At 37.2% G+C, this 115,343-nt stretch carries 93 protein-coding genes and 2 pseudogenes (1 of these 95 running past the window's edge); 41 read left to right on the forward strand and 54 right to left on the reverse strand.

Features of this window, described 5'->3' with window-relative positions:
• Window positions 1–499: 499 nt before the first annotated feature.
• The 7 genes and pseudogenes from J2Y38_RS22440 to J2Y38_RS22475 all read right to left on the reverse strand — a co-directional run bounded on the left by J2Y38_RS22440 (window position 500) and on the right by J2Y38_RS22475 (window position 12,195).
• The gene (locus tag J2Y38_RS22440) at window positions 500–868 is read right to left on the reverse strand and encodes a YbbC/YhhH family protein (RefSeq protein WP_309847057.1); all 369 of its coding nucleotides are present in this window, start codon (window positions 866–868) and stop codon (window positions 500–502) included.
• Between the two features lie 62 nt (window positions 869–930).
• Window positions 931–1,743 carry a DUF4329 domain-containing protein gene (locus J2Y38_RS22445; protein ID WP_309847338.1) on the reverse strand — a complete coding sequence of 271 codons (813 nt, stop codon included), beginning with the start codon at window positions 1,741–1,743 and terminating at the stop codon, window positions 931–933.
• A gap of 64 nt (window positions 1,744–1,807) precedes the next feature.
• A pseudogene (locus J2Y38_RS24595) lies at window positions 1,808–2,461 on the reverse strand (IS1 family transposase).
• A 190-nt stretch (window positions 2,462–2,651) separates the two neighbouring features.
• Window positions 2,652–2,999: a hypothetical protein gene (locus J2Y38_RS22460; protein WP_309847064.1), complete on the reverse strand. Its 348-nt coding sequence runs from the start codon at window positions 2,997–2,999 to the stop codon at window positions 2,652–2,654.
• 4 nt (window positions 3,000–3,003) lie between these two features.
• A complete protein-coding gene (locus tag J2Y38_RS22465; protein ID WP_309847067.1) occupies window positions 3,004–7,170 on the reverse strand; it encodes a DUF6443 domain-containing protein in 4,167 nt (1,388 codons plus the stop codon).
• Window positions 7,171–7,181: 11 nt separating this feature from the next.
• Window positions 7,182–10,520 carry a hypothetical protein gene (locus tag J2Y38_RS22470; protein WP_309847070.1) on the reverse strand — a complete coding sequence of 1,113 codons (3,339 nt, stop codon included), beginning with the start codon at window positions 10,518–10,520 and terminating at the stop codon, window positions 7,182–7,184.
• Between the two features lie 13 nt (window positions 10,521–10,533).
• Window positions 10,534–12,195, reverse strand: coding sequence for a T9SS type A sorting domain-containing protein (locus J2Y38_RS22475; RefSeq protein ID WP_309847073.1), 1,662 nt, complete (start codon window positions 12,193–12,195; stop codon window positions 10,534–10,536).
• A 284-nt stretch (window positions 12,196–12,479) separates the two neighbouring features.
• On the opposite strand from J2Y38_RS22475, the gene J2Y38_RS22480 reads away from it, so the two are divergent.
• Entirely contained in the window at window positions 12,480–16,538 is a 4,059-nt protein-coding gene (locus J2Y38_RS22480) for a T9SS type B sorting domain-containing protein (protein WP_309847074.1), read from the forward strand.
• A 191-nt stretch (window positions 16,539–16,729) separates the two neighbouring features.
• On the opposite strand, the gene J2Y38_RS22485 is transcribed toward J2Y38_RS22480, so the two are convergent.
• Entirely contained in the window at window positions 16,730–16,993 is a 264-nt protein-coding gene (locus tag J2Y38_RS22485; RefSeq protein WP_309847076.1) for a hypothetical protein, read from the reverse strand.
• 246 nt (window positions 16,994–17,239) lie between these two features.
• Between J2Y38_RS22485 and J2Y38_RS22490 the strand changes: the two genes are divergently transcribed.
• Window positions 17,240–17,524, forward strand: coding sequence for a hypothetical protein (locus tag J2Y38_RS22490; RefSeq protein WP_309847078.1), 285 nt, complete (start codon window positions 17,240–17,242; stop codon window positions 17,522–17,524).
• A 185-nt stretch (window positions 17,525–17,709) separates the two neighbouring features.
• On the opposite strand, the gene J2Y38_RS22495 is transcribed toward J2Y38_RS22490, so the two are convergent.
• The 4 genes from J2Y38_RS22495 to J2Y38_RS22510 all read right to left on the reverse strand — a co-directional run bounded on the left by J2Y38_RS22495 (window position 17,710) and on the right by J2Y38_RS22510 (window position 22,003).
• Window positions 17,710–18,237, reverse strand: a complete 528-nt coding sequence (locus J2Y38_RS22495; RefSeq protein WP_309847082.1) for a GNAT family N-acetyltransferase — start codon at window positions 18,235–18,237, stop codon at window positions 17,710–17,712.
• Window positions 18,238–18,352: 115 nt separating this feature from the next.
• A complete protein-coding gene (gene mobC / locus J2Y38_RS22500) occupies window positions 18,353–20,329 on the reverse strand; it encodes a conjugal transfer protein MobC (protein ID WP_309847084.1) in 1,977 nt (658 codons plus the stop codon).
• A gap of 31 nt (window positions 20,330–20,360) precedes the next feature.
• Window positions 20,361–21,626 (reverse strand): relaxase/mobilization nuclease domain-containing protein, encoded by a 1,266-nt coding sequence (locus J2Y38_RS22505; RefSeq protein WP_309847086.1) that lies wholly within the window; start codon window positions 21,624–21,626, stop codon window positions 20,361–20,363.
• Window positions 21,614–22,003 carry a plasmid mobilization protein gene (locus J2Y38_RS22510; protein WP_309847088.1) on the reverse strand — a complete coding sequence of 130 codons (390 nt, stop codon included), beginning with the start codon at window positions 22,001–22,003 and terminating at the stop codon, window positions 21,614–21,616. The genes J2Y38_RS22505 and J2Y38_RS22510 overlap by 13 nt, the downstream gene beginning before the upstream one ends.
• 299 nt (window positions 22,004–22,302) lie before the next feature.
• Between J2Y38_RS22510 and J2Y38_RS22515 the strand changes: the two genes are divergently transcribed.
• Together J2Y38_RS22515 and J2Y38_RS22520 are read left to right on the forward strand one after the other, a co-directional pair.
• On the forward strand, window positions 22,303–22,596 hold the full coding sequence (locus J2Y38_RS22515) for a hypothetical protein (RefSeq protein WP_309847090.1): 294 nt from the start codon (window positions 22,303–22,305) through the stop codon (window positions 22,594–22,596).
• A 181-nt stretch (window positions 22,597–22,777) separates the two neighbouring features.
• On the forward strand, window positions 22,778–23,923 hold the full coding sequence (locus tag J2Y38_RS22520; RefSeq protein WP_309847093.1) for a WG repeat-containing protein: 1,146 nt from the start codon (window positions 22,778–22,780) through the stop codon (window positions 23,921–23,923).
• A gap of 313 nt (window positions 23,924–24,236) precedes the next feature.
• On the opposite strand, the gene J2Y38_RS22525 is transcribed toward J2Y38_RS22520, so the two are convergent.
• Window positions 24,237–24,704, reverse strand: coding sequence for a JAB domain-containing protein (locus J2Y38_RS22525; protein WP_309847096.1), 468 nt, complete (start codon window positions 24,702–24,704; stop codon window positions 24,237–24,239).
• Between the two features lie 98 nt (window positions 24,705–24,802).
• On the opposite strand from J2Y38_RS22525, the gene J2Y38_RS22530 reads away from it, so the two are divergent.
• The 7 genes from J2Y38_RS22530 (at window position 24,803) to J2Y38_RS22560 (ending at window position 31,726) form a co-directional block, all read left to right on the forward strand.
• Window positions 24,803–25,051 (forward strand): hypothetical protein, encoded by a 249-nt coding sequence (locus J2Y38_RS22530; RefSeq protein WP_309847098.1) that lies wholly within the window; start codon window positions 24,803–24,805, stop codon window positions 25,049–25,051.
• A gap of 1,508 nt (window positions 25,052–26,559) precedes the next feature.
• A complete protein-coding gene (locus tag J2Y38_RS22535) occupies window positions 26,560–27,729 on the forward strand; it encodes a chromate transporter (RefSeq protein WP_309847102.1) in 1,170 nt (389 codons plus the stop codon).
• A 119-nt stretch (window positions 27,730–27,848) separates the two neighbouring features.
• Entirely contained in the window at window positions 27,849–28,040 is a 192-nt protein-coding gene (locus J2Y38_RS22540; protein WP_309847105.1) for a hypothetical protein, read from the forward strand.
• Window positions 28,041–28,042: 2 nt separating this feature from the next.
• The gene (locus tag J2Y38_RS22545; RefSeq protein WP_309847108.1) at window positions 28,043–28,480 is read left to right on the forward strand and encodes a DoxX family protein; all 438 of its coding nucleotides are present in this window, start codon (window positions 28,043–28,045) and stop codon (window positions 28,478–28,480) included.
• Entirely contained in the window at window positions 28,464–29,600 is a 1,137-nt protein-coding gene (chrA, locus tag J2Y38_RS22550) for a chromate efflux transporter (protein ID WP_309847110.1), read from the forward strand. Before J2Y38_RS22545 ends, chrA begins: the two co-directional genes overlap by 17 nt.
• Window positions 29,601–30,423: 823 nt before the next feature.
• The gene (locus J2Y38_RS22555) at window positions 30,424–30,546 is read left to right on the forward strand and encodes a hypothetical protein (RefSeq protein WP_309847112.1); all 123 of its coding nucleotides are present in this window, start codon (window positions 30,424–30,426) and stop codon (window positions 30,544–30,546) included.
• A gap of 889 nt (window positions 30,547–31,435) precedes the next feature.
• The gene (locus tag J2Y38_RS22560) at window positions 31,436–31,726 is read left to right on the forward strand and encodes a hypothetical protein (protein ID WP_309847114.1); all 291 of its coding nucleotides are present in this window, start codon (window positions 31,436–31,438) and stop codon (window positions 31,724–31,726) included.
• Between the two features lie 521 nt (window positions 31,727–32,247).
• On the opposite strand, the gene J2Y38_RS22565 is transcribed toward J2Y38_RS22560, so the two are convergent.
• On the reverse strand, window positions 32,248–33,060 hold the full coding sequence (locus J2Y38_RS22565) for a T9SS sorting signal type C domain-containing protein (RefSeq protein WP_309847116.1): 813 nt from the start codon (window positions 33,058–33,060) through the stop codon (window positions 32,248–32,250).
• A 619-nt stretch (window positions 33,061–33,679) separates the two neighbouring features.
• On the opposite strand from J2Y38_RS22565, the gene J2Y38_RS22570 reads away from it, so the two are divergent.
• Window positions 33,680–33,919, forward strand: coding sequence for a DUF6965 family protein (locus J2Y38_RS22570; protein ID WP_309847117.1), 240 nt, complete (start codon window positions 33,680–33,682; stop codon window positions 33,917–33,919).
• A 108-nt stretch (window positions 33,920–34,027) separates the two neighbouring features.
• Here the strand turns inward: J2Y38_RS22570 and J2Y38_RS22575 are convergent, their stop codons facing one another.
• Window positions 34,028–34,474, reverse strand: a complete 447-nt coding sequence (locus tag J2Y38_RS22575; RefSeq protein WP_309847119.1) for a response regulator — start codon at window positions 34,472–34,474, stop codon at window positions 34,028–34,030.
• A gap of 396 nt (window positions 34,475–34,870) precedes the next feature.
• Between J2Y38_RS22575 and dinB the strand changes: the two genes are divergently transcribed.
• The 8 genes from dinB to J2Y38_RS22615 all read left to right on the forward strand — a co-directional run bounded on the left by dinB (window position 34,871) and on the right by J2Y38_RS22615 (window position 43,519).
• Window positions 34,871–36,055 carry a DNA polymerase IV gene (dinB, locus tag J2Y38_RS22580; protein ID WP_309847121.1) on the forward strand — a complete coding sequence of 395 codons (1,185 nt, stop codon included), beginning with the start codon at window positions 34,871–34,873 and terminating at the stop codon, window positions 36,053–36,055.
• A gap of 4 nt (window positions 36,056–36,059) precedes the next feature.
• Window positions 36,060–39,113, forward strand: a complete 3,054-nt coding sequence (locus J2Y38_RS22585; protein WP_309847123.1) for a DNA polymerase III subunit alpha — start codon at window positions 36,060–36,062, stop codon at window positions 39,111–39,113.
• A gap of 33 nt (window positions 39,114–39,146) precedes the next feature.
• Window positions 39,147–39,767 (forward strand): alpha-ketoglutarate-dependent dioxygenase AlkB, encoded by a 621-nt coding sequence (locus J2Y38_RS22590; protein WP_309847126.1) that lies wholly within the window; start codon window positions 39,147–39,149, stop codon window positions 39,765–39,767.
• Window positions 39,768–39,963: 196 nt separating this feature from the next.
• Window positions 39,964–40,146 (forward strand): DUF3606 domain-containing protein, encoded by a 183-nt coding sequence (locus J2Y38_RS22595; RefSeq protein WP_309847128.1) that lies wholly within the window; start codon window positions 39,964–39,966, stop codon window positions 40,144–40,146.
• A gap of 4 nt (window positions 40,147–40,150) precedes the next feature.
• Window positions 40,151–40,363: a hypothetical protein gene (locus tag J2Y38_RS22600; protein ID WP_309847131.1), complete on the forward strand. Its 213-nt coding sequence runs from the start codon at window positions 40,151–40,153 to the stop codon at window positions 40,361–40,363.
• On the forward strand, window positions 40,326–40,565 hold the full coding sequence (locus J2Y38_RS22605; RefSeq protein WP_309847134.1) for a hypothetical protein: 240 nt from the start codon (window positions 40,326–40,328) through the stop codon (window positions 40,563–40,565). The genes J2Y38_RS22600 and J2Y38_RS22605 overlap by 38 nt, the downstream gene beginning before the upstream one ends.
• A gap of 114 nt (window positions 40,566–40,679) precedes the next feature.
• Complete coding sequence (locus J2Y38_RS22610; RefSeq protein WP_309847136.1) at window positions 40,680–40,925, forward strand: hypothetical protein; 246 nt, start codon at window positions 40,680–40,682, stop codon at window positions 40,923–40,925.
• A 242-nt stretch (window positions 40,926–41,167) separates the two neighbouring features.
• Entirely contained in the window at window positions 41,168–43,519 is a 2,352-nt protein-coding gene (locus J2Y38_RS22615) for a UvrD-helicase domain-containing protein (RefSeq protein WP_309847140.1), read from the forward strand.
• 157 nt (window positions 43,520–43,676) lie between these two features.
• Here J2Y38_RS22615 and J2Y38_RS22620 read toward each other — a convergent pair whose 3' ends face one another.
• Window positions 43,677–43,925, reverse strand: a complete 249-nt coding sequence (locus J2Y38_RS22620) for a hypothetical protein (protein ID WP_309847142.1) — start codon at window positions 43,923–43,925, stop codon at window positions 43,677–43,679.
• A 259-nt stretch (window positions 43,926–44,184) separates the two neighbouring features.
• On the opposite strand from J2Y38_RS22620, the gene J2Y38_RS22625 reads away from it, so the two are divergent.
• Entirely contained in the window at window positions 44,185–44,505 is a 321-nt protein-coding gene (locus tag J2Y38_RS22625) for a hypothetical protein (RefSeq protein WP_309847144.1), read from the forward strand.
• A gap of 94 nt (window positions 44,506–44,599) precedes the next feature.
• Window positions 44,600–44,824, forward strand: coding sequence for a hypothetical protein (locus J2Y38_RS22630; protein WP_309847146.1), 225 nt, complete (start codon window positions 44,600–44,602; stop codon window positions 44,822–44,824).
• A 221-nt stretch (window positions 44,825–45,045) separates the two neighbouring features.
• Here the strand turns inward: J2Y38_RS22630 and xseB are convergent, their stop codons facing one another.
• The 4 genes from xseB to J2Y38_RS22650 all read right to left on the reverse strand — a co-directional run bounded on the left by xseB (window position 45,046) and on the right by J2Y38_RS22650 (window position 47,150).
• Complete coding sequence (xseB, locus tag J2Y38_RS22635; RefSeq protein ID WP_309847149.1) at window positions 45,046–45,267, reverse strand: exodeoxyribonuclease VII small subunit; 222 nt, start codon at window positions 45,265–45,267, stop codon at window positions 45,046–45,048.
• The gene (locus tag J2Y38_RS22640) at window positions 45,254–45,631 is read right to left on the reverse strand and encodes a response regulator (RefSeq protein ID WP_309847152.1); all 378 of its coding nucleotides are present in this window, start codon (window positions 45,629–45,631) and stop codon (window positions 45,254–45,256) included. Before J2Y38_RS22640 ends, xseB begins: the two co-directional genes overlap by 14 nt.
• Before the next feature lie 150 nt (window positions 45,632–45,781).
• Window positions 45,782–46,402 (reverse strand): ferritin-like domain-containing protein, encoded by a 621-nt coding sequence (locus J2Y38_RS22645; RefSeq protein ID WP_309847154.1) that lies wholly within the window; start codon window positions 46,400–46,402, stop codon window positions 45,782–45,784.
• Between the two features lie 169 nt (window positions 46,403–46,571).
• Complete coding sequence (locus tag J2Y38_RS22650) at window positions 46,572–47,150, reverse strand: NAD(P)H-dependent oxidoreductase (protein ID WP_309847157.1); 579 nt, start codon at window positions 47,148–47,150, stop codon at window positions 46,572–46,574.
• A gap of 409 nt (window positions 47,151–47,559) precedes the next feature.
• On the opposite strand from J2Y38_RS22650, the gene J2Y38_RS22655 reads away from it, so the two are divergent.
• The 6 genes from J2Y38_RS22655 (at window position 47,560) to J2Y38_RS22680 (ending at window position 53,392) form a co-directional block, all read left to right on the forward strand.
• Window positions 47,560–48,564 (forward strand): SDR family oxidoreductase, encoded by a 1,005-nt coding sequence (locus J2Y38_RS22655; RefSeq protein ID WP_309847159.1) that lies wholly within the window; start codon window positions 47,560–47,562, stop codon window positions 48,562–48,564.
• 147 nt (window positions 48,565–48,711) lie between these two features.
• Complete coding sequence (locus tag J2Y38_RS22660; protein ID WP_309847161.1) at window positions 48,712–49,167, forward strand: STAS/SEC14 domain-containing protein; 456 nt, start codon at window positions 48,712–48,714, stop codon at window positions 49,165–49,167.
• Between the two features lie 99 nt (window positions 49,168–49,266).
• A complete protein-coding gene (locus tag J2Y38_RS22665) occupies window positions 49,267–49,995 on the forward strand; it encodes a type 1 glutamine amidotransferase domain-containing protein (RefSeq protein ID WP_309847164.1) in 729 nt (242 codons plus the stop codon).
• Between the two features lie 6 nt (window positions 49,996–50,001).
• Window positions 50,002–50,934, forward strand: a complete 933-nt coding sequence (locus tag J2Y38_RS22670) for an NAD-dependent epimerase/dehydratase family protein (RefSeq protein ID WP_309847166.1) — start codon at window positions 50,002–50,004, stop codon at window positions 50,932–50,934.
• 45 nt (window positions 50,935–50,979) lie between these two features.
• Window positions 50,980–51,906 carry a helix-turn-helix transcriptional regulator gene (locus J2Y38_RS22675; protein ID WP_309847170.1) on the forward strand — a complete coding sequence of 309 codons (927 nt, stop codon included), beginning with the start codon at window positions 50,980–50,982 and terminating at the stop codon, window positions 51,904–51,906.
• Between the two features lie 532 nt (window positions 51,907–52,438).
• Window positions 52,439–53,392: a hypothetical protein gene (locus J2Y38_RS22680; protein ID WP_309847172.1), complete on the forward strand. Its 954-nt coding sequence runs from the start codon at window positions 52,439–52,441 to the stop codon at window positions 53,390–53,392.
• Between the two features lie 120 nt (window positions 53,393–53,512).
• Here the strand turns inward: J2Y38_RS22680 and J2Y38_RS22685 are convergent, their stop codons facing one another.
• The 7 genes from J2Y38_RS22685 to J2Y38_RS22715 form a co-directional block, all read right to left on the reverse strand.
• Complete coding sequence (locus tag J2Y38_RS22685; RefSeq protein ID WP_309847175.1) at window positions 53,513–54,682, reverse strand: zinc-dependent alcohol dehydrogenase; 1,170 nt, start codon at window positions 54,680–54,682, stop codon at window positions 53,513–53,515.
• Window positions 54,683–55,003: 321 nt separating this feature from the next.
• On the reverse strand, window positions 55,004–55,357 hold the full coding sequence (locus tag J2Y38_RS22690; protein ID WP_309847177.1) for an SPW repeat protein: 354 nt from the start codon (window positions 55,355–55,357) through the stop codon (window positions 55,004–55,006).
• Window positions 55,358–55,670: 313 nt separating this feature from the next.
• Window positions 55,671–55,958: a hypothetical protein gene (locus J2Y38_RS22695; RefSeq protein ID WP_309847180.1), complete on the reverse strand. Its 288-nt coding sequence runs from the start codon at window positions 55,956–55,958 to the stop codon at window positions 55,671–55,673.
• Window positions 55,959–56,352: 394 nt separating this feature from the next.
• Entirely contained in the window at window positions 56,353–56,811 is a 459-nt protein-coding gene (locus J2Y38_RS22700) for a CinA family protein (protein ID WP_309847341.1), read from the reverse strand.
• On the reverse strand, window positions 56,694–57,053 hold the full coding sequence (locus J2Y38_RS22705; protein ID WP_309847344.1) for a DUF6766 family protein: 360 nt from the start codon (window positions 57,051–57,053) through the stop codon (window positions 56,694–56,696). Before J2Y38_RS22705 ends, J2Y38_RS22700 begins: the two co-directional genes overlap by 118 nt.
• A gap of 332 nt (window positions 57,054–57,385) precedes the next feature.
• On the reverse strand, window positions 57,386–58,540 hold the full coding sequence (locus tag J2Y38_RS22710) for a cation:proton antiporter (RefSeq protein WP_309847181.1): 1,155 nt from the start codon (window positions 58,538–58,540) through the stop codon (window positions 57,386–57,388).
• Between the two features lie 64 nt (window positions 58,541–58,604).
• Window positions 58,605–59,057 carry an Hsp20/alpha crystallin family protein gene (locus J2Y38_RS22715; protein WP_309847182.1) on the reverse strand — a complete coding sequence of 151 codons (453 nt, stop codon included), beginning with the start codon at window positions 59,055–59,057 and terminating at the stop codon, window positions 58,605–58,607.
• Window positions 59,058–59,873: 816 nt separating this feature from the next.
• On the opposite strand from J2Y38_RS22715, the gene J2Y38_RS22720 reads away from it, so the two are divergent.
• Entirely contained in the window at window positions 59,874–60,407 is a 534-nt protein-coding gene (locus J2Y38_RS22720) for a hypothetical protein (RefSeq protein ID WP_309847184.1), read from the forward strand.
• 13 nt (window positions 60,408–60,420) lie between these two features.
• Window positions 60,421–61,704 (forward strand): hypothetical protein, encoded by a 1,284-nt coding sequence (locus J2Y38_RS22725; protein ID WP_309847186.1) that lies wholly within the window; start codon window positions 60,421–60,423, stop codon window positions 61,702–61,704.
• Window positions 61,705–62,098: 394 nt separating this feature from the next.
• On the opposite strand, the gene J2Y38_RS22730 is transcribed toward J2Y38_RS22725, so the two are convergent.
• From J2Y38_RS22730 to J2Y38_RS22740, 3 genes are all read right to left on the reverse strand, one after another.
• The gene (locus J2Y38_RS22730; RefSeq protein ID WP_309847188.1) at window positions 62,099–62,371 is read right to left on the reverse strand and encodes a hypothetical protein; all 273 of its coding nucleotides are present in this window, start codon (window positions 62,369–62,371) and stop codon (window positions 62,099–62,101) included.
• Window positions 62,372–63,441: 1,070 nt separating this feature from the next.
• Complete coding sequence (locus J2Y38_RS22735) at window positions 63,442–64,932, reverse strand: hypothetical protein (RefSeq protein ID WP_309847191.1); 1,491 nt, start codon at window positions 64,930–64,932, stop codon at window positions 63,442–63,444.
• Between the two features lie 41 nt (window positions 64,933–64,973).
• Entirely contained in the window at window positions 64,974–66,785 is a 1,812-nt protein-coding gene (locus tag J2Y38_RS22740) for a T9SS type A sorting domain-containing protein (protein ID WP_309847194.1), read from the reverse strand.
• A 1,043-nt stretch (window positions 66,786–67,828) separates the two neighbouring features.
• Here J2Y38_RS22740 and J2Y38_RS22745 point away from each other — a divergent pair.
• Together J2Y38_RS22745 and J2Y38_RS22750 are read left to right on the forward strand one after the other, a co-directional pair.
• Window positions 67,829–68,215: a hypothetical protein gene (locus tag J2Y38_RS22745; protein WP_309847196.1), complete on the forward strand. Its 387-nt coding sequence runs from the start codon at window positions 67,829–67,831 to the stop codon at window positions 68,213–68,215.
• A 1-nt stretch (window position 68,216) separates the two neighbouring features.
• Window positions 68,217–69,656 carry a LamG-like jellyroll fold domain-containing protein gene (locus J2Y38_RS22750; protein WP_309847198.1) on the forward strand — a complete coding sequence of 480 codons (1,440 nt, stop codon included), beginning with the start codon at window positions 68,217–68,219 and terminating at the stop codon, window positions 69,654–69,656.
• A gap of 1,005 nt (window positions 69,657–70,661) precedes the next feature.
• On the opposite strand, the gene J2Y38_RS22755 is transcribed toward J2Y38_RS22750, so the two are convergent.
• From J2Y38_RS22755 to J2Y38_RS22765, 3 genes are all read right to left on the reverse strand, one after another.
• Window positions 70,662–70,979, reverse strand: coding sequence for a hypothetical protein (locus J2Y38_RS22755; RefSeq protein WP_309847199.1), 318 nt, complete (start codon window positions 70,977–70,979; stop codon window positions 70,662–70,664).
• A gap of 240 nt (window positions 70,980–71,219) precedes the next feature.
• Window positions 71,220–71,564, reverse strand: a complete 345-nt coding sequence (locus J2Y38_RS22760) for an ATP-binding protein (protein ID WP_309847348.1) — start codon at window positions 71,562–71,564, stop codon at window positions 71,220–71,222.
• A gap of 336 nt (window positions 71,565–71,900) precedes the next feature.
• Entirely contained in the window at window positions 71,901–72,146 is a 246-nt protein-coding gene (locus tag J2Y38_RS22765) for a hypothetical protein (RefSeq protein WP_309847201.1), read from the reverse strand.
• 469 nt (window positions 72,147–72,615) lie between these two features.
• Here J2Y38_RS22765 and J2Y38_RS22770 point away from each other — a divergent pair, with 469 nt between their 5' ends.
• The 6 genes from J2Y38_RS22770 (at window position 72,616) to J2Y38_RS22795 (ending at window position 80,417) form a co-directional block, all read left to right on the forward strand.
• A complete protein-coding gene (locus J2Y38_RS22770; RefSeq protein ID WP_309847204.1) occupies window positions 72,616–73,071 on the forward strand; it encodes a response regulator in 456 nt (151 codons plus the stop codon).
• 69 nt (window positions 73,072–73,140) lie between these two features.
• Entirely contained in the window at window positions 73,141–74,715 is a 1,575-nt protein-coding gene (locus J2Y38_RS22775; protein WP_309847206.1) for a CheR family methyltransferase, read from the forward strand.
• Between the two features lie 14 nt (window positions 74,716–74,729).
• Entirely contained in the window at window positions 74,730–76,505 is a 1,776-nt protein-coding gene (locus J2Y38_RS22780; protein WP_309847208.1) for an ATP-binding protein, read from the forward strand.
• 361 nt (window positions 76,506–76,866) lie between these two features.
• Window positions 76,867–77,604: a hypothetical protein gene (locus J2Y38_RS22785; RefSeq protein WP_309847211.1), complete on the forward strand. Its 738-nt coding sequence runs from the start codon at window positions 76,867–76,869 to the stop codon at window positions 77,602–77,604.
• Window positions 77,605–78,034: 430 nt separating this feature from the next.
• Window positions 78,035–79,576, forward strand: a complete 1,542-nt coding sequence (locus tag J2Y38_RS22790) for a hypothetical protein (protein WP_309847214.1) — start codon at window positions 78,035–78,037, stop codon at window positions 79,574–79,576.
• A gap of 364 nt (window positions 79,577–79,940) precedes the next feature.
• The gene (locus J2Y38_RS22795) at window positions 79,941–80,417 is read left to right on the forward strand and encodes a hypothetical protein (protein ID WP_309847216.1); all 477 of its coding nucleotides are present in this window, start codon (window positions 79,941–79,943) and stop codon (window positions 80,415–80,417) included.
• 788 nt (window positions 80,418–81,205) lie between these two features.
• Here the strand turns inward: J2Y38_RS22795 and J2Y38_RS22800 are convergent.
• From J2Y38_RS22800 to J2Y38_RS22895, 20 genes and pseudogenes are all read right to left on the reverse strand, one after another.
• Complete coding sequence (locus J2Y38_RS22800; RefSeq protein ID WP_309847217.1) at window positions 81,206–82,129, reverse strand: HipA domain-containing protein; 924 nt, start codon at window positions 82,127–82,129, stop codon at window positions 81,206–81,208.
• Window positions 82,122–82,436: a HipA N-terminal domain-containing protein gene (locus tag J2Y38_RS22805; protein ID WP_309847219.1), complete on the reverse strand. Its 315-nt coding sequence runs from the start codon at window positions 82,434–82,436 to the stop codon at window positions 82,122–82,124. Before J2Y38_RS22805 ends, J2Y38_RS22800 begins: the two co-directional genes overlap by 8 nt.
• Window positions 82,433–82,648, reverse strand: a complete 216-nt coding sequence (locus J2Y38_RS22810; protein WP_309847221.1) for a helix-turn-helix domain-containing protein — start codon at window positions 82,646–82,648, stop codon at window positions 82,433–82,435. The genes J2Y38_RS22805 and J2Y38_RS22810 overlap by 4 nt, the downstream gene beginning before the upstream one ends.
• A gap of 909 nt (window positions 82,649–83,557) precedes the next feature.
• Window positions 83,558–84,202 (reverse strand): annotated as a pseudogene (locus J2Y38_RS22815) (IS6 family transposase).
• A gap of 73 nt (window positions 84,203–84,275) precedes the next feature.
• Window positions 84,276–85,832, reverse strand: a complete 1,557-nt coding sequence (locus tag J2Y38_RS22820) for a glycoside hydrolase 43 family protein (protein WP_309847223.1) — start codon at window positions 85,830–85,832, stop codon at window positions 84,276–84,278.
• Window positions 85,833–85,998: 166 nt separating this feature from the next.
• A complete protein-coding gene (locus tag J2Y38_RS22825) occupies window positions 85,999–87,240 on the reverse strand; it encodes an SGNH/GDSL hydrolase family protein (protein WP_309847227.1) in 1,242 nt (413 codons plus the stop codon).
• Window positions 87,241–87,286: 46 nt separating this feature from the next.
• On the reverse strand, window positions 87,287–89,014 hold the full coding sequence (locus tag J2Y38_RS22830) for a glycoside hydrolase family 43 protein (RefSeq protein WP_309847229.1): 1,728 nt from the start codon (window positions 89,012–89,014) through the stop codon (window positions 87,287–87,289).
• A gap of 139 nt (window positions 89,015–89,153) precedes the next feature.
• Window positions 89,154–91,097: a RagB/SusD family nutrient uptake outer membrane protein gene (locus J2Y38_RS22835; protein ID WP_309847231.1), complete on the reverse strand. Its 1,944-nt coding sequence runs from the start codon at window positions 91,095–91,097 to the stop codon at window positions 89,154–89,156.
• Window positions 91,098–91,109: 12 nt separating this feature from the next.
• Window positions 91,110–94,202: a TonB-dependent receptor gene (locus J2Y38_RS22840; RefSeq protein WP_309847233.1), complete on the reverse strand. Its 3,093-nt coding sequence runs from the start codon at window positions 94,200–94,202 to the stop codon at window positions 91,110–91,112.
• Window positions 94,203–94,879: 677 nt separating this feature from the next.
• Complete coding sequence (locus J2Y38_RS22845) at window positions 94,880–95,911, reverse strand: LacI family DNA-binding transcriptional regulator (protein ID WP_309847236.1); 1,032 nt, start codon at window positions 95,909–95,911, stop codon at window positions 94,880–94,882.
• 230 nt (window positions 95,912–96,141) lie between these two features.
• Window positions 96,142–98,622 (reverse strand): TIM-barrel domain-containing protein, encoded by a 2,481-nt coding sequence (locus J2Y38_RS22850; RefSeq protein ID WP_309847238.1) that lies wholly within the window; start codon window positions 98,620–98,622, stop codon window positions 96,142–96,144.
• Window positions 98,623–99,645: 1,023 nt separating this feature from the next.
• Window positions 99,646–100,605, reverse strand: coding sequence for a polysaccharide deacetylase family protein (locus J2Y38_RS22855; protein WP_309847241.1), 960 nt, complete (start codon window positions 100,603–100,605; stop codon window positions 99,646–99,648).
• Window positions 100,606–100,619: 14 nt separating this feature from the next.
• Window positions 100,620–101,093 (reverse strand): nuclear transport factor 2 family protein, encoded by a 474-nt coding sequence (locus tag J2Y38_RS22860; protein WP_309847243.1) that lies wholly within the window; start codon window positions 101,091–101,093, stop codon window positions 100,620–100,622.
• A gap of 72 nt (window positions 101,094–101,165) precedes the next feature.
• The gene (locus tag J2Y38_RS22865; RefSeq protein WP_309847246.1) at window positions 101,166–102,539 is read right to left on the reverse strand and encodes an alginate export family protein; all 1,374 of its coding nucleotides are present in this window, start codon (window positions 102,537–102,539) and stop codon (window positions 101,166–101,168) included.
• Window positions 102,540–102,602: 63 nt separating this feature from the next.
• Window positions 102,603–103,622, reverse strand: coding sequence for an MBL fold metallo-hydrolase (locus J2Y38_RS22870; RefSeq protein WP_309847247.1), 1,020 nt, complete (start codon window positions 103,620–103,622; stop codon window positions 102,603–102,605).
• Between the two features lie 107 nt (window positions 103,623–103,729).
• A complete protein-coding gene (locus J2Y38_RS22875; protein ID WP_309847250.1) occupies window positions 103,730–105,499 on the reverse strand; it encodes an amidohydrolase in 1,770 nt (589 codons plus the stop codon).
• 36 nt (window positions 105,500–105,535) lie between these two features.
• Window positions 105,536–106,555 (reverse strand): alpha/beta hydrolase, encoded by a 1,020-nt coding sequence (locus J2Y38_RS22880; RefSeq protein ID WP_309847252.1) that lies wholly within the window; start codon window positions 106,553–106,555, stop codon window positions 105,536–105,538.
• Between the two features lie 45 nt (window positions 106,556–106,600).
• Window positions 106,601–107,389, reverse strand: a complete 789-nt coding sequence (locus J2Y38_RS22885) for an alpha/beta hydrolase (protein ID WP_309847254.1) — start codon at window positions 107,387–107,389, stop codon at window positions 106,601–106,603.
• A 224-nt stretch (window positions 107,390–107,613) separates the two neighbouring features.
• Window positions 107,614–109,563 (reverse strand): sigma 54-interacting response regulator, encoded by a 1,950-nt coding sequence (locus J2Y38_RS22890; RefSeq protein WP_309847256.1) that lies wholly within the window; start codon window positions 109,561–109,563, stop codon window positions 107,614–107,616.
• A gap of 11 nt (window positions 109,564–109,574) precedes the next feature.
• Entirely contained in the window at window positions 109,575–111,185 is a 1,611-nt protein-coding gene (locus tag J2Y38_RS22895; RefSeq protein WP_309847258.1) for a sensor histidine kinase, read from the reverse strand.
• A gap of 661 nt (window positions 111,186–111,846) precedes the next feature.
• Here J2Y38_RS22895 and J2Y38_RS22900 point away from each other — a divergent pair.
• Window positions 111,847–112,401, forward strand: coding sequence for a heme NO-binding domain-containing protein (locus J2Y38_RS22900; protein ID WP_309847261.1), 555 nt, complete (start codon window positions 111,847–111,849; stop codon window positions 112,399–112,401).
• Window positions 112,402–112,572: 171 nt separating this feature from the next.
• On the opposite strand, the gene J2Y38_RS22905 is transcribed toward J2Y38_RS22900, so the two are convergent.
• Window positions 112,573–113,016 (reverse strand): helix-turn-helix transcriptional regulator, encoded by a 444-nt coding sequence (locus J2Y38_RS22905; protein ID WP_309847265.1) that lies wholly within the window; start codon window positions 113,014–113,016, stop codon window positions 112,573–112,575.
• A gap of 93 nt (window positions 113,017–113,109) precedes the next feature.
• Here J2Y38_RS22905 and J2Y38_RS22910 point away from each other — a divergent pair, with 93 nt between their 5' ends.
• A complete protein-coding gene (locus J2Y38_RS22910; protein WP_309847268.1) occupies window positions 113,110–113,811 on the forward strand; it encodes a CPBP family intramembrane glutamic endopeptidase in 702 nt (233 codons plus the stop codon).
• A gap of 1,161 nt (window positions 113,812–114,972) precedes the next feature.
• Window positions 114,973–115,343, forward strand: partial view of a mechanosensitive ion channel domain-containing protein gene (locus J2Y38_RS22915; protein ID WP_309847270.1) — the 5' end (the start) only. It continues 490 nt past the right edge of the window; only the first 371 of its 861 coding nucleotides appear in the window; it begins with the start codon at window positions 114,973–114,975; its stop codon lies off the right edge, out of view.

Consider the following 115,343-nt stretch of genomic DNA (forward strand, 5'->3'; position numbering starts at 1 on the left):
TAACTAACTAACTAACTAACTAACTAACTAACTAACTAACTAACTAACTAACTAACTAACTAACTAACTAACTAACTAACTAACTAACTAACTAAGTCTTCCTATTAGATAAACGAACCGCTCCAGCCAGCGTCTCCTTCACCGGCCAGAATAGAAAACATAAGGACTAAATAAACATCCTGAAAAAACATTATAAAATAAAAAAACAACCCGAAGGTTGTTTAAATTTTTATGCGATATTAATATAAACCATTGATAATTTGTAAATGTGTGATGCAATAATTAACCACCAACACATCTGATACATTACCCAATTCATACATCACTAACTTTGGAACACCATGCCACATTTTTAATCAGTTTAGCTTATTTAAGGCAATATTAAAACAAAAAAGATGAGCATTACCGCTCATCTTTAAATTATTTATTTCTAAAATTTATTCAAGTTCAAAAAGTTAGAATTCTAAAATCTCATATCACTAACTTTAAAACACTACCCTTATTTTCCATGATGAATTTTTAATATTTTACAATCACTTTTTTGTATTTCTATATAAGCAACTCCTCCTTTAGCGCCAAGATTAAGATCTTTTAAAGTTCCCTTCACAATCCAAATACCTGAATTTGTAAGTTCTGCTGTAAATGGTTTCTCGTTATATATTTTCTTTCCGTAAATTGGAAACCAAATTGCTTCAGCAATTTTAATAGCTGTCTCTTTATTAGGAACTAAATCATTTGGAAGAGGATCCTCAGGATATGTGTCAATTCTTTTATAAACGATCTTATTTTCATCCTTTTCTTGTGCACTTGCATTATAACTTACAAGTAACAGAAAAGATATAAAAACTAAAAAAAAAATCTTTTTCATAATTTACAAATTTAATAATTTATATTCTTTTTTTATAACTCTAGTGACATAGAACTTCTTTATTATAAACGTGGTGGATTTGGTAAATGAGTTGGCGGCTTTGGTAAATGAGTTGGTGGCTTTGGTGTCTGTCCTGGTATAACTACCGGTATCGGTGTTGGACTTGGTGTTGGACTTGGCACTATCGGCATTGGAGTCAGTGGCGTCACAGGCATTACAGATGGAGGCGAAGTAGGATCATTACGATCATTTTCTAAATTACTATTAATTATGAATTCGCCATCTCCATTTGGAAGAAATATTAACAAATTTCCATTAGGAGTTGTAAGATAACCATTAATTCCTGATTTCCTATTACCTGCTTTATCTTCATCTGAAAACCTATCATTCCATGATCCAATTTTTGGATCATATGAACCATGACTGTGGATATCTGCAGCCCTCGTTGTTCCTTTAGGAGCAGGACTTGGATAAACTGAATGAGAGCTTTCACTTATTTTTGGTGGTCCGTATAAATATTTGTATTTCCCTTTTACTTTTTTTCTACCAATTGTTGATCCATATTCTCTTGAATCACGAATTGATCTTCCATTATACTGTTGCCCCCAATTTAAAGCAGCCTCTTCTTCAGAATTAAATAACACATATGGTTCTAAACCTTCTAGTTCTCTTGCATCAACTACTCTGTTACCACTAAACACATATGGTGCCCAGTCATTATAATCTTCAGTCAATGGATCAATACTCATAAACCGTGCCATAGCTGGATCGTAATTTCTCCACTTAAAACTGTCCCAGTTCAGTCCCAGCTCGTCCTGACGCTCCTGTCCTTGGTACTTATACTTATAAGGGTTTGCGACTATTTTTACAAGTATTTACCTGTTAAATAATAAATTTTTAAGAACATGATTTTAAAGGATAAACTTACTCTTTTATTGCTCAAATCCAAAAATAAATCTTCAAAACAGCAGTAAAAATCAATAAACTTTTACTGAAGCAGATTGTCCGCCTGTTTAATCTTTTTAAATGAGTCCTGAGCGTCAGATTCTTTCTTTCAATATGATTTGTTCCAAAACGCTTTGTAGAATGCATTTTCTCATTAATCAGATACTTGTAGTTTTTTAATCTGTCTGTAAATATCTTTTTAGCTTCTGATAATTTAAGAGTTTCCAAAACACGATTTAGAGTTTTATTGGTTCGTTTTCCAACATTAAAACTCACCACATTTTTAGAGTTCTTTTCCAGAGCATAAACCACCCATATATAATTTTTCTTGTGTGTGATATACGTGCACAGCTCATCAACTTCATAAGTTTTGCCTCTGCTGATAATTGGTTTGGTAATACTTCTGGCAATTGATATAATTCTTCAATAATGTCGTAGCAGATATTTTCAGTATTCTTGCGGTGCTTCTTATTCCTAGTCCTTCTTTTGTGAACAACACTATCTCCTGATTGATATCCCTTTTGTAGGCGTTGTATAGTCAATCTGCTGTCTTCTTTGACAAACACAACATTTATAACGCTGATTTCCGTTAGATTGAAATCCATTTTTTATGCATTTACCATTGCAAAAATTACATTTTATTTTCATGACCTAATTTGAAACACTAAGGTAAAGTAAATGCATTTTAAGGTTTATTAAAAGACAAAAAATGAAAGAGACAACCTGCTAGTCGTCTCTTTTTTTATTCAATAATTAAAATTTAATCTTCTTTTTCAGTTAGTTAAGTGGTTAAATTATAAAAACACCTAATCTGTAACACTACCTTTTATTGAAATAACTATTGTTTAAATTGAATATTGTTGCATTTATTTTCTTCATACCACTTTAACCAACCTTCTTTATCTTTGTAAAATACAATCGAATTGGTATATTCATTTGCATAGTTCATTAATTCTTCTTCTGATACATGGCAATATTTTGATAAAAATTTAATCCCATCATTAAATTTTTTCTTATCAAATTCTTTTTGTGTAGTATAATTTTCTACGTTAGAAATATGTGACATAAAAATATTTTTAAATTCAACATTTTCTATACAATCTTTCTTTTCATTCTTATTTAAACTCGAGCACTGTGAATTTAAAATTGAAAATATTATCAAAACTATTAAGACTTTTTTATTCATTTTTTTATTTGCTAGTTTGTTTCGTTACAGTATTTCGACCAGTACTTAAATTTGGTGTTATAGTTTGTCTAGTTACTTTATTATCTTTTTCTATGAAAATATTCCCATCACCTACTCTTCTATTTCCATTAACCTTATCTTCTGCGGTTGATGCTTTATTGTGTGCAACTGTAAAATCTTCTCGTGAACCTGTCTCACCAGGCTTTAACCCCATTTGTACTTTTTCATGTTGCTCTACTGTTTCATGAATAATTGCACCTGCACTCGTAGTTCCACCTTTGCCAGCATCATCAAAGGCTTTTACATCTGCCATGTCTACTTTCGATGTAGCAAAACTTCCTACATTAGTATCGACACTTCGCTCCATTACAGTTTGGGTCACAATGTATGGACTATCCACAACAGCACTATATTCATTGTAAAATGCTTGTTGCTGTTCTGTCATAACCCCCTGAACTCCTGTAGAAGCAATTGATACACTTCCGTTAGCGTCGATATTTATTTTATAAGAATCTCCCAATGCTTTATTTACAGTACTTTCATAAGCTGTTTTAGCTGCATCATTTTGAAAAGTCAAAATTATATCATCGGGTGACATACCATCTGGGTCAGTAAATCTGAGAGGATTATTGAAAGCATAATTGTAAGGACTAAATCTTCTCATCTGTTCTGCTAGCGGGTCAATATTCATCCATCTTCCAAGTGCTGGGTCATAATTACGTGCTCCATAATCGTAAACATTAAGCTGTAACTCGTCTTGGAGCTCTTTCCCGTTGTACTTATACTTGCCCGCTTGATTTGTAGAAACAGCTGCAATATTATACCCTTTGTGTTTTAATCCAAAAGGATAATAATTATTCTCTTCGATAATTTCAAGAACCTGTGTTGCCGGGTTTTTGCCGTAGCTTAAACGAATATTTCCTAAGTTGTCTTTGTACTGAAACACATAAGAATAAACACCGTTGTCGTTTTTAACATAACCCTCTGCCGTTGGAAAAAACTCCAAAACAGCGTTTTTATATTGAAAGCCTCCCAGATAATTGGTGGTTGTTACCGTTGTACCTTCGGTTACTATCTTCTCTAGTTTCTGCCCTGCTGCATTGTAAATATACTCAATTGTATTTCCTGTGCCAAAAATTATTTTCTTTGGTAAATTGAGATGGTTGTACTGTATAGTGGTAATATTTTTGTTTTTATCAAGAACAAGGTTTCCATTGGCATCATATCCGTAATCATCGCCTGTTTTATTAAAATCGTGAAAACCGCTGGTGTTATTGCCGTTGTCTAAAATGGTGCTCAGCTGGTTAGAGTTTGCCGGATAAGTATAAACCAGGTTATCGAGTAAAACAGGCTGTACCTGCGGGTCAATGTCTCCATTTCGTTTCAGGGACATGATATTTCCGTTTTTATCGTAGGTTAAATTTTCGTCATACGCATTTGTGGTCGCACCGGCTTTTTCATAAATCGCATTTTTTAAACGGTTTAGATTATCGTATTGATACCCGTAAGCACGTTCTATATCATCTGATCCTGTTCTCCACAAAGTTTCCGATATGTTTCCATTATACAGCCCGTTAACACCAATTATAGCAGCCTGGGTTGTGTTATAATTAATTTTAAAAGTAAAAAGGTCTTTTGGGTCGGTACCCTGCTGCAGACCTGCTGTTTTGTTAATCTCGGTAAGCCATCCCCTGATATTATAATTATAATCTACTTTCTGCAAAGGCGCTCCTGTACTATTCCCTACATTTTTACTCATTAACTGTCCTAAAGCATCATAAGTATTGGCAGCCATAAGCTGTGCTGTTCCTGCTCCTATTTTATGAGTATGCGTGAGCAGGCGGTCCTGTTGAGAATACGTGAATTTATCTTCGGTATTTATTTTGACACCGCCGCTTAATCGCTGGTGTTCTGTCTGGGTCGTCAGTGTTTTGCCTGTAAAGTCAATTTCATTATCGGTATGGCTTACACCGCCCAAATGATTTTTAATATAAGTGCTTACAGCTCTGCCTTTAGTGTCATAAAAAGTAGTGGCTGTTTCCCCTGCAATAGATGCTGCCGTGCTTAATGCCCTTGTCCAGCTTCCGGTTGGCAGTCCTTTTACATTGGTTAATACCGTTTGCCCTATAATTGTTGTTGGTGCTGCTTGCGCACCTGTAAAAGTATAATCATCATAATAATTAACCGTTAAGAGCTTAAAAGTAGTTGGCGCAATTGTATTTTTATAATTTGTGGCAACACCATCTATAGTAGTTGCTGCTTTGTCTTCATACAAAGCAGCTGCTGTGTTTTGATTTCCCTGCAGTGTAAACCTTGCCGCAGAACTTACCGCCTGACTGCTCCAGCCCGTATAAATTGGCCTGCCGTAAACATCGTATTTGGTAATAATCCACCCAACAGAAGCATCGTCTTTAAAAGGTGAAAAAGCCGGACCTGTTGCTACTGGTCTGTCCAGCTTATCGTATACAATAAATTCCCATTGTTTTCCTGGAAGTTTTTTTTCTACCAGACGGTTTCTACTATCATATTTGTATTGATAGCAAATTCCATTTAAAACATCGGCTGTAACCGTTGCTCCGTCTACTTTTGGCGGAAGTATATAAGTCAGGTTTCCATAAACATCATACACATAATAGGTATCATGTTTTGATTCTGAATCGTATGTTCTTTTTAAAATAACCTGCCCTTCTTTGTTTTTAAATTCTACCGTAGATCTGGCAGTTTCTGTTGGGGCTGCTGCTGTATTTTCATCGTAGGTTATAGTCTTGTACAATTCACTTACTGCATAATTTCCGGCATCTGAAAATGTAGTTTCATATAAGCCTGAGGCTGCTGTCCAAGTTGTTGCTGCTTTATACAATTTTACTTCGCTGGCTGTATTGGTCTGGTAATCTAATTTAATTTCATGACCGCCTCCCATCACCCACGGAGTTCCCGGTGCTGCTTGTTTTAGCACTCTGTTTAATGGAGAAGATTCTAAACTTTTTTCTGAAAAAGCGTTGGCTGTGTTTTCATATTTAGCTGTATTATAAAAACTTGCAGTATTTATTTCTGCATTGGGTTCAAATGACATATTAACTGATGAAGCCTCATATGGTAAAAATTCTTTAATCTGCCTTCCAAAATTATCATAACTAATATTTGTGATGATATCTTTTGATGAAGAAGACTGTTTATTAGCAATCTGCTGTATTGGTCTGCCTAAGCCGTCAAAATAGGTGATACTTTGAGATACCTGATCTAAAGTAGGCACATCTACAATAGCTCCAAGCGGCTGCTTATAGGTTTTGGTGATAATATAATTCCTGTCTGCAGATGGTGCAGTAAGCAGGGAACAATCTGCATTAGTACCTTTAATCGCAGGACAGTTATCGGAATTATTTCGCACATAATTACCCGCAGGGGTTGCACACTGCGTTACAAAACTTGCCGGATCTCCTAATCCGTCCAGATCATTATCAGCATACCATTTTGTATTCGGATTTATAGCAGCATCAGCATCATTACAATCGGTATTGTTTATAATATATCCTGTTGGTTTCGCACTATAATAAACTGAAACTGCTGGATTTCCGAAAGTATCTCCATCGGCATCTCTGTAAAATGTTGATGGTGCAATATTTGTAATATTAACTGTCGTATCATTGTAATCAGATGAGTTTCTTACATAACCTGCCGGCTGTGTACATTGCTTTAGTGTAGGAGTAGTGGCTCCGTAACCATCACCATCGGCATCACGATACCAGGTAGTATTAGGATTTAGGGCTGCATCTGCATCATTACAATCGGTATTATTTCTAACATATCCTGTCGGCTGGGTACAGCTTTGGGCAGTTGCAGCTGAAGCACCAAAGCCATCCCCATCAATGTCCCTGTACCAAACTGTATTAGGGTTTATTGTGGCATCATTATCATTACAATCTAGTGGATTTGCTACATAACCATTAGGTTTCGTCTGACTGAATACATAATCATTTGGATCTCCAAAGGTATCTTTATCAAAGTCACGATTCCATTGATATCCCGTCGGGTCGCCTTCGCCCGGATCAACAACTGCTGCTGCTGCTTCCGGCAATAAATCTGACTGCTCAGGAATTGGAATAGTATCCTGCGAATAGCCATTAAAAGCAGACAATTGAAATAATAATATAAATAGTATTCTTTTTCTCATTTTATGGCTTATTAGTTTTGATAATGGTAAAGGTTTTCTGAAATAATTTTACCTGAATTATCTTTTACAACTTTCAGTCTGTTGTAAGTATCGTATAGATAAGTTGTTATACTTCCTTTTGGATCTGTAATGGTACTTACCCCGATAAGTGGCAGATATGTAAATGTTGTTACCATTTTGGCCGGCAGCGCGGTTCGTAAAGCGGTGAGTGCAGTTATTAAATCAGCCTCTGTTCCTGTATCTGACTTAGTCTGCAGATTAGCAGCATAAGAAGAAACTTCACTATAAGTCGCATTTTCTATTTTTGCTATTGGCTGGGTTTTGTTATACCCCCAGATAAGAGCAACCGAAATACCGCTCTCCTGAGTATACTGCAGTATATTACCTTTATCATCATACTGATCAAAAGTGATTTTTTTCTCTAAATTTTTATCTATTAGAACTGTAGGGAATGCATTTGGAAATTTAGCTGCATAAATAGATTTTGGCAGTAATAAATTATTTGTTGATATACTTTTATCATAAACTGTCAATTGTTCTGACAATTTGGTTGAAGCTCCATTATAAGTTTGTGTATCTAACGGAACTCCAATAATATTAGCATTGATTAATTCCGTTACAAATGGTTTATTGGCCATTTCGGGATCTTTTGCATAATAATATCTGGTTTGTAAATCTTCTCCTTTTGAATTCTTTACAGTTTGTGCAGTTAACTGCAGATGGTTTGCATTACTATAATTATAAGTTTTAGTGGTTGTAACAGGATTCTGTCCATTTATATCATACTGTTTTTCAATTGACTGACTTAAATAATGCCATTGCGAACGAGTGGAATATTCATTCAAAGTATAATTTATCCAATTAAGTTGAAGTCCGCATACAGCTTCAGTACCAGTACCTACCTTTGCATAACCAAGTGTACCCATAAAGGCATTATATCCATTTATTGATATATCTTTTGCAAGATCATGATAGTAAGTATTAGTGCTTTCCTTTACAACCTTTAATACTTTATTTAAAACTTTATGAGACAATAATCTTCCTGATCCGAAACCATTTATAAAAGGTGTTGTTTTATCCATAGCCCCCAAAGTTGGCAGAGGTAATCCATCCTGAATTATTTCATACTGAAATTCTTCTCCTCCGTTTTCAAAATTATCGCCATAACTTTTAGTTACATATCCATAGGCAAATTGAGCATTTTGCGCAGAATATAATCGGGCAAGATTTGAACTTCCAACAGAATATAATATACGCTGCGACGGATATTCACATGGATTACTTCTTTCAATGTTTTTTACATATGCAATAGGTGCCATATTAATATAACTTCCGCTCTGGCAGGCAGCACAATTATAAGGTCTGTAATAATATCTTTCTTTTTCTATTATTCCATTTATGTTGTTATTCTTAGTAATTGATTTAATTCTCTGCCCACCAATTTCTTTTTCAATCTCCTGATAGGTTATCGGCTGGCTGTAGTAATCAAAAAAAACACCCCCAAACATGCAGGGTTTAATCAAAGATATTTTAACTGAATAGTCCTTATTTGCTTCCAGAGTAAAAGTGTCTTCGGTAACACTTTGGGTTTTATAAAATGTATAGTAATTTGCTATTAAGGAAGAATCATCCTGATTTGATCCTTTTTTATAAAACGGAACAGGAAGATTAGTGGATAGATCAGTTATTACTACCTCCGCCCGAAGAGGAAAAGGGTTTTCTGCCTCTGTACACTGATCTATATTGTTTACGACGCTGCCATTTATCCTGATTTTTTGCTGCATTGAGGAATGGATAGTACTTGTAGATGAATTATTAAATTGTTCATTAACGGTTGATACACTTAAACTAAATGAGCTTTTTACAGCATTAACAGGAACATTTATTTTCCCTAAAACATGCGGTTCATATTCTATAGTTGTCGATCCTTTTGTAGGATAAATTACTTTCTTTAGCAAACCATAATATCCAAAATTACCATCTGGTTTTCTGTCTGCTAGTTTTCCACCTGGAACGGCCTGAAGTACCGAATTAAAAATAGGAATTTCATCAGAAATTAAACTGGTGTTATTCTTCCCATTAAAAACACCATAATTATCTTGTGCAAAACTAAACCTTGCAGGAAGTTTTTCAGGAGAATAATACTCAAATTTGTGTGTTACTGGTTCGCTTTCGGTACTAAATTCATTAACTTGTCTAAGAAAAAACCTCTTTTGGAAGTATGCAAAGGATTGATTGTAAGTATTGGAAAAAGTATTTCCTGAATATTGATCATAATCTAACTTGATTTTTTTTATTACAGAACCTGGAAGTGTAGTATATATTATTTCATCAATTTTTGATAATGGAAACTCAGGGTCTGCAAATCGCTGGCTATATACAAAAGACACCTTGCTGTTAACTGTTGTAATTTCTTTCAAAAGAGATTCATTTAAACGGGAAGTGCTTTGATAATTATATAATGCTGAAGTTAATCTAACTCCTGCAAATCCATAAACATATTCTAAACTTTGTTCATTACTGGTTATATAGGACACAACCCTTGTATCATAACTCAATGTAATTATGCTCTTGGTAGTAGGGTTTTCAATTTTAGTTAAATACCACGAAGTTTTAATAGGGTCAGATGGAGGACCCGGATTTTCAACAAAAATTCTTCTTGTAGAACTAGTTTCTACTGCGTTTAATCCTCCAAAATAGTACTTAATTCCTTTTGTATCAGTAATAATTATTTCTGGGTTAGCAGTAGGAACAAATCCCAAATCAATTAAATCCGGCGTAATTTCAATTTTTAATCCTGAAGGTTCCATCTCAACTGGATTGTTATTATTATCTAAAAAAAACTTGCCGCATATACCGTTCATGTTATAACTAAAAATGTCTGGCTGGGTATCAACCTGTTCTCCTAATGAAGCCTCATTCAAAAAAGTTTCCATTGTACTTGAATCAATTGCCGCATTAGGTTTCGGCATTCTACCATTATAATTATCCGGGTAATCTTGTACCTGTCTTGTTACAACACCTCCGGCATTCAATGCCCATCCCATCCCGACATTAGATTCATATTGATCTACTTTGATCCCATCTGAACAATATGACAATGAAATTGGAAGTGACAAGCTGTTTGATTTTAAATCTAATAATGGAATTGAAATATGTGCATTACCAGTAAATTGATTCAAAGGTACTTGACCATACCTTCCTAAAGTGGCACTATTAGGCGGCGGCGGTACTACATTTGGAAAATACGAACTTGGTTTTTCATTTTGTGCCAAAGCTTTTATAGAAATAAAAGCAAAGAATATATAACATGAATACTTAATAAAATTCTTTAAACTTAATTTATGCATTATGATAGTTTTTCTATTTAACTGTTTTAATTACTTTCACCGACTCTGTCTTGACATCTGTCTGAATTTTTATGATATAAATTCCTTCAGCATAACCACTCAAATTAACGGGAACAGTTCTGCTGTTTATGCTAAAATGCTGTAGATTTCTGCCCAGAATATCGACAACTGTCGCTGTACCTTCTGTAAAATCATAACCAACAACAACATTGGTATAGGTAACTGCCGGATTAGGAATTGCCTCAATACTGGCTTTCACTTTCTCAACCTTTGTTTTGTCTTTCAATTTTACAACCCAAAAATCATTTCCGCCAATATTAGAATTTTTATCTTTTGAGGAAGTCGAATTTGAAGTCCCTGCCATTAAGTAGCCTCCATCTCTGGTCTCAACGAGTTTTCTTAGAATATCCTCTCCGTTACTTCCCACGGTTTTGTTCCAGAGTTCTTCTCCCTTGTCATCTATTTTCAAAGCGATATAATCATTAATACCGTCTTTTTCTTTACCAACACCCGCTTTTTTAGCCAGATCGCCGATTAAAGACTGTCTGGTTTCTGTTTTTGCGTGACCGCCGATTAAATAAGTGTGATCGTTATTCTCCACCAGAGATGTTAGAATATCTACTTTACCAAAATCGAATGTTTTACTCCATAAAACTCCTCCTTCGGTATCAAGCCTTAATACCCAAAAATCTGTCCCGTTGCCCACAATTCCACCCAGTGAAGTTAAGGCACCCGTGCTGTTGGAATTTCCCCCGGCAATATAACCGCCCTCTGCAGTCTGGTGAATGACATACGGCTGGTCATCACCTTCTGCTCCATACGTTTTCTGCCACTCTATTGCTCCCGAATCATTCAGCTTTACAATCCAGTAATCTCCGGAACCGTTAGCTGCTTCTGTTTTGTCTCCCGATATTGGAGAAGTGGAATATCCTGCCAGAATATAGCCGTTATCAGAAGTCTGCTCCATGCTTCGTAATAATTCAGCATACTCTCCACCATATGTTTTCTGCCATTCAATAACACCTTTTCTGTCCAGTTTTACTATCCAGTAATCCATATTACCTCGGCTTTTTTCAGATTTACTGTATAAGTCTGTTTTAGCTGAAGCAGTAATTTTTTCATCTATTTTATTATTTGAAATTGAAGACGGACTGGAACTGGATGACCCTCCCAGAATATAGCCTCCGTCTTTAGTCTGAAAAGCACATACAAGTTCATCCTGGCCGTCTCCTCCAATAGTTCTCTGCCACTGTTCAGTACCCGAAGCATCTAGTTTTATGACCCAAAAATCACTCAGCCCTTTAGATTCTTCTTTTTTCTGAAAACTATTTCCTGAACTGGAAGTTCCTGCAAGGATAAATCCACCATCATTTGTGTTTTTAATACTTTGAAGAAGATCAAAACCATTTCCTCCAATGCTTTTCTGCCATTCTAACTCTCCTTTTTCACTCATTTTCCAGATCCAGTAATCTAAATCTCCATGATTATCTTCTGTTTTGTTTCCTGTTTTATCAGATACAGAACTTCCTGCCAGAATGAACCCATAATCTGCTGTAGGCTGGGCATCAAAAAGATAGTCGGCATGTATACCGCCATACGATTTTTCCCAAAGGATATCTTGGGAGTAAATAAAAAAGGGTAAAAGAATTAAGGATAATAAGTACAGTTTTTTCATAAGCCGTTTTAATTTGGCAGCAAATCTAGATAAAATAATATTTAAATTTTTACGGGATTCCGCATTCTGTAAATCTTTGCTAAGCAGCAGAACAATACTGTTAATTTTATCAAATTATAAACATAGAAAATTGAGATAAAATTCTCTGCAGGCTATCGGCTGAAATGGAAAACAGCAGGGTTTAAATTTAATTGGAGAAATATTTTTTTTCAGATTCATATAGAAAGTTTACGTATTTGTTTTGTAGATATTTAATTACATTTGCCAGGTTTTTAAACTTACTTATGAAACGAATTTTACTTTTTTTATTGCTGCATTTTCTTATCCCTGTATTTTCCCAGACTCAAAATCAATCTATAGGTTTTCAGGAAAATAAAGGCCAGATTATCACTCAAAAAGGCAGGCCTAATAAGGCTGTAAAATATTTATTAACCTCTGGCGGATTAAATGTTCAATTAAGAAAAAATGGATTTTCTTATGACATCTATGAGGTAAAGAAAAGACCGGCTCCATTTGTGCAGCTATCGAAAAAACTGCCTTACGATTTACCTGAAAAGGATGAACAGACAAAACCGGAATACATCTCAGAATATAAGTTCCACAGAATAGACATTGACTTTGAAAATTCAAATTCTAAAGTAGAATTAATTGCTGATGAAGAGACCAAAGATTTTACAAATTATTTTAACATAACTGACAAACCTGAAGGGATTATGCAGGTACACTGCTATAAACAGGTAACATACAAAAATATTTACCCCAATATTGACGTGGTTTTCACAGTCCCGGCCGATCCTAAAAAAACAGTTGAATATAATTTTATTGTACATCCAAATGGAAAATTTTCAGATATACGGTTAAAATTTGACGGTGCAGAAACAAATCTGGATAATAACAATATTCAGATGAATGTTTGTTTTGGCAAAATGGAGGAAACACTGCCCGCAAGCTGGACAGAAGAGAGAACTAAGAAAAAAGAAATTACTGTTAAATATAAAAAAATAAAAAATAATGTTTACGGTTTTGAAACTCCTGATCTTGTTTCGGGTAAAACTGTAGTTATTGATCCGGTACCCATTCGTTTGTGGGGAACATATTATGGCGGGGAAGAATTTGATTATGCTACTTATGTTTTTACTAAAAATGGATATGTTTATCTGTCAGGAACCACTTTGAGCTTTACAAATATAGCTTCAAATGGAGCACACCAAAATACATTTGCCTCACCCCCGCAAAGCAGTTATGACAGTTTTTTTGCCAAATTTAATCCAGATGGGACAAGAGTGTGGGCAACTTATTATGGAGGGAGCAGAGAAGACAATATTTTTAAAATTGTTGTTTCAGATAATGACAATGTTTATATTGCCGGAAGCTCAATCAGTACTGAAAATATAGCAACACCAGGAAGCCACCAACAGATAAACGGCAGTTACTATGACGGCTTTCTGGCAAAATTCAACAAGGATGGGGCCAGAGAATGGGGAACTTATTATGGCGGCAGCAATAATGACGAAATTAGAAGCATTATAGTTGATGCCAATGAAAATATATACGTTTCGGGCAGTACATTCAGTCCGGAGAATATATCAACAAGCGGATCCCACCAGCCCAATCCGGGAAGTTTGACCAATAATGATGCTTTTATGGCTAAATTTAATAAAGATGGGGTTAGGCAGTGGGGCACTTATTACGGCGGCACCGGCAGTGATGCCATTTATGATTCAAAGTTAGACTCCAATGGTAATGTAATATTTTTGGGATTAACATACAGTACTGCTAATATTTCTACCCCGAACTCTTACAAAGAAACGAGTTTAAATTCCGATTTTGATGGTTTTCTGGTCAAATTTGACAATGGCGGAAACCGTATTTGGGGAACTTACTTTGGCGGAACACAAATGGATTTTTTTCATGACCTTGGAATAGACTCCAGCGATAATTTGTATTGTTTTGGCCAGACTCAAAGTACAGCGGAAATGAGTACTCCAGGGGTATTCCAGGAAAATTATTTTACAAATAATAGTGACAGCAATGGCTGCATTATTAAATTTAGTCCGAATGGTTTTAAAATCTGGGGGTCCTATTTTTATCCGGAGGTTATAGGGGGCTCTGTATCTAAAGATGGTTCTGTTTATTTTACCGGAAGAGTAAAATCAGGATTCTCCTCTACACCTAATGCATATCAGGAATTTCCGGTGAATAATGCTTCCGGTACAGACTCCTATCTGGTAAAATTAAGCACCAATGGAGAGAGGAAGTGGGCTACTTATTTTAGCGGTGAAGCTGCAGATAACGCTGTTACAACAGCTTTAGATCAAGACAATAATATCTATTTGGCCGGCACTACTCAAAGCTTGACAAATATAGCTACTGCGGGTACGCATCAGCCAAATCATTTTAATAATACACAATTTAATTCCGGGGATGCATTTCTGGTAAAATTTCAGGATTGCCAATCAAATGCATCGATAACAAGTAACTCACCAGTCTGCATTGGAAAAACCTTGGAACTTAAAGCTTCCGGAGGAACAAATTATGCCTGGACAGGACCAAATGGTTTCACATCAAATGAACAAAATCCTGTTATAGTAAATGCTGTGGAATTAAACAGCGGTGAGTATACCTGCAGGATTACCGGCAATGACATATGCAGTAATGAATTAAAAGTCACTGTAACTGCAGGAGATAATCACCCGCCTGTTCCTTCCATAGCAATTTTACCCGTTATTATCGGAGACTGCCATACTGCCATAAATACAATTCCTACTGCGGCAGACCTTTGTGCAGGAATAATTACAGGAACGACAACAAGCCCCTTATCCTATGCACTACCTGGCAATTACACTGTCATTTGGAATTATAATGATGGAAATGGAAATACTTCGACCCAAAATCAAACCGTTATCATTAACGCTCCGCCATTACCCGCGTTAGATTCTCCACCAAGTTTCTGCTCTCAGGAAAATGCCGCTCTACACAGTATCGCAATTACAGGACAAAACATAAAATGGTACGATACGTCCACAGCAGGAGCACTTTTACCAGACAATACCCTGCTTGAAGACGGCAAAACTTATTATGCATCCCAGTCTGTAAATGGATGCGAGAGTAATAGAATTCCTATTTTAATAAAAGTTCAAAATACAGCTTTGCCAAGCGGGGATGCAGATCAGTTTTTTTGTTCAGGACAAAACCCTGCAATAGAAAATATAGCTGTTATCGGAGAAAATATAAAATGGTATGATGCATTAACAGCAGGAAATGCTCTATCAAATTCGACTTTACTCCAGAATGGCAGAATTTATTATGCATCACAGACTATTAATTCTTGTGAAAGCGAACGAATAGCTGTTAAAGCTGTTATTCAAAACACGCCGGCAGCGCCTGCTGGAAATCAAAACCCAAAGTTTTGTAAAAGTGAAAATCCACGCCTAAGCAGCATTAGTATTGATGGGATAAATTTAAATTGGTATGAGTCTAATACATCTGCAGTTCCTTTACCGGACAATACTTTAATCCAAAACAATACAACTTACTATGTTTCTCAAACTTTAGGATGTGAAAGCGGCAGACTTGCTGTTTTAGTAAGTGTAGACAATACTGCCCTGCCCCAAGCAGATATGCAGCAGTTCTTCTGCATGAATGAAAATGCCGCTATATCCAATATTGCAATTAAGGGGGAAAACATAAAATGGTATGACAGCCCCGCGGCACAAACTGCTTTGAATAATACGACAATTCTTGAAAACCGTATTTATTATGCAACTCAGACCATTGATAACTGTGAGAGTTCAAAACTGGCCGTTAATATAAAAATTCTGCATACGCAGCCCCCAATTGCCGATGAATTTCAGAATTTCTGTACACAGGACAATGCAGCGATAAGCAGCATAAAAATTGCAGGCCAAAATATAAAATGGTACAACTCTATATCTGATAAAGCAACATTATCACAATCATTTCCCCTTGGGAACGGCATGACCTATTATGCTTCCCAGACAGCCAATAATTGTGAAAGTCAAAGAATTCCAATAAAGGTACAAATCTTACCCGCTGCAGCTGCAGATTGTCTTTCGCCTGCAGAAGAGCTTCCCTTCCCAAAATTCTTCACACCAAACAATGATGGATATAATGATACATGGACTATCAACCCTTTGTATTTAGCTCCGCATTCTTTGGTAAGAATTTTTGACCGCTATGGAAAATTAATAAAAGAACTGCTTCCCAATACTGCCTGGGACGGAACTTATAATGGTCAAGATCAGCCTTCTTCAGATTATTGGTTTGTTGTAACTCGTTTTAACGGATCCGAATTTAAAAGTCATTTTAGTTTAAAACGATAAATATGCGTTTATTAGCGGAAGCAGGACTCTAACCAAAACCTTAAAAAACATTAATTAATCCTCCCATTCAAATAAACGCCCTCTCCACCAAACCTCCGCGTCACCGGCCAAAACAATACTGAAAACCATCTTGAAGAAAAGAAAAAAACTAACTAACAGTCACAAAAAACAAACAACAGCTCAAGCGGCAGTTAAAGGATGCGGAAGACTGTAAGTCCCAAAGGGCGAAAGAAAGAAAGAAAGAAAGAAAGAAAGAAAGAAAGAAAGAAAGAAAGAAAGAAAGAAACCGGGAATGCCATTCCAATAACTGCCCAAACCCTGCCGGGGTTCTCCGAACCATTGATCGCTTGTGCCGCAAACAGACTGCTCAGGAAGTTTTCTGACCAGCCAAAGCCTATGGATTTTTTGTCAAACAGCGAGCCGTCGGGATAAACCAAGGCTGCTGTTACGATCAAAATAACGGAAATGACTCAACATATCAACACCGAATATTTCCTGATGCCCTGCCTAATTGTTAAACTTTCCATTTGTCCGCTATGTTTGTGTTGTCCACCTTCCGCCAAGTTTAGGCCCAAATCGTGTTCTGCCTGCAATTGAATTTTCCCTGTCAAAAACAATCTTTTTTGATATATCCAATAAAACACGCTGCTATAAAAACCAAAATAAGTCCCTTCTCGTATATAGGTAAAAGCCATTATTTCATGGAACCATCATCGATTTCTACAAAAATTTTACAGATACTTGCCCATAGGGACACAGAGGGCTGTACTTTAGAAGAGCTGACAAGTCTTGTTATTCCGGCTGTAAACAGTCCCGTGCCTTTTACAGATCAATCCTCAGTTGAAAGAAAAAACCAGGCAAGAGTACTGGAGGTTTTAATCGTTCTTGATGACCAGGGTGATATCTTTTTAAATTCAAGCACCGACCGCAGTACTATCACGATAAAGGGCCTGATTAAAGTGCGTAGTACCCTGCTTTGTAATTAATAAACTGCCCATTCATTTAAAAATAATATTCGTTCCTGCTGGCTACAGATGTATAATCCCTGAAAGATTACAAAATAAGACAAACTGCTTTCACCTATATAAATGCACACCCGTAAAACCCCTATTGGGCAATAAAAATCAAATAGCTGCCAGATCACAAATTAAAAAGACCCTGCAGCATAAAATCAGCTGACAGGTCTCTGCATTACAACCATCCTTTTAAATTCATCTTTTATAAAAGGATATGACAAATCCATTTCAGCTGTCACTCCAAAATCCTGCTTTTCATAAAACTTTACCGCATCTGCGCACTTCATTGCTTTGAGCCAGATTGTCTTTTTGTTTTCAACAGCGGCAAGATCCAACACCATTTTAAGAGCAGATTTTCCCAAACCTTTCCCCGCGGCTTCTTTTAGAAAATACAGCCTCTCGATTTCCAAAGCATCGCTGTCTTTCTTTCCGTCTACAGCTTTATTATTATTAATTTTTAATATGCCCGCAGGTGATTCCTGATCATAAATGAGATAAAAGCGGCTTTGGGCCTCATTCATTTCCGAGGTTATTTTTTCTACCGTAAAGCTGGAGTTCATATAATTTTCACCATTATCGGTCCATAAATAGGTATAATGCTCCCTGTAGGACTGTTTATATACCTCCAAAATCTGCGGGATATCCTCTACTGAACAAATTTTGTAACCGGGTTCCTGTATCATGCTGTTAACTATTTTTTGAATTTTGACCGTTTCGGAATTAAAAACGTAAAATTAAGTATAAAAAATAAATCCTAAACGACTATAATTGCCAAAGCCAATAGGGGGCCGTAAAGCTTTACTTCTTTATAATGAGATGCCCCAGCGCCGGATCATTCAATAACCGCTCCATTTCGCTGCAGATGATATCCTGCACATCCTGTTTGACCTGGCTGTAATTCTGCTGGATCATGGCATTATCCAGTCTGCGCACAGGCGGTATTTCTTTATACCCCTGTTCCTCTCTGTGCAGCGCCTCATGATCGTTTACAATCTCCGCGTGGAATGCTTTTAGCCGGATGCGGCACTGCGGATCATCAGCTGTCATCCCCACAAATTCCCCGGAACTCAGTGATGAAATCTTCGAAGGCGGCACGGCGGATTCGAGCTGTCTGGAACGGCTCAGAGAGGTATCCGAACTGTTAATGGAAATGCTCTCGCGCTCCTGCATGATCTTCCCAAAACGCTCCGAGAGCTGTCTGGCCGTATCCCCTGCCACCTGCCCTGAGATGATATTTCCGGTGATGTTCAGGATCACATCGGCCTGCTCCCGCCCGTAGTCTTTTCGCAGCTGGCTGAAGTCCTGCACCCCTAAGCAGGTGCTTACCTTATTGCTTCTTGCCGTGGCAATCAGGCTGTCCATGTTGTTGAGATAAAGGGTCGGGAATTCATCAAAAATAAGACTCGATTTGAGCTTTCCTTTTTGGTTCACCAGTTTGATCAGCCGGTTCACATACAGCGATAAAACCGCCCCGTAAATCTGGATCTTCTGCGGGTTATTCCCCATGCAGACAATTTTGGGCTCCAAAGGATTATTAATGTCAAGGGTAAAATCATTTCCCGACAGCACATAATACAGCTGCGGGGAAGAGAGCCTTGCCATGGCTATTTTAGCCGAGGCAATCTGTCCCTCGAGCTGCTCCATGGCATCGTTGAGATAGGCATTGATAAAAGGATTGATGAGCACCTCAATTTCCTTATCGGTGCGCAGCAGGGTAAAGAGACTGTCATAGTCGGCCTGCATGAGCTCGATGACATGCGGCAGGGTGCAGAACTCCCCGTCTTTGTAACGTCTCAGATACCAGATCACGGCCGATAAAAAATTGATCGGCGACTCGACAAAAAAGTCCCCCTGGCGCTTGATCCATTCCCGGTTAAGTCCCATCAGAATAGTCCGTGCGGATTCCGAAGCATCGGTAATATCTTCCATGCTCTGCGGGTCCAAAGGATTACAGCGGTGCATGATGGTATCAAAATTAATAAAGTAACATTTGGGCATCACTTTATACATATGCTTGTATTTCTCAAAGGTGTTGTAGACAATCTTAGACAGGTCATCGTATTTGAAATCATAGACAAACATGCTGAATCCCTTGGCAATATGCTGGGTGATGACATGACGGATGACAAAATAGGATTTCCCCGATCCGGGCGTTCCCAGGACCATCAGGCCGCGGAACGGATTGATAATGTTGATCCAGCCCGGGCGAAGCTTCTTTTTCAGGTAATAACGCGTAGGCAGGTTAACCGAATACTCATTTTCCAGCAGCCGTTCCTCCTGGGGAAAGGTTTCGTTCTCGCTGTTGAAAATATCTCCGGGGCCCAGCCTGTTTTTAATGAGCCTTGACAGCAGAGTCCCTCCCGAGAGCACCAGCAGAAATCCCAAACCAGTCACGATCATATACAGCACCGCTGCATACAGAAAAGACGAAACGATGATCAGGAAAATCCCGCTCAGAAAATACAGCGCTGCTCCTGAAACTATTTTATAAAGCGCCGTTTTGAACCCGAGCTTTTCATCCTTTCTCCCCTTCGCCCCAAGCAGCGATAGTAATAGAAAACCAAGCGCCGCAAGCTTGGAAATATAAAAATTTCCGAACAGTCCTGTCCGGTATACCCCCTGCAGCATCTTATCCCCGAGCTCCCCTGTAAGGTTCCATAATTTAAAAGCCCCGTAACCATAATAGTAGCAGTGTCCCAGCAGCAGCAGGATGCTGATCAGCCGTGTCATGTCCACTATTTTTCTCAGCGCCTGTTCATTTTCTCCCGTCTGCATGGCTTCAGTATTTTAGTATTATTTTTTTCTTTTAATTCAGGTCCGTACGGCCTCTTTTCTTTTTTCTGCTGCGTTTTCGTTTCAGTGCCGCAGGCACATAATCGGCCTGGTGCTCGGGCTTGAAAAGCGCCTCCGTGCCTTTGCTTACAATACCGGATGAATCGCTTTCAAAAGCCGTCTGCCGGCACCCTTTAAAATCCTGATAAGAAGCTTTTCTAACCTCTACAGTATCTCCTGTTTTCAAACCAGCACCACAGCGTTCCAGCAAACCTTTGGCACTGTAATTTTTCCCCAAAGCGCTGCCATTCAAAACGCACCGGGTCACATGATCCACATAGGTAATACCGTAAAGCTGTCCGGTATCACTCTTTCGCAGCACCATAGCTATTCCTTCTTTCTGAAGCAGGGAAACCAGCTGCCCCATCTCCCTATTTTTACGCAGAAAAACAGTATCCACTGCGCTTCGTATCCGCTTCTTTTCAAAGCTCTTTTCACCGCTGTTCAGCGCATAACGGCGTTCCAGAAAAGCAAGGGTCGGCTTGATGGCAAAATCACTGGCCTTGATCGGAACTCCTGCGGCTTTCCCATCGGTATCCAGTATGCGGTAGACCAGCCCCCCACTCTTAAAAATCCTCGAATCCCCGCTGCCCCTGTCCGCCTTAATATGGTAAAGCTGCAATACGGCATTGAGCTCCGCCAGTGAGCCGTATTTGTAATGCAGAAGCACGGACTGCAGCACCCCTGCCATGGCTTTTTTGGATTCTGTTCTGCCATAGGAAACTTTATTCACAGCAAGCGGCTTTACCAGAGCAGTATCTTCGGGTTTCCTGCCTTCTGCCCTTACCAGGTTAAAGTCTTTTTCGATTTCTTTCCTGGCTTTTTCCGACTGGTTTTTCCCTATGTTCTGCATGTCAATGCGGGAGCCGTCTTCCCTGACTTTAATGGAAACCAGATGGATGTGCGGATGCCCCGCATCATCATGCCGGTAGACCAGGTAGGGCTGCTGCCCGAAACCAATTTTTTCCATATAGGCATCGGCTATCTGCAGCAGCTTTTCATTGGAATACTTTTCGGAAGGATGAAAGTTCAGTGAGATGTGCACACTGTTGCTTTTTACATTTGCGTTCAGGGCATTCTGCTGCACCAGCCTGCTGCATTTCATGGACGGGTTCATGTCCTGTACAGCAGCAGGATAATTGCCTTCCCCGATGCACTGGGCTGTTCCTTCTTTCACCTTGTTTTCATTGTAGCTTAAAACACGCTGCACCGAATGCCCGGTCTTTATCACTGCAACCATTTCTGGGTTATTTTCGCTGTCATCTTGCGGATTTCCTCCACCTCAAGCAGCAATGTTTCCCGCTGTGCCCGGGTATCCAAAATCCACTGCCTGAACTCCGGGGTCTGCTGCAGGGTATGCAGCTTTTTTACGGTCTGGTTGAAGTTGTTTCCCAGGGCACTGAGCTCCTTTCGAACACGGATGAACTCGAGCATAAATTCATCCAGCGAGGCGTCCCGGTGTCTGACGGTCACCGGTTGATGCAAAAGGCAGTTCCTTAGGTATTCGCTCATCTGCCTGCAGGTGGTAGTTTTGCATCTTCTTTCAAGCGCAGCATATTCCGCGGCGGTAAAGCGCACCGCCGCAATGCGGGTTCTGTTTAAAATTTCTTTTCCCATCTTCTTTCCCTTTCATTTTTTAAACTCTTTTCTTTCGGTTTCACTGCCGGCGAGTTCCGAGCAAAGGGCAGCCGGATGCGTTTGTTAAACAAACGGACATCTGGCCGACTGCAGGAACGGGGCAGTCTTACCGCTTCTTTAAAGCAATTATCCAAAAAATCCATTTTTACAGGATCCTGACAGCGAAAGTAGAAAAGGCAGACGGATTGCTCCTATCCCGTCCATATTTTGAACGGGGTGTTTTTAAAGCTTCTGCCTATCTTTGAAGATCCAATTATTAATTTAAAAACAACTGAATTATGCTGACAGAAAATGATGCCGCCCAGGTTTTTGATACCATACTGAGTATCCCGGGCATGAATGAACCGGTGAGGATTGATCTGAAGATTTCACGAAAAAATGTGCTGCTGCTGCACCATGTAATCGAGCGCGGCCTGCTGGAAAATGAAGGCAGCCCTTCCGTGCTGCTGCAGCGCACTGCAGAAGAAAATATTAACGAATTAAAACAGCTTTCAGCGGACTGTCTCAGCAGGGCCGGTCTTACCGAACTGAGCGAAAAACTTGCCAGTCTGGGAGCAGGGAAAAAAAGGTAAAAAAAAGAAAACAGAAAGCCGTTAACAAAAGTTTTAACGGCTTTTTTATTTCTAAAAGACGGATTGTTTTATTGTTTTTGGAAGATTAATTCCATTGGTTTTTTTATGCTATTTTTGAATAACCATTCCAATACCCTATGAGCCCAGAAGAAGTAAAAGCCTTGAAGAAAGACAGACTGAAATGCAGCAGACCCGGGAGATTTTTGATCTCATCTGCCATAAACTCAATCTTAAATACGGGGAGTTTTTTGGATTCCGCAATACCAGAGGATTCGTTGTACTTAATCTCTATAATGATCAGGGTGCCGGAACAAGAGTGCTGAAAGTTTCGGAAACGGCAGAAATACTGATAGATACCCATAAATACTACTCAATCCATCATTCCCAGACTAAAAGAAACATCCTTTTTTTCAGCGGGCTGAGAGATAAGCCCGACGGCTTCAAGACCACCCGGACAGGTGTGCTCAATGAGAATTTCGAGGTATTGGTTCCTGCCGTCTATGATTCCCTAAGGGACATCAATGAAAACAGCTATCTGGCCGCTATTGATGATTACGAGGGTATCCTTAATTCCAAATTTGAGATCATCATCCCTCTAAAATTCAGAGAAATTGAATACAATAAAACCCTGAAAATTTTCAAAGCCAGAGAACAGATCGATAACGAAAAAGATGAAGATATGGAAGGCAGTATGTATTGGATCTACGACCAGAACGGACTGCTGCTTCAAACCCTTGAATACGGACTGGTTAATTTTGCAAACAGTCAGTCCTTTTATACGGTTTACGATATCGGGGTATTCTACAGCGGCTATGCAGATGACACAGCTATGATCGGCAGTCAGGGACTGCTGGATGAGCATTTCAATATTATAATTCCCCCGCTTTATGACCTTATTTCCAAAGGAGAAAAGTTTATTCTGGTATACGAAAAAAGAAACGCGGTATCGGGTCATGGCTATGAATCGGACGAAGCAGAAGCTGCTGCATGTTATTATACTCTGGATGGCGGAAAATGGGGCATTTTTGATCATCAGGGAAACCTCGTTATCCCTGTTCAATACAACTGGATCGGACACACCTTTAAGAATGATTTATTTGTGATCAACCCAGCAGGACTGATGTATTATTATCAGGGCGAACAGGAGGACGGAGTCTGGTGTGCCAAGGATGGGCTCTTTGGACTTATCAATTCCAAAAACGAAATCATTGTAAAGCCTGTCTATAAATACTATCACATGTACCAGGACAGGATCATATTCTGCAACAGACAGTCTGACAATTATGAAATCCTCGATATCGAGAATGCCCTTACGATACATTTTTAGCGCTCTGCCGGAAGACTATGCCGTTAAACGAAAAAAACTCCCTAAAAAGGGAGTCTTCGGCGGCCGGCGGTTGCCTGAAATGGTATGCGGTAACTAACTAAATCATTTGGGACAGAACCTCCAGACGAACCCCGCCGGTCCCCTGTTATTTTCTGACTGATTTAAACAGCAGCATTACCAGTATCTATACAAATTTACAACGGCATAATGAACTTTGGCTTACAGGATTTTCCAATAAACTTACAGTATTCCAAGCCCTAACGGCATGGGCCGAACCAAAATATAAAAAGAATAAAAAAACCAGAAAAAGGCGCTATAAGGCGCCTTCATCCGCAAAGGAATAATAGCTGTCTGCTGTTAGGATCAGATGATCCAGCAGTTTGATATCCAGCAGCTCTCCTGCCTCTTTGATCTTTCTGGTAATGCCCCTGTCGGCTTCTGAAGGAACTGTCTTTCCCGAGGGATGATTGTGGGTAATGATGAACCCTACGGCATTGGCTTTCAGGGCTGCCGCAAAAAGCAGCCTGATGTCTACGACAGTTCCGGTGATGCCTCCTGAAGAGGCTTCATAAATGCCAAGTACTTTATTGGACTGGCTGAGCAGCAGCACCTTGAACTGCTCGATGAGTTCAATTTTATTCGGATCCCAGCAGTCCCTGAGAAGCTCCCAGGCAGATCTCGAAGAAGTAATGAGAGGTCTTTCGGAGCTTTTAACTTTGGTTTTGTAAATCAGGTCGATTTCTGATACGGTTTTCCAGCTGTTGTTTTCTGTTGTTTTCATGATACTGTCTATTTAAGATTAATAACAGCACCTCCCGCGGGCATAGGAAAGCGAGCGCAGAAAGCAACGCAATAAAGCAGGACGGATGTCCTGCATTTATGGGGGAATTTTTTGCGGCGAACCGCAGTCCCGTGCCCGAACTTTGTGATGGAATTAAACGCAAATATGCTTCCTCGCATTTCAAAGGCGGAAACGGAAGCAGGCTGCTGGAAATGGAAATTAAGCCTTCGACAGACAGCAGAACAAGTACAGATCAAAAGAGCAAAAAAAAGAGAGAAAAACAATTCGCCGGCTTTCAAAACAGTGGGGCGGCCGACAGGAATATATTAGAGTATTTAAATAGTTAAGTGTGCAAAAATGCACCCTTAACTATGTATGCAATTTTCATAAGCATATCCACATCTAATTAATATATAAAAAAGATATCGAATCATGCACCTCTAATTTCTTACTGGTCACAAAAAAACCCGTCCAATTAAAATGAACGGGGCTAATAAAGAAGTAACTAAGGACTGCTTAGTTTTTTTTCTGTTGACCTGGTGCGTAAGCTTTTGCGCTCTTACTTCCTGACATCTTTTTCGCTTGCCCAGGGGGAATTTTCCCCGAGTTTGAAGATGAGTTATGAACATTATGAACACTACAACTTGTGACAAATAACATCAATAAAGTAGTGAATAATAAGTATTTGAAAAATCTAGCAGTTTTCATAGTTTGTTTTATTTTTCTTCAAAGTTACATCTTTTGTAATTACTTAAGAAATCGATCGATTTGGACCTTATACTTTTATATAGGGCTAATCCAATCTTCAGCTCGTCCCTACTCTGCCTTTTCTCTTCTTCATCTCTAACTCAATGAAAGGTGCAAACTTATAAACATAGCGTTGGATCGTGGCATGATCCACAAGCACTCCCAAATTTTTATTATTTCTTCAACATCACGATAACTAAGTGTAAATCTTAATTTGAAATATACTGCCTGAAGAATTATATCTTTTGAATAACAATGAACTTTAGTATTCATTTTTCAATGGGTTTAAAATTATAAAAGTTATTCCCAGATGCGACAGAACCGTTCGAAATAGCTTATTCTTAACTTTTATATATTGATTGAATATGTAGAATAAAATATAAGATACATCTTGTATTCTTTTATTCAGTCATGATTTTCCTCTCTAATAAAATGTCAATGATTTCAGGGTTATATTGTTACGAATTGTCTATGATTTTTTAAAATTCGAAATATTTTTGGATTAGTTCTAAAATTCCTTCTCTCCTAATTCACTGGAGGGCAGTTTAGTCTTACTATTTAATTTATTAAGGTTATAACTAAAGTTTAACAGAAAAACATCTGTTTCATAAATATAGTTTGTTGTAGTATAAAAATCGGGGCCAGAAGTGGTTATACGCTGCTGGTTTGAGTTCATAAATCCCAGATCCATATTTTGCCATTGTAGTCCAATAGTCCGAAACAGCGTATATGACCGGTTTCTCAGACTAAAGTCATTTTACGAGAATCTTCAAGCAACACGCGGGTAAAAAACCGTCTTCTTATCGTAAAAAAAAAGTAATCCATATACAAAAAGTAAACAGGATACTATTTATAGCAGTGTAATAAATATAATTTTGTTTTTTATAATAAAAACAAAACAATGTTATTTAGATATTCCATTCTATTCAGGGCTGTTTTCGAACCAAGCGGCAGATACGGGATAACACCCGTATTTAATAAAACGATAATTAAGAACAGTAATAGCTGCTGCTTTCTAGCTGTGCCACTTTCTCTTCGTTTTGCTAATGACTGCTGCTTTTACATCAGGCTTTCAATTTGGAATCGCTTTTTAAAATAAAACAGGACCATGATCGATAACCCAAAATATAGTCTAAAAGAATTAATGCTCTATTTTTTAAAACTTGGCACCATAGGCTTTGGAGGTCCCATTGCCCTGGTGGGCTATATGTATAAAGATCTGGTAGAGGATCGTCAGTGGATCTCCGAAGAAGAATACAGAGAAGGCTTGGCACTGGCGCAATTAGCTCCTGGGCCACTGGCTGCCCAATTGGGAATTTATCTGGGATTTGTCCATTATAGATTTCTGGGTGCTACGTTGATCGGGCTTGCTTTTGTACTTCCTTCTTTTATTATGGTGGTATTGCTGGGAATGGTCTACAAAGTATATGGCGGTCTATCATGGATACAAGCTGTATTTTATGGTATTGGAGCAGCTGTAATTGGAATTATTGCACTTAGTTCCTATAAACTTACCTTAAAATCCATCGGTAAATTCAATCCGGAATCCTTTAAATCAAAATGGCTGTTGTGGTTATTTTTTATCCTTGCCATAATCATAACTTACGCTACCGAACAGGAACAGGTTTTACTTTTTGTCGCCGCAGGACTTCTCTATATGATCATAAAAGCTCCCCCTAAATGGTGGAACCTTAAAACTATAAACACACTGGCTTTTTTTACAATTGCCTTTTGGGATTATGAAAGCACAACACTTACCAAAATAGCTGTTTTCTTTGCTACAGCAGGAACCTTTGTCTTTGGAAGCGGACTGGCAATTGTCCCTTTCCTGCATTCCGGTGTTGTTATAGAAAATCAATGGCTCACCGAACAGCAGTTTCTCGATGCTGTGGCCGTGGCCATGATTACGCCAGGTCCTGTTGTGATAACAGTAGGGTTTATTGGCTACTTGGTTGATGGATTCCTAGGCGCTCTGGTAGCAGCACTGGCAACATTTTTACCTTGTTATTTATTTACCATTGCAATGGCTCCCTACTTCAAAAAAATTGCACAAAATAAACCTGTCAAAGCCTTTGTCGATGGTATCACTGCAGCAGTAGTAGGTGCGCTGGTAGGATCTGTTATTGTAATTGCCAAGAGAAGCATGATTGACCTTCCAACAGCTCTTATCGCTATTCTGAGTATTTTTGCTTTACTTTATATAAAGAAAATACAAGAACCTTATATTATTGTTATAGCGGCTGTTTTAGGCCTTATCATCAAATTAGTACTATTATGAAAAGAAAAAACTTTTTAAAATGGCAGCCTCTTAAGGGCTGCAGTGGTCCTTCCTACAACCAATGCGTTTTCGAAAAATTTATCTGATAATTCTATTTATAAGAAACTAAATCAATTGGAATGATTAATTTATCAATGAATATCTTGAGTAATTCTATATTAAAAAAGAATAAAGAAATATTTCAGAGAAATTATATGAACCTAACCAATTCTTGTAATTCTTGTCATCAATCTGCAAATCACCAATATAATGTAATCGTAGTTCCTAAAAAACCTCCTTTCTCTAATCAATATTTTCAAATTAAAAATTAATTATGTTGCAAAAATTAGTGCATACAGACAATTCAAAAACAACTATTTTAATACGTTTAATAGTTGGCGCAGTATTTTTTTCCGAAGGAATACAAAAATTTTTATTTCCTGATACTTTAGGTGCAGGAAGATTTGCTAAAATAGGTTTACCATCTCCAGATTTTTTAGGCAGTTTTGTTGGTTTTTTCGAAATACTTTGTGGCGTGTTAATCCTAATTGGTCTTTTTACACGTTTAGCGAGTATTCCACTTATTATAATTATGCTTGTTGCAATGGCAACAACAAAAGTGGAAGTTCTTAAAAATGATGGTTTTTGGGAAATGCTTCACGGCAGTAGAACCGATTGGGCAATGTTCCTGGGTGGAGTTTTTCTTTTGATAGAAGGTGCAGGAAAATGGTCGCTGGATAAGAAAATTAGCCCAAATGGAAGGAAAAACTAATTTAAAAGAAATAGCACAATTATTTTTAAAACTTGGCATTATTGGTTTTGGCGGCCCAGCAGTTCATATTGCAATGATGCAGGATGAAGTAGTTGTTAAAAAAAAGTGGCTTACTGAACAACATTTTCTTGACTTAATTGGAGCAACAAACTTAATACCCGGTCCCAATAGTACCGAAATGGCTATTCACATTGGACACGAAAAATCAGGTTGGAAAGGATTGATTGTTGCGGGAATTTGTTTTATTTTTCCAGCTGTAATCATAACAGGATTTTTTGCTTGGTTTTATAAAGAATATGGACAAGTTCCAGAAGTACAACCTTTTTTATATGGAATAAAACCAGCAATTATTGTCATTATATTTTCGGCAATTTTTCCTTTGGCAAAAAAATCCTTAAAAACAATTCAATTAGGAATTATTGCAGGCATAGTTTTGGTGCTTTCACTTCTAAATTACAATGAAATAATTTTAATGTTTGGTGCAGGAATATTGGCATTAATCATTTATTATTTAAAACAAAACAGGAATAAAAGCATAAATGCTTTTATTCCGCTTACACTTTTCCAAATTTCAAACACCAGTAGAGTTTCTCCAACAAACTTAAATTTATTCTTGATTTTCTTAAAAATTGGGGCCATTTTATATGGAAGTGGATATGTGCTTTTCGCTTTTCTTGATGCAGAATTAGTTTCAACAGGACTTTTGTCAAGAACACAATTAATTGACGCAATCGCAGTGGGACAATTTACGCCTGGTCCAGTTTTTTCAGCAGTAACTTTTATTGGATATCAAATTAATGGTTTTGCAGGAGCGTTAATTTCAACAATTGCCATTTTTTTACCATCATTTATTTTTGTTGCATTATTAAATCCAATGATAAAAAAAATTCGGAATTCTAAATTGTTTTCTACATTTTTAGATGCTATAAATGTTGCTTCAATAGCAATTATACTTTCTATTTGTTTAGAAATGGGAAAAGAAACTATTATAGATTGGAGAACTATTTTAATCGCTTTTTTAAGTATTATCATAACATTTAATTACAAGAAAATCAATAGTGCTTTTATAGTTTTAGGAGGTTCACTAGTAGGATATCTTTTGACTTTAATTGGATTTTAAAAGTTCAAATTGATTCCAATTGCCCCTACAATAATTACAGCAATACCTACCAAATAGCTATAAATGCTAATTTAAATACTCAAAACAATCTAAATTGAGCTAGTTTTTCGTAAATTTAGATAAAGGATTTATTTTATGGAACATTACTAATTTTTTATATAAAAGTTCTGCAGATATTTGCCGGCAGATACGTACGGAACGAACTGTACTATAGAAGAGTTGACTAGTCTTCTTAATCAAGTCAGTATCTTTACAACAGTATTTACAAACGATTTGTCGAATGAAAACGAAAAGCAAGCAATACTCTAGATGCGTTAATATTTTTGAATGATCGGGGTCATATCTTTTTTAAACTCAAATACTGACAGAAGTTCCATCACTATTAAAGGTCTGATTAAAATAGATAGTAAAATCTTTTGCAATTAACTCTAATCTAACAACCGGTATGGATTGAAATTAAAAGAATAAGTCTGATGTCATTTCAAAAAGTAATCAAATAATAATTATAATGATAATTAATCCGTTTTAGTAATCTTTGTAAAGATATTCCTCTTATTATAGAGAAAATTTTATTAAATAATTATAATGATGTGTGTATTGATATTCGTTTTAATTTTAACAAAAATGATCATGGTCCTAAAATATCAGAAAAGATACATCGACAATCACTATTTCAATATATAAAATACGGAGAAAAAAATTTCATTCAGTTTTAAATGAATGGTTGAAAGATCAGAATGATGAGAAATTATTTTTAACACAAATTTCAACCGAAACTGAATTAAAATTAGATAAAATTTTAAGTGAACAATTTTGGTCAAATATGAAAAACAACCTAATGTTTGCGCCGACAATTATTGTTAATAATTATGTCCTTCCAAAACAATATACCATAATGGAATTAATTTATTTTATTCCAAAACTTATTGAAGACGAATATTTTTAAACAGATGGAGTGGATACCTTTTTTGCCACAAAAACTTAAGGCTGTTTTTAAAGATATTCCACCAGCCTGCGTTTTGTGGCAAAATCGTGACACATTGTATTTTCAAAAACAAGAAATCCAGTAAAATACGAGCCTGTCTAGCTTAGGTTCGAAACTGTATACTTCAATAATTGTAATAAAATGACAATATAACTTTATAAGTGTCCAATTGTGTCCACAGTGTAGACACAATTAGGAAGGATTATTTGGTAATGACAAGTAAGAAGGAGATATATAAATGCAAAGGTAAAATTAAACTTTTATTTCATGTACACAAATCAGCAGTAAGTTATCTATAAACAAAATTTGAAGCCTGCGCTTTAAACTATATATAAGATTGGACTATAGCAATAATGTAATGGATTGTGGCTCTTATTTTTTTATACCACGAGCCACAGTTTGTTTTATTATCTATTTTAAAATTCTTATTTAAAAGATTTTTTTTGAGACTTCAAAATAGTTATATCGTTTTATATCTTTTATCTTTTATATCTTTTCTTAAGAATCGCAATGCCTTATCATTATATAATAACCGATAAAAATTATATAACAAAAAATGCAGACCTGCTGTTGATATTTACAAAAGTTCCCAGTTTAAACCGTTTTAATTTTACCCATACTGATAAGCATAAAATGGAAGATTATGTTTATGGACAGGCCCGCAGATCAAACATACTATGTTAAATCTGACGGGCTTTTATCTTTATTTCATTTCACAATACAGTGGATTTACACTTAGAATTTAAATCTATATATTTCTCTTACAGCAGACGGTTAATAAGTACTATGGCTATGATTGGCAGTCAGGGACTGCTGGATGAGCATTTCAACATTATAATTCCGCCGCTTTATGACCTTATTTATTCTGACTATGAATCGGACCAAGCAGAAGCTGCTGCATGTTATTTATACTCTGAATGGCGGAAAATGGGACATTTTTGATCATCAAGGAAACCCCGTTATCGCTGTTCAATACAACTGGATCAGACACACCTTTAAGGATGATTTATTTGTGATCAACCCGGCAGGACTGATGTATTATTATCAGGGCGAACAGGAGGACGGGGTCTGGTGTGCCAAGGATGGGCTCTTTGGACTTATCAATTTCCAAAAACGAAATCATTGTAAAGCCTCACTATAAATACTATCACATGTACCAGGACAGGATCATATTCTGCAACAGACAGTCTGCCAATTATGAAATCCTTGATATCGAGGATGCCCTTACGATACATTTTTAGCGCTCTGCCGGAAGACTATGCCGTTAAACGAAAAAAACTCCCTAAAAAGGGAGTCTTCGGCGGCCGGCGGTTGCCTGAAATGGTATGCGGTAACTAACTAAATCATTTGGGACAGAACCTCCAGACGAACCCCGCCGGTCCCCTGTTATTTTCTGACTGATTTAAACAGCAGCATTACCAGTATCTATACAAATTTACAACAGTATAATGAACTTTGGCTTACAGGATTCCCCAATAAACTTACAGTATTCCAGGACAGATGTCCTGCATTTATGGGGGAATTTTTTGCGGCGCACCGCACCTCTGTGCCCGGCCTTTGTGATGGAATTAAACGGTATGTGCTCCGCTCCCGCATAAAAAAAGGCCGGCGGAATCCATTTGATATCCGCGCGGCCGGCTTTGTTTTTTTCTGTTCGATACCCTAAAAAAGGATCTTCCTTGTCAGGGTATATCCATCCTCCAGGGTAATTTTAACCAGCAGCATCTGAGGGCCTGACTTAATGCTGGTAATTTCTAATTCCGATGTTCCGGTTTTGGGGCTGCGGTAAAGTAATTTTCCGCTAATATCAAAAACACAGACCTCTTTTAATGCGGCCTGATAGGATTTTAACTGGATGGCTTTATCTTTAACGGCCACACTGATCTGCCGGGTGATAATTTTAGGGTCATTTGTTCCTAAGGTCTTATCGTTGTATCGAATTACAAAACGATCCTGAAAAGTCCCTGTCTGGGTGGAGAACGTATAGCCGCCATTTTTCAGGTTGTGGATACTACCGGTCTGCTTATCCTCCAGATAAACATCCAGATGAAGAAAATCCCCATCTGCATGATCAATGGAAATAGTCAGGTCTCCCGTAATTGCGGACCTGTATCCCAGTGGAACAGCATCGGCTGTATCAAATGGCACAGCACGCCCCTGAACAACAAGTTTTCTTTCTTCGTTTATGCTGTAAAAATCCGCATAGGGGTTCGCATCCATTGTAAGGGCATCGTAATTTTGATCCCATCCGTTGGTGGCTCCCGGTACATATCCAATCAAAATCTGTTTGAAAAGCCCCTGGGTATTGGTCAGATTAAGCCAGACGCGGTGTCTTTCCTCTTCCAGTACAGTGCCGGATATTAGGCTTCTGAGAGTTACCGGATTTTGAACAGCGCTGCGGACTGGCCCGAAATTAGGCAGAAGAACCAATCCAATAGAAAAAAACACTGTGGGTAATGGAAAAAGTTTTTTCATGATACGATAATTTTAAATAGTAAAAAGATTTATGAGGATACCTGATTTTCTTTAAATTTTAAATATCATGATCAGAAAACAGCAGCATTATAAGTGTTCTGAAACTAAAAATACAGATAAAATGATGTCTGTTTTTTTTCCTTATTGATGATATTTAATTTTATAATCGTATTTAATAAATCAATGGCTGAAAACAGATACGAGCTGGACAAACAAACCCTTGTAAGGCGTACAACGTTTTTTTCAGCCGTTTGTCGATTCAAATACTACATCAAGATACGAATTTATTTACAATAAAAAACAATTATAAAAAATAAGCATAATTTTAACACTTAATGGATCAGCTGCCTTTTGATGTAATTCAAGTAAGGCATTGAGTAGTAAATTGGAAACAGCAGACCGCAAGCCATGTTTAAAATACTGCCGGCTTTCCTAAATCCTACTGAGGAATCTTATGGATATATTATCTGGTCTGGAATAGCTGTGGAACCGTTATCTGCAAAAGGCAATTCTGTGAGGCTCAGCCTGGCGGGGGAACTATAGTTAAAAAACACACGTATTGCAGCAATAACAAGGCTTTACTTCTTGACTGAGGTATATTTTTTCTTAATTTTGCCCTATGACTCCCGAAGAAATAAAACGCTATTTTGAAAACACGCCTGCTACTGAGAAAGTAGACTGGAAACCCTGGGCTAAAATTACAGATTCACAGCTTTTTTTAAACAGCTGTTATACCGGCATCCGTAATTTTAGCGGTCCCCTGGAGCTGTGCCCGGCCTGGTGGCACCTTAAGGATTTTTACCTGCATATGAAACGTACAGCTTCACAGCAGCTCCCAACAGAAAATCTGCCGGAATAAGAAAATGAAGCAGCGTTCCGCTTTAGCTTGAAAATAAAGATTAAAAGATGAAAGCCGACCTGCTGTACTTTCAAGCGGCAGTTTTTTCTTTTGACTCCTTTTTAAAGTCTAAACCAGCAGGAATTTTTTCTTGTTTTTACTTTTCTTATTGAGCCCCTTATCCAATACCTGTATGAGAATATCTTTTAAACCTTTATATGTACTGGGCTTTACAGCATAAAAATCCGCCCCGAGTTCATCAGAAAGTTTGATGTTGGAAGGGCTGCTGCTGGTAGAGAACATAATGACCTTAACCTTTTTCAAATCCCCCTGCGCATTTCGTATTTCGGTAAGACAGTCAAAACCGTTTTTGCCCGGCATATTAATATCAAGGAAAATGACTTCAGGAAGATGCTCTGCATCGTAAAGGGCGTTCAGCAGCTGCTGCCCGTCTGATGCCTGTAGAAGGTCAACAGACAGATTCAAATCCTGCAGCGCATCCAAAAATAATACTCTGTCATCTTCATCATCGTCTGCAAGATAAATAATTCTTTGTGCGTTTTGGTGCTGTGACATGGCTTTCAAATTTATAGTGCAGCAAGATACTATGCATCTTAAATCTGCAGGGGTTTATATAAAAAAATAAGCCTTTTTAAACCGATAAACGATCGAATATTTGTGGAACAATTCAATCTTACAAAGATAATTATTTTTTCTTTCCAAGCAAAGCATTAAAAACAGCTTCCAGCAATAATAACCTAAAAGCTCAAAACAGTACCTCTTCATCAATAAATATTTCTTTAATCTGCCCTGCCGTAAATTCTGAATAAAAGCACACGAAGCGTATTTTTCAATATTTTGAAGCACCTGCAAAACAAGAAGTTTTAAATTTTGTTATCATTTATAACATATTACAAACAGCAAATTGTTACCATCTGTGCTAATTTTGTTTTTTGTATAAAAGAATAGAGGATGAACCGGGCAGTTGTACATATTGATATGAATACGTTTTTCGTTTCCTGCGAAAGACTGACCAATTCTGAGCTTAACGGCATTCCGCTGATTATCGGCGGAGGCGAGAGAGGTGTTGTGGCCTCCTGCTCTTATGAAGCCCGCCGGTTTGGGGTACGCTCGGCCATGCCCATCCATATGGCCATGAAGCTCTGCCCTCAGGCCAGGATTATGAAAGGTGATATGGAATTGTACTCCAGACTCTCTCATGAGGTTACGGAAATCATTCAGGAGCAAGCCCCTATAGTCGAAAAAGCAAGCATCGATGAATTCTATCTGGACATTACCGGAATGGACAAATTCTACGGCAGCTATAAATGGACCGATGAGCTCGCCAAGCGCATCACAAAGGAAACCGGCCTGCCGCTCACCTTTGCCCTATCTGTTAATAAAACCGTATCAAAAATCGGTACGGGCGAAGGCAAACAGAAACAGAACCTGGAGATACCCGAGCATCTGGTGCAGTCTTTTTTGAATCCGCTTTCCATCCGGAAAATCCCGATGGTCGGGGAAAAGACTTTTCAGCTGCTCTCCCGCATCGGCATCAGGAAAATTCAGACCCTTTCTGAGATGCCGGCAGAAGCCCTGCAGCGTATGATCGGACAAAATGGGATCGAGCTTTGGAAAAAAGCCAACGGCATTGACAATACCCCGGTGGAGCCTTACAGGGAAAGAAAGTTAATCTCCAGCGAGCAAACTTTTCCGGAAGATACCATTGACATCCCCATGTTAAACACGGTGCTGTTGGGCATGGTGGAAAAACTGGCTTACCAGCTGCGTTCCGAGGCGTGGCTGGCATCCACTGTAAAAGTAAAGATACGCTACGCTAATTTTGATACAGAAACCATGCAGTGCCGTCTGCAGCAGCGTACTTCGGCAGATCATATCCTGACCAAGACAGTGCAGGATCTTTTCGATAAATTATACCAGCGCAGAATGAGACTGCGCCTTATCGGAGTTACATTCAGCGGTCTTGTCAGGGGCACCTATCAGATTGATCTTTTCAATGATACCGAGGAAATGCTTTCACTCTACCAGGCTATGGACAGGATGAAAAACCGCTACGGCTTTGACGCGGTAATGCGCTGCGCGGGGGCTTCTTTTAAACCCAACAGCAAAAATGAAATTTTAAAACGCAAACCCTGATCCCATGTATCTCAACTGCCATTCCTTCCACTCCCTGCGTTACGGCACCATTCCTGTTGAGCAGCTCGTGCAGCTGGCTGTTTCTTTGGGTGTCCAGGCGATGGCACTCACCGATATCAATACCGTGACGGGAATTTACGAGTTTATAAAACTCTGCGATGCTGCAGGAATTAAGCCTCTTGTAGGGATGGAATTCCGCTGCCGGCATCAGCTGCGTTATATCGGACTGGCGAAGAATGCGCAAGGCCTTGCCGGCATGAACCGTTTTTTGACCAGCCATAATTTTGACGGGACTCCCCTGCCATTGAATGCCCCTGATATTGCAGATACTTACTTTATTTATCCCCTTGAAAATGCGCCTCAGGCATTAAAAGAGAATGAATTCATAGGTATTCAGCCCGGAGAGCTGCAGAAACTGGTTTTATCAGAGTGGAAAAGCAGGCAGCATAAAATGGTGGTGCTCCAGCCAGTGGCATTTCGCACCAAAACCGAATATCAGCTTCATAAGATACTGCGTGCCATAGACCTGAATGTTTTAGGCTCCAGACTTAAACCCGAAGATTTCTGCAGGGAATCGGATGTGATGATACCGCTGGAGAAACTGCGCTTCTTTTATCAGCAGTACCCGCAGATCATTTCCAATACGGAGTACATTATAAAACAGTGCAATTTTGAATTTGATTTTACTACTCCTAAAAATAAAAAATACTTTACCCACAGCCGTCAGGCCGATATCGAGCTTTTGACCGTCCTTGCCCATCAGGGGCTTGAGCGGCGCTACGGAAAAGAGAATACCCAGGCCGGGGCTAGAATGATAAAAGAGCTGAAAGTAATCGACCAGCTGGAGTTCAGCGGCTATTTCCTCATTACCTGGGACATTATCCGTTACAGCACCAGCAGGGGCTTTATGCATATAGGGCGCGGCAGCGGGGCCAACAGTATTATCGCCTATTGCCTGGGGATTACCGATATCTGTCCCCTGGAACTAGACCTGTATTTTGAGCGCTTTTTGAACCTGAACCGCAAAAGCCCTCCTGATTTTGATATTGACTGGTCGTGGAAAGAACGTGATACCATTCTGGAATACATATTCTCTCGTTACGGGACAGACCATGTGGCTTTCTGCGGTACTAATGTGGAATTCAAATACCGCTCGATTTTTCGTGAAGTCGGCAAGGTTTTCGGACTGCCGAAAGAGGAACTCGATGCCCTGGCCAAAAATCCGATGAACCTTCACCCTTCCAATAAAGTGGTCCGACAGGTGCAGCAGTACGGGATGATGCTCGAAAAATACCCTAATCAGCGCAGTATGCATTCCTGCGGAATCCTGATCTCTGAAGAACCCATTACCAATTACACACCTTTGGAAATGCCCCCAAAGGGTTTCCCTATTGTGCTGTTCGATATGCACACTGCCGAGGATATCGGACTGGAGAAATTTGATATCCTGAGCCAGCGCGGTATCGGACATATCGATGACAGCGTCAGGATTATTGAAAAAAATACAGGAATACGAATTAACATCCGTGATACTTCCATTTCCAAAGACGAGGCGCTCTGCAACGAATTTCTCTCCAGAGGAAAAACAATCGGCTGTTTTTATATCGAAAGTCCTGCCATGCGCGGTCTGCTGCGCCGTTTGAAGTGCGGTGATTACAGGACACTGGTGGCCGCTTCTTCCATTATACGTCCCGGGGTGGCACAGTCCGGAATGATGAAAGAGTACATCTACCGCCACAACCATCCCGATAAATTTGATTATTTCCATCCTGTATTTAAAGAACAGCTCGGAGAGACTTATGGTATCATGGTCTATCAGGAAGACGTGATCAAAATTGCACAGCATTACGGCGGGCTTCCGGCCGCCGATGGGGATATCCTTCGCCGTGCCATGTCTGGCAAAGGACGATCCAAGGCCGCACTGCAGAAAGTAAAGGATAATTTCTTTAAATCGTGTGCTTCCCAGGGACATCCTCTGGCGCTCAGTCAGGAAATCTACCGCCAGATCGAATCCTTTGCAGGTTATTCCTTCTGCAAGGCACACTCCGCATCTTATGCTGTGGAAAGCTATCAAAGCCTGTATCTGAAAGTGAATTATCCCATCGAATTCATGGTAGCTGTTATCAACAATCAGGGCGGGTTTTACCGTACCGAAGTCTACGTGCATGAAGCAAGGATGTCCGGAGGCGTGATTCATACCCCCTGCGTGAATAAAAGCAGCTATGAAACTACAACATACGGAAAAGACATCTATCTGGGTTTTATGCACCTGCAGGGGCTCGAATCCAAAACGGCTTTTATGATTGAAGAGGAACGTTTGAAAAATGGGGATTATCAATCACTGGAGGATTTCATCAACCGTATTCCGATCGGCATTGAAGGGGTGCAGATCCTGATTTTTATCGGGGCTTTCCGTTTCACCGGCAAAACCAAAAACCAGCTTCTGGTGATCTCCAGACTTCTGCTGGTTAATTTCAAACCCGGCAGCAGCCTGAAGCTTCTTCAGGAACCCGCCAAAGAGTTTAAGCTTCCCGCCTTGGAACGCTCCCGCTTCGAAGATGCCTTTGATGAAATTGAGTTTATCGGCTTTCCGGTATCCTGTTCCCCGTTTGACCTGCTGCAGACTTCCTTCAGAGGGGATGTGATGGCAAAGGACTTACTGCTGCATCGTAAAAAACAGGTGCGCATGCTGGCCTACCTGATCTCACGCAAACATGTGCCCACTAAAATGGGCGCCATGTATTTCGGAACCTGGATAGATGCCGAGGGTGAACTTTTTGATACGGCGCATTTCACGGGAAGCTTAAAGGAATACCCTTTCCAGGGAGGAGGCTGTTATCTGCTGCTGGGCAATGTAGAGGTGGATTATCACTTCCCTACTATCACCGTTATCAAAATGGCTAAAATGCCTTTTATCCCTGATCCCCGGTATGAACATGAAAATGACTGGAAGTATAAAATGCAGCAGAAACTCCGTGAAGATGTCAGCATGACCCATCGTGCCCCTTATCCTCAGGAACATGAAATCAATATTCCAAGACATAAAATGAACAGCTGAAATAAAAACAAGTACAACTAAAATGTGAAAAAAATGATGCTTTTTAATGACACCGAAATTTTCTCATCGGGAAACGGCGGCAGAAGAATATTTGATGTGCCCGACGCAGACCTGCTGCTGATCGATAATTTTTTTAATAAAGAAGAATCCGATCACTATTATAATTTTTTATATCAAACCACTCATTGGCGGGAATATGAAATGCCCATGTATGATAAAGTGGTTACGGCCCCAAGGATGATTTCCTGGTACGGCGATACCAACAGGCCAGAGAGAAAATCCAATCCGGACTGGCCTTTGGAACTGCTTGAGATCAGGCAGCGTGTGGAAAACGAAACCCGGATCCGTTTTAATGCCGTACTGCTTAACCTTTACCGGGACGGGACTGACGGCGTGGGATGGCACAGTGACAAAACCTCATCGAGCAATAAAAACATGAACATCGCCTCGGTAACTTTCGGGGAGACGCGCCTGTTCCGCCTGCGGCATAAAACACTCAAACATATTGCGCCGATAGAAATCCCGCTGCACCACGGCACCTTTCTGCTGATGGCCGGCAGCACCAATAGCTGCTGGGAACATCAGGTACCCAAAACAGCACGAAACGTGCTGCCGAGGATCAACCTTACCTTCCGGCAGGTAAAAGAAAACTAGAACCGGGCACTCCTTTTAGGATGACTGGCTGCTAATTGCATTACAGTCCGTTCATAAAATTATGTGCTTGATCTAACAGTTTAAATATCCTATAACATCCTGCAAATCATTGCAATCCTATAAAAATCGTCTTTTATAATATAACGGGATTTTTTTTCCTGATCATAACTTTGGGTAAACTATAAAAATGAAAATCATGGAGGATAATAATGCAGACACAGGAAGAGCGGATGATGCACATATCAACATTTCAGAACCGCAGGAAATTCAATATTGGTCCGAAAAATTAAATGTCCCTGAAGAAGTTTTAAAAAATGCTGTCAGGGCTGCCGGCACCAGTGTAGAAGATTTTAGCGAACATCTGGCACAAAACAGCTGATATCATGCCTTGGTATAACGGGGATTATCCCCCATCTTACAAGAACCAGCCGCCAGAACTCAGGGAAAAAGCAGTGGAAATAGCCAATGCCCTGCTTCTGGACGGTGCGGAAGAAGGAATCGCAATTGCCACAGGCCTCAAACAGGCCCGTGAGCTCTTAAGAAATCATAAAGAGAAAAATGAAAAACCCGAAAATCATGGAAAGCATCAAGAATAAAGAAATTCGTAACGAATCCGAAGATCAAAATATTCGAAACGCTCCAAGCGGTTCAGATCAGGAATCTTCAGGGGCAAGTGCCGCAGAAACGGTACATCTTAAAGACGGACCATGGCACGATAAGGAAAAAGAACCTAAACACAATCCCGAAGGAAAGAGCATGGAAGAGGCTGCCGATCCTTCTAAACTATCACAATTGTAAAGATTTTACAGTACTTATTCGTATTTAATACTTAAGCATTTAATATTAAGCAATACTTTAAATAAGCATATTAAATACAATTAATTAAACTTTAAATAATAAAAAAACAAAATTATGTCAAGAGAAAACTTCGATACCTACGATCAGGATGATCGTACCTATCACGCGGCAGATGATTCCATAAATTCAGAGCTGATGGAGAAAAAAGATCCCGCTGTCAACCAGCATGAAAATGATACCACAGGAGTACACAGCGATACTTCGGAACATCCTAACCCGCGTCCCGATGAACGGGATCCGGATGCCGACAGAAGAACCCTGGATGAGGAGAAAGCCGTTGAAGACGACGAAGATAATTAATCCTTTTCCCAAAAGCTGTTTTTAAACAGCATAATAAAAAAGGGGTGTCCATTAGATCCTGAAGAGAGTTATGTACTATTTTACACTGCTGATTCTCTTCAGGATTCTTTATATGAGGTAAAAGCAATTATTTACCGGGATCATTTCACCTCAAATTAATTGCATAACTTTGTAGGACAGGCTATTTGATCAGTCTGCTTAAAGCAAAGTAAATATAGATCAAAAAAAATACCGTTTTAAAAATGATTGACCCGATTCTAGACAATCTTAATCCGAACCAGCTGCAGGCCGTGAAAACCACGGAAGGCTACGTACGGGTTATTGCCGGGGCAGGATCAGGAAAAACAAAGGCGCTGACCTCCCGATTTGCCTATATTGTAGACAGGCTGGGTATTAATTCCTCCAGCATACTGTGCGTTACTTTTACCAATAAGGCGGCACAGGAAATGAAAAAACGTGTAAAATTACTTATCGGGGATACCTATGATGTGAGCTTTATCACCACCTACCACGGTTTCTGCGTCAGGTTCCTGCGCGGGGAAATCAACAAAATACATTATCCGAAGAATTTTATCATACTGGATGCCGAGGACCAGAAAAGCATACTCAGGGATGTTTTCACCGAGCTTGAGATCAATTCCAAACACCTGACTTTCAAGCAGGTTTTACGCTTTATTTCCAAGCAGAAAAGCACTTCAAATTACCTTGGTTATATACTTGAAAACAAAAGCTTTGAACCCGACCAGAGTGATTCGTTATCAAGCCGCGTTTTCCAGATATACCTGGACAAACAAAAACGCAATTATGCCCTGGATTTTGATGATCTGATCCATTTTACCGCCTTTATATTAGACAGTAATCCCGATGTGCTTTTAAAATGGCAGGAAAACCTGCACTACATTCAGGTTGATGAGGCACAGGACAGTTCCGAAAGCCAGTTTCATCTGGTGGAAATGCTGTCCCGCATACATCAGAACCTTTTTCTTGTCGGGGATCCCGATCAGACTATTTATGAATGGCGCGGTGCCAAGCCGGAATATCTGGTGGAATTTGACACTATCTTTCCTGATACTCAGACCATCATCATGAACCAGAATTACCGCTCCACTCCTAATATTCTCAAAGTGGGCAACCATATCATCAAAAACAATACGGTAAGGGTGGATAAGGATATGGTCACCGACAAGCCTGAAGGTTTTGAAGTGGTGCACTTCCACGGAAAAAATGATTTTGAAGAAAGTAAGTGGATAGCTTCTGAAATTAAAGAAATACTGCAGTCTGAAGAGGCCTCGTACTCTGATATCACCATATTGTACCGTTCCAATCATCTTTCCAGAAATATAGAGCAGGCGCTTATAAAAGACAATATTCCCTATACCATTTTTGGAGGAATCCGTTTCTTTGAGAGAAAAGAAATAAAGGATGTTCTTTCGATGTTACGACTTATCGTTCAGGGGGATAACTTTTCTTTTCTGCGTATGCACAATCAGCCCTCGCGCGGTCTGGGCAAGAAATTTCTCGAAAGGCTCAGCCTTCTCTCAGGAGAGCAGAATCTCTCCCTGCTGCAGGCACTGGAAAAAAATGCAGCCGATAAAGAACTCGCTAAAAAAGGTGCCCTGGATTTTCTGGCACTGATTAAGGATCTCCGTGAAACTGCTAAAACAAAATCCATATCGGATCTGGTAAAAATCATACTGGACAAGAGCGGACTCTCTGAACTTTACCGCAAAGACGGCGATGAGGACAGGCTGGAGAATATTAAGGAGCTTGTTAATTCAATGCTGCTGCTGGAAAAGGAAAATAATGCTCCGGTGAACATTATCGAGTACCTGCAGGAAATTGCTTTGTATACCGATCTGGATGCCGATACCGAGCAGCAGGACAAGGTAAGGCTTATGACCATCCACATCTCCAAAGGCCTTGAATTTCCTTATGTTTTTCTCTGCGGTTTTACCGAAGGGGTGCTGCCAAGTGCATTGTCCATTAAAGAGAGAAGAAAACGTGCCATTGAAGAAGAAAGAAGGCTGATGTACGTGGCAGTTACCCGGGCCGAGAAAAGATTTTACATGACCGATTCGGAAGGTTTTAATTTCACAACCGGCCTTAATAAATACCCATCCAGGTTTCTATTTGAGATCAGTGAGGAATTTTATATCCGAAAAGGCAGGCTCTCGCAGGAAATTATCCAAAGCAGTAAAACAAAACCAAATAATGCCCAGGGAGACAATGACACTGCCTTCAAAGAGGGTGATCTGGTTCTGCATCCGGTTTGGAACAAAGGGAAAATAAAAGGGATAAATATCGAAAAGAACCAGTATATCGTTCATTTTTTTGAAACAGGAAAAGAAAAGCCGATTGATTTCAGCTTCAGGCACCTCACCCATGCCGAGGATACCCCGTCAGAACAAAGCACTGATTTTTCCGTAATGGAGCTGCAGGAGCAGTTAAGATCTGCCCCAAATCCCTTTATGGATTTAGAAAATGATCTGCCTGCTGCTGATCGGGATATTTTTGAGGACACATCAGGATCCGGCACTAATGATCAAAACCACCACGGTCCTCAGGGAAAAAAAAGGTGGAAATTCTGGGAATAACTATAATTTACGATCGGCCTGTAATGCCTCCCGTTTCACTCATAAAACAGGCTGTAATGCAGCCTTTGTTTTAACTTGCTGTATTGTAAAATTAATAAAGTGCCCTTTTAATGACGGTGTGCTTTTTTAGCCTAATTTTAAATCTTTCTGCCGGTGCTTACTTAAAAATTGATATACTGTCCTGAAGGTTTTCTCTGGTAATAAATGCTGTAATATACTCCTGCACTTCACCTGCCGCTGCCATTTCAATTTCAAAAGAATTGATGTGGAATTCATCATCCTGATCCAAAATGTGTATAATCTCTGTATAGCCTTTTGAGATTAAGCTCCCTTTTAATTTGATAATATTTGACTGCTGCCTTGCATCGAGTTCTTTTCGAACCTTCAGCTTCATCTCCTTTTCCATTGCAATTAATTTAAAAATATTGATGTTTTTTCCAATCAAATATAGAAATTATTTGAATATCTGACCTGTTTAGCAGTTGAGATAATTGATATTTCCTCTGTAATTCGAATGTAAATTAGATAAAAATATCTTATTTTATTATAAGAAAAACTACCACTATATATCTAATTTTAAACGCATTAACTTCTAATAGCAAAAATAATGGAAAACATACATCATTACAGCAAACAGCTGATAATTAAAAACCAACACAATTATTATGACTTTAGCTTACTTTTTAACAGGCTCCTATAATGACATAGACAATGATTTTGAACTCCATATCACTATTGAGCCTAAAACGGACGAAAATAATACTGCATCACAGCATTTCAAGATTGTGCTCACAGACATTTCCTCGGAAAACAAATTGTTATGGGAGACAGCCGGGACCTCGTTTTTATTGTGCCTGAAGGACCTTGAGGAATTTTTGGACGAAAACCATATCACGCTTTACAGCAAAATACTGACTTCTTCGCAGCGCGATAAAGCAGTGGATAAAGAACTGGAAGGCTTTATTCTGAACAGGCTTGAATATTAGTGTAATATAAAAAAATACATAACATTAAAACCGGAGTTTTTTTCAAATGATGATAAAACATAAGGCTTATATCTAATAATTTAAAACGCATCAAATGGACCATATAAAGCAGCAATTTGAAAAAGATTTTAGAGGGTGGCTTGAAAACAAATACCGGGTTTCCGATGAGCAGGACCAGATCAAAAAACTCAATGATATAGAAAAAGCAGCAGATGGTTTTGTGGACCGCTATATACTGGAAAGCGAGCTGATAGCGGGAGACCTTTCGCTTTCTGTCCAGCATATACTGGATGAATTTATAAAATCGAAAATCAGCTGAAGCAAAATTTTCTGCTGTTTAAAATTGATCATGTAAGTTAAAAACTGCCTTTTTTTATTTCGATCCGGCGTACATTATATAAAAAAGTCCCTGTACATCTGTAAAGGGACTTATAAGCAAGAGGCCTATAAAATAGAATACTTAAGACCATTTTAAGCATTCACATTATCGGATTATATAATTTATAACGACCAAACTTTATGGGTATTATATAAATGCGTTCAAGTCCCGGGATTTTCCATCCTGTTTATGATTTTGGTGACTTCGGCTTCTGTATTTTTAAGCCTGGTCTGGCAGAACTCAATAAGCTCGGATGCCCTTTTCACTTTGGAAGCCAGGGTATCTACCGAGATCGTTTCATTTTCTATTTCTTTCGAAATGGCCGTCAGCTCCGACAGGGCCGCCTCATAGGTCAGTTTCTCTCTCTCTTTACAGGATTGCATCCAGCAGTGATGTCAATTCGGCAAAACTGTTTGGCTTTTTGATATAACGCATGATACTGCTGTCCTGCAGGCTTTTGTCCATAAACTCCTCCGCGGGGCTGGAAATCAAAATTACCGCTATCCCTGCAAGATGACTGTTGTTTTTCATCCTCCCGAGCATCTCCAGCCCGTTGATTCTGGGCATATTATAATCCAGAAAGATAAGATCTGGCACATTCATGCCCGTTTTAAGCTCATCCAGCGCCTGCTCCGGACTGCCTATCCAGCGCACAGAAATATCCCTGCCCAGCAAATCCACCGCATCTAAAAAAAGAGAGGCATCCTCGGGGTCATCATCAATCAGCAGTATATTTTTGTATAACATATCTTTTTTATTTTCACTGCATTTGCCGTGCAGTTCTCAATATACGTAATTTAGCCTGCTGCGGTTGAGCTCTTTACATATAAAATAAAAAAGCCTGCACAGTACAACAGTGCAGGCCTTTTATAGGTGTTATCTTCACCCGCCTCCTTATTATTTGCCAGCAGCTTGCTCAGCATCAAAATTAATGGTATTATAGGCCGCTTCTGTAAGAGTTGTATCTGCCTGTTTTTCCTCGGCTAAGGTTTTCTCCAGCAGTAAAACCGCGTCATCCTCTCCAAGGGTAGCGGCAAAAGCTGCCAGGGTACCGTAAGATGCGATTTCATAGTGCTCTATCTTTTGCGAGGCAGCTATGATCCCCGCATCACGGACCGGTCCCTTTTCTGTTTCTTCCATAATGCTCTCTCCTTCTTTGATCAGACCTTCCATAGCATCGCATTTCTTGGCCGCTGCCTTCTCTCCAACCGATTTGAAAACTTCTTCAAGCCTGCTGACCTGCTCCTGGGTAACGGCAAGGTGCTCGTTGATAGCAGTAATCAGGTTCTGCGATGTTGCATTTTTTGCCATTTTCGGAAGTGCTTTCAACAAAGCTTTTTCTGCCCAGTAAATATCTTTCAATGAGTCCGTGAATAATTCTCTAAGGCCGTCAGCTGCCGACGGTTTTGCATTTACTGCTTCATTTGAAGCTGATTTTGAAGCTGTGCTTCTTGATTTTGAAGCCGGCGACTTGGCGGCGCTTTTTTTTGCCGCTGGATTTTTTTCTGCAGTTTTCATAATTTTTTATTTTAAGATGATACCCAAATTTACAATGCTGTTCCCCAGTTGTTATTACAGCATTTTGTCAGTTTTTTACAGTATTTAAATATGTTCTGAAGACCCTCTGAGGATTATATGCATTAAAACTCCTTCTACTGCTGCGCAGCAGCCAGTGCCCGTACATATCCTATCCGGCTGCCTTTGCCAGAGATTCTGCCATGGACTGAGCATCCTTTACATAATTTCTATGGTAATATGCAGAAAGCTGGGATTTGGTTTTCTTTGCCCCTTTCGCATGACCCTCCCAAATTACTCCCAGGGAGCAGTAAGGGGGCAGTGTTATGCCGATGCTGCAGAAAAAATTGGCAATGTTTCCCGTGACCTGTTCCACCCCGTCAGAATCGCCCGTTATAATTACCCCGCCAATTTTACCCTCCAGCGGCGAATCTTCACCGGCAAGGATGGTATCATAAACTTCATCAAGGCGCTCTATGCAGCGCTGCAGCTCCGAAGAATGACTGTTCCACCATAAGGGAGTGGCAAAGAGCACAATTTTGGCGTCTTTTATTTTTTGGTAAATCGCCGGCCAGTCATCCTTCACATCCATGTGTGTATAAGTGCCCGGCACTATATGGTGCCCGGCGATTCTGATCACTTCATAATCAATACCCTGCTTTTTAAGGTAGGTGCCCAGGAATTCAACAAGGGTCAGGGTGTTGGACCTTCCCTTTTCTTTAAGGGTTCCCAAAAGTATAATCGCTTTCATAACATAGTGATTTTAAATGCAGGCTACGCTGCGGTTTTATCAATTGTAATCCCCGCCTTGGTAAAATTTTATTTACTGCAGAAGACTTTGTTATAAAGTTACAAAACACTGGACTGCAGTTTTTTACACTTTTCCAGCCTTTTTTTATTTTATTATTGGGCATTATAGGCCCACTAAAGGCTCCATCACAGCGAAGCCCGACTGCCGAAGACCTTACTGTGGAGCCTGCCAGAGCCGTACCGAAAGGAACACAACAGCAATTATACATTCGGAGCGGCCTTTGACTTCGTTAAATATTTGAAAAAATATCCTAAAATTCTGTAAGGACGGCTAAAAAGGGATTAGCTATATTTGATTCATTATCAAACAGATAAGAATATTTATATAGGCAATTCAAAATTTAATTAGTATGGAAATTAAAAACACTATATCGCGCCGCTCAGCACTTACTGGAATGGGCGCTGTGCTGGCTGCAGCGGCAATAAACCCTGTGCTCGCAGGCAGCTTAAACACAAACGGGATCCACCTTTCCAACGGTGATCAAGACCCCAATACCAAATATCCGAGGCCTCCTTTCAAAGAGCAGTCCCAGCCTTGGCCGGGACTGGTCAGCAAGATGGATCCAAGACCTGACCATGGAGAAAAAACTTACAAAGGTACCGGGCGCCTGAAAGGGCGCAGGGCGCTTATTACGGGCGGCGATTCAGGTATGGGAAGGGCGGCGGCCATAGCTTACGCCAGGGAAGGCGCAGATGTTGCCATCAACTATTACCCCACTGAGGAGGAGGATGCCAAAGAAGTAATCCAGCTTATAAGGGCAGAAGGACGTAAAGCGGTGGCAATACCCGGCGACCTGCGTGAGGAAGCATTCTGCAAATCGCTCGTTGAGCAGGCTGTAAAGGCATTGGGAGGACTTGATATCGTGGTCAACAATGCCGCAAGACAGCAGACCCATGCCTCAATCCTGGATATTTCTACTGAAGAATTTGACTGGACAATGAAAACCAATATTTATGCCCCCTTCTGGATCATCAAGGCAGCACTGCCCCACTTAAAGGCAGGCGCGTCGATAATCGGAACAAGTTCGGTACAGGCATACGCCCCTACCGAAGACCTTTATGATTATGCCCAGACTAAAGCCGCTACTACTAATTATATCAAATCGCTGGCTAAACAGCTTGCCCCACAAGGAATAAGGGTTAACGGTGTTGCACCGGGACCCGTATGGACGGCACTGCAGGTAAGCGGCGGGGCCACTATGGAAAAGCTTAAAGGATTTGGCTCACAAACCCCTATGGGAAGACCCGGACAGCCTGCAGAGCTGGCCTCCATCTATGTACAGCTTGCAGCAAATGATGCAAGCTACGCCACAGGACAGATATATGGCGCCAGCGGCGGGGAAGGGAATCCTTAAGAAAAAGTTCAGGAGCCTTCTGGGGTTAAATAATCTGCGTAAGATCACCGGGTAGTTTTTTTGCTGTCCATTTTGCCTTCAAGACCATATATCAGGCAATAGGGGGCATGTCGGTCAGAAAACTAATCGTTAGTTAATTATTTTGATATGGTACAAATAATCAGTGCTACAGCCAATGCAGTAGCGTTCAGTACGACAGACGAAGTAACGGCAGATGATTACAAAAACATCATCTTGCCTGCAGTCAGAAAACTTATAGAAACAAATAATGAAATCAATTTTTTATTCTTCATTGAAACTCAACTTGAAGGCTTTTCCGTTTCCGCATGGCTTGAAGATCTTTTGATAGGGCTTCGAAATTTAGCAAAGTGGCATCGCGCCGCTATAGTAACCAACACACAGACTGCGGCATCCTTCACTAAAAGTTTCAGTTACATTGCCTCAGGGGAACTTCGCACCTATGCAAAAGAACGCCTGGATGAAGCTGTGGGATGGATCAGCGGAAATGATATGCCTTATACAGGCAGGCAGGCAGATCTCCTGCCCGATACTGATCTGTATAAAACCGAAGAAAAACAGCCCTTTAACGGTACTGTTGACTAATTTAAATTTTAAGGCAGAGATTGTGTTACAAATTTAGTTGATTGAGATACAGTAACACTGTAATTATATCCGAACTTTGCCCGAGGTAAAAAAGGTACTATGAAAGTTTTAAAGTTATTAATTGTCGTGACCGGGACCGGCAGTTACCAAAACAGCAGTCTGCCAACCGGGTTGTGGCTAAGCGAACTGACCCATATTTATGATAAGGCAAAACAGCAGGGATTTAAAATTACCATTTCAAGTCCAAAAGGCGGCGGCATTCCTATTGATCCTGAGAGCCTCAAACCATTAGTTTTAGATAAAATCTCAAAAAAATATTGGTCGGATGCCGCTTTCAGAGCAATGCTGAAGCACACTGCAAATTTGGACGAAATAGCAGATCAGGAGTTTGACTGCGTTTATTTGGCAGGCGGGCATGGAACTATGTATGATTTTCCGGACAATACGATTTTACAAAAAATTATCACAGCACACTTCCAGAACAATAAAATAGTAGCTGCGATCTGCCATGGCGCAGGCGGGCTTTTGAATACTAAGCTATCCAATGGGGATTTTTTGATAAAAGGCAGAAAAATAACCGGATTCAGCTGGTTTGAAGAAAGTCTTGCCAGACGAAAAAAGAATGTGCCTTTTAATCTGGAAGCAGCTTTAAAGGAAAGGGGGCCGGATTATCAAAAAGCTTTCATCCCGATGACTTCCAAAGTAGTGACGGACGGAAATTTAATTACAGGACAGAACCCTTTCAGTTCAAAAGAAATGGCAGAAGTTGTCATAAAGCAGTTAAAAAAACAGAACAATCAAATAAGCCATCAGCAGCTACGTAAATAAAAAATTATGCAGACTATATTAGGAGCCAGCGGACAGATAGGTGAAGAACTGGCAAGAGAACTAAAAAGAAATTTTACTTCCGATATTCGGATTGTAAGCAGGAATGCCAAAAAGGTAAACGATACGGATACCCTGTTTTCAGCAGATTTATCCATTAAAGAAAGCGCAGTTGGGGCCTTAAAAGATACTGAAACGGCCTATTTTACCCTGGGTCTTCCAATGGACTCTGATTTGTGGGAAAAGCAGTTTCCGCTTATCACACGAAACGTTATTGAAGCCTGCAAAATCAACGCAGTAAAACTGGTTTTTTTTGACAATACCTATATGTATCCCCAGGATGACCGCGTGCTTACTGAGCAAACTGCTTTTGCTCCGGTGGGAAGAAAGGGAAAAATAAGAAAACAAATGGCCGAAATGGTATTAAATGAAATGAAATCAGGCGAATTGGAAGCAGTAATCTGCAGAGCTCCCGAATTTTACGGCCCCGCAAAAACACAGAGTATTACCAATACTTTAATTTTCAACAACATAAAGAGAAATAAAAAACTAAAAGTACCGATAAGTGACAATAAATTGAGAACTTTGATATGGACTCCTGATGCCAGCCGCGCAGCAGCCTTAATCGGCAGCACTCCCGACGCATTTGGCCAGACCTGGCATCTTCCCATTGATGAGGGAAGATTAACGTACAAAGAATTTATCTCCCTGGCTTCTGAGATCTATGGAAAAGAATTAAAGTATTCAGTAGTGCCTAATTTTGTTTTTAAAATTGGGGCATTATTCAATGAAAGGCTGGAAGAATTACAAGAATTACTTCCCAGATATAAATATGACAATATATTTGATGATTCCAAATTTAAAAATCGTTTCCCTGATTTTCAGGTAACAACCTACCAGCGGGGAATAGAGCAGATTAGAACAGAGCAGTTAACTGTATAAAATAAATTGTAACTTGGTAACTTATATAAATCAGAATTTCACCAAATGAAAACCCCGTTAAAAGTTTCCTCAGTAAGTGCACTGCATCAGTTTTTAGGACTCAAAAAACCATCAAACCCTCTGATCAGTATATTTAATTTTGAAGACATACAACTGGAACAGGAAACATTACTAAGGGGAGTAACAACTGATTTTTATACAATTGCCTTAAAGAAAGAATGTGCCGGAGGAAAATGTAAATACGGGCAGCAATATTATGATTTTGATGAAGGTATCATGTATTTTACGGCACCGCATCAGGTACTTCACTTTGAAGATGCCCTTCTTGACAGGATCAAAGGATTAGCTGCGATTATTCATCCTGATTTTTTACAGGGATATGATCTAGCTTCGGTAATTAAAAATTACGGTTATTTTTCGTATTCCGTTAATGAGGCACTGTTTTTATCTGAAAAGGAAGAAAAATCCATAATGCATATAATGGAAAATATCAATACTGAGATTGATGCCGGCATGGATTCCTTTACACAAGACCTGTTAGTTTCCAATATTGATCTGCTTCTTAAATATTGTGACCGCTTCTATAACCGCCAGTTTTTGACCAGAAAAAAAGTTAATAATGATGTACTCAGCAAATTAGAAAACCTGCTTGACTGCTATTTTAAAGATGACAAATTAACAGCAAATGGTATTCCAACGGTCCAGTTTGCTGCCAGTGAACTGCACATTAGTGCCAATTATCTGAGCGATATGTTACGTGTTCATACCGGACAAACAACCCAGCAGCACATACAAAACAGGGTAATAGACAAATCAAAAGAGCTTCTCTCCCTAACAGCTATGTCTGTATCGGAAATTGCGTATTATTTAGGCTTTGGGCATCCGCAGTCTTTCCACCGCCTGTTCCGAAACCGCACTTCGTATTCTCCTATGGAATACAGACAGTCTTTTAATCAATTGAATAATCACTAAAAAACTTTTCATCAGGTATTTTTATGAAGTGATATAAAGCCCAACAAATCTAATTTGCTATTTCGACTTCACTCCGGCCCCGAAGATTGTCTTGCTTTATTGAATGAAATCAAAATAAACATTCCCGAGGTTCGGAGATATTCTTTACACACTATAATGCCTGGCAAGTTCCAGAACTAAAGCCCTGAATTAAATATGGATCACCTTTCCATACGGTATACCTTTGCGCAAAAATATGCTGAAGACAAGTGTTAATTTATTTACTGCATCAACTTAACTGCAGTTATTTTGGACGGCAGCCGACGATTTTTACTGCCGGAAATCCATCGGAACCGACTGAGCTTTCGATGTCTGGGAAATCACTTTTTTTGCACTGCAGCCCCCCGGCAATAAACTGTATCAGATACTTAAAATCTTACGAACAGAATTTTTTTAAGGTTGAAATTATATAAACCCGTCCGAAAATTATGTAAGTACAGTGCTTTTTGGAGATTTTAATTTTGAAACAATCTCACTTATAAGTAAGCACAAAATGCGAATATTGCTTTTATCCTTATACTTTACTTTTGCAGCATGCTGTTATGCACAGCATCAAAAGTACCCGTCCAAAGTGATCCTGGCGGTGGAGACCTATTCATTTTTACTGGGACAAAAGGAGGCACTTAAAAAAGTTGCACTTGAGTTTCCGAGGCTTAAAGATGACGTCGCCGCGGCAGAGAACAGCTCAAAAGTTATATTTGGCCGTGCAGAAAAAAATATAGAGCATTTTTTAAAGGACGAACTGGGGGTTCTGGAATTCAATAAGATCAAACAGCATATCGGCTCGCTTGCACTTGAACAATTAAAACATCCTGTTCAAAAGGAAGAATATGCGAGGGAATTCATCAAACAGGCCGCCTTTAAACTGAAACTCAGCGAATCTGGCGATATTCAGAAAGGTATTATTTCTTTTGCTTTTCATGATGCACCCCATCAGGAAGTAATCGACGGACATACAACAACCTTTTCAACAAAAGATCATCTTAAAGCCGACCATACTGCCCTTGTGCTCCCCATACCCAAAAGCTGGAGGGCGGCTGAAGCTGAAATGCCGGCAACGGTGCAGCAGTTTACCAGCTATGCCGGCAATGGATCTGAAAAAATACTGGTAGTAATCCATGACCTGGCCTCAGAAGATGCTCCGCTCGTTTTGGACCAAAAGTCTGTTGCCGGGATGATTCCCCCTCAAAGCATCCTTATGCGGACAGAGTCTGTAGCCATTGACGGGACGCCGGGCATAATGATTGAGACAGAAGAAGTGCTTTTCTTATCCAATCAGAAACGAAAGATACGTATGCTGCAGTTTATGTTTACCTATAAGCAGAAATTATATTGCCTGCAGGGAAGTATTGGACCTGTCTCACTCAGCCAAAATCTGGACCCCCATATAAAAAAATACGAACCGCTGTTCCGTCTTATTGCTTCCAGAACGCAGCTAATGGATTAGTTCAGGTTAATGAACAGACAGGGTAATAAGCAGTGAAGTTTACAGCATTTACAGCAGCCCCCCTTTAGCATCCATTCTACCGCAAAAAAAAATCCGCACTACTGCAGATTTTTCTTTTTATTATTTCCAGGGATCCAAAACTACTTTTACACAGCCGTCTTCTCTCTTTTTGAAAATATCATAAGCATGTGAAATCTCAGACAGCGGCAGTCTGTGTGTTATTATATCATCCAGCTGTACTTTGCCCTGAACCACATACTCCAAAAGTTTATCGATATGTTTGTGCGCCGGGGCCTGTCCGCCTTTTAGAATAATTCCTTTATCGAAAAATTGCCCAAGGGGAAAATTATCGTAATTCACCGGATAGACACCCAGAACGGAAACAATGCCGCTCCTGCGCACAGCACTCATGCAGGCTTCCAATACTTTTATAGAACCTTTTTCAAAATTAACTGTCGCCTTTATACGGTCTGCTAAATTTCGATCCGGTTCGAACCCTACAGCATCAATGCACACATCAGCCCCGCGGCCCTGAGTTAGATCACGGATTTGCTCTACAACATCCTTGGGCCCGTCCTCCCATAAAATGGTTGTACATCCTGTCGTAATTTTTGCCTTATCAAGTCGGTATTGCAGAGTATCTACTACAATGACCTGCGCAGCGCCTCTAAGCCAGGCACTTTTTGCAGCCATAAGACCAACAGGGCCTGAGCCGAAAATAGCTACTGTCTCCCCGCCTTTGATTTCGCCCCAGTCCACACCTGTATATCCCGTCGGAAAGATGTCGGTAAGAAATAAAACCTGCTCATCGGTAAGGTTATCGGGAACCACCCGTGGACCAAAATTGGCGTACGGAACCCTTACGTATTGCGCCTGACCTCCGTCATACCCCCCATAGAGATCTGTATATCCAAAAAGGGCACCGCCTTTCTCGGTCAATATTCCCCCTTCCGGGCCATAATGCTCCGGGTTGCTGTGTTCGCAATTTCCCGGAACATCGTGTTTACAGAAAAAACAATTCCCGCACGCTATGGGAAAAGGCACCACCACTCTGTCACCTCTTTTTAAATGTGTTACCCCACCTCCTGCCTCTTCAATAATCCCCATAAACTCATGGCCTAAAACCATGGGTCTTGGCTGAGGAAATCCACCGGAATAAATATGTAGATCAGATCCGCAGATTGCTGTCGACGTTACTTTAAGAATAATATCATCGCCGGCCTCCAATCTTGGATCATCCACCGTATCGTATTTTATGGAACCCGGCCCATGAATAACTGCTGCTTTCATAGTTGCTTTTTTTATAGTTAATAGAAACCCTAAGTAACTCAATTATAATCATCTGATCTTACATGATTTAGAATAAATTTTACAAATAAAAAACTGCCGCAATTAACATTTATAAGCCTGTTTTTGGCGGAATAAAAAAATCATGAACCTGAAAAAGGATTTGAAATTTTAAAAAATGCTGGTGTTTTCAACCACGGCAGTACTCATTTTTGATTTGATCTCAGATAAATTAAAAGAGATTAAAAAAGACTGCTGCAGCAAGCTGCCTGTTTTATAATAATTAATGCAGTCTGCTATTAAAATTGAATTTATAAATTAAATCTAAATAGTCTGCGGTTCGCTGACTGTGATAAGGCTTGTGGTCATGACCAAAATACCGGCCATCAGATGAGGCAGGAAAACGGTACCTGAAAAATTAAATATCCATGGTGAAACCAAAAGAAATAAACCCGATAAAAAATCAACAACTAAATGGGCTGCAAATGGGAAAATTTTATAAAGCCCGGGTTCATAATCAGTCTGGAGAGCCAAAAACAAAGTAAAAACTGCAAATATGTAAAAAACCATACTTTGAACCGTCTCCGTCTGCATCTTAAAAACAGAAGGCATTATAAGAAATAGGACCGCACTTGCATAATCAATGTATCCGTGGACCTTGGAATCTAAAAATTTCATATTCCGTATTTTTTAATTTACTAAACTTTTTTCGTTTTTTAGAACAGTTGAACTGCGAAATAACTGCATACATACTCTGACGGCAGTCTGACAATAACACTGACCCGTCTTCATGAGACGCACTACAGGCTGAAAGGCAGCACATTACCCATTATATAATTATTAAAAGTAGCAAACCAAACCCTTCACTACTTTATAATCTGAAAAATAAAACTTATAAAATTATCACAGGCAACTTGCTATGAAAAGCCGCTTAATTGCGGCTTTTTTTAGGAAAGAAAAACAGGCGGATAATTCTTCAATACCCGTAGTGTTATTTTGAAATGGAATCCGTTTTAACATTCTGGTTTCCCTTTTGTGTAGAACCAGCAGTTCCCGATCCTGTTGAACCTTCGCCTACTGCACCTGTTGTTCCGTTAGTGCCGTTCTGTCCGGAATTTAATGCAGCAGAGGAGTCAATTGCCGGACCTATACTATCAACAGTAGTATCAATGCTATCATTGGAAACATTGTCATAAGCTGCTTCGTTTTTTTTACATGAAAAAACAAAAACTGTTATTAGAGCAAGCCCAAAAGCGGCGATTTTTGATGATCTTTTCATAATCCAGGTTTTTTAAGTTAATACATAAGCCAAAAATAATGCTGGCTTTCTTCATTTTACTTACATAATTCTGCATTGGAAATACAAAAATTCACAGCAAGATCATTGACAAACAGCAAATTAATTTTGATTTCAGTAAAGTTAACTGTGCTGCCCTATATGTCTCTGCATTTTATAAGCAATTCTAAAAAATGTAAATACATTTTACCCCATAAACAAATGAGCATTCAAATTACGTAATAGTGAAGCATAGCAAAAAATGCACACTTAACCATGTCTGCGTATAATTAAAAGGTAGTCACGAAATTTTCTTTCCCATACACCGTGATGTTTTCCAGATCGGCCCGCACTGCCGCAATCCATGGCAATTTTGATCTTATTACTAATCTTGCTGCTAACTTATTTTTTCGTAAATAAGTGCCGCTGCACGGTCAGCTGCCAGCAGTACTATTTCTTCGGGAGACCCGGAGAAAACTTCTCTATGTTTGATATTCCCTACAGGGGTGATGATGTATAAAAAGATGGTGCCGACAGGCTTTTCGCTGCTCTCACTCCCACCTGCTGTGGTAAGCCCGGTAAGGGCAACTGTGATATCTGAGTTGAAAATATACGCACTGCGTTCCGCAAGGACCTGAGTAACCTCGGGGGATTCCGGAGTGTACTGTTCTATCAGGCTGTGAGGAATATGAAGGATCTGCTCCTTGACAAATACTTCATAACATGTAATTCCTCCCCTTAGAATTTTTCCTGAATATTCGGTAAGCGAAAATTCAGCACTGAGCCTTCCGGCCGACGCGCTTTCAGCAAAGGCAATATTCCAGCCTCGATCGGCAATAGCTTTGCTGCAATTGATAATAATTTCTGATGGCATAAATTGTTCTTTTTTAATATGTTACTATCCTCCCGTTTCCATATTTGACGCATCCAAGGGTTTATAGGTTGCGATGATACAATCTGGCAGAAATAAATGGACAGTATCAAGACGGCAAATACCGATAGGAATTCACTCTGCCAGTTTTGGAAGGATTCAAACCAAAATCTCGAATCTTCGACATATCTGCCCGAGGTTTCAGGAAGAAGCCCTTTTAAGTACAGCTGTTTGTTTCATCCTTGAGAGTGCCGTAAAAATGAACAGCAATAAGAGTACACAGAGAGTCTATTGCTGTGAAAAAATGTTTTCATAATGTATTTTTTTTACAACACAAATTTGAATTCTTCACAGGAATTATTCTTACATTATTTAGTTGTTATTTTATAAAATTTTTATTGTACTGAAATAGAATTTAAATATTCCTGAACTAAGATCTGGTCGAAGAATTTTCCACGGGTATGAAGATGGAACAGCGCAATTTTATAAATCTGTTCCCACTTTTATTATTCATTAGTCAACGAATTACATAAAACTCAATTTGATTGCAGATCACTCCCTAGCTCAGCCTGTAAATTAACCGCTGGATAATCATGAGCCAGATGGTAGTTAACAGCATAGTTAGCGTAATAACAGCCAGAGTTATCTGATAAGTATAATTTTCTACTAGTTTTAAAGCCGCTGCCATAGTCATTAAAATAAAACTGAACTCTCCAATCTGTGACAAAAGAGCCCCGCCGTAAAGACTGTCTCTCCATGAGTTTTCAGCCAGCTTAAAAAGAATAGTATTGATGAGGCTGTTTATAAAAATCACGGTAAATGAGATCAATATAATTGTTGCTGCATTTTCAATAAAGAAATTAATATTTAGCTGCAGTCCCACAGCTAAAAAAAAGAAAGACATAAAAAACACCCTAAAAGGGATAAGTGATTCACCCAGCCAGTGTGTTGCTTTATCATGTCCTATTAAGATCCCTGCAGCAAAAGCTCCAAAAGCGGTTGACAGGCCAAACCATCCACTAATCCAGGCCATTGTGAAACAGATACTAAAACCTATAAAAATCTGTAGTTCATGGTCGGCTGTAAGCTCTTTCTGCATTGGAATTTTAAAGAGTCTTTTAGTAATAGCACCTCTTAAAAACAAAATCATTAAAAGACCTCCTGCACATACTTTTATCAATTGCTGCATTGATACAGTATTGCCGGACATAAAATTTAACGTCAACATCATCGGTATAACAAGAATATCCTGCATTAGTAAAACACCGCAGGTAATCATCCCAAGCTGGCTTTTAATTTCACCAGTCCTTGCCAAGTATTGAAATACGATAGCTGAGCTGCTCAGGCTAATTATGAAAGTCGTTAAAAGTATAATTGTAATTTTCCAATCTAAGTATGCGCCTATACTATACATGCAGATAAAACTCATCAAAATCTGCACGAATGTAATCAACAAAGGTTTATAAAAATTACGTGTAAGATATTCAAGGTCAATTTCACTTCCAATAGAAAACATCAAAATTATAATCCCTATCTCGCCCGCTTGTTTAATCACATCAGGCTCATGGATTATGTTAAATGCATGGGGTCCTAAAAGTATCCCAGCCGCTATGTAGGCAATAAAATAAGGCTGCTTTAAACGCCGCAGCAGTAAAATAAGCAATAATACTATAAGAGAAAGCACAGCTATCCCTGAGAATAATTGTGAGATCATGTTTTAATAATTATCAAGAAAGCCGCCTTAGAGGGCAGCTTTCAATTAAACATTAATGAAAATTTTAAGAAATTTCTATCATCCTTGGAGCCTTTTGTTTAGCCTGATCCAGTTTTGGAATAGACAACAGTAAAAGTCCATTTTCATAGCGGGCACGAATTTTATCCTCGTCTACTACATTTTTAGGCAGTACAAAACTTCTCTGGAAGGATTGATAGCTAAACTCCCTGCGGGTATAATTTTCTTCGTCAGTATTTACCTGATGCTGTTTTGAGGAAGAAATACGCAATTGATCATTTTCCAGGGTTACCTGAAAGTCTTCCTTGTTCATTCCGGGTGCTGCCACTTCTACTTCATAATTATCATCTGTTTCTTTAATATTTACAGATGGCAGTGTAGTGCTTGTTGTTGAAAAATTGTTGTTTTCCCAATTGAAAAGATCGCGGCCAAAAACATCATCAAAAAACAAGCGTTGAAAAGCCGGAATTGGGCTTCCATTTCTTTTAATAAGATTCATAACAGTAATTTTTAAATTGTTATACAATAAATTTTTGAACGTGCACTAAGGTGTGCTTTAGAAAAAAAACAAAAAATATACCAGTGGAATAAGATGACATTTTTTCACAATTCTAAATGAAAAAATGTCATCTCTAAGCTATCAAAATGACATTTTGTTGTAATCCTACAGCTACTATAATGAAAAAAACTTAACTTTCATTTACTAACAGAAAGGCTATAGAAATTTCTAAAAATATGAAAATGATGGCAGAAGTTTGCTAGTCCTAAATAAGTATACATATTATTAAGATTAAAATCTTAAATTTCGCTCCTAACACTGATTTAACTCTTCGAAAGAATCTAAAATGATTTAATTTTCGTATCTTTTAGAAAGTAATGGAAACAAGAAGTTTCCTTAAGTCAAAATATAGTAAGGATAAATTTGGAGAGGATACCTTTTCTGCACAAAAAGTTAAGGCGGATTTTAAAGATTATTTTCTGCCGTAAAAAAGAGATTTACTAAAAATAATAAAAAGTGCATTTCCACCCTTTTCTTCTTCTCCAATTTTCGTTAGACTTCCAAAACTTTATTATATTAAAAAGAGATGAGCTTTGATGGCATCCATTTGGGTGCGTTTGTATTTACTTAATCCATTTTTGCTTTATTGGTAGACTTGTTAAAATCATAGATATACAAATTATAAATATTTTTGTTTAGTTTTGTCAGATATGTAAACAAACAGCCCTTCATTGTAAAACAAACAGCCTATTGAAAATGACAAAAAGTATCTTATTATTTTTTTGTGTATTTGGTGTGAACACTATAATTGCGCAAGTGCTGAAATCGGGTAATTATACAGGTAATTCTTCATTAAATGGTATTGATAATTTATATACAGTAGTTGTTGAACATAAAGATGATATTATAACTATTACCGAACCCAACCGTAAAAGCCAATACGTGCATACAAATGGGAATACGTATTGGCACACAGAAGCTAAATACTCACAAGTCTTTTATGTTAGAGTGATAAGTAACACACAATTTTATGCAGGCAAGAAAGGACAAGGCGAGGGATTATACACGTATCAGGGAGGTAATACAAAGAAAGAAGAAGTTTTGCTTTCAGGTATTGATAATTGCCCATTGTATGACAAGTATCTAAACTTAAGTCAAACCGACCCCATTGAAGTGCAGGCATGGACGTTTTGTGGTGCGGCTGCACTAGCTAAATGCACTTATACCGATTATTCTAACTATTTACCCCCAATTATCAGAGGATTAAAATCTATTCTAGAAAATGTTTCAAAATGTCCATGCACAGATGTAATTACAACACAGGAATGGAATGCGGTATCAATTGACTAAACGTTACGTATTTATGAAAAATTTAAACTTAATTATCATCTTACTATTCAGTGGTATTGTAAATGCACAAAACAATACTAATACTTTTGAAAACGCTGTCGGCGGGGATTTTGGCACTTTATTAGAGGGATTACTTGTAGATGGCAAGATAGATGAAACCAGTGCAAAAAATTATTTAGAAGCCGTTTTTGGATATGATGAGCAGGTAAGCAGCTTTTTACAAACGGCCAACTTTACTGGAGAATTAGGCAAACTTAAACAGGGAAATCTGTCAATTGACAATTATTTATCTTCGATTAACAGTAGTCTGATTTCATTTGTCCCGCAAGATAAAAAACAAGCCTACCAACAAAATTTGCAAAAGCAAATGATTTATCAAAGCGGAGTAAATGACCTGTTTAATGGAAAAATTAATGCAAGTGTATTACAACTTGCTGCAGATGTGTTTCAAACTCTAAAGGAAGAAAAAGAAGCTAAACTTAAACGAGAAGCAATTGCGAAAAAACTAGAAGCAATTACACCTACTTTAACAAGATTAAATACAAATGGAAAAACATACCAAAAATTAAAAATTGTCGATGAAGTTGACGATATTAAAAATTGGGTGGTCAATTCAAAACCTTCAATAAGAGATGATGGAAGATATCGTTATACAAAAAATCCAACTACTCTTGAAAATGGTGCTTTAAAAATTAGTACTGAAACACAAGCCTCATTTTTTAGTTCAGAAAAAATGGCTTTTTTTGAACTTGACAACACCTATAAAAATGTCGAAAAATTTGATTTTTCAAAAGATTTCTCAATGAATCTATATTTTAAAATGGATAAAAAAGATGACCAATATGTTACTATGGAAATTGGCAACGGTTATAGACTTACAATACAAAGAATGCACTCTTTTAACGGAGGAATGTTAATTATAACTACTCCTTTAAAATATGCGGTGTCTGATAAATATGGTGTTTTGACAGAAAAGAAAGATGATAGTCCCAAAGAGAAACCAATTTTCGACAAAGAAATGGGGATATCTATAATGCAAATGGGTAAATCCAAAAAAATGCTGACTATACCTGAAAAATATCACAATAATGGTATCAGTTTTGATGAAAATATTAAACTTACTATCACTAAAAAAGGAAATTTATTTTCTTGCAAAATCAACGATTTGCCTCTTGAAATGACTTCCGAAGTTAACTATTTCCCTAATAAGTATCTTCTGGGTTTTGCTGTGTATAGTTATGTGGTTACAAAAAAAGCATATGTTGAAATTCAGAAATTAGAATTAGAACATTTGTAAGCATTCATAAATTGATACCTGATTGATATAAATAAAGAAAAGATGCTACAAGTATTTTGTTATACCCTTGCACCCAGACAATTAAAATGCATTATTAAATTTAAAAGTGAAAAAATAAATTTACTGACCAATAAAATGATTTTAGATATTTAAACAGTAGAGTCACTTTTTTTTGTAATCCAAAATATATACCGAAACAAAAAAAGAGCAAATATTTCTATTTGCTCTTTAATATTCTTTAAAATCAACGAAAATCGTAGCCCAATATTCCGTCAGTTTTAAAGATATTCTATGTTATTTTGCACAGGCATATATCGTTAGGATGATTCTTGTCTTATTTTTAATGCAAGTAACACCTTATCAAAGGTATGAAAAACAAAACAAATTTAAGCTATTAACTTACAATTATCAATTGTGCTCTTGAAAATCCTTTCAAGGTAATAGTGCTTTCATCAGTATTTGAATTTAATGCTATCATGCCATCATCCTCTAACCTAATAAGCGTATTTAAAACTTGAGCTTGATATTCTCTTTCAGACGCAATATTGTGATTTAAGGGGTCATCCGGAATTAAAGCCATCGTTAATTCTTCTAAAGTATATGACTTGTATGGATTTTGAGCAAGAATTTTGAGCGTCTTTTCTAATAATTCAATCTTAACTTCCATAAAATAGCTTTACTCTAAGATACGAAAGGTTTTTAATATTTTAACTTTCTAATTAATTTAATTATTTATATGTCTTTGAGGTTAATAAGATTTCCATGCCACTCTTTACTAATTAATGTTGTTGATCAAAGACTGGAATTTATAATTATTGAATGTGTGTGTTACATTAGTTGATAGCTGCTATTTATTTGCCAAGGGTAGAATATAATATTTCAGAATATGGCAGGACCTTCTTGGACTTGCAACAAAAAGTCGGACATTTTTTTTTAAGACCTATGCCACACTTTTAATTTTATAAAATTCTAGTTCCATTTCTTTAGATGTTTTATATCCCAAAGAAGAATGCAGGCGTTTTCTATTGTACCATATTTCGATATATTCAAAGACTGGATTTCATACTTTTTCACACAAAAAGCTAAGACGAACCTTAAATACAATTAGGGTCCAAAATGCACCCTTAATATTGATTACGCACCAACCCAAGATATAACGTACTATGTCCTGACGGAGCATGCTGAAGAAATTTGGACAGTCTTGAATACATTAATTGAATTTGGTCTGTCCAATCGTAAAGAAGTAATCAGATCATTATCTAAAGATAAAAGTTAATGTGAATCAAAATCTAAAATCATTTTTTTTAAGTGACTGATATTTGGTTCTGTCACATCTGTCAGAATCAAATATCAGAATCTGAGTAATCTAAAAGTTAGCCCGCCAATTTACAGAATGATTTAAACATAGATATTCCTGATCTAATCATCTGTTCAAAATGTTGCTCCTGCTATCAATGATTTTTTAAATCGAAATTTTGATATGGGACAATGCCAAAGAAATTAGTAAAGATTATATAATTACGCAAAAGATAATACTGTAACTGCATATAGAGGCGTGACGATTTTATCAGTTCAATAGAAATTAAAACAAATATTTATTCACATAAAGAATTAGACAGTATTTTTAATAAGAAAAATTAATGAATAGCTTAAAAGTATTATCAAAACCTGCACGGAATTACCTTGGGCTGTACACTTCGCTTCTCTTTTTAGATTTCTAATATACGAACGTGTTATTTATTTTATAGTAATGGTCATGTTTGGTACAACAATATCTCCATTACTTCCGGTATAACGCTGTGCAAAAACCTCAATATAATCATTATTGACAAGTTCGGCTGATGCATTTAGCGGAAGTACTACTATATCATTAACCGCTTGACCTCTTCCATAAATTTTATACTGGCTGATTACTGTTCCATTTTTTGCGATGTAAATAATATAAGTTCCGGCTGCAGGAACCTGAAAAGAAATAGATCCTGATATCTGGAAAATTCTTTTCTTTTTCCCCTGATATCGTAATCGATTGGCAGCATCAGTTGAGAATCTGAATAAATTCGTATACGTGGTAGTGGGAGTACCGGTTGCGCCCACTTTTACAATATTACTAGGATTTGAAGAATTGAAGGTGACTCCAAGTCCACTTCCAACAGCATAATCCATAGACATATCACCAACAGCATTTGCGTCTGTTTCAGTAGGCACTCCGGCTGCTCTGACTGTCCATGCATTAGTAAAATTATATCCTGTATACGATCCCGTTGTATAACCTTTTACATACCCTGTAGTATTTGAACCGGTAAAAATAACAGATTCTAATACGGCATCTCCTGTAATAGCAAGTCCGGATGTAGAAACATCAAATCCTATCGCAGTACCGTCAACCTGGCTGAAACCACCTTGTTTTTCTACTAATGTAAATGTTCCGGTTAGTTTTTCGTAAGTTCCCGCATTAGTGCCAAACCATCCCATATTACTTAATAGCAGCTGTGTTATATTATTGTAAGTGATACCTGTTGTATTTCCTGTAAATTGGACAATACTAAGAAAAACCAATCCAAAACCGGATATTGTTCCCACACTGGCAGAGTTGGCAACGACACAGTCCCTAAAAACTAAATTTTGGGCTGCCGTTCCGCTTAGGTTAAAAACACTCCCAGTTGCTGCTCTAAGGGTAACATTTTTTATATTTCCGCCTGTAGCCCCTTCAAAAATATTTCCTGTTGTTCTAAGTATAATATCATCATTAGAATCTAAACCGTGTACATAAGCGTTATTTAATTCTATAGGAAAATTGAAAGTAACAGTACCATTTATTTCATATAATGTATTTGAGTTTAAAAGATATTTCGTTCCTCCGCCTGCTGTCAGCTCTGCTGCAAGAACGGTGGCTAAATTATCTGTAGATCGGATACGTTTAAAGTTTAATCTGGGATTTATACCGCTGCTTACTACTAACCATGATGTTGAACCCGAAGAATAATAGTAAAAAGCTTTTAAATCAGTATCATAAACAATTAATCCGTCAGCAGGAGTTGTTATTGCAGCTCTTTGGGCAGTAGTCATTCTGGGAGTCAGCAGACCCTGAGTTGTCGAGGTAATATCTAATATCGAACTTGCATTGGGAGTAACAGTTCCAATTCCTATCTGGGCATTTGTTATAATTGATAAAAAGATAAAAACCAGCAGTAATAATGTTCTGTAATTTTTTGAGGCTGTATTATTCATAATTTCAGGTTTTAGAGAGTTGAAAAGCAATAAAAACATTATTAATTTCCTGCATTAGAAATGATTACTTTTTGAGCTATTTTTTCATTATCAACAGTTATGAATGTCGCAATGTAAACTCCGGAACTTAACCCGGAAGTAGAAAAACTATAGTTTTCTTCAGCACCAAGATTCTCTTTAGATCGCACCGCTTTACCCACAATATCGTAGAGGTAAAATGATTTAAATGGAATAAAATCAGGATTAGAAGCTTTTAATAAGCGATTTGAATTGTCTTGCATAATGAAAAAATTACTTTTAGTTTCTTCATTTGTGCCCAGTGTTTTGTCTGTGAAAGTAATTTTAAAACGGTCAGTATATTCGCCCTGCGGAATCGTAACTTCATAATTCCCGGTTTTAATATTATGATAAGATGCATCTGCGGCATCATATAAAAATACGTTTTGGGCAGGATCAAAGTTTATAACTTCCGGGATATAAAACTTAAGAGTGGTACTGGCGGCCGCTTTTACCGCTAATGGAATTTGTTTGGAAGCGTCAAAATTAGTGCCTTGAATTACATAATTTTTTCCTTCCATCAAAAAGAAAGTATCGTTAGGAAAGTTGTCCATGCTTACAGCGTCGAGTCCCCTGTCAACACCATCAGTAGCTTCTGGTAAGAAGGCAAGAGCCAGCTGTCTTGTAAATTCGTTGTTGATAATGGCATTTATCCTAATGTGCGGAATATCATTAGAAGCTTCAGTCTCTTCGGTATTAGCCGTTTCTTCACTTTTCGCTGTTGTTTTGTTTTTTGCAGGTTTTTCAAATTGAGACAAACCTGAGCCTTCTTTGTAAAACATGCGATATGAATTTCTAAAGGTTACAGTTCCGTTTGCTGCTCCTTTAATTACAAAACCCTGCCCAATAGGTGCATATTTACGTTGACGCATAAGTCCGGATGAAGTACCAACATTGTTTAATGAACCATCGCCTTTATAACTATTAAAAGTGGCAGGAACATAAATTCCGTTTGAACCTAAAGTTCCGGGAGAATAAGTGGCATATCCGCCTCTGTAAGCTGCAATTAAATGGGAGTTTATAGTTTTGTCCTGTTCCCAGAAATAAGCAATTCCGGTACAGGCATTATTTAAAGGATCTAATAGAAAAGCATTTAAATGTAATGCAGACGGGTACGGATTTCCAGTTAAGGTAGAGGCATTGTTCGCTCCAACAGTAACGGTAATATTTCCGTCATTAGGTTTTCCTCTAAAATCATAACGCTGCGCACCAGTTCCGCCGGGATTATTTACAACTCCTGTTCCTTCCGGATCTACAGCGTCAGACCCGCTGGTTCCTTTCATTGTGAAACCTTCTCCGGGTGCCAGTGTGGTTGTAGTTCCCACCTGAACCCATTGCGAATAACTATTGGCATTAGTAAGTTTATAAATCCATCGTGAAGCAATAGACAGCGGATTTGCAATTCCATCTAAATTGGCTAATGGAAGAATTGCCGCAGCAGTTGAGGCCGTTGAGGTCGTTGGCCTGTTTAGCAGGGTAATGCCAAAATTCTGGTTGCCGGTTGCGGCTACATTGATACCTACGGGAGAACACCAGTAATTGTAATCAAAATTATCTGCGCTTCCTTCCTGATAAACAGAAATAATTCCGGTTCCTACATTAGTTGAAGTTCCAGTTGTACCTTGAACTAATTGAGATAAATTACGCAGATATAAGTTTGAATTTGCGGCTAAATTTATAGTCTGCCCTACGTAAAGAACTTGGTTTTTTACATAAACGGGAGTACTTGCACCAACATAAATCTGTCCAAAACTTTGAATAGAAATTATATAAATTAGAAAGGTAATTTTTTTCATAATTTTATTTTGAATCAACACTTTTTATACTGTCTTCTTATATATAAACCCAATTACAATCCCTGAAAGAGTAAGCAGTATGTCACTTATCACTAGGTATAAGAAGTAGCTAAAAATCAGCTCTATAAGTATCTGCACAACGACTCTGTTAGCGACCCTTACAAGCATAACCCTCATCAGCCATTATTTCACGATAAAATATTAAATAGTAAAAACTGTTATTTTATTTTTATTTACACCAAAATTCTTATTTAAACAAATATAAACTTTGACTCTGTTAAAATTCTTACATTTTTTTTGTTAAAAATTACAAAATTACCATCTGCTTATGCCGATGAACATGACAATCTTGAAAACAGACTGCTCAAACATTAAAAAATTATGACCAAAATACCGACCAGAGGGCAGTAAGAAAAAGTGCCTCAAATTAGAGTTGTCATTCACTTTTGCTACAAAAGTTAAGGTCTTAAAGATATTTAACAAGTTTACTTTTCATGGCAGACTCATGACTCCTTGTGATTTAAAAAACAGAAAATCAGAAAAATAAGGCCAAGAAGTTTAGGTTCGAAACTGGTAACACCCAATTTTCTCAATGCAAATTATAAATGCACCTTTTTTAACTACTGTGCAGAGCTCATTTGTAAAACCTTAATAGATGGGTTCTGTATGATATATCTCCATAATTAATTATTGACAGTGGCTGAACACACTTGTAAAACAACATAACAACGTAGTTTGCCCGCTTAGCAGAAATCATTTAAATTCAACATTTAAACACATCTTTACAATTTCAAGGAGGATAACAATAATTAACCATAGACCGAAATGAAATTGATGTTGGTCATCAATCCCACCAGGAGTATTGTGTTAAAATATACCACAAAAAATCAAATAAAGACTACCAGGGTGATCTTAAACCGCTGTCATAGTAAAGACAGGCAGTAAATTCCTTACATAGGTGATAGATATTTACTAGCGGTAATCAGCTGAAGATCTGAACCTACAGAATCAATATATAAAATTAACTTAATAAAAATTAAAAAATGAATGTTGACTATAATAGAATCCGCGTCGCTGATCTGGAAAAGAATCAGCCAAACAAAACCCTTACAACAAACCAGAATGGGGAGCTGGAATTTAAGGACATTTCAGCGCAGATAGAAGTATCAGTTTCCCAGAATGCACAACCAGACTGGCACGGTAAAACGGTTTTGTTTAAATCCAGCGTAACAATTACCATACCGGCAGAGGGTTTACCTTCTGGATATACATTTGAGGGTGCAACTCTGCCGGGATGCACACTCACATGGGCTATCACTGCCCCAAAGGTTTGGGCGCTGGGCCCCGCTCCTGTAATCGGTGAAAAAAGCATTTTTACACTGATGCAGCAGGTAAGCAGCAGTAATAACATTTACTTATTCGGTGTATAACATGGGAGGTCTTAGAAAAACAGTATTCGGGAGAGCAAAATTTAAAGTAAATACATATATAGGAGGCATCGGTGCTGTTTACACTACAGCACCCTCCTTAGCTGTCAAGCTGGCCATTGATAGTAACTCAATTAAAAACTTTGCAGTAACAAATGGCAACATCAGCTGTCATATACGTAATAATTACAGTATTCCAGCCAATTGTTTCCAAGGTTCTGCAACAGAATTATCTTCACCAACTTATTATTACGATCTTGAAGGTAAAGTGACCTCCATTAAAGCCTCTGCTTTTTATAGCTCTCGTAATACATCACGATATTATTTTCCTAATGTTACTTCAATAGGTTCTATGTGTTTTTATAATGAAAATTACGGCTATCCCAATATAAACTATCAGTATTTTCCTAAGGTAACATCGTTAGGAACAAATGCTCTAAATAATGAAGCTATGTGGGCCAACGGCAGAGAGCTGGTTAGGTTATTTATTAGTGAGTATCTAAAGAACGTCAATAGTGGAAATCCCGACGGGGATTTGGTTATAGGCACCTCGGCTCATGGGGTTAACATCACGTATCTGACAGGAAATGAAAAAACAATTCCTAATTCAATAACAGACTTGTCTGTGGGAAAAATATACAGATCTGCACTACAGATCAATTTTACAGTTCCTTCCAGTATTTACCCATTCTTAATGTATGAGGTGTGGATTGATGGTTATTATTATGCCGATATCACCGCAAGTGGACAATATATCTACGGCTTAAATTCAAATCAGACGTATGTCATAAATATATATAGTATTGATGTATTTGGAAACAGATCTTCAGCAAGCAACTCATTTACAGCTGCAACTGATAACAAATCAACAATTCCACTAGAAGGGCTCCAGGCTTATTACAAATTGGAGGAAACTGGAGGTACTGTTATCAATGATTATTTAAATGTAAATCATGCCCTGAACAATGGTGCTGCCGTAAACCAAACAGCATTAATGGGAGCAGGTTACAGTTTAAATGGCACTGTTGATTTTATTAATCTGCAAAATCCAGCTGCCTTTCAATTCAGTACAGGGTCAATCTCCTTTTGGATAAAATCAAACAACACAACTAACAATCCCCGACAGCTTCTTTCTAAACCAGGAGCGTATAACTATAATCTGGTGTATGGAAACCTTCATGGAAATAAGCAGATTTGTGACGGAGTTTGGCACTTAATCATCTTGAATATTGGTACGGGAAATAATAACAGCCAAACGTATGTAGACGGAGTGCTTATATGGACTGGAACGGTAAATATTTCAAATCAGTCAGGAAATATAATAATTGGCTCACCTTTAAATGGATACGGCGGATTAATTGATGAAATAGCGGTGTATAACCGCAAATTGTCACAACAAGAACAATTATTGATATATAATAACAGAAAAGGGTCAACAATTTAACAGCGCTTAAAAAACAAGTCTGTTAACTTACCTAGCTTAAGATAAGGGGAATGTCTTTGTTACCATAAAATGTTATGATTTCTCCTAAAAAAAATGAAAAAGACTGAAAAGTAATTTGTATTGAAAACAACAAAAAAGAAATTGAGTGCCCGGAAAAGCACAAGTAAATGAGACATTCATCGAAAAGCAAAATTAGCTCTGCTAGTTCAGATAAGTCGGATTTTTTAATCGGAAACTCTCGGGTTCGAACACCTCATGCCCAACAGAAAGACAAAATTTTTACCAAAAACAAACCCTAATGTTGCACATATCCGAGCCATCGGGGTTAGCTTTGTGTCTTAGAGCAAATAGTTCAAAAAAAATACTTTTCATCCAACCTTTTTTGATTTTGAAGCATCTATAATTATATAGGAAAATTTAAATCAGTAAAATACCCCCTAGTCTGGTTTAAATCCATTTTTTTTCGATTTAAGCCATTATAAAATAAAAAAACAACCCGAAAGTTGTTTTAAGTCTTATGCGATATTACTATAAATCTCTGATTATCTGCAAATGTAAGATGGAAAATTGACCACCAACACATTTGATAAATTACCCATGCTGGTTAGGAACGAACAAATTGCAAACTATTGTCATCGTCACAGAACTTATGACTCCTCCAAAAATTCCCGTTAGAATTCTTGCAATTAATAATGCCGTATAGGTGTTCGATATTGCACATAAAAATGTACCTATGATAAAACCAGAAAAGAAGAACATTCATACTTTTTTTCGATCAATTTTGTCAGCAAATCCTACTGAAATAATTCCTGATGTGGCCGCGCTAAAAACATAAACGGAGACGACAAGACCAAATTGTTATATTCTAATGTCTAATGATTCACTAAGTCCCCTATTGGGGAAATAAACATAAAATTTAAAGAACCGCAAACTGTAAAAGTGCCAAAAACACCACTGCAATATTTGGTACTTTGTAATGTGTTCTGCTTTGTTATGTATCTCGCTTTAATTTGAAACTTCTCGAAGATGTTCATACTCCGGTAATCTCCAACTTCCGTCTCTATCATCGCTTGAAAACTTTGCAATTAGTTCGGGAATACGAAGAGAGAGAGCCAGTTTTGTAACGTTATAAAAAAGATTAATTCCCCTTTGTGTTTTAGGTATTCCTAAGCGCAATAAGGACGGTTTTAGATTCTGTATTTTTCTTACAAATGGACGCATTACCTTTTCATAGTTCTCAAATGCTAAAGACAAATTTTCTGGATTTTTGTTAATTTCTCCAGCTAAGACATAGGCTCCTATAAGGCTTCCTGAAACGCCCATTCCACTATAAGGGGAAGCACAATGCTTCTCCTGTTGCTCAGGTCAGGGTATTTGGAACCCATATGATCCTTCAAGAATCCAACTTTTTGAAAAACTATTTGTCGAATTACAGTATAAACTCACTGATATTGACCAGTTGTTTCCAGTTTAAAGTGACCATCTAATTTCGGTGCATAGTGAGCACTTAAAAAAACTACTTTTTTTCGTGTGTTAATTATTGTTTCAAATATAGATAAATAATTATTCCTTGATTATGCTTTTTTTCTTTCTCATTGATTCACCGTGCAGCTCAACTCTGTGGGCCTGATGTATTAATCTGTCCAGGATTGCATCTGCTATGATTTTCTCGCCTATTATATCATACCATCCCTGAACGGGGATCTGTGAGGTTACAATAACAGAACCATTGTTGTGCCTGTCCACGATAATCTCTAAAAGTGTGATTCTGTTCTGGCTGTCCAATGCCTGGAGTCCAAAGTCATCGAGTATGATACCGTCCTGTCTTTGTATCTTCATTAGTTCTCTCAGGTATGTGCCGTCTGCTTTTGCCATTGCAATGTAATTTAATGACTTTTCTAATTTTATTCATGTCTAGTTTGTTATTTGCCATAATCCGCAGTTTTTATACCGATCCATGGTTTAACAACATGAAAAAGAAGTAGCTTTTTAGTGGTCAATTTGAACCGAAACTGGGTGGTCAGTTTAAATTGAAAAAGAGTGGTCAATTTGACCGTTTTTTTCCACTCTGGCCGCCTGATGTATTTTGTGGTTAAGCTCAGAGAGTGTGATAAAATTTTCCGTTCCATAGGCATTTTTACAAAAGACCATTATCCTTCTGTAATTCATTCTTGAAAGCGAATGCAGCAATAATAGCTCAGAAATGAAAAACTGCAGTCTATACGGTTTTTTTCAGCTTTTAACTTATGTTATTGAAACTGTATCGGAAAGATTCTCCGAATTTATAAATGCCGCTATATACTGCTGGACTTCATTGCGTTTCTCGGTGGCTGTTTCAAAGGTATTGATATGGAAATCCTCATCGAAATCCATAATATGTATAATTTCTGTGTAGCCCTTTGATATAAGTATTCCTTTTAACTTAATAACAGTGAGCTGCTGATGGGGATCCAAATCTTTTCTCACTTTTAATTGTATAGCTTTTTCCATTGCAAAGATTTGTTACTAGAATTAATTCCTATTTCAAATTTAAAACTTTATCTTTTTTCCGGGGCAGCTAATTTTGTTAAAATTGCTTATTAAGGACAGAAGTAATCTGACTGAAAAAATACCTTGTCACATGCGGAATTCATACTTTTTACTCCAAAAATTTTAAGCAAGTTTTAAAAAATTATACTGAAGTATATATGACAGAATCATGGCACAGCTGCATTTAGAAAAATGAAACACCAGCTAAATCAAGGTCTGCTAAATACAAAAAGCAGTACAAAACTTACTAAATTAATCGTGTCATTAAATATTAAAATCAGCTATATATAAGTAGAATTATCAATGATACTGCGATTATTTTCAATATAACAACTAAATAAAAGGATACTCCTGTAATAAATCATAAGTAAACCAATTGTATTTATCCCTGCCGCTTTAATAAAGACTACATTTGGTATAAATGCTTCAAATGATGAAAACTAAAGAGAATGTAAGAATTTTATGTACTGATGATGATGAAGATGACAGGGAATTTTTTGCTCAGGCTATAGCGGATCTTCATCTTAATTCTCCGGTTGAATTTTGTAAAAATGGTCCGGAGCTTCTCGCACGCCTAGGGGATAAAAATACTGATATCCCGGATATCATTTTTTTGGATCTTAACATGCCCATATTATCTGGTTTGGAAACCTTACAGAAAATCAGGGAAGACGACAGATTTAAAAATATTCCAATAATTGCCATTTATTCCACTTCTACAACAATCGATAAGGTGAGAAATACTTTTGGACTGGGAGCCAATGTGTACATTGTAAAACCGATTTCCTTTGGCGATTTAAAAAAAATAATCGTAAAAGTGATTGAAACTGACTGGAAAAAAAACTTCCAAGATGCTAAAATTGAATCTTTTGTGCTTACAATTTAGCATTCAAAGGATGATACCCTTTTAGATTATGCATCGATGCATGTTACTTACTATTTAAAAATTAAAATCATGCATACCCAGAAAAATAATTTGCCAAAGCCCACCCGACAAGATTTCCCCATCATTGGTATTGGCGCTTCTGCAGGTGGTTTGGAAGCTTTTAGACAGTTTATTGAGGCAATTCCTTATGATTCTGAAATGGCCTATGTTATTGTACAGCATTTGCATCCGCTGCATGAGAGCATGCTGACTGAACTACTTTCGCGTGTGGCCAAAATTCCTATAAATGAAATCACAGACGATATTCATTTGGCCCCCAACAATATTTATGTCATTCCAGAGAATAAAATGCTTACCTCTTTTGATGGGGTCCTAAAGTTAAGTGCACGCCAGAAAGACACAAAAAATCAGGCGATAGATGTTTTTTTTAATTCGCTGGCCCAGGTGCACCTTGATTTGGCTTATGGCGTCTTGCTTTCCGGAAATGGATCGGATGGTACACTGGGACTTAAAGCGATCAAAAAACATGGCGGTATTACTTTTGCGCAAAATACTGAAGCTTCAAACAACGAGATGCCGCAAAATGCAATAAATGCCGGGGTTGTCGATTATGTATTATCACCAGGACAAATTGTACAGAAATTAATTGACCTTTCAAAAAGCAGAGATTTATTGAGCAACGAAAATGATCCGAACAATGAAGATGTATTTCAGGAAATTATCAAAATTCTACGCCATCACAGCGGAGTAGATTTTACCTATTATAAACAAACCACTATACGCCGACGCATTGCAAGAAGAATGGCTTTGAACAAAATTTTGACTTTAAGGGATTATTTAAAAGTACTTCAGGGCAATAAACTGGCCCCTGAGGATTTGTTCAATGACTTATTGATACCGGTTACAGAATTTTTTAGGGACACTAAAATATTTCAGATCATGAGAGAAAAAGTTTTTCCCTTACTGACTGGAAGAGTAACTGAAGGAAATTCAATACGAATCTGGATTGCAGGCTGTTCTACCGGCGAAGAAGCCTATACGATTGCTATTGCGCTTCATGAATATTTAGGTGAAAACCTTGAGGGAAAAGAAATTCAGATTTTTGCATCCGATATCTCAGAAGTGGCTATTGCCAAAGCCAGAATCGGGTTTTACAGAAAATCTCAAATGCGAAATATATCTGAAACCATTCTGACCAAATATTTTACATCCAATACAAATGGTTATAAAATTAAAAGACAAATTAGGGATCTGTGCATTTTTGCCGTTCATAATTTTTTGACCGATCCTCCTTTTGCAAAAATGGATCTCATTACCTGTAGGAATGTATTTATCTATATGGATTCTGTTTTGCAGAAAAAATCACTTGCAACTTTTCATTACGCTTTAAAAGAAAATGGATTTTTGCTTTTAGGAAAATCAGAAACAGCTGTTCCTGCCGCGGAGCTTTTCCAGCCATTTGACAAAGCCGCAAAAATTTATACCAGAAAACAGGTTTCAGGCAGATTTGTACATTCCATAACGGGAAGCAATGATAAATTAAAAAATTCAAAAACTGCCGTTGTGAGAAAGGAACTTATCAAGAAGATTTCAGAAAAAGTGCCGAAGCTATATTGCTCTCAAGATATACCCCGGCAAGCGTAATAGTAAATGACCAAATGGACATTGTTCATATTAATGGCTCTATAACCGACTTTATAGAACTCTCGACAGGAAAGCCTACTTTTAATTTACTTAAAATGGCGCGCGATGGACTGGTTTTTGAACTTCGAAATACCTTTCATAAAGCCAAAGAAACGGGTGCTCTTATAAAAAAAGAAGGTATTCAGCTTAAAAATAAGGGAACAATCAGCGAAATTACCATTGAAATTCAGCTTTTGGAAGATACCACTGAACCTTATTTTTTAGTCTTGTTTTATAAAAGCTCTATCATAAGGGAAGATCTGCCTTCAGGGGAATTTTCTGAAGAAGAAATTCGTGAGCGTCCTAATTTGCAGAGAGTTGCACAACTAGAGAAAGAACTAGCCAGAATACACGATGATGTAAATGCCATAAGCGAAGAACAGGAAGCCTATAGTGAGGAACTGCAGAGCGCCAATGAGGAATTACTCAGCGGAAGCGAAGAGTTACAAAGCCTAAATGAGGAACTTGAAACCTCAAAAGAAGAATTACAATCCAGCAACGAAGAACTATTGCAAATTAATCAGGAGCTTTTAAACAAACAGCAGCAAATTAATATTTCAAAAAATTATACCGAAGCTATTGTAGCTACCCTTCGGGAACCTATTGTTGTGCTTGATACCAATTTAAGGATAAAAAATATCAACAGGGCGTTCTCAAAAAAATATAATATTGACAAAGAAGAAGCCACAGGAAAGCTAATTTACGAAATACAAAATCACCTTTTTGACAATATTCCGATGCGGGCCATGCTTGAAAAAGTACTTCCCGAAAAGACACAGCTGGAGGATTACCAGATATCGGTGAACCTTTTGCCTTATGGGGACAGTATTATGCTGCTTAATGCCAGACAGGTTACTAATGAAACCAGTAAGGAACAATTAATTTTACTGGCTATTGAAGATATTACTGAAAGAAGGATTATTGAAAATAGATTAAAAGTTCTTTCTGACGGTTTTGAAGCCAATGTTCAGGAACGTACCTCGGATTTATTAAGCTCTAACACCGAGCTGGAAAACACGATCAAAGACCTTTATCATGCAAATGTTCAGTTACAGGAATATGCTTATGTGGCAAGTCATGATTTACAGGAACCATTGCGCAAAATCCTGATGTTTATCAGCAGATTACTGGAAATGGATGAAAATATTTCAAAGGAGGCAATGCTGTTATTGGAGAAAATAAGTAAATCCTCCACCAGAATGAATACCCTTATTCGCGATTTGCTTGCCTATTCATATCTTAATAATATTGACAGTCAATTTGCAGCAACTGACCTAAATGTAATTGTCAAAAATATTCTCGTTGATTTTGAATTAATGATAGAAGAGCATAATGTCCAGATAAAACTAGGGAAATTACCCGTTATTAATGCTGTTTCCCTGCAAATGAACCAGCTTTTTTACAATCTGATTAGTAATGCACTTAAGTTTTGTAAAAATGACGGTTCAGTTTCTAAAATAGAAATCCGTTCACGCAAAATTTCGAAAACACAAATTAAAAAATATCCTGTGCTGAATCAAAGTGTAGAATATTACGAAATAGTAATTAAGGATAATGGTATTGGTTTCGATAAACTGTATGAAAATAAAATTTTTACCATCTTTCAAAGGCTGCATAGTAATGAAGTTTATACCGGTACCGGTATTGGGCTCTCGATTGGTAAGAAAATTGTGGAAAATCATAAAGGATTAATTTTTTCAAAAGCAAAAGAAAATGTAGGAGCCGCATTTCATATTATACTTCCTGTCTAGCGGACTTGATACCTTTGCTGCCTCAAAAAGTTAAGACAAATTTAAAATATCATTCACCTCTCAAAAAAGAGATTTTATAAAAAATAATTATGGGTGCAAAAATGCACCCTTATCTTTGTCCACAATTGTCGTTAGCATCTGTAATCATAGTTTCAAAAGCTAAGGCGTACTAAATGGTATACTTTTTTGTATTTAAAGGACCAAAAAACAATTAAAGTAATCATACAATTTTCTGTAATTTGTCTTATTCTAAAACTTTTTAACAACTTAAAATCCTTACATTTACCCGCTGGCTAACCAAATTACGCTGTATAATTAATCCATTTAGCAGCGTCAGGTCAATTAATTTTAAGCAGTCAAGATGGAAAAATATACTGTAACAGCAGCACCGTTACCTTTAGATGATCATAGACTATCGAATATTCAGATTAAGAAAGCCAATTTGTTACCAGACCAGCAATCGCGGCTGGATTCTATGGAAATGAAAGAGAAACCGCTAATGGATTCTACAATTCCCTTCAGGAACCTGACAGATGCCGTGAGTAAAAAAGAAAGTATTGCCCGAATAATTGATAAACTGGACGTTGAAAAAAGTCTTAGATATCAAAGAACTGTAGAAGACACCTATTGCAATGTATACTCTTATGATTATTGCTATTTCGCTAAGGTATATCTTCCAACCGTTTGGTGGACTCCCGAATCCCTTGAAAAAATTATACAGGGACAAGATGTAGAAGCTGTATTTGGCCAAACCGTAGACCGCATCTATTCCAGTGCCATACATGACTGGTTTTTAGAATGGGGAGCAAATTTTGGATGGGAAAGAATGTTTACAGCTGAAGAAATCCAGCAGAAGGTAAATGCCCATGGCGGAATTGGAATAATCTGCGCCAAGAGAAGAGAAAAAGGTCTCTCCGGACATATAGTTCCCGTGGTTCCTGAAACAGAGCTGCATAAAGCGTACCGCGAAAATGGCGTTGTCGTATATCCGCTGCAGTCGCAGGCAGGAAAACTGAATTACAATTACTTTTCAGAAGTGAGAAAAGACTGGTGGAATGATGATTTGTATTCCTCTTATGTTTTTTATTATCACGAATAAAAACGTAATTCCCCGTATCGTTAAATATTCAAAAAAAAATATTGATTACCAACGAGTTAACTACTTGGAAATACGATAATAAAAAACTACTTTTGCAACTTAGAAAAAACAAGAACAGCAAAAGTTTTGATTGAGCCGTTACCTTACTTAAATTATTGATACAAAATCGATTAATAACACTGGTAATTTTGTAACCCTATTACAAAATTTTACTCCTTATTTGCTCTTTCCTTCGATAAAAAGTGCAAAATTTCTAAAATACAAATTCCTATATTTTTAAAAGTAAATGAAAACTTTTATAATGGAGGCAGCAATGTGCTTAATCCGTTATAAGTTTCCTGTCTCTAATGGTAACAGGCCGGATATGTATCTTCAGATGAAATAATGCTTTAAAAATTATAATTAACCTTAAAAAAGAAAATAAGTATAAATGAAAGACAATCAGACAAAAAAATATTATTGGGGAATAGGATTGGAAAACGAAACCTACATGCAGTTTGAAGAACCCCTAATAGTTTCTGGTGAATTTATACAAGAAAAAATTGGCTTTGAGAAATATAGTATTGATTACAGAAAATGCTATAAACCCGAAAGCCTGGCCCCTATGCTGAAAAAAGCTTTTAACCTGACTGAAAGCTATAAAGTAAGCCGAATGATGAACAGTCATTCGCTGGAAAAGCTCGATATCAATTATCAGCACAAGACATTATCGCCAGTAAAAAAAATAATCGATACACAAGCCGGTGAGACGATCGCAGAACCAATTGAAAACCCGGCATATCTGGGCAAATCGATCATGGAACTTTTCCTTGAAGATCAGCCATACAACATTCAGAGTATGATTACCCAAAGAAACAAAACGATGGGATCTGTACATTTTGATGGTGATTCCATTGAATTTGTAACCAAATATTTTGAAAACAGAACAATTATTGATTCCTGCAAAGAATTGAAAGCTACCAAAAAACTATTTTTGGATAAAATCAACGAATCGTCTGTGTTAAACGGAAAATTAAATTTTCCGGATTACAACAACGGCCTTAATATGTTTATGACCAATCAGGAAAACCTGGTTTTGTTCAATAACGGAACCTACCATTTTCATATCACATTACCGTCATTAACAGAAGACAGCAGAATTGTGGATTATAATCATTTTGAAAAAACACATGCTAATGCCATCTACCTATTACAGTGGTTTGAGCCTTTTTTCATATCTACTCTAGGAAGCCCTGATATTATGGGCGTGATCAGTGATAAGTACAGTTTAGACAAAAAATTCACTTTGGGTTCAATGCGAAATGCCATGTCCCGTTACATAGGTGTTGGGACTTATAACAAATCAATGCCAAAAGGTAAAATTCTGACCTATAAGGTCGATAATTTTAGAAAACTGCTGAAATTTACAAAAGAAGAAAACATCTGGTGGCGTGATCAGATTGAAGCCGACATGGAATATGAAATGCTTTCGGAAGTGGGGCTTGATTTTAATCAGGAAAAAATGTACCAGAGCGGTTTCGAATTCAGAAGCTTTGACGAATTCCCGGCGGCGTATTTAAATGATGTTCTTTTTTCTATTATTCTAATTTGCGAACATTCCCTAAACCTGCCTGATGTGCAATGGGGACATGACAGCAAAGTCTGGAATAACCTGGTCTTTAAAACCTTAAAAATGGGTTATGCCACTGAAATCAATGAAGAAGAAAAGAAAGAACTTTTAAATTTGCTGCAGCTGTTAAATCCTTCAGATTCTAATTACAGTACACTAAAATCAGAATTTGAAGCCATCATCATGCTGGATGAATTTTTCTTTAAAATTTTAGCTGTTTTACATGAAAAATACAAGGACAACAACATTTGCCTGGATGCTATGTACGGACAAAAAACAAGTAGCCCTCCAAAATGGGACAATTTTAATAAATATCAGACCGAAAGGCATTTAAAACAAATTGGTTCGTTCTGCGATAATTAAAAAAGTATATCTAAATACAAATGGTTCAAATGCTGATAAAAGTGCCCCCTTTTTTTGGTAAAAGAGATCAATTAATTGATTCCGGTTCAAACTGAGCACCCGCTTTTTATAAAAAAATAATCCCCAAAAACTATGTCTTTATCATTAAATTAGATAACTTTAACTATTAAAATTGAATTATAAAACTCATTTTAAACAATTGAACAACTCGACAAATTTACTTATGTAAAATGCCTCAATTTTGGTTTAAATTAAATCTGCGGCAACATCGTGGCAGTACAGGTTTAGGCTTGATACGGCTGAAATTGAATTTTAGGCACATTTCTTGTTTTATCAAATATATTAATGAATAAAAAGTAACATTATGAAAACTATTAAATATTTTTTGATTGGAATATTATTCCTTTCTTTTAGTTATACACAGGCTCAGGTATCAGTAAATGTTAATATTGGAACTCCTCCTGCATGGGGACCTGCCGGTTATCCGGATGTTCGTTATTATTACCTGCCGGATCTTGAAACGTACTACGATGTAAGTTCTTCAAACTATGTTTATCTGAATAATGGAAAATGGGTTAGAACCAGATCTCTTCCATATGTTTATAGAAATTATGATCTTTATAATGAATACAAAGTAGTTTTGACTGATTATAGAGGTGACAGACCTTATGATAATTTTAAAACCCATAAAGTAAAATATGGAAAAGGTTATAAAGGGCAGCCTCAAAAAACAATTGGTCAAAAGCCCGGTAAAGGAAATAATAAAGGAAAAGACAATGGACACCACGATAATGGGAACCATAATGGAAATGGTAAAGGAAAAGGAAACGGGAAACATTAATCCAAAAGGGGCTTAAAAGCCTCTTTTTTTATTTTCAGCACGAATTGATAAAATTATTGATAGAGAAATAATCCTTCTTAGAAAAAAGAATTGTTTACAAGATCGATTACCGAATAATAAGTTTTTGGAGTGGATATCTATTTTCCACAAAAAGTTAAGACCGTTTATTTCTATGTTTTCATCAAAAAGAATTACTGTTTTTGATTTCAAAACAGAACTACAGCACTCCATTTACAACGAATTATTATAGTCATAAATTGACATTTTAATTTTCGTGGCAACAAATGTTTGGAGTGGATACCTTTTTTGCCACAAAAAGTTAAGGCTGTTTTTAAGATATTTCATGAGGCAAAGTTTTGTGGCAGAATCGTGGCGCATAAGCCTTGACCTAGTACTAAATTCATTAAAATCAAAAACTTCGCTACAAAGGTTCGAATGGCGGAGCATCCTTACTGGAAGGTCCGAATCTCGTTTCTCATTCAAGCAGCAGCTTCTGACTAGACCTAAAGTTTTCATTTTATTGTCACCATATTAGAATAAACAATGATTATACAGCGGTTTTAAAGTTTTCTCTACTGAATTTAAAAATTGACTTACTTCCGTCATTAACTTCTCAAAAAATAATACATCCTGTATGCATTTGATAAATACATTCAGATTATGGAAGTTGGAACTTGTCGGAAACAATATAGATAAACGTTTTTTGATGTTAATGACAACTTTCAATCAATGAATTAAACCACAATAGCTAGCTAACTTTGTAAATCTATTAAATTATGTTCTTCAAATTAAAATCTGCTCAGTCTTTCGGTTAATAGCCGAATATACTTTTCTTTCATTTCCGATGATAAAAAAGAAATTTCGATTAATTCATTCCATTTTTGAGTGCTGTCAAACATTTTTCTTATTGTAAGATCAATTATTTTATCACTTAACTGTAATCGTTCTTTTCCAAAATATTCTATAAGATCACCGGATTTAAAATTACTTTTTTTTCCTTTTAAAGTAAGAGCCATTTCTTCCTGAGGATTTTTAATAGTGATAGATGAATTTAATAAGTCATATCCGGGAGTCAATCTAACCTGTCCAGATTTTGTCATTAGTGAAAAATTTTTCAAATGCATATCTTCATTTCCGGTTATAAAACAAAAAATAATTCTTTTGAAAAACTCAGCTTTTTCAACTGATGGAAAAGTGCAGTATTCTTCGATAACCTTTACAACTTTTTCCATTGTAAAATTGTATTTGGTATCTCTTGAACTTCCTGTCAGCTGGGCAAAATCTTCGGCAGCGTATTTTCTGTTTTTGCCATAGCGGTCAAATCTTTTTATAAAATATGATTTTGAGTTATCTTTTCCATACACCAGTCCATGCAGCGGGACGCTTATTCCAAAAAATTTGGCCATCCGCATAGTCAAATCTTCATTTTCAGGCAATTCAGAAAAAATGTCACTCTGAGGTTTTATAATGAAATTTCCGTGCTGATCTACAATCTCAAACTGCTGGTTTCTGGCAGACAGTATCGCGCTTAATTTTGGCTGTACACCTTGAATTGATAACTTAGTTGCCCGTTGTGCTGCTTCCTGTCTCAATTCTGATGCAGAGAATGGAAGGCTTTCAAGGGTTTTTAAATCAGGTGAAAGCATTCGCAAACCTGCTTCACTGTATAAATTTTCACCACATGGTTCATATGTAATTAGACATCTATTCATTTTCAATTGCTTTTACAGTTACAGCTCCTACTAGATCACCCCCGATTGCAATAAGCTGTGTTAAATAATCTTTTTTATCGATCTTATTTATCTTTAAAAGTCCCTCGAGCATAATTCCTTCAGGAAGAAGTCCTTCGAAAAAAGGGGGAAAATCGTTAAATGAATATGTTCTATGACCTACAGGCATAGTTAATGAAACAGGTGCTAAGGCATAATCATTATCATATGTAAATTGATATTTTCCATAATCATCTTCGGAAAGAATTCCGGCTCTAATGTCATGAACGTAAATAATGGCACTTCTCATAATTTATTTTTTAGAGGACTTATTAATCTAATATCTATATTTAAAACTTTTATGACAGCCTTTAAGTTATCCCATCTTATCGACTCTTTATTTTTCTCTATATCGAAAACCGTAGTTTTGCCAATACCTGCAAGATTTGCAAGTTGTAACTGCGTTAGTCCAGCTTCTTTACGATGAATTTTAATAAATGCACCTAGATTAAAATCTTCCATTTTTACCGTTTTAACAGTAAATATACACAAATAAGTTCATAAATCAAAAAAATGGAATGAATTTGGCATCATTTTACTGCTTTGGCGGTAAAATTCAAGTACCAACATTCTTGCTAAGAATTTATTCAATCTTATGTCGTACAATCACCAACAATGCTTATGTAATTAAGCTGTAAAACCAATCTGATTATATACAATGCTAAAATAATTGTCGAAATGGGATTATCTGTGCCATTTGTCACATTCCAATCTTATATTTATTAACATTTAAGCATTTACACGACAATTAACTAGTACTAAGTCCCAGCAGTCTTGATGAATTTGAATATAATATTTATTTTAAGAAGATCATTAAAGAGTAAAAATCTCCGAATTTTCCAGCATTAATAATTTTTACTGTTAATGCAGTAAAAATGTATTGTAAAAACTTCAAAAGTATAAAAAAGAATATCAAATAGTTTTTTTACCGCTAAAGCAGTAAATTTAACAATACTTGATTCTAATGAGTTCAGGAAAAGTTTATCTCGGAATGAGAAATAATTACGGATTCAAAAACGCTTCAATATATTTGGATTTATGTTCATTATTTCAATCAAAAACAGCTGATATATATATATAAAATAACAAACTTGGCAACAATACTAATATCAAATTTTACACATCAATAAATGGAACAAAAAAATAATATCGGAGTGAAACTGAAGCTTCTAATGTCTTTAAAAAAAATCAAAAGATTTAGATACAAACAGTAAAATAAATTAAATGAAAAAATAAAATTTATCAAACATTTTTTATTAGAACTCACTGTTCATTTTAAATGAACAAACTACAAAAATAAACAGTCTATCATTAAATTCGGTTCTGTAAGCATCTGCGAGAATCAAATATAAGATTTAAGTAATTTAAAAATTAGCCCGCCAATTTACAGAATGATTTAAACATAGATATTCCTGGTCTAATCATCTGATTCTTTCTTAACATATGTACAACTTCAATTCCGCTCAATGTTCGTTTGGCCGATTCAAAACTTTTAAAACCTAGTCCATTTTGGATACGCCATTTTATAAAACGATGGTTCTGCTCTACAATATTGTTGAGATATTTACACTGTCGGATTTTAATCTTTGAAAAAGAACGTTTGTTATAGACTTTGATCGCGGCAGTATTAGAACCGCTTTTATCGATGTTTATTACTCTGGGACTACAGTTAGAAATGACTGGGCACTCATTCTCTGTCTTCTTTTAGTAATAAGAAATCAACTGTATTACCAGACCTATCCACTGCTCTATATAAATAACACCAAATACCTTTTACTTTGATATAAGTCTCATCTAATCTCCAACTCGTCCCTGCTCTGCCTTTCTCTTCTTCATCTCTGCCTCAAGTGAAGGTGCAAACTTATATACCCAACGCTGAATCGTTGCATGATCCACAATCACACCCCTAATTTTCATTATTTCTTCAACGTCACGATAGCTAAGTGTAAATCTTAATTTAAAATATACTGCCTGCAGAATTACGTATTTTGGATAACAATGACCTTTAGTATTCATTTTTTACTAGTTTTCAAAAATCAAAGATAAAACTTAGTCAGAGATACGACAGAACCTAACTGTTCGCTTGTCATTAATTTTTATTATCGAGACGGAAGTAATCAAAATCAACATAGCCCCCCAAATCTTTTTCCGCATAGTTAAAAAGACCAAACCTATAGCCCATAAAGTGAGGAAGCGTATAAGGCAGTTTTATTTTGTTTCCTATACTTATCCATTCGTTTCCGTCCACACTATAGTAAAACCTGCCCAAATCTGCTTTATCCTTGAAATTACATACTGCTTTAAAATAGATTTTATTTCCTGAAAAGGGAACACTTTGAATTTCTTTTGAACTGCCGTTTATAGTTTCGATCATGACAATTCTCTTTGATCCGTTTTCGGCTTTTACACCAACAAGACCAAAATCTTTTTGAAATAAAGAAAGCCCGGCAAAATCATTTTCTTTCATTTTAGAAACTTCCATCAGAGTAGTCGCTGAACACTGAGGTCCAAACGTTCTTTGAGTGAGCGTATTTTTAGCCTGAGTTAAAGTGTTTGTTATCGAGGCGGTCTTTAATCTTAGATATCCTTTTCTTTCTTTAACTGACCATAATGAATTATCAGGATTGTGGTTCCATTGCCAGACTAACGGCAAATTTTTGTCTCCTTCTTTTCGACTAAAATCATCTGAGCTTACAATCCCCGGAATCAGTCCTTTACTTTCGGGTAAATCTAAATATTGAGGTACTTTATTGTTTTCACCCAAAACCGGCCAGCCTTCTTGCCATTTAACTGGAACAAAGTATGGGATACGTCCTACTCCTCCATAATCTCTAAATAAGTAGGAAAACCATTTTCCGTCTGGAGTATCAATTAAACCGCCCTGTGCAACACCTAAATCCTGTAAGCTGATCTTTCCTTCCCAAGGACCCGTAATTTTATCGGCTCTATGAATAATTACAGTACGCATTCCGTTTTTTGGCCACACGATATTAAATAGATAATATTTCCCTTTAATTTTATACAATTGCGAGCCTTCAGCCCCGAGCATAATTGCCTCTCCAGCCGGACTGCTTGCGTTTTCAATGAGTACCTGATCTAATCCGTTTTCTTTTATTCCTGATAAATCTGATTTTAGCTCTTTGATAAAAAGCTTACCGTTTCCATACACCATATAAATTCTGCCATCGTCATCAAACAAAATGCTGTGATCGTGATACGCAGGACTAAAACTAATTTCTTTCCACGGTCCTTTTTCGATATCTTCTGTAGTGTATATGTAGGTCTTTCCGGTAGTCTGGGCAAAAGTGGTTACATAAAACGTATTGTTGTAAAATCTGATATTACTTGCCCAGGAACCTCGTCCATAAGTATTTTTACCGTTATTTAGATTCAGTTCATCTGTATTTCCAAGAGTATTAGAAGCATAGTTTATTATTTTCCAATTAATTAAATCATTTGATTTCATTATCGGAACGCCCGGACTCATGTGCATCGTGGTACTGCTCATATAATAATCATCACCGATTCTAATGATTGACAAATCAGGTACATCAGCAAAAATCACAGGGTTCTGAGCTTTATTATCCTGAGCTTTTAATGCGGTTAGGATTAAAAAAAAAGCTAATAGATTATATAGTCTTTTCATTGTTTTTATTTTCTGCTATTTTTAGAAAGCTGTTAATTTGTTTACAATCCGAAATTGATAAAACTTAGGACTTACATTTCTCTCTTTAACATTTTTTAAAAGGACCCGATTTTTTTTGAAAATATTTAAAAAAATCGGGATTAAAATTTGAATTAAAAAATCTTAATTATCTGAATAAATCTAAATCAACGACTTCTCCCATTCTTTGATAACCTTTTTCATTTGGATGCAGAAAGTCTCCGTCGTGCATATCTGATAAAATTGTTTTGGAACCAATCTCTGAAGCCATTTCTTTATCAAAATCGATTACAGCATCAAAATTGCCTTTTGCACGAATCCATTCATTTACTATATCTCTTGCCTTTTGTTTGTAAGGAGCATCATAAAAGGATTTTTCAAATGGCAGAATTGTACCTCCAAAAACCTTTATTCCTTTTGAATGAGCTTTATCAATCATTATTTTATAACCGTCAATAATTTCTTTTGCTGTAAGGGCTGCATCTTCTGCTTTTCTAATGCCTCCTATATCATTTATTCCCTCCAGTATAATAAGCCATCTGGTTCCTTTTTGGGAAAGCACGTCTCTGTCAAAACGGCTTAAGGCTGTTGGCCCCAAACCTCCTCTGACCACACAATTTCCTCCGATTCCTAAATTCAGGACACCAACATGCGCTGTACTTTTACTGGCACTTAAACGCGCCGCTAAAATATCAGTCCATCGATTTTGTTTATTTGTTCCTGATCCGCGTCCGTCAATAATCGAATTTCCTAAACATACTACATTGCTTTCTTGAACTGAATTGATATCAACTCCCATAATGGTATACCAATGATCTGTTTTTACCGCTCCAGAAAAAGATGTGTTATTTACCTGATTTCCTTCGAGAATATATGAAGTTGTACGGGAACCGGGGTGTCCACTTATTTTTGATGAAACTTTGCCATAATGAATTGTGATGGCTAAAAGCTGTCCAGAATTTAATTGAAAATCCAAATCATCAGAATACACTTCCTCATTAGGTGCCAATATGACTTGGGGACTGCCTTTAAAACTCAATATTTTCTGTGTATTTACATCAACAGCCGGAGCCTCTATAACATTGGCAACACTTACTGATTTCAAAACTGTAGGCTGATCGCTAAATAGATTAGAAAACCGAAGTTTAATCCGTTTACCGCCCAGCGATACTTTAATAATCTGACGAAGTGTATTTTGTGTAAGTCCCGGTGCAGGCGGCATATTATTGGGTTCAACAAGCATTTGAGCCGTTACCCAGGTACCTGTCCAATTTTGAGTTTCTTTTTTTTCTGCAATTTTAGCTGATTCTTTAATAGGACTGCATCCGGCAGTTAAAATGAACAGAGATAAAAAAAACATCTCTTTAAGAGCACTTTTTTTTGCTTTCATTTTATTAAAATTTACAAGTTCATTTTCGGGAAAAAATTCTGTATTGCTATGGATGGGCATCATTAGCAGAAGTAGCATATAAACCTATCAATGCTCCGGTAAAACCTCCGGCAATATTGGTTGAAAGGATATCTCCCGAAACAACTCCGCCCAGATTTTCAAAATCAATGCCATTGGCCGCATAACTGAATTCATAGCTGTCTCCGGTGGCTTTTACCTGCAGACGTAATGAATTTGTTATTTTGATTTTAGAACCTGCTATAATTTTTGACTGTCCTTTTTCTGTTCTTTGCAATAAAATAAAAGTATCATCTCCTTTTTTTGTGATACCAAATACATAATTAAAACGTTCATTCTGAAGGCAGACAATACCAGCCAAATCCCTTTCTGACTGCGGTTTGTAATCAACTGTGGCAGTAAATGAAAAGGTGTTGTGCTGCTGTCTGTAAAAAAGTGTAGAAGTTGGTTTAACTTCTTTAATGTTTACTTCAAAAGGTGTTATTTCTAAGCCTTTTTTAGTCTGTGAAATAAAGTTTTCGCGCGGACCTCTTAATCCAATCCATCTGTAATCTAATTTTTTAGAGGTGAAATTTTCTGTAAAAGTGAAATTACCATTAGGAAAAAAACCATCTTTTCCTGTTTTATTTGTAGCTCCGGCCGGCATTTTTAATTTGGGCTGCAGGGGAATTAATCCGTTTTCAAAAACAGGAAAATCTCCCGACCAGTCAACAGGCAGTATAAAAGTTTCTCTTCCTGTGTTTACTCTGTTCTGATTATTAGGACGAATGCCTAAGAAAATGCCGTAGTATTTATTATCCGGTCCCTGAATTAAATCAGCATGACCAGCCCAGTCTGCCTTATTGGTTCTGTCTTTTGGAAAATAACGCTGGGTAAGAATTGGGTTATTTGATGATGGTTTAAAAGGCCCTTTAGGGTTATCACTGCTAAAAATAACTTCACTGTGATTGTCTCCTGTTCCGCCTTCAGCACACATTAAATAATATTTTCCATCTTTTTTATATAAATGCGGTGCTTCAATCCAGATCGGTTTTTTAGAAAGATCTACGCCTCCGTCTACAATAATTTTATCGGTACCGGGAATTACTTTATCTGTATTGAGGTCATACTCCCAAATTTTAATTACACGATGACCTTCATACAATTCTTTTCCTTTATCCGGTGCATCGTTATGAACAACATAACTTTTGCCATTGTCATCAAAAAATATGGAAGGATCAATACCTCCAAAGTCTAATTTAATAGGGCTTCCCCAGCCTTTCATAGGATCCTTTGTTTTAACAATAATATTTCCTAGTCCGCCAGAAAATGCTGTCACAATCATGTAAAAAGTATCGTTATGCGGATTATATGTAATCCCCGGCGCATACACTCCAGCGCTGATTCCCGTATCATGCGGATTAAATTCTGAAACGTTATTCAAAATACCGCCTAAATCTGTCCAGTTTACTAAGTCTTTGGAATGAAAGATCGGGACACCGGGAAACATCGCAAATGAGGAACATACCATATAATAATCATCCCCTTTCCTGGTAATGGCAGGATCTGGATAACATCCCTGTAAGACTGGTGTATAAAATTCGTCCGATTTTAATGGGTTCTCATTATAAATTCGATCATCACCGTTGTAAATGACATTGGAAAAAACAGCCGTTTTTCTAGATTGCATTTTTTTCTGGGCACCGCCCTGTGCTGTTCCTTTATAAAAACACAGAAATGCTGTCACTATTATAAAAACAATATTTTTTTTAATCATTTGTTTTACCATTTATTTATTAGAAATATTAAAAAGCCGAGAGAATGCCCCTCGGCTTCCACTAACAAACCTAAAACCAGTATAAGGTAACTGTAAGATTAACCCTTAAAACTGTAATTAAATTGCTAAACAGCCTAAATTAGTAGCCTGGATTTTGGTAGGCTGCTTTTTCAGCAGTACTCATTTCCATACCATCTAATTGTCCTTGAGGAATAGGGCGTAGATAATGATATGGTTTTATGTCTCTGGTAACCACCTCCGGTGTGTGCTGTCCGTAATTTGATCCGCCAATGCTATACTGACCGGCAAGTTCATTCCATTTTTGAGTTCTTACCAGGTCATACCAGCGATAACCTTCACCGTAGTATTCACGCGAACGTTCAGCTAAAATATAGTTAATGTCAATAACTGCAGGAGTTGTACTAGTTAAAAAAGTGCTGTTGTCCGCCGTTTTAGCCACTTTACCATTATTATCCCAGCGCCATTTTCCTGCGCGAGCTCTAATTACATTAATAAGGTCTCTGGCACTCGTAGCACCAGCTGCTCCTTTTACTGCAGCTTCCGCCGCAACAAAATAAAGTTCTGAAAATTTAGCAACGGGATAAGGTCTTGTACTTCCGGCATTTGGCTGTCCTAATCCTCCGGCATTATCGGTACGGTATGGTCCTAATTTCCATAAACCAGGATATACTATACGGCTGATTCCCATTGGAGAAATCACATAATCGGATCTGCCTGGTAATACACCTGCACCTACACCATTATCGCCTGCTCCGGCAGGATATGTAATTGGTGTAGCGGGTTCATCATTAAGAAAAGTTACGATGGCATCGCCTGGCTTTACCGGTAATCCGTTAGCATTGTATAATGTTGCTACGTCGGTTAATCCTGTTCCAAGTAAATTCCAGTTTCCGCGGTAAACGGCTGCAAATGTTCCGTCGTATCTTGAATCGTTTGTTTTCTCTGCAAATGTTTTTGTAAAGACTTCGATAGGCGGCACCATTCGCACCCACGGACGTCCTAAAAACTGATCTGCTGCCCTTTGTACAGTCGAAACCGCAGCTCCGGAGGCATTTTTACTTCTTATTGCCGTATAATTAAATGTTCCCATCCAGCCTGCAAAATTATCCGGCGAACCGCCACTTCCGTAAGTAAGGCTTGCCCCGTTATAATATTCACTTTCCTCTGTATGGTCTGCATAAAGCATTATTTCTTTATTACGATCATTAGATCCTAAGTTTACATCATAATAATAAGGCAATAAGCCATAAGATCCCGGATTATTAATTCCGTCCAAGGCAATGTCGTAAGCTTGTTGAAAATACCATTGCGCATTATGTCCATCCGGGTCTGTTCTTGGTGTATCCGGATATGTCGGGATATTGTTTGGGTTTTCCAACCACCATCCATATGTCAGATACGCTTTTGACAAGATCAAACGGGCCAGCGTTTTAGTTGCTGTTCCTGTTAGCCTTGGTGCATCCGGTAATTCATTTACTGCTGCTTTTAAGTCAGGAAAAATAGCTTTAGTATAAACCTCAGGTACCGTGTTTCGTTTTGAAGATCTCGAAGGCCTGCTGTTAAACTTTAGTTCTCCCGCTCCTAAATCTAAAGGTACGCCTCCAAAATTCTGTACTAATAAAAAATAATCAAAAGCTCTGAAGAATTTAGATTCCGCAATTAAACTGCTGGCGATACCTACTGCGGCACCATTTTCAATTATTCCGCTTGCGGTATTAATATCATTATATGAATTATTCCATACCACGTCAGCTCTGCTTGAGGCTGCATTTATTACGCCAACTCCAGATAAGTCATGATCCTTAAAATTTCCGTCGGCTTGCTGCCCGTATGTATTTTCATCTGTACCGGTCTGCACCGAATTGTAATAATAAGCCTGTCCGTATATCCAGCGTAAATGTGCGTAATGTGATGTTAATCCCTGTATAACTCCCTGTTCTGTTTTGAAATAGCCCGGTTCATAAAAATCATGTGGTTTTTCTTCCAAAATATCAGAGCAGCCCGTGAAGCAGAACAAAGCTGCTGATCCTATAATTAATTTTTTAAAAATATATCGTTTCATAGTTCTTCTTGATTAAAATGTTAAATTAAGTCCGAATAAAAAATTTCTTGTAGAAGGAGTATTTGTTCCAATAACCAAAAACCTGCGTTGATATGAAGTAGTTACTGCCTGGTTTTCATCTCCATAAGAATTCGTTTCAGGATCCATTCCTGATTTTCTATTATAGGGAGAGAAAAGTACAAACGGATTTTGTGCTGTAAAATAAAGTCTCAGTTTCTCGATACCTAGATTTCTCATAAATTCCTGATCTAAAGTATAGCCAAGGGTTAAAGCTCTGATTTTAACATAAGATGCATCAAAATACCCCATTGTCGAAATGTATTTTGGATTATCACTACTTCTGATACCTCTTGGATTAGGGAATTCAGCGTCTCTGTTATCCGGTGTCCAGTAATCTACATCAACATTACTCCTTCTTCCGTTAAGAAGATTTAAGTAACTGTTTCCTCCGTAAAGTGTACTAATTAAAACACCACCGCTTTTAAAAGCTCCAACAGCAGAAAAATCAAAACCTTTATACGTTAAGTTCGTATTAAAACCTCCCTGAAAATCAGGATCTGTCTCGATAATTTGTCTGTCGCTTGTGTTAATGGCACGTGTTGGTGAACCGTCAGGGTTAAAATCTCCTGTATACTTTACTTTAATAGATCCTACTACAGTTCCTTGCTGGTTTATGCCAGTTGGTCCAGGTTCTAATATTGACATGTATGGATCGCCTTCCTGCCAGATTCCTACTTTTTCATAATCGTATATAGAGTTGATATTATATCCTACAAACCATGAGTTTGCCTCATCTCTTTGTGCTCCCGAAGCAAGTTTTACTAACTTATTTTGATTAGCATATAAATTAACTCCAACCGTCCAGCTCAAGCCTTTTGGATTGTCAAGAATAACTCCGTTTAAAGCAATCTCATACCCTTTATTTTCAGTTTCGCCCACGTTTGCCACATAACTGCTCACACCAGATGTTGCCGGAAGGTTTACTCTTTGCAGCAAATCTTTTGTGTTTGTTTTATAATATTCTACGGTACCTGATAAACGATTATTAAGAAGACTAAAATCCAATCCGTAATTCCATGTTCTGGAATACTCCCATCCTAAATCCGGATTAGGCAGTCCTGTAACATAAACACCTGTAGAATTTGTAGTTCCAAAATTATAAGGTCTGGTACTTAAAGCTCCCAAAGTAGAGTATGGATCTACGGCCTGATTTGAAGTTTCACCATAACCTGCACGTAATTTTATTAAATTAACCCATGAAACATTTTTCATAAAAGATTCATTTGAAACAGTCCACCCTGCAGAGACAGCCGGATAGGTTACCCATTTATTTCCTTGCGACAATCTGGAGGAACCGTCTGAACGAATTGTTCCTGAGATAAAGTATTTATTAGCGTAAGAATACATTGCTCTAGCCATATAAGAACTTAAACCCCATTGAGTATAATCCTGATTTGCGGGGTTTATAACTGCTTCTTCTTCACTCTGACCTAGGTTGTAAAACTGAAAGGCATCAGAAGTAATTCCGTTTCTTGAGATCTGTGATGTATTTCCCGTGTACTGCTCATTTGAATACAATCCCACAAAATTCACAGTATGCTTTTCTGCAAAAGTTTTATCATAGGTGATCAAATTTTCAATAAGCCATTGCGTTGATAATTTGTTCGTAATGGATGCATTTGAGATAGTTGTCGGATTCACATCAAAAACCCCCTGCCCTTCATAGTAACCACTATTGGACAAACGTAAATTTAATCCGGTATTCATACGGTATTTCAAACCTTCAACTCCCGGTATTTTAACCTCAGCAAAAATATTATTATACGAACTAAAAGCTCTGGTTTGATTTACATAAGAATCTCCCAGATTATTAATAGATTCTCTGGTGTAAACCCAGTTTTCATCTCCCCCCATTCTCACGGTTCTCTTCAATGATCCGTCTGGATTATATGGATTTGCTAAAGGAGAGGTTGCTAAAATAGTCCCCGTACCAATGTTATCTCCGTTAACAACGGAGTAGTTGCTGTTTGTATTAAATCCCATACGAAAAACGCTTCCTAATTGCTGGTCTAAACCTGCTCTTAGGCTGAAACGTTCATATTTTTGGCCAGGTAAAACAGACTCTTCTTTATAATATCCTAAACCTGCATTATAAGCCCCGTTCTCACTGCCTCCTGAAACGCTTACATCATGACTAATCATTTCTCCTGCTCCATAAAGTAAATCCTGCCAGTCTGTATTGGTGTTTCTTGATTCATCAATACCATCTGTATATAAAGTTGAATAATCACGAAGTGCTGCAAATTTAGCCGCATCCATCATATCATATTTACCAAAAACCTGTTTGATACCGCTAAATCCATTGTAAGTAAAAGTAGCTTTTTGATTTCTGCGTCCTTTATTTGTTGTAATTAATATAACTCCATTGGCCCCTCTCGAACCATAAATAGCAGTTGCAGACGCATCTTTTAAAACATCAACAGATTTAATATCAACCGGATTAATATCTCCAATTTCACCTGCAAATGGCACCCCGTCCAGTACAATCAGCGGATTATTATCACCGGTAAGTGATCTGGTTCCGCGTATACGTATCTGCATTGCAGCTCCTGGTTTTGTCGAAGTCTGTGTTAAATCGACACCCGCAAGTCTGCCTTGTAATGCCTGAGTTACGTTTGCTGCAGGAACTTCATTTAATTCCCTGCCTCCAAGAGAAGCTACAGATCCCGTGACCGCTTCTTTTCTCTGGGTTCCGTACCCAATTACAACGACTTCTTTTAATTGTGCGGCATCTTCTTCAAGACTTACATTAATACGGGTCTGCCCGTTAACAGCAACTTCTTTATTTTTTAAACCTATAAAACTGAAAACAAGAATACCATTGGAAGGCACGTTGATAGAATAAGTACCGTCAAAACCAGTGCTTACCCCATTTTTTGTTCCTTTTAAATTTACATTAGCTCCAGGAATCGGGCCATTTGCATCTGACACAGTACCCGTAATTGTGCTCTGCGCATTCGCCTGAAATGAAAATGCCAGCATTAACATCAAAAAACAAAGGCATTTCAAATGCTTCTGCTTACTTGTAACAAAAAAGTTAGTCATAAAAATTGATTTAAATTAATTTTAAACTTTGGTTTAGTTAATAAGTGTATTTTAAACAAATATAACAAAATCCAAAATACACACAATCGGTTGTGTTAATTTTTATTGATAATTACTAAAAATAATAAGCTAAAAAAAATACAAAAATCAATTTTAATGCAAAAAAAATAAATATATCACAAAAATATATTTACAAAGAGAAAGATTGTTATTAATTATAAAATGATTTTTTATAAAATTTAACAAATAAATAAAAAAAGTAAAAATTGTAAAAATTCGAGAAAATGAAGTAAAAATAATGTTAAAATAACATAATAATCAAATTTAAAATAAAAAAACAGGTGGATCCAAAAAAAATAACAGGAAATGCGGCCTTTAAATTAATCGAAAAACAATCGGTTGTTATAAAATATATTAACAAATTTAACTTACAGGAAACATTTTTGACCAGAAGGAAACAACCTATTATCGACTCCCTAAAAAGCGACAGCCAACGACGTATTAGACCTAGAAAGAAAAACAAAGAATAATAAACATCAATCAGCTGTCAATCAGTATCATCATCTGATTTAAACCGTAAAATTCATCATTAGAATTACAATTAAATTGGCATACTGTGTTTGTTCCTCATCAATTTGATGGTTATATGTAATTTCTAAAATGTAAGGCCGGGTTCATTATTTCTTCATTGTCGACTCTCTGGCCAAAACCTCTGTATTGAGAAATATAATCTCCTTGGCATCATCCACGTTTTGTACCCGAAGGCTCTTAATGACGATTTCGGCAGCGGCTTTACCCATTTTTTCAGCGGGATGATTTATAGTGGAAAGATTAGGCTCAATGATTTTAGAAATTAAATCATCGTTAAATCCTATAACTTTAAATTCCTCGGGAACTCTTATATTTCTTTTTTTGGCTGTCTGTACAGCACTGACACCGAGAATATCTCCAGGAGCAAATAATCCGTCTGGTTTTACTTTTAAATCAAATAAAACATGGCTTGCCCTTACTCCCTCTTCATAAGTAACAGAATTCAATTTAATAATTAATTCTTCATCTACTTGTATATTATGCTCCTTTAATGCCTCTATATAACCTCTTTTTCTTTCACTGTAGAGATTTCCCAATTCTGATCCGGCTGTAAAATGAGCAATTCTCATACAGCCTTGTTCTATAAGGTGCTTTGTGGCTCTGTAACCTGCTGAATAATTATCAATAACAATCCGGAAAGTATTATAATCTTTAGGCACCCGGTCAACAAAAACAAGCGGTATATTATTATTTGAAAATTGATGAAAATGCGATGTGTTTTGAGTTTCCATTGAAAGAGAACAGATAACGCCGCTGACCCTGTTGCTAAATAATGACTTAGCCATATTAACCTCTTCAATATACGAATCATGAGACTGCATGATAACAACAGTATGATTGAATTTCTGGGCGGTAATTTCAATACCGCTGATCAAAGATGACAAAAACGGCTGTGTAATAGTCGGAATTAAAACCCCGATTGTTTTAGTCTTATTTCCTCTTAATCCCGCTGCGAGAGTATTGGGAACAAAACCCATTTCTTTGGCTGTTTTTTTTACCTTTTTTTTTGTTTTATCACTAATAGAATGGTGATCCTTTAAAGCTCTTGAAATGGTAGATGTTGCCAGATTTAATCTGGCAGCAATATCGTAGATCGTAATATGTTTATTCTCTTCCATGGGTAATATACTTTTTAGCATAATTCTATAATACTAAAAAAAAGATGATATAAAAACACTGCTAGGTAAATCTCACAGTTGCTAATAAATGCGGGATTGTTTTCAGTATAAAAAGCCGTTATAAATTAAACAGATTAGGCTATAACCTCACTACTTGACATTTTTAAATTTTCTGAAGACGAACATTTAAAAATGTCATCTATTTAGTAATTTGCTTTCACCATAACCTTTTACATCTTTACTGAAATTGTATTTCCTGTATAATCAACAACTTTACTAAATTTAGTAATATTACTATTTTGCTGGCCAGGATTTTCGAAAACTTTGACAACATTGAACTGCCGTTGTTTTATCATTCCAATAAACTCACCCTTTTGCTGCTCAATTGTTAAAACCTTCTTTGAATCATTCCACTTAAATGTAATTGTTGCATATTTTCCTTTTTCATAATTATAATTATCTCCTTCATCTTCATAAAGAGTAAATATACCATCCGCTCCTTCATAAACTCTAATTTCAAGATTATCCCATTTCTTTTCATCAGCATATTGTACTTTAGGTCCAAAAGGAATAATACTGCCTGCCCTAATATATAAAGGAATTTCATCAATACCTGCTTCCTTCTCAATTTCCTGACCACCATTGTATTTATTATTAGTCCAGAAGTCGTACCATTGCGTACCGGCAGGAAGATATATCTTTTTTGATTTTTTCTGTCTAAAGTCTATATCTGGGTTTTTAGGATTGTTCTTATCTTCTTCTTTATTCCATCCAGTCTCTTCATTAGTTTTTATAATTACTTCAGGCGTATACTGTGCACTAACAACAGGAGCTACCAATATGGACTGACCAAATAAATATTCATTGCTGATATCTTTGGCTTTCTCATCTTGATCAAAATCCATCACTAAAGCACGCATCATGCTAGACTGTCCATTTGTCACTTTCCATGCATTTGAATAAATATAGGGCAATAACGAATAACGCAAATGAATTGTTTTTTCAATAGCATCGTAAATCGTTTCTCCTTTTTGTCCAAACTGATATATTTCTCTCGGTATATCTGTGCCGTGAGAACGCATCATTGGGGTAAATGCTCCAAACTGCAGCCATCTTAAATATAGTTCTTGGTACGATGAATTTTTAGATCCCGAAGCGATATTCCCATTTTTATTGTAGGCACCTGCAAAAAAACCGCCAATATCACTATTCCAGTATGGAATGCCGCATAGAGAAAAATTTAATCCCGCAGGAATTTGATTTCGTAGATTTTCCCAGGAAGAGTTCACATCCCCCGACCATGTATTAGCTCCATAGCGCTGCTGTCCGGCAAAAGCTGAACGTGTTAAGATAAAAACCCTTTTTGCAGATGGTGTGGCGCGCTGATGGTCATAAACTCCTCCCACACTCATTAAAGGATAAGCATTTCTGACCTTTCTAAAGGATCCTAAATATGTTTTATTGTCAAAGTCTTCAGGCTTAACATCTAAATGATCTGGTTCTGTAGAATCCATCCACCAGCCGTCAATGCCCAAAGAAAATAAGCCTTTGTTAAGGTATTTCCAATAAATGTCTCTTGCTTCAGGGTTATATGCATCATATACCTGTACACCTGAAGGAAAATTCATATCCGGCGGCCATACATCTTTTGCTGACTGCGGCCATGTCTGAAAATCCATCAACATATTTTTATCTTTCATTTCCTGAAATTGTGGTGTTTTCGGACCGAAGGAAGACCAGATCGAAATAAGCAGATGTGCATTCAAATTATGAATATCATCTACCATTTGCTGGGGTTTTGAAAATTCAGGATTTAAAAAACTCATACCATTCCAATGATAATTATCGCCCCAATACTGCCAATCCTGAATAATACCGTCCAATGGAACACCCAGATCACGATATTTTTTCACTACCTCAACAGTTTCATTTTGACTTTTATAACGCTCTTTGCTTTGCCAGAAGCCAAAAGTCCATTTAGGAAACATTGGCACCTGGCCGGTTAAATCCCGCATTTGGGCTATAACGCCGTCAGCATTATTGCCCTTCATAAAATAATAATCTATACCATCACCAACTTCTGATTTAAAAGAGGTTTCTTGAGCAGTATCACTAAAATCGGTCGGTGAGTAATTATCCCAAAAAAGCCCATACCCTTTATCTGACTGGAAAAAAGTAACAAAATCCCAGGTGTTATTCTGTACCATGCGGATTTTCTGATTTCTTTGAGACATTTTTCCATTTTGCAGAATTCCCAATCCGTAAATAAACTCTTTTTTATCAAGAATAAAAGATTGTGCTACGCTGTAAGTTTTAATTCCTGAATCATTAAAATCTGTAAAAAGTGCTCCTGATTTTTTCTCCTTTAATAGTGGCTTTCCATCAAAAGTCTGATAAGATATCCTCCCATTTTCTAAATTCAAAACGGCCTCAATACTCTTGCTTTTCAAAGATATAATGCTATCTGTTTTTTTAATAGTAAACTTTGTGTTTTGTGGAGCCTTTATAACTGATAAGCTTTTTTTATCAATTTGTTTTCCAGCAGGATATTTTATAATCCGAATTATTTCAGGACTATAAAACTGTATTTCTACTACAGTATTGTGAATCGAAGTTTTTATCCCCAAATTTGTTTTTTCATAAGATTGAGCAATACTATGTATACTGCTAAAACATATTATTATTGATAATAAAGAAAATTTTAGTGACATACTTAATAATTTTAAATAATTATTTTCTAGATATTTTACTTATAATCCAAACAATTCTAATACCGGTAGTGATAGTAAATTTTTATATTAATCAATGGCCTCATGCCAATCTGTTTCAATTTTAATATAGTACATGTGTTTCTATTGGACCTTTTTACAATTACTTTATTGTGAAAAAGCATAAAATAAATTTAAGTGTTTAAAAAACACTTAAACAAATATAATATTTATACTATTACAATCGGTTGCTTTTTTAGTTTATTTAAAATATCAATAAGAAACAGCTTAATTCGAATATTTATAAAGTTTTCTTTTCATCATGTCATTCATTGCTAATTCTATATTTTTTTTAAAAAATTCCAAATTCAAAAACATAAAAGTTGAATTATTTCCAAAAAAAATCACCTTACCTTTTTCTGTCTTTTTTGTTTGTAAATCCACTTTGGAGCTGCCTCCAATTTTGTCATAAAAAGTTAAATCAGTTTTAAAGAATTTTATCTCTCTACGTTTGTGGCAGAATCGTGGCATAAGGTCTTTTAAAAACAAAACTCCAGCTAAATAAGGTTCTTCGAGGATTAGATTCGAAACTGTATTAAGAAAGGCTTAGATAGCTATAAAAATTTAAATAGCATTAGTATAAAATGAGTGCAGAATCGGTGCATCACTTTTATGTATAAATTTAAAATACTGTCCTACAATTACTTGAAACGTTAAGTTCAAATCATTACTAAACATCAAAAACTCTGTAAAATTTTGAAATTCAAATCTATCTAGCTAGAAGACAGATTTCCATATAAATCTAAAGATTCTGCTTTTGTTTTCTATTTAGTATTGTTTTTTACAAAGCACATTCCCTGTTGTTCAACAGAAGCCAAAAATTGATTTATTTCTCTTGTACAATTATTGAAAACTAAGATATTATTATCCTTGTTGTAGTGAAGATTTTAATTTGGTACACAGATTATATTATTATTATTATTTCTTAATAGATAGTAAGATGTTTAGTTAGCATTTTATGATGGATTAGTATTCTTTAATTATGTTTTTATCCTCATAAGCCATTTGAGCAATCTCATCTTTTCGCCTAAAACTAACCCCTTTATGTTTTTGAATATAACTAATGATTTCTGTAGTAGCAGCGACCATTTGCGGTGTGCCCCCTATACGATCATGGAAACTTATTGACATTTGCCTGCGCTTTTTTTCAGATTCTTTGTAAAGCTGATCAAATTCCATTATAACCTGATGAGCAAATTGGTCTGCGCTAAAATTTTTACCTTCAACCAATACAATATCGTTACAGCGAATCGTGTATGGAACCACTGCAAAATCCTTTCCTTTTATTTTTAATAAAAACGGCTCATCGCGGCTTAAGTCATCAATATGATATTTAAAACCAAGCTCTTGTAAAATTTCTAAAGTATTTGTACCTCTTCTTAACCAATTTGCATTATAACCTACAGGTTCAAAACCGGTTACTTTTTTAATAGCCTCTGTACCATCTTTGATGAATTTTTTTTCAGTTTCATAAGGCATAGAATATTGTGTGGCCCAGTCCATACCGTGTGCAGCGGCTTCATGTCCTCTTTGTACAATTTCCCTGGCTAGTTCTGGATTTTTTAGAACTGCTGACCCCACCATATGTGATGTCACTTTGATTCCAAATTTATCCCAATTGTCCAACATTCTCGGAATCCCTTCTTTATACCCATACTGATACCAGGTCTCACCTGGAAGATCCACAAATCCCTTCTGCATATTTTGCGGAAATGGACTTTCTGAATTTACAGGCTGTCCTCCTGCCTCAAACTGCATTGATACTGATACGACCAAACGCGACCCATCAGCCCATTTGGAATTAACGCTTTCATCATTAGCTGAATTATCTGTCTTGAGATCACTTGCTAGTAATGAGCTTGCCGGGATGAATCCCGCCAGGCCAGCCAGACCTGCTTGTTTAATAAATTTTCTTCTATCCTTCATATTTTTTTACTTTTTTATTTAAGTACCTTTTCAATAATCAATGTTTCTTCATAAAGTGAAAATTTGGTTATCAAATTATTTTCCACTGTAATATGAATCGCAAGAGGCATTTTAAAATGTTTACCATTTTTTTTTACTGTTCTTTCTACAAAACCAAAAACAGCAACTTCATTTCCTCTCAATAAAAAAGACTGTGCCTCAAGTTTTTCACTTCCGTCAACAAAATAACTAAAGAGAGTTTTAAATAATTCTGAAATTTCTTCACGTTTTGAGCGATGCCCCGTCCATGGCATATATTTCGATTCGAACATATACCAGTCCACTTTTTCGGAAACCATAGAAGCAATCTTTTCGGGATTTTTTTCCCCTATATATTTAAAGAACTTTTCTGCAGTTTCTTTTGTTTTGATTTCTTCATCAGTATATACTTGCGCTTGTGCCGAAAAATTAATCAATAGCATCACCACTATCCATTTTATAGTTTGCATTTTTGTTTTAAAGACCACTTTTTTCATAAGATTATTTTTTAAAATTAATTTGATTTAACTTCATTCCTAAGCTCAAAAATGAAACTGCATTGTAATTCCGGTAAAGAATATATTTTTACCCGTTCCGGATGCCTGAATATACTCTTTCGCCTGAAACCAAGTGGCTTCAAGTCTGAAGTACAGATATTGGTTAGGTTCCCATATGATTTCGCTTTCGAGCTGGTTTCCTATTTTCTTTTCTGTAGTCGTATCTCCTGGATAAATTAAAGTAGTATTGGGCGCATAAATACCGTCGTTGCTGCTGTATCTCCAAAACATATCATAATCAATAACCCAATCTACATTTTTGGCTACTTCGAAACTCAATGAAGGATGAAAATCAATCAAATTGGAAGGTCCGATTACTGAAGCAAGACCAAAATAAGCACCTCTTGGGAAAAGCGGATTAAAGGTTTGCAGACTTGTGTCGCCTGCGGTTTTGTCTCCGCTGATTACTTCGGTCTTAAAGCCAATTTCCGGGCGAAATTTGACGGAATTAAATCGATATCCTGCATTGATAGAAGCTGTCCAGGCACTAATATTTTTATCCCTAACATTCCCAAATTGATAAACAGCTTCTGCGTCATAACGCCAGTTTTCTGTTTTACCCCAAATGCGTGTTCCTACAGATTGACGATTTTCTTTACCTGATGCATCATTAAACGCGGCATTTGCTCTTTCATAACCTAAATAATAAACATCAATATTTTTGATCATTGGTATCTGGTTAAAGACCAAATAACTTCCCCATAATTGTCTGTCTTTATTCGATGCATCATCAAAAACACCATCGTGAGCCACGACATAATGCGTGTAAAAAAAATCTGTTGTGAAATTTCGTTTGGACACAATTGCTTTTATTCCGTCAAATGATTGTCTATTGTTTGGTCCTTCCCTAACGGCAACTAACCGCTGTGATCCGTAAGTAAGTTCCTGTCTTCCTACTCTTACAATTAATCTTTTACTGTCTTCATTTATAATATTAAAATCAGAAAAAATCTGATGTACTTCAAGCGGGTTTTGCTCCACAGGATTCGCATCAATTCTACCGTCTGCCATACTGCTCTGCATCTGAACAAATGTTCTAAAATACTTTCCTGCATGAAAATCGGCATGAAACAAATATCTTCCTAAAACATAACCATCGTTATCCTGCGGACCATCGCCCCAATTTTCATTTTTAGCATAGAAGTATTGAAACCGTATATCACCCCCAAAACTGATATAGGTTTCTTTAGAAGCAGAAACTGGCAGGAATTTCAATGTTTTATACCAGTCATTACTTACGGTATCATTTTTCAAAAAACCATAATTTTCATCAAACCGAAGTGATTTAAAATCAGGATACCGCTGTGCAAAACCAGAAAATGAAAGCATTAAAATCACTAATAGAATCTTGTTTTTCATAATTCAATTTTTAAACTTTCAACACTTAGAAACATTGCGTATATGATTTCCAAAGATTTTTAATTACTTAGTTCCGTTTTGCTTAATATCTTTATAAGCATTTGGAACATTGAAATTGAAATGCAGCCAATTAAAAAGTTCATAACCCTTGTCAAATTCTTTCATGGTTACGGCAGCTTTAGTTTCATCCAAAGTCAGTCCTTTTTTTACGGCATTTTCAACATTAGTCTGCAAAGCGGTTACATAATCAATTGTATATTTGATTCCTGCTTTGTTGGTAATACGTCCATGTCCCGGAACTACGATATCTTTATCAGAAATCATATTGTAAATTTTATTGAGGTTTTGAACAGGTTCTAAAAAATACCCATCAAACAGCCATGGAATAGTTGGGCTTTCAGCAATAAAAGGATTTCCCGCCCACAATACATTTCCGGAGGATGATTTTAAATAAACAAAAAGATCGGCTGGCGATTGTGCAGTTCCCACATTTATTACCTCAACAATATTTCCTTTTCCCATATCAATTTTCATGGTTTGGTTGATGGCTATTGTAATGTCTGCAGGGCGATAAACACTTTCTTCAATTCCCCTTCCTTTTCCAAAAAGCATGATCATAAACTGTTTGATATTTTCATAATTCTTAGCCAGATTCTCTTTGCAGAATTCATTCTGAATGACAATTGTTTCCTTTGGAAGTAAATAATTTCCAAAACAATGATCTCCATGATCACTGGTATTTATGGCATAAACAATAGGTTTTGGCGTAACAGATCGAATTAGTTTATAAAGCTGATCGTACAACCCTTTACTTAGCATTGTTTCGATAAGTAAAACACCTTTATCTGCTACAATAAATCCTGCCGAAGTAGCCTGGGCAATTCCTTTTGTGGTTTCAGTTTCAGTTGTACTTGGAGAGACTGCATATACATTCTCTGCAATTTTATGCAATTTTAAAGTCACTTTGTTGGCGTCCCAAATTGGTACATGATCGGGCATTGGAAATTGTGCATAAGCCTGTATATTGGCTAACAAAGACAATGTAATGATTGTCAATCCCGAAATTAATTTTTGAATTTTCATGATCTAAATTTTAATTGTGAGGTGTGAAATGTAAGCTGTGAAGTATAAATTGACCCTTTTTTATTTCAAATTTCACATTTCACAGCTTACCTTTCACATTTTACTTTTTACTGCTTCTTTTGATAGCCACCGAAGTATTTCACGGGCGACCAATCTGGAATTACCGGAGCAATTTCAGGATCAAGAGCTTTAAAATCTCTGGCACCGTATACTACTTTTCCATTTACAATTGTCAAATCCGATTCTATATTTCGAACTTTGTCTGCTGAAATTGTAAAATAATCTTCTGATAAAATCGAAAAATCAGCATACATACCCTTTATCAGTTTTCCTTTTACTTTTTCTTCGCCCGAGAACCAAGCACTTCCTGAAGTATATAATTGAAGTGCGGTAAACTTATCCAGAATCTGATTTTTAGGCCAAAACTGCATTCCCCCTAAAGTTTTTCCCGTAATAAGCCAATGCAATGCCATCCACGGATTATATGTTGAAATACGAGTGGCATCAGTTCCCATTCCCACAGGAATTCCGATTTCGAGCATTTTTTTAATAGGAGGCAGTTGTGTTTTTGGGGCGCCATACATTTTCTCGTATAGTTCTCCCTGAAAATACATTCTAAACTGAACTGCAATTCCGCCATTTAATGCTTTTACTCTTTCTAATTCCTGAGGTGTAATGGTTTCGGCATGATCAAAAAACCAGCGCAATCCGTTAAACGGAATTTCTTTATTGACTTTCTCAAAAACATTCAACATTCTGTCAATCGATTCGCCGTAAGTAGCATGCAGTCGAAATGGCCATCTGTTCTTAACAAGCAGACGAATAATAGGTTCAAGATCTTTTTCCATTTCATCAGAAAGTACGATTCTTGGTTCCAGAAAGTTTTCAAAATCTGCTGCAGAGGCCACAATATTTTCTCCTGCTCCTTCCTCGGTATAACCGTTGGCTGTCAAAAGATTATCATTTTTATTAATGACTGTTTCAGCAACCCATTTTTCATAATCCTGAAGTTCTTTGCCTTTTTGCTGTGCAAAGAGGTAATATGAAATCCTCAGGTTAAGTCTTCCCTGTTTGGCCAATTCCATAGAAGTCGCATAATCTGATGGAAAGTTTTGTGATCCGCCTGCTGCGTCAATCACCGATGTTAAACCAAAGCGATTAAGTTCACGATTAAATTGAAGCGAACTATTAATTCTTTCTTCTGGAGTCAACTTTGTAGTTAATCCTAAAGTGGTATAAATGGCTTTTGGCGTTTCTTTTGCAAACATTAATCCAGTTAAGTTTCCGTTTTTATCTTGTTCCAAAACGCTTCCTTCATAATGTGTGTCTTTAGTATAGCCTAAGACTTCGATTCCTTTTTTATTCAAAAATGCTTTACCGTATAAATAGGTTATAAAAACAGGTTTTTCTGGAACCGCGGCGTTTATTTCTTCAATAGTGGGCTGTCTTTTTTCTTCAAATCCAAATTCATTCCAGCCTCCAATAACTTTGATCCAAACTCCAGCCGGTGTCCTTGCTGCTTGTTCTTTTAGCATTTCCATTGCTCTTTTTAAGGTTTTAACTCCGTCCCAGCGCAATTCTGCATTGTAATTCAGTCCTTCGCGAATCACATGAATATGACTATCGTTTAAACCTGGAATTACAGCTTTGCCTTTTGCATCAATGATTTTTGTTGCTGTGGTTTTATAACTTTCTAGAATGTTTTTTGAAGTTCCAGTTGCCAGAATAATTCCGTCCTTTATCGCTAGCGCCTGAACAAATTCGCCTGCCTTTTGCATCGTTGCAATTTTCCCGTTATAGACAATCAGGTCCGCTTTTTCCTGAGACTGCATGAACAGACCAAAGAAAAATAATAGTATTAAAAATATATGTTTCATTTTTTTTAAAAGATTTAATTGGTCTGTTTTTGGGTCTTATTTTGCAAGGAAAAAAGCCAATAAATCTTTTTGAACTCGTTCTGTATTTTCTTGAACCAGCCAGTGCCCAGAACCAGCAATTTTTGATTCGGTTACATTTTCAGCAACTAATTTAGAATGGTCTTTCAGAAATGCAGCCGCAAAATATTCGCCACCCATTGCCAATAAAGGCATTTTAAGTTTTGTTTTTGCCAAAATCAAATTGTCTTTTCCATCCTGAGGAAATGCTCCAAACCATTTAAAACTCGATTTCGCGCCATCTTTGACTGAATAAGCTCTAATAAATTCTGCCGTTTCCTCGGCTGTAAAAGGGTCTTTTACATGTCCTACAACCGGCCAGAAATTCGTTAAAAATTCCTTCTCTTTCCCGCTCACAATATCGCCTGAAGCCGGCCATGCAAAAAATCCAAACCACCATGCCGAAGCCGAAACTTGAGACCATACCGGCTCTATACCAGGAAGCAAGGCATCCATTAAAGCTACTTTTTTAACTTCATTTCCATATTGCGCTGCGTATGCATAAGCTACCATTAGTCCGATATCATGTCCTGCCAAATTGATATTACTGTAACCTAATTTTTGCACCAGTTCATGAATATCTTTCGCCATATTTTTTTTATCATAGCCTCCTTCTGGTTTATCAGATTCTCCCACCCCTCTTAAATCAGGAGCGATTACGGTAAAATGTTTTGATAATTCTGGCAATAAACGATTCCACATATACCAGTTTTGTCCAAAACCATGAACCAATACAAGTGGATCTCCTTTACCTCCAATTACATAGTGAATTTTAACTCCGTTTACATCTGCATAAGCATGTTTAAAATTTGCTGGGGGATTTGCAGGTGCAGTTTGAGGTGTTTCAGAAGATGCGACAGGCGTTGCTTCTGCTGCAGGAGTTTCTTCTGGTTTTTTATTACAGGAAATTAACGTCAATAATAAAAAGCTAAAGGTTATAAACTGGGATGTTTTACTTTTAAAGTTTAAAAAAGTAATGTTCAATAAATTCGTTTTCATAATTTTAATTTTAATTGGTTACTAAATAATTGGTTATTGTAAAATTTATGCAGGTAGTTTTCCTATCCAATCTTGTATAAAGACCGCTATTTCCTGCCAGCCGGGCTGATTTAAAACAAAATGATTTCTTTCAGGAAAAACCTTGAAATCTGTAATAGAATTTTTATCCGTATATTTCTTGTAGTTAGAGTAATTGAGCGACTCCGGAATAGTATGATCCGTCGATCCTGCAATTAGTAATAATGGATTGTGGGCAGCATGAAAATCTACTTTTGCAGCTGCTGTTATCGTATCGCGAACGATTAATTTAGATTCGGGAATAACATAGTCACAATATGCTTTTTCCTGCCATTCTAAAGGCATTCCATTTGTAAATGAATATTGCCATCGGCTAAAATTCATTAAAAAAGTTTTTTTTGTGGAAGTAAAAAAACCAAGTGGCCCCCAACCGGCTTTCAAAAATGAAAATTTAAAAGTCATAATTCCCTGAGGGGGAACCGAATGTATGGCAATGGCTGCGGAAGCTAAATTGCGTTGTAAAAGTATCTGTGCTGTAAGTCCACCGATAGAATGACCGATTATAATAGGCTTTTCAGAAAGATTTTTCGCAATATTCTCAAAATGATCTACCAGCTGAGTTAAACGAAGACCGGCAATCTGCGGATCTGGATGGCGAGAGCGCAGAACATCTACAGGAGCATCTTTGTAAGGCCATGCCGGTGCCAGGGTCTTAAAGCCTTTACTCTCAAAAAATGTTTCCCATTCATTCCAGCATTTATTACTTACAAATGCACCTGTAATAAAAAGTATTGTAGTAGGGGTTTCACTTAGCATAATACATATTTTTATGTTATGCCAAAGTGTAAACTAAAACTGAACCATTAAAACAAGTTACTGATTTACAAATACTTATGATTAAAATTAAAATTTAGGAACGACTATATTTCGTCGTACAACGAAAATAAAGCAACTTAATATCGTTCGTTTCAATTGTGAATGGCTAAATTCAAAAAGATAATTTCATCACTTTTTACAATTAAAAAATTCATAATATGTAATTAAAAATGACTTCTCTTTATCCCTAATTTTTGCATTCTTGAAGCCAACGTTGTAGGAGGAAGTCCTAATATCTCAGATGCACCGCCTGTTCCTCTAATTCTTCCGTTGCATTTTTCAAGCACATTGATGATATGTTCTCTTTCATTTTCCTGAATAGTTTTAAAATACCATTCGTTTGACTTGTTGTTTATTTTAGCTTCCTCAAAAGCTGGAAGCGGAATCTGCTCAATAGTGTCTGTCTTTGCCAAAAGAATACTTCTTTCAATAAGGTTCTCTAACTCACGAATATTCCCTGGCCATTGATAAGATAAAAGGCTTTTTAAAGCGCTTTCTGATATCTCGTTCACCTTCTTTCCCGTTTTAGCGCTATAGACAGCAATAAAATGCCGTGCAAGAAGTCCGATGTCTTCTTTACGATCTCTTAAAGGTGGCAGCTGAATAGGAAATACATTTAGCCTATAATACAAATCAAGTCTAAAACGGCCGTCGGCAACTTCTTTTTCGAGATTACAATTGGTAGCGGCAATAATACGTACATTAACTTTTATTGAATCATTTCCTCCAACGCGTTCAAATTCTTTTTCCTGAATCGCTCGCAGCAGTTTAGCCTGCATTTCTAATGGCATATCTCCAATTTCATCCAAAAATAAAGTACCGTTATCTGCTTGTTCAAATTTACCAATTCGTCTTTCTGACGCACCTGTAAAAGATCCTTTTTCATGTCCGAATAATTCTGATTCTATTAGGCTTGGTGGAAGGGCTGAACAATTAATTTTAACAAACGGCTGATTTTTTCTATTGGAAAGCTCCTTAATACTATGGGCAATACTTTCTTTTCCAGTACCGCTTTCTCCCATAATCAAAACTGTTGTATCGGCGGGTGCAACTTGTAAAATATGGTCAAATATTTTTAGCAGCGCCGGACTTTTACCAATGATAGATTCAAAGCCTAAATTTTTCATATTCTTAGCTGCTGCAGGATTTTCAGGAGAAGTATTTTTTTTATCGAATTTTTTGTCATGACTGATTAAATTTTCAATTGCAAAAATTAAAGGCTCCTGAAGCCTTTCACACAACGTTAAATGATTTTTATTATAATTATCTTCCTGCCTGCTGAAAAAAGATAGATATAGTCCGCCATTTTCTGTCAACGTCAAAGGAACCGGAAGCATGAGATTGGATTTCATATTCATTGAGGCCGCAATCAATTTTTTGATAGGAGTTTTATCACATATCTTTATAAAATCCTGACCATTATAGTATGTGGCGTCTGTCTCCACTTTACTTTTGTTTCGCAATTCAGTAATCTCAGATTCTTTTAAGGCAGTAATATTTTGCAACTCTTCAATTCCTATTCGTTGGTATTCGTGTAAGCCTGTTCTTGCGTAACCCAAAACTCTGCTGGATAATTTTTTTTCAATGTAAAAAACCGCCATTACAAGATCAAAAGAAATAAGAGACTGCAGGGCGGTAATAATATTAAGGACTCTCTCATCCCAAGTGCCTCTTTTTGTTACTATAGTTTTTAATTGTTTTTGAAACAAAAGCTCTTTTCTAATTGATGATTCTATTCCATACTGTTGGTGATATTCGGCTATTTCAATTGTTACTAACAAATCTTTTTCTCTAAAAGGTTTTACCAAAAAACCTTGTGGATGAGTCTGTTTAGCCTTGCTGAGCACTTCTTCGTTAGAGTTAGCAGAGAGATAAATAAAGGGAATATTTTCGTCTTTAAGTATTTCGGCAAGATCAATACCGGTTTCTTTTCCCGAGAGGAAAATATCTAATAATACTAATTCTGGCCTCTGTTCTGCAATATAATATTTAGCATCAGGAACTGACCTTGCCATTCCAATAACAGAATGTCCGGCTTTTTTCAGCATCAGTCGTAAATGATTTGCTTCAACAAACTGATCTTCAACTATAAGTATTTTTAATTGTTTTGCCATTTCAGAAATTATTAATGAAAATTATTTTCGTTAAAAATAAATTTCAGCGTTATTTTTGTACCGTTCGTATTCGTAATTAGAAACTTTCCATCGATATCTGCAGAAAGTCCATGCATTAACTTTATTCCCAATGAAGGATTGTTATATGGATCAAAATCAGCAGGAAGACCAATCCCGTTATCCTGAATTATCAAAACATAATTTTTATTGTCGTCTGTTTTAACGGAAACGTTAATTATTCCGTTCTTATGGTCTGGAAAAGCATATTTAATAGCATTTGTAACTGCTTCATTAAAAATTAATCCAATTGGTATTGAATGAGACAAAGGGAGATTAAAGCTGTCTATATCAAGTACAAACCGAATTGATTTTCTGATCTCAAATGAATCTTTTAAATATTCTGTTAATTCAAATATATAAGACGGCATATCAATTATCGATAAATTCTCAGATTGATATAATTTCTGATGTATTAAAGACATCGCCTGAATCCTGTTCTGACTATTATTAATGGCTTGAACTGCTTCATCATTTTTTAAAAATTCAGCCTGACTTGCCAGAAGTCCCACCACCATATGCAGATTATTCTTTACTCTATGATGAATTTCACGCAAAAGCCATTCTTTTTCAACGACCAGTTTTTGCAGCGTACTGTTTTTTTTATTGATTTCATTTTGCTGCGTTTCGAGTACCTTATTTGTTTTCTTCTTAAATCTAAAACTTTTATAAAGCAATCCAAGTATTATAAGTAAAAGCAAAACAAAAGTTATCATGGAGTTACGTAAAAATACCTCGTTTTTAAGTTTACTTTGTTGCAACAAGGTTTTATTTTTAAGTTTGATAATATCCATGCTTTTCTTTTCTGTTTCATAGATAATATTGAGTCTGGAGGAAATGGGATAAATATCGCTTTCTTTAAGATTGGCAGCTTTATAGAAAAATATAGCTTTTTTTAGCGAAATTAGAGCGTTGTGAAAATCTGAGATTGAAAAATATAATTCGCTGATTTCTCTGTAGCAATCACCGCTTCTTTTATTATTTCCGGACTTTTCAAATAGGGATGCAGCCTTAAAAATTGGATCTAATCTCTCTTTTATAGGTGCGTTAGTACGCATTTTAGCTGACCAGACCATGACCCACGCTTCTCCCAAATCATCTGTTTGATCTGTTTTAGTTAATACTTCTATTGCTTTTCTCGCGTTGACTTCTATCATTGAATTGTTATTTCGCAACTCTTGCACCATGGAAAGCTGTAGATAACATTTACCAGCATAAATATTAGAATGAAGGTTCTGGCTTATTCGAAGGGCTTCCTCACCATATTGAAATGCCTTTAGCAAGGTTTTAGGGTTATTATAAGAAGCTTCATACCAGTCACTTACTTTTAATAAAATTTTAATTTTATCGATATCCTCTTTTAATCCGCTTAACAAGCTCTCCGCTTTTCTTACCTGTTGTTCAGTATAAGGAGGTTCATTATTAAAATCATTTTCCAAATCCAACAGACTATCATCCGCCGTTTCAATTTGCTTTTTGTTTGTAAAAAAAGTCAATGCGTTTACTTCTCCAAATGTAAACCATACAAGGAGACACAGAACTATTCTGTATTGATTAGAGAACATTTTCGTAAGGATTAAACAGGCTCTACGAAGGTATTGATAATTATGTATTTAAATTTAAAATATTGAAAAATTGACTACCAACGAAATATCGTTGACAGTCGATTCTTTAATATCATGTGCTTTATGACGTAGTTTTATCAAAGGGTGTAGATGATATCATTGGCGAGAAAACCATAGCAGATGCAATTTTAGACCGGTTAATACATTAATCGCATAGGGTTGAACTGCATGGCGAATCCAGGAGAAAGAAAAAAACATAAATAAGGGATAATTATTTATCTATATTTGAATATAAATTAACAAATGAAAAAAGTAGTTTTTTGAAATAAATGGAGGTGCTCACTTTGCACCGAAATTAGGTGGTCAATATTACTAGTTTATATACCTTAACACCCGATCAAGCTTAATACCTTGCTAAACAAACCTGCAGACTACACTGTTTATGCATATCAAAAAAGAAAAAGCATTATTTTTTGGGCAGCAACTCAAAAATTCCCCAATGATCAAAATAAAATTGTGAAAAAATAGCTTTCTATCTGGGATGATTTGGAAAATTCGCAGAATGATTTTAATTTAGTGCCAGACCGATTAAGGGAATGTAACAGGATTAACTTACAAGCCCGGATACAGAATGTATAATGCCAATAAAATTTCTTAAACAATGCAGGATATTAGGGTCCACGGAAGTATTTTCTTCCTTCTGAAAAAATTTATCACAAAAGAATTATCTGCCGCCTCATGGGATATTTTAAATGCGCAGGCGGGCACTGGCCCTATATCTTTCTCTATTACGGAGAATTATCCAATAGAGACAATGAATCTGCTGCTGGAAAATGCATCAGAGATGACAGGGGTGTCCAGGCATCTGCTTATGGAGCAGTTTGGCAGGTATCTAGTCAATGATCTCTTCGCACTTTATAAGGATTATATCAGGCCCGAATGGAGGACCCTCGATGTTATACTGCACACCGAACCCGTTATGCATGGCGCCGTGCGTAAATTAAACAGTACAGCAAACCCGCCGGTTTTAAATGTCTCCCAGATAAATGACAAGCTGCTGATCATCGATTATTTTTCCCAGCGCAGAATGGCTTCCCTTGCTATTGGTATTATCAGGGGTATTTCAGAGTATTACGGTGAAGCTGACAAAATTAAAATTACCCCAATGACAGATGCGGATGATCAAAGGGTGCAGATCCGCCTTGATTTTCTGTAGCAGATAACAAAACTGAACCCGTATCTCTAAGCTGTAATCTGTCGGCGGCTTCACACTTTGCCTTTTCCGCCTTTATTGGATTATTTGATATTTTATGAATTTAATACTCCGCCCCGGTCATGTCCTGGCTGCATATACATTAAGAAACTCTGCAGGCCTGGAAATTCTCATCTACTGCGGTATCTTCCTCCAGATTCGCAGCAGCACCAGACTGTAGAGAAAAATAGTGCCGATAATAAAATTGTAAGCTTCAAAGCTCGTTTCAGGAAAGCCGGCAGATCTGCTTAAAAACACCGATGAGCAGATAAAGAGCACCGCGCCTAAGGCATAAGAAATAAAAATCCTGTTTTGCCATAATTTTATTCCAGGCCCCTTTCCGGCCATAACATCACACGGATTGTCTTCCGTATGCAGATGGCTTTCATCAAGCCGATACTTTAATTTTTCCTGCAGCACCTGCAGCGTATAACCCCTCGCTTGCACTTCTCCGCTTTCGATCCTCTGAATAGACCGCAGGCTGATACCGGTAAGCTCCGAGAGCTGCCCCTGGGTTAATCCTTCAGCTGTCCTTTTCGCCTTTAGGGACGAGCCCACTTTAATTTTATCGTACTTCATAGCAATGTGACATTTAAACGCCATTTAACATCCGGCGTATTTTATAGAAAAGCAATGCTCTAAATTTACGGCAATAATCACAAAAATTACAATATGCTGGGAATCATTTTACTGCTTCTGTTCTATTCAATAGTTCTTTTGATCGTTGAAAAAAGAATATATGACCGCCTGGGCCTGATACCCACACCAAAAAGACTAAGATACTTTTGTGCCGGCTTTTTAGCCGCCGGTCTGGTTGTCATTATTAACATTTTGATTGAGACCTCTGCCTGCTCTATTACATGGGAGCTTAAAAATCCAGTCAGATTTTATGCAATTGCAGGGAAGGCCTGGCTGTTTTTTATAGCTGTATTTACCGAAGAATTATTTTTCCGCGGCATTTTTTTTTATCTGCTGCTGCGCTTTGCCAGTGAGCAGTACAGCGTACTGATTTCTTCTGCATGTTTTGGAGTCTATCACTGGTTTTCATTTGGAATGATTAATGAGCCCATAGCACCGCTGGTTTATGTTTTTACCATTACCTCACTGGCAGGATACTGCTGGTCACTGGCCTTTCTGAAGTCCCGGACCCTGTTGCTGCCCTTAGGGATGCACTGCGGCTGGAATATTATAAATTCTCTTTTCAATGCCCAGGGTTCCAATTCGGAGGTGCTGTTTGTTAAAACCTATACAATGCGGACGGGCGACGGTGCCAATTTATTTGTGTCACTTGTAACGGGGTTACTGCCTGCCGTGCTGATGTATTTGTACATACGCCTTAAATTCAGCCCCAAAAGCGGTCTGCAGCACGCATGAACAAAGTCAAAGAACAGGAATCACCCAGAGTCAGACAATAATTGTTAAGTGCAGCTGAATTATCAGGATACCTGCATGTAACTTATCTGCTTAGGAACAATCCATCCTTCTTAAACGATTTTCCTGCCAGGCCTATTGGATAAAAGCAACAGCTACAAATCAACGCCCTAGCCCCGATTGCTCAGACAGTTCGCTTCGCTCGTGTGCAGTGGAAATCCTTTGTTCCGGGATACGGTACAAAAGATTGGAACGTATAGCGGGAAAAGTTCCTAAAAAATAAAATTAAACCTAAAAATACGATCGGCATAAATACAATGCAACTGCCCATTAAAGTACAAAATACTAAAACTACATTTTGTTTAATAATTTTCAAAATAAGTAAACAAAATATTCCAATGTATTTTAGATTATTACCCATCTCATAGCATTTATTGCATTGAACGAACTCAGGCCCAAACTGGGACCGATCAACGGTCTGACAGGTAAGTACATTGTGCAGTGGTTATTATATAATTTAAAATAAAAATACTATAAACACATAAGTGCAGCCTTTCTTACATTACAGCCATGTTACTGGTTCACCAGTAATTTACCTTATACAAATAAACATATAATGGAAGAGTATGTTTATGGACAGGTCTGCAGCTATAAGGGATTGTCAAAAATCCCCTGCAGGCCAAATAATTATCCGCCTCTTATTTCTGAAAATAAAATAGGACGGGACATTTTTTAAGAGCTGGTAATGCTGGCTAATTCTCAAAGAAAATTTGCCAGCCTCTATTATTTAAAATGGAGTACTAAATACGGTAGTGATCCAATCTATAAATTACTTTCTACCACGAATATAGCCGCTCACCAGCTAATGCATCTCTGTACGATAAAAAAGCAGCCCGGAAAATCTATACATGAAATTATTTAAATCAGTCCAGAAAACTGATAAATTCTGCATTTATCAAAGGCAGCCCATAATTAATATGCCGCTTTCTTTCATAGATATACAAGCCTTAACACTTTAGCCCCGATTGCTTTGCTAGTGTGCAGTGGAAGTCCTTTGTGCCGGGATGCGGTACGGCTCAAATAATATAAGAGTACCGTATAATTTTATAAATTTTTACTGCTTAATCATCGTAAATTATACCTTTAATTTATTATGCTTATTTTATGGAATTTATCAACGATTACTGGCAGAAAACAGTACGTGCCGCGGCAATATTCTGGCCTCACCTGCTGTCGGCTGTGCTGACCCTTATCATTGGGCTTATTATCATAAAGCTTTTTAAAAAACTTATGCTGCGGCTCATTGCTTCAAATAAATTTGATACTACCCTGCTTAAATTTATTATGGATGTACTTATATGGACTTTCCGGGCACTGCTGTTTATAAGTATCATTACCAAACTTGGCGTCGAAACCTCTGCCTTTGTAGCGATTATCGGTGCGGCGGGACTGGCCATAGGCCTCTCGCTCCAGGGATCGCTGGCTAATTTTGCAGGCGGCCTGCTGATCATTCTCTTCAAGCCTTTACGTGTGGG

The organism is Flavobacterium sp. 2755, assembly GCF_031455715.1.
GTDB lineage: Bacteria > Bacteroidota > Bacteroidia > Flavobacteriales > Flavobacteriaceae > Flavobacterium.

Excerpts from the sequence above, each read along its gene's own strand:
- J2Y38_RS22440 (WP_309847057.1), bottom strand. The coding sequence starts at position 868 with ATGAAAAAGATTTTTTTTTTAGTTTTTATATCTTTTCTGTTACTTGTA.
- J2Y38_RS22585 (WP_309847123.1), top strand. The coding sequence starts at position 36,060 with ATGTATCTCAACTGCCATTCCTTCCACTCCCTGCGTTACGGCACCATT.
- J2Y38_RS22645 (WP_309847154.1), bottom strand. The coding sequence starts at position 46,402 with ATGAAAACTGCAGAAAAAAATCCAGCGGCAAAAAAAAGCGCCGCCAAG.
- J2Y38_RS22835 (WP_309847231.1), bottom strand. The coding sequence starts at position 91,097 with ATGAAACGATATATTTTTAAAAAATTAATTATAGGATCAGCAGCTTTG.
- J2Y38_RS22465 (WP_309847067.1), bottom strand. The coding sequence starts at position 7,170 with ATGAGAAAAAGAATACTATTTATATTATTATTTCAATTGTCTGCTTTT.
- J2Y38_RS22890 (WP_309847256.1), bottom strand. The coding sequence starts at position 109,563 with ATGGCAAAACAATTAAAAATACTTATAGTTGAAGATCAGTTTGTTGAA.
- J2Y38_RS22510 (WP_309847088.1), bottom strand. The coding sequence starts at position 22,003 with ATGGGAAAAGAAATTTTAAACAGAACCCGCATTGCGGCGGTGCGCTTT.
- J2Y38_RS22520 (WP_309847093.1), top strand. The coding sequence starts at position 22,778 with ATGCAGCAGACCCGGGAGATTTTTGATCTCATCTGCCATAAACTCAAT.
- J2Y38_RS22725 (WP_309847186.1), top strand. The coding sequence starts at position 60,421 with ATGAAAAATTTAAACTTAATTATCATCTTACTATTCAGTGGTATTGTA.
- J2Y38_RS22530 (WP_309847098.1), top strand. The coding sequence starts at position 24,803 with ATGGGGGAATTTTTTGCGGCGAACCGCAGTCCCGTGCCCGAACTTTGT.
- J2Y38_RS22655 (WP_309847159.1), top strand. The coding sequence starts at position 47,560 with ATGGAAATTAAAAACACTATATCGCGCCGCTCAGCACTTACTGGAATG.
- J2Y38_RS22780 (WP_309847208.1), top strand. The coding sequence starts at position 74,730 with ATGGACATTGTTCATATTAATGGCTCTATAACCGACTTTATAGAACTC.
- J2Y38_RS22480 (WP_309847074.1), top strand. The coding sequence starts at position 12,480 with ATGAAACGAATTTTACTTTTTTTATTGCTGCATTTTCTTATCCCTGTA.
- J2Y38_RS22670 (WP_309847166.1), top strand. The coding sequence starts at position 50,002 with ATGCAGACTATATTAGGAGCCAGCGGACAGATAGGTGAAGAACTGGCA.
- J2Y38_RS22790 (WP_309847214.1), top strand. The coding sequence starts at position 78,035 with ATGAAAGACAATCAGACAAAAAAATATTATTGGGGAATAGGATTGGAA.
- J2Y38_RS22730 (WP_309847188.1), bottom strand. The coding sequence starts at position 62,371 with ATGGAAGTTAAGATTGAATTATTAGAAAAGACGCTCAAAATTCTTGCT.
- J2Y38_RS22885 (WP_309847254.1), bottom strand. The coding sequence starts at position 107,389 with ATGCTAAGTGAAACCCCTACTACAATACTTTTTATTACAGGTGCATTT.
- xseB (WP_309847149.1), bottom strand. The coding sequence starts at position 45,267 with ATGCAATCCTGTAAAGAGAGAGAGAAACTGACCTATGAGGCGGCCCTG.
- J2Y38_RS22785 (WP_309847211.1), top strand. The coding sequence starts at position 76,867 with ATGGAAAAATATACTGTAACAGCAGCACCGTTACCTTTAGATGATCAT.
- J2Y38_RS22845 (WP_309847236.1), bottom strand. The coding sequence starts at position 95,911 with ATGGAAGAGAATAAACATATTACGATCTACGATATTGCTGCCAGATTA.
- J2Y38_RS22765 (WP_309847201.1), bottom strand. The coding sequence starts at position 72,146 with ATGGAAAAAGCTATACAATTAAAAGTGAGAAAAGATTTGGATCCCCAT.
- J2Y38_RS22570 (WP_309847117.1), top strand. The coding sequence starts at position 33,680 with ATGACTCCCGAAGAAATAAAACGCTATTTTGAAAACACGCCTGCTACT.
- J2Y38_RS22750 (WP_309847198.1), top strand. The coding sequence starts at position 68,217 with ATGGGAGGTCTTAGAAAAACAGTATTCGGGAGAGCAAAATTTAAAGTA.
- J2Y38_RS22850 (WP_309847238.1), bottom strand. The coding sequence starts at position 98,622 with ATGTCACTAAAATTTTCTTTATTATCAATAATAATATGTTTTAGCAGT.
- J2Y38_RS22770 (WP_309847204.1), top strand. The coding sequence starts at position 72,616 with ATGATGAAAACTAAAGAGAATGTAAGAATTTTATGTACTGATGATGAT.
- J2Y38_RS22710 (WP_309847181.1), bottom strand. The coding sequence starts at position 58,540 with ATGATCTCACAATTATTCTCAGGGATAGCTGTGCTTTCTCTTATAGTA.
- J2Y38_RS22525 (WP_309847096.1), bottom strand. The coding sequence starts at position 24,704 with ATGAAAACAACAGAAAACAACAGCTGGAAAACCGTATCAGAAATCGAC.
- J2Y38_RS22575 (WP_309847119.1), bottom strand. The coding sequence starts at position 34,474 with ATGTCACAGCACCAAAACGCACAAAGAATTATTTATCTTGCAGACGAT.
- J2Y38_RS22830 (WP_309847229.1), bottom strand. The coding sequence starts at position 89,014 with ATGATTAAAAAAAATATTGTTTTTATAATAGTGACAGCATTTCTGTGT.
- J2Y38_RS22475 (WP_309847073.1), bottom strand. The coding sequence starts at position 12,195 with ATGAAAAAACTGTACTTATTATCCTTAATTCTTTTACCCTTTTTTATT.
- J2Y38_RS22490 (WP_309847078.1), top strand. The coding sequence starts at position 17,240 with ATGGAACCATCATCGATTTCTACAAAAATTTTACAGATACTTGCCCAT.
- J2Y38_RS22460 (WP_309847064.1), bottom strand. The coding sequence starts at position 2,999 with ATGAATAAAAAAGTCTTAATAGTTTTGATAATATTTTCAATTTTAAAT.
- J2Y38_RS22505 (WP_309847086.1), bottom strand. The coding sequence starts at position 21,626 with ATGGTTGCAGTGATAAAGACCGGGCATTCGGTGCAGCGTGTTTTAAGC.
- J2Y38_RS22680 (WP_309847172.1), top strand. The coding sequence starts at position 52,439 with ATGCGAATATTGCTTTTATCCTTATACTTTACTTTTGCAGCATGCTGT.
- J2Y38_RS22675 (WP_309847170.1), top strand. The coding sequence starts at position 50,980 with ATGAAAACCCCGTTAAAAGTTTCCTCAGTAAGTGCACTGCATCAGTTT.
- J2Y38_RS22820 (WP_309847223.1), bottom strand. The coding sequence starts at position 85,832 with ATGAAAAGACTATATAATCTATTAGCTTTTTTTTTAATCCTAACCGCA.
- J2Y38_RS22910 (WP_309847268.1), top strand. The coding sequence starts at position 113,110 with ATGCTGGGAATCATTTTACTGCTTCTGTTCTATTCAATAGTTCTTTTG.
- J2Y38_RS22545 (WP_309847108.1), top strand. The coding sequence starts at position 28,043 with ATGTTGCAAAAATTAGTGCATACAGACAATTCAAAAACAACTATTTTA.
- J2Y38_RS22745 (WP_309847196.1), top strand. The coding sequence starts at position 67,829 with ATGAATGTTGACTATAATAGAATCCGCGTCGCTGATCTGGAAAAGAAT.
- J2Y38_RS22590 (WP_309847126.1), top strand. The coding sequence starts at position 39,147 with ATGATGCTTTTTAATGACACCGAAATTTTCTCATCGGGAAACGGCGGC.
- J2Y38_RS22565 (WP_309847116.1), bottom strand. The coding sequence starts at position 33,060 with ATGAAAAAACTTTTTCCATTACCCACAGTGTTTTTTTCTATTGGATTG.
- J2Y38_RS22775 (WP_309847206.1), top strand. The coding sequence starts at position 73,141 with ATGCATACCCAGAAAAATAATTTGCCAAAGCCCACCCGACAAGATTTC.
- J2Y38_RS22555 (WP_309847112.1), top strand. The coding sequence starts at position 30,424 with ATGAAAAACAACCTAATGTTTGCGCCGACAATTATTGTTAATAATTAT.
- J2Y38_RS22860 (WP_309847243.1), bottom strand. The coding sequence starts at position 101,093 with ATGCAAACTATAAAATGGATAGTGGTGATGCTATTGATTAATTTTTCG.
- J2Y38_RS22880 (WP_309847252.1), bottom strand. The coding sequence starts at position 106,555 with ATGAAAACGAATTTATTGAACATTACTTTTTTAAACTTTAAAAGTAAA.
- J2Y38_RS22735 (WP_309847191.1), bottom strand. The coding sequence starts at position 64,932 with ATGAATAATACAGCCTCAAAAAATTACAGAACATTATTACTGCTGGTT.
- J2Y38_RS22795 (WP_309847216.1), top strand. The coding sequence starts at position 79,941 with ATGAAAACTATTAAATATTTTTTGATTGGAATATTATTCCTTTCTTTT.
- dinB (WP_309847121.1), top strand. The coding sequence starts at position 34,871 with ATGAACCGGGCAGTTGTACATATTGATATGAATACGTTTTTCGTTTCC.
- mobC (WP_309847084.1), bottom strand. The coding sequence starts at position 20,329 with ATGCAGACGGGAGAAAATGAACAGGCGCTGAGAAAAATAGTGGACATG.
- J2Y38_RS22665 (WP_309847164.1), top strand. The coding sequence starts at position 49,267 with ATGAAAGTTTTAAAGTTATTAATTGTCGTGACCGGGACCGGCAGTTAC.
- J2Y38_RS22640 (WP_309847152.1), bottom strand. The coding sequence starts at position 45,631 with ATGTTATACAAAAATATACTGCTGATTGATGATGACCCCGAGGATGCC.
- J2Y38_RS22625 (WP_309847144.1), top strand. The coding sequence starts at position 44,185 with ATGACTTTAGCTTACTTTTTAACAGGCTCCTATAATGACATAGACAAT.
- J2Y38_RS22690 (WP_309847177.1), bottom strand. The coding sequence starts at position 55,357 with ATGAAATTTTTAGATTCCAAGGTCCACGGATACATTGATTATGCAAGT.
- J2Y38_RS22875 (WP_309847250.1), bottom strand. The coding sequence starts at position 105,499 with ATGAAACATATATTTTTAATACTATTATTTTTCTTTGGTCTGTTCATG.
- J2Y38_RS22740 (WP_309847194.1), bottom strand. The coding sequence starts at position 66,785 with ATGAAAAAAATTACCTTTCTAATTTATATAATTTCTATTCAAAGTTTT.
- J2Y38_RS22755 (WP_309847199.1), bottom strand. The coding sequence starts at position 70,979 with ATGGGCGTTTCAGGAAGCCTTATAGGAGCCTATGTCTTAGCTGGAGAA.
- J2Y38_RS22695 (WP_309847180.1), bottom strand. The coding sequence starts at position 55,958 with ATGAAAAGATCATCAAAAATCGCCGCTTTTGGGCTTGCTCTAATAACA.
- J2Y38_RS22900 (WP_309847261.1), top strand. The coding sequence starts at position 111,847 with ATGCAGGATATTAGGGTCCACGGAAGTATTTTCTTCCTTCTGAAAAAA.
- J2Y38_RS22905 (WP_309847265.1), bottom strand. The coding sequence starts at position 113,016 with ATGAAGTACGATAAAATTAAAGTGGGCTCGTCCCTAAAGGCGAAAAGG.
- J2Y38_RS22895 (WP_309847258.1), bottom strand. The coding sequence starts at position 111,185 with ATGTTCTCTAATCAATACAGAATAGTTCTGTGTCTCCTTGTATGGTTT.
- J2Y38_RS22685 (WP_309847175.1), bottom strand. The coding sequence starts at position 54,682 with ATGAAAGCAGCAGTTATTCATGGGCCGGGTTCCATAAAATACGATACG.
- J2Y38_RS22540 (WP_309847105.1), top strand. The coding sequence starts at position 27,849 with ATGATTAATTTATCAATGAATATCTTGAGTAATTCTATATTAAAAAAG.
- J2Y38_RS22630 (WP_309847146.1), top strand. The coding sequence starts at position 44,600 with ATGGACCATATAAAGCAGCAATTTGAAAAAGATTTTAGAGGGTGGCTT.
- J2Y38_RS22855 (WP_309847241.1), bottom strand. The coding sequence starts at position 100,605 with ATGAAGGATAGAAGAAAATTTATTAAACAAGCAGGTCTGGCTGGCCTG.
- chrA (WP_309847110.1), top strand. The coding sequence starts at position 28,464 with ATGGAAGGAAAAACTAATTTAAAAGAAATAGCACAATTATTTTTAAAA.
- J2Y38_RS22825 (WP_309847227.1), bottom strand. The coding sequence starts at position 87,240 with ATGAAAGCAAAAAAAAGTGCTCTTAAAGAGATGTTTTTTTTATCTCTG.
- J2Y38_RS22560 (WP_309847114.1), top strand. The coding sequence starts at position 31,436 with ATGACCTTATTTATTCTGACTATGAATCGGACCAAGCAGAAGCTGCTG.
- J2Y38_RS22470 (WP_309847070.1), bottom strand. The coding sequence starts at position 10,520 with ATGCATAAATTAAGTTTAAAGAATTTTATTAAGTATTCATGTTATATA.
- J2Y38_RS22535 (WP_309847102.1), top strand. The coding sequence starts at position 26,560 with ATGATCGATAACCCAAAATATAGTCTAAAAGAATTAATGCTCTATTTT.
- J2Y38_RS22865 (WP_309847246.1), bottom strand. The coding sequence starts at position 102,539 with ATGAAAAACAAGATTCTATTAGTGATTTTAATGCTTTCATTTTCTGGT.
- J2Y38_RS22605 (WP_309847134.1), top strand. The coding sequence starts at position 40,326 with ATGAAAAACCCGAAAATCATGGAAAGCATCAAGAATAAAGAAATTCGT.
- J2Y38_RS22495 (WP_309847082.1), bottom strand. The coding sequence starts at position 18,237 with ATGATACAGGAACCCGGTTACAAAATTTGTTCAGTAGAGGATATCCCG.
- J2Y38_RS22515 (WP_309847090.1), top strand. The coding sequence starts at position 22,303 with ATGCTGACAGAAAATGATGCCGCCCAGGTTTTTGATACCATACTGAGT.
- J2Y38_RS22610 (WP_309847136.1), top strand. The coding sequence starts at position 40,680 with ATGTCAAGAGAAAACTTCGATACCTACGATCAGGATGATCGTACCTAT.
- J2Y38_RS22870 (WP_309847247.1), bottom strand. The coding sequence starts at position 103,622 with ATGAAAATTCAAAAATTAATTTCGGGATTGACAATCATTACATTGTCT.
- J2Y38_RS22840 (WP_309847233.1), bottom strand. The coding sequence starts at position 94,202 with ATGACTAACTTTTTTGTTACAAGTAAGCAGAAGCATTTGAAATGCCTT.
- J2Y38_RS22805 (WP_309847219.1), bottom strand. The coding sequence starts at position 82,436 with ATGAGAAGTGCCATTATTTACGTTCATGACATTAGAGCCGGAATTCTT.
- J2Y38_RS22595 (WP_309847128.1), top strand. The coding sequence starts at position 39,964 with ATGGAGGATAATAATGCAGACACAGGAAGAGCGGATGATGCACATATC.
- J2Y38_RS22810 (WP_309847221.1), bottom strand. The coding sequence starts at position 82,648 with ATGGAAGATTTTAATCTAGGTGCATTTATTAAAATTCATCGTAAAGAA.
- J2Y38_RS22600 (WP_309847131.1), top strand. The coding sequence starts at position 40,151 with ATGCCTTGGTATAACGGGGATTATCCCCCATCTTACAAGAACCAGCCG.
- J2Y38_RS22620 (WP_309847142.1), bottom strand. The coding sequence starts at position 43,925 with ATGGAAAAGGAGATGAAGCTGAAGGTTCGAAAAGAACTCGATGCAAGG.
- J2Y38_RS22650 (WP_309847157.1), bottom strand. The coding sequence starts at position 47,150 with ATGAAAGCGATTATACTTTTGGGAACCCTTAAAGAAAAGGGAAGGTCC.
- J2Y38_RS22715 (WP_309847182.1), bottom strand. The coding sequence starts at position 59,057 with ATGAATCTTATTAAAAGAAATGGAAGCCCAATTCCGGCTTTTCAACGC.
- J2Y38_RS22800 (WP_309847217.1), bottom strand. The coding sequence starts at position 82,129 with ATGAATAGATGTCTAATTACATATGAACCATGTGGTGAAAATTTATAC.
- J2Y38_RS22660 (WP_309847161.1), top strand. The coding sequence starts at position 48,712 with ATGGTACAAATAATCAGTGCTACAGCCAATGCAGTAGCGTTCAGTACG.
- J2Y38_RS22615 (WP_309847140.1), top strand. The coding sequence starts at position 41,168 with ATGATTGACCCGATTCTAGACAATCTTAATCCGAACCAGCTGCAGGCC.